The sequence below is a fragment of the Aurantiacibacter hainanensis genome (genome assembly GCF_036321025.1).
GTDB classification, from domain to species: Bacteria; Pseudomonadota; Alphaproteobacteria; order Sphingomonadales; family Sphingomonadaceae; genus Alteraurantiacibacter; species Alteraurantiacibacter hainanensis.
The window spans coordinates 56088-166571 of record NZ_JAZAPB010000002.1 but is presented as its reverse complement, the minus strand read 5'-3'; the positions used below and the strand labels follow the sequence as shown (position 1 = coordinate 166571).

Below are 110484 nucleotides of genomic sequence, written 5' to 3'. Positions count from 1 at the left end.
CGCGCCGACGGTCTCGCAGAAGCCTAGAAACTCGCCCGCACGCTCAGCTTGAAGTTGCGACCGGGCAGCGGCACGAATTCCTTGGTGAAGCTGGCGTGGCGGCGGCCTTCTGCGTCGAACAGGTTATCCACCTGCGCCAGCACGGTGAGGTTGTCCGCGCCTTCGAAGGGGTGCCAGGCCAGCGACAGGTTCACGTGGGTGAAGCTCTCGGTCGGCGTTTCGAAGGGGGCGACGCGGTTCTGGTCGTCGTGCCATTCCACCTCGGCTCGTGCATCGAAGTGACCGGTCTGCGCTTCCAGCGCAGCGGCAAGGCTCAGCGGCGAGATGCGCGGCACCGGCTGGCCATCTTCCAGCGTCGCCTCGGTATAGTCGCCGCGCAGGTCGCCCAGCAGGGTGAATTGCCCGTCGTGCAGCAGCGGGAAGGTGACCTGCCCCTCGACGCCCCACTGGTCGGCATCGGATTGCAGGAAGCGGAATACGTCGAGACCGTCTTCCACCTGCCCTGTGCCGGAAAGATAGATGAAGTCGTCGAACCAGTTGCGATAGAGGCTGGCGTTCACCTGCACCGCGCCCACGGCACCGCGCAGGTAGCCTTCGACACCCCATGCGCCTTCCACGCCCAGAGAATCGTTGCCGATCTCGAACTGCTGCGTGGCAAGGTGCGGGCCGTCGGCGAACAGTTCCTGCGCGCTGGGCGCACGTTCGGCGCGGCTGAGGTTCAGCCCCGCGCGGAAGTCGTCGAACAGCGTATAGGATGCCCCGATCGCGCCGGAGAACGTATCGAAATCGCGCTGCCGGCCGAACAGCGTTTCTTCCACCGACGTGTTCTCGTAGCGACCGCCAAGCTCCAGCTCGACGGGATCGAAAGCGAGTTCCTGCAGGGTGAAGACCGCGAAGGTCTCGGTCAGGTTGGGCGGAATGTAGGCTTCCGGCCCGATGGCCTCGAAGTCGACATAGGAATACTGCGCGCCCATCGAACCGCGCCAGTTGTCGCGCCGCGACTGGACGAATTCGACGCGGCCCTCCACGCCCTGCACGTCGAACACGGTGCCGATCTCGTCGCCTTCGAACTCGGTGTGGGTGTAGTCGGAAAAGCCCCAGCGGGTCTGCACGCTGTCGAAGAACCCGTCGCCCAGGTCGAGCTGACCGCGCATGTCGACGCGGTAACGCTTCAGGCCGATGGAGACATCTTCCCCGCCGTGTTCTTCCTCCTCGCCGTGCTCTTCGTCGCCGTGGTCGTCCTCCTCGTGCTCTTCCTCTTCCTCGCCGTGGACATGGCCCACGCCGGGGAGGCCGGGGATGCCGTAGCTGGTGTCGTAGTAGTCGAAGGAGACGCCGAAGTTGTTCTCGCCCGAGAACCAGGCGAGGCCGGTGCCGACGGACGTTGCCTCGGTCCAGCTGTTGGGGATGTGCCCGCGCGCGTCGGCGCCTTCACGCAGTTCCTCGGCCTCTTCGAGGTGGCCCTCTTCTTCCTCTTCGGCAGCGTCGGCCAGCAGTTCGGCGCGCAGCTCCGGCGTGGCGACGAAGCCGGGAATCTCGACATCGTCTGTATTGCGGTAGGACCCGTCGACGTGGAAGGCGAAGCCGCTGCCCAGCGGCACATCCACCGATACGCCGCCTTCACGCAGGTTCGATACCGTGTCGCCTGCGGCCAGTACATCCACGTGAATCGGTTCTTCGGGAAGGCGTGGGGGAATGCGCTTGGTAATCACGTTCACCGCGCCGCCGATGGCAGAGCTGCCGTAGAGCAGCACGGCGGGGCCGCGCAGCACCTCGATGCGGTCGGCAATGAGCGGGTCCGCGGCGACGGCATGGTCGGCCGACGCGCCAGAGGCATCGAGAGAGCCGATGCCGTCGGTCAGCACGCGCACGCGCTCCCCGCCGAAACCGCGCAGCACGGGGCGCGAGGCTCCCGGCGCGAAGCCCGTCGCGGAGACGCCAGGCTGGCTGGCCAGCACGTCGCCGATTTGTCCCGCGCTCTCGCGCTGCAGGTCGATGCCGGAAATGACGGACGTTCCTGCCACGGTATCGAGGCGGTCGATCCCCGCGGCTGACACCACGATCACGTTATGCAGATCGTCGGCGGTCGAGCGCGGCAGTTCCTCGTCCACCTCGCCGTTGACCGGAATATCGCCATCCTCGCTATCCTGGGCATAGGCGGGGATCGGCCATGCGGCGGCGCACAGCAAGCAGGCAATCAGGGGTTTGCGCATAGGAAATAGGGGTCCGTGCAATTTTGTCACAATATATCATGCCCCCACTAGAGGCTCTGGCATGAACGTCAAGTGAGCAGTTGCACAATTTCTCAGCTGGCGGCGGCGTGAAGGCGGGCGCGGGCTTCGGCTTCCCCGATCAGCGGCAGCAGTTCGCCCATGTCGGGCCCGTGATCCATGCCGGTGAGCGCCTGGCGCAGCGGCAGGAACAGCCCCTTGCCCTTGCGGCCGGTGGTGTCCTTCAGCTTCGCGACAAGGTCGGCCCAGGGGGTGTCGGTCCAGCGCAGCGCCTCGGCGGCCTGCGACAGGAACGCGCGCGTCTCCTCGTCGAAGTCGCGTTGGTCGACAGGCCCCGTCACGATGCGCCACCAGGCCGATGCGTCGTCCACGGTCTCGAGATTAGGCCTGATGGCGTGCCACGCGGCCTCGTCCATGCCCTCTGGCAAGCGATCGGAAACGTCGTCGAACTCCAGCTGGTGCACGATCGCTGTATTCACGCGTTCCAGTTCGGCATCGTCGAACTTCGCGGGCGCGCGGCCGAAGGTCGACAAATCGAACGTGTTTACAAGCGTTTCCCGCGCAGCAATCGGTTCCACCGGAAGCGCCGTGCCGAGCCGTGCGAGGAGAGCGATCACCGCTTCGGGCTCTATGCCGCGCTCCATGAAGGCATCGCAGCCCAGCGACCCCAGCCGCTTGGAGAGCTTGCCTTCCCGGCCCACCAGCAACGCCTCGTGAGCGAAGCGCGGCGGCGTGGCGCCGAGTGCGGTAAACATCTGGATCTGCACGGCGGTGTTGGAGACGTGGTCCTCTCCTCGCAGCACGTCCGTCACGCCCATGGCGATGTCGTCGACGCAACTGGGCAGCATGTAGAGCCACGATCCATCGGCCCGCCGGATCACAGGGTCGGACAATTGCGCCGGATCGAATTTCTGCGGCCCGCGCACGCCGTCATCCCAGGCAATCGCCTCATCGTGATCGAGACGAAAACGCCAGTGCGGAGCCACACCTTGCGCCTCCTTCGCTTCGCGCTCGGCATCGGTCAGCTGCAAGGCTCCGCGGTCGTAGATCGGAGGGAGGCCGCGACCCAGCTGGATCTTGCGCTTCAGCTCCAGTTCCTGCTGCGTCTCGTAGGCGGGATAGATCCGGCCTGCCGCGCGCAGTTCCTGGAATGCCTTCTCGTAATGATCGAGACGCTGCGACTGGCGTTCCTCGCTGTCCGGCGAGAGGTCCAGCCACGCCAGGTCCTCGCGGATTGCTTCCACGAACCGTTCCTCGCTGCGCTCCGCGTCGGTATCGTCGATCCGCAGGATGAAGCGCCCGCCAGCCTTGCGGGCCAGCATCCAGTTATGCAGCGCCGTGCGAATGTTGCCGACGTGAAGCCGGCCCGTCGGCGAGGGGGCGAAACGCGTTACCGTTGTCATGCCTTGGGCCGTTAGCCCGCCACGGGAATGGCGACAAGCGCCCCGCGTCGTGCCTACCTGCGAAGGCCGCGAGGAGTGGCGGCGAGTATCGCGACCGCGTGCTGCGTTTCGGTGAACAGGCGGTCATGCCGCTCGCGCCGGATCAGCCCGTCCAGCAGGCCCGAGAAGGCCTCGCTGTCGGCAGCCCTTGCCGCTTCCGCCATCCCGGCGAAAACGCTCTCGTCGGGCGTGAGGCCGTGGCAGCAGGGCCGACCGACCATGGCTTTTTCGGGCCACGCCAGCGAGCAGGCCTTCGCGAAGTCGAGCGCAGCCTTGGCCCCGGTGAGCGATTCCAGGCGGCAGGACAGTTCCACCAGAGGATCGCGCTGACACGCGGCGCAGCGGGCAATCAGACGTATCGCCATCACCAGGGTCATCGCCGTTGCAGAGTAGTCGCTGGCGACCGGTTGCCTTCGCAGGGTGTCGAGCACGGATGCACGGGCCGTCTGCGGCATGAAGTCTTCTGGGCGGAAGGGGCGTGGAATCGACATGGGCTCGCTCGCATTGTGAGTGACGGACGAATCCTAACGGGCCCTCCGCATATTGCAAACGATTATCATTCGCATTTCCTGCCGACTTCTCCTAATCGCTCTACTGGGAATAGAGCGTCAGCGAGTGCCCCCCGCCTTCCAGCAGTACTCCGTTGGAAGGCGTGCGCCCCACCCTCTCTGCGCTGTCGAGTGCGCGGCTCACATCGGACAGCCGCGGTGGCGGATTGACGGTGCAGACAGGTGGCGGAGGCGCGCCTGGCGCAACCGGTGCGTCGGGCTCTGCCGTGCCGGTTTGCAGGGTCAGGCCGTCGATACGGTAGGTCCAGGCCGCGTTCGCGCAGCGCGGCTCCCACCAGATTTCGTCCTCGCTCGCGCTCAGGGCCAGGCCGTAGGGTTCGTCGAAGGGTTCGCCGTCGATCCCGGCGACGCGCCATTCCCCCGCCAGGGTTTCCACGGGGGAGAGAGCCTCGGGCGGCGGCTCGGCCGCCGTTGTCTCGGCGCTATCGTCGGCCGGAAGCGTCGTTGGCTGTTCGTCCGGTTCTGACTCCTGCGTGCAGGCGGTCAGCGCGAGGATGGCAATGGCGATCGATCTCATTTTCCTTCAACTCTCCAGTCACGAAAAAGGCCCCGGCGGATTGCTCCACCGGGGCCTCTCGAATTGCGGGATAAAGATGCGTGCGATCAGTCTTCGCTATCGTCGCCTGCGTCTTCTTCCTTGGCGATGGCTTCGGGCTCGGTGCCTTCGTCATCGCGCTTGTATTCGCCGGCATCGGCATCCGTGCCTTCACCGCTGTCCACCATGGTAGCCATGGTGGCATCGCCGGTGGCAGCATCGACCGGATCCTGTGCCAGTTCAGCCTCGTGCTGTTCCTCGGCATCCTTTGCCGCGACCAGCGCTTCCTGCATCTTCTTGTACTGCGCGCGCAGGGCGGCATCACGGGAAGAGGCGGTCACGCGCATGCGGTTCATGCCCGCACCCGTACCCGCCGGGATGAGGCGGCCCACGATCACGTTTTCCTTCAGACCGATCAGCGTGTCCTTCTTCCCTTCGACCGCCGCCTGCGTCAGCACGCGGGTGGTTTCCTGGAAGGATGCGGCGGAGATGAACGAACGCGTCTGCAGGCTGGCCTTGGTGATGCCCAGCAGGATCGGCGTGCCCTGAGCCGGGGTCTTGCCCTTGCCCAGCTTGGCGTTGATCTCGTTCATTTCCTCGAGGTCCACCTGCTCGCCCGGCAGCAGCACGGTATCGCCGCTGTCGGTGATCTCGACCTTCTGCAGCATCTGGCGAACGATCACCTCGATGTGCTTGTCGTTGATCTTCACGCCCTGCAGTCGGTAGACTTCCTGGATCTCGTTCACGAGGTACTCGGCCAGCGCCTCGATACCCAGGACTTCGAGGATGTCGTGCGGGTTCGGGCTGCCCGAGATCAGCGTATCGCCCTTCTTGACGAAGTCGCCTTCCTGCACGTCGATCACCTTGGTCTTGGGGATCAGGTATTCGACCGGTTCGCCCTCTTCCGGAACGATCGCGATCTTGCGCTTGGCCTTGTAGTCGCGGATGAATTCCATCCGGCCACTGATCTTGGCGATCACGGCAGCGTCCTTGGGCACGCGGGCTTCGAACAGCTCGGCAACACGCGGCAGACCGCCGGTGATGTCGCGCGTCTTGGCGGCTTCACGCGAAGCACGGGCAAGGATGTCACCCGCCTGCACTTCCTGGCCGTCCTCGACCGAGAGCGTGGTGCCCGGGGCCAGCATGTAACGCTGGGCCTCGGTTTCCTCGCCCTTCTTGCTCTTGCCCTTGGCATCGTCCTCGCCAAGGAAGGTCAGGCGCGGACGCAGGTCTTCCTTCTTGGAACGGCCAGCGGCACGATACTCGGTCACCACGCGCTGGGCGATGCCGGTGGCTTCGTCCACGCGTTCTTCCAGCGTCTTGCCTTCGACAAGATCCTGGTAACGCACGACGCCCGCCTGCTCGGTGATGATCGGCAGGGTGAACGGATCCCACTCGGCCAGGCGATCGCCTTCCTTCACCTTGGCGCCGTCCTCGAACATGAGCACGGTACCATAAGGCACGCGGTGGATCGCACGCTCGCGACCCTCGGCGTCGACAACCACCATTTCGCCGTTCCGGGCCAGCGACAGACGACGGCCCTTCTTGTCCATGATGGTGGGCATGTCGCGGTAAACGACTTTGCCGTCCGAGATGCTCTCGAGGTGCGAGGTTTCGTTCACCTGCGCCGCACCGCCGATGTGGAAGGTACGCATGGTCAGCTGCGTGCCGGGCTCGCCGATCGACTGTGCGGCGATGACGCCCACGGCCTCGCCGATGTTCACCGGCGTACCACGCGCCAGGTCGCGGCCGTAGCAGGTCGCGCAAACGCCCTGCTCCGCCTCGCAGACCAGCGGGCTGCGGATCTTCGCCTGCTGCACTTCGGCTTCCTCGATGGCGGCGGCCATCGGTTCGTCCACCATGGTGCCGGCCTTCACGATCACCTCGTCCGTGGCGACGTTCACGATGTCCTCGGCCACGGTGCGGCCCAGGATACGCTCGCCAAGCGACGCGATCACGCTGCCGCCCTGCACGATGGCGCGCATTTCCAGCGCGTTGTCGGTCTTGCAGTCGTCCACCACGATGGTGCAGTCCTGCGACACGTCGACGAGGCGACGGGTGAGGTAGCCCGAGTTCGCCGTCTTCAACGCCGTATCCGCCAGGCCCTTGCGGGCGCCGTGGGTGGAGTTGAAGTATTCAAGAACGGTCAGACCTTCCTTGAAGTTCGAGATGATCGGCGTCTCGATGATCTCGCCCGAAGGCTTGGCCATCAGGCCGCGCATACCGGCCAGCTGCTTCATCTGGGCGGGCGAACCACGCGCACCGGAGTGGCTCATCATGTAGATCGAGTTGATCGCCGCCTCGCGCCCGTTCTCGTCCTTGGGCGTGGCCTTGATCTCTTCCATCATGGCGGCCGCCACCTGGTCGCCGCAACGGCTCCAGGCGTCGATCACCTTGTTATACTTTTCCTGGCCGGTGATGTAGCCGTCCTGGTACTGCTGCTCGTAATCGGCCACCAGCGTCTTGGTTTCCTCGATCATCTCCTCCTTGGTGTCGGGGATGATCATGTCGTCCTTGCCGAAGCTGATGCCGGCCTTGAACGCGTGGCGGAAGCCCAGCGACATGATGGCGTCGGCGAACAGCACCGTGTCCTTCTGACCGGTGTGGCGATAGACCTGGTCGATCACGTCGCCGATTTCCTTCTTGGTGAGAAGGCGGTTGACCACGTCGAAGGGCACCTTGTGGCTCTTGGGCAGGCACTCGGCGATCAGCATGCGGCCCGGCGTGGTTTCCACGCGCGCCATGTACTGGTTGCCTTCCTCGTCCGTCTGCGGAACGCGGGTGGTGATCTTCGAGTGATAGGTCACCGCACCCACGTGCAGCGCCTGGTGCACCTCGTCGATGTCGCCCAGCACCTTGCCCTCGCCCGGCTCGCCTTCGCGGTCCATGGAGAGGTAGTAGAGGCCCAGCACCATGTCCTGCGAAGGAACGATGATCGGCTTGCCGTTGGCGGGCGAGAGGATGTTGTTGGTGGACATCATCAGCACGCGCGCTTCGAGCTGGGCTTCCAGCGAAAGCGGCACGTGGACGGCCATCTGGTCACCGTCGAAGTCGGCGTTGAAGGCCGAGCAGACGAGCGGGTGCAGCTGGATCGCCTTGCCCTCGATCAGCACGGGCTCGAACGCCTGGATGCCGAGACGGTGCAGCGTCGGCGCGCGGTTCAGCAGTACCGGGTGCTCGCGGATCACCTCGTCGAGGATGTCCCAGACTTCCTTGCGCTCCTTCTCCACCCACTTCTTCGCCTGCTTCAGGGTCATGGAAAGACCCTTGGCGTCGAGGCGGGCGTAGATGAACGGCTTGAACAGCTCGAGCGCCATCTTCTTGGGCAGGCCGCACTGGTGCAGCTTGAGCTCCGGACCGGTCACGATGACCGAACGGCCCGAATAGTCGACGCGCTTGCCGAGCAGGTTCTGGCGGAAGCGTCCCTGCTTGCCCTTGAGCATGTCGGACAGCGACTTCAGCGGACGCTTGTTGGCGCCCGTGATCACGCGGCCACGGCGACCGTTGTCGAACAGCGCATCGACCGATTCCTGCAGCATGCGCTTTTCGTTGCGCACGATGATGTCGGGCGCGCGCAGCTCCATGAGGCGCTTCAGGCGGTTGTTGCGGTTGATGACGCGGCGATAGAGATCGTTGAGGTCGGAGGTCGCGAAGCGGCCGCCGTCCAGCGGCACCAGCGGGCGCAGCTCGGGCGGAATGACCGGCACGACTTCCATGATCATCCACTCGGGGCGGTTGCCCGATTCGATGAAGCTTTCGACGACCTTCAGACGCTTGATGATCTTGGCGGGCTTGAGCTTGGACTTGGTGGTCTCAAGCTCTTCCAGCAGATCGGCCTTTTCCTGTTCCAGGTCGAGGTCCATCAGCATGATCTTCACCGCTTCGGCACCGATGCCGGCGGTGAAGGCGTCTTCGCCGTATTCGTCCTGCGCCTCGAGCAGTTCGTCCTCGGTCAGCAGCTGGAACTTCTCCAGCGGCGTGAGGCCCGGCTCGGTGACGATGTAGCTCTCGAAGTAGAGCACGCGCTCGAGCTGCTTGAGCTGCATGTCGAGCAGCAGGCCGATGCGCGAGGGCAGCGACTTCAGGAACCAGATGTGCGCGACGGGCGCGGCCAGTTCGATGTGGCCCATGCGCTCACGACGCACCTTGGTGACGGTGACTTCGACGCCGCACTTCTCGCAGACGACGCCCTTGTACTTCATGCGCTTGTACTTGCCGCACAGGCACTCGTAGTCCTTCACCGGACCAAAGATGCGGGCGCAGAACAGGCCGTCACGCTCGGGCTTGAACGTGCGGTAGTTGATGGTTTCCGGCTTCTTGATCTCGCCGAACGACCACGAACGGATGCGCTCGGGGGAAGCGATGCCGATCTGGATCTGGTCGAAGGTTTCCGGCTTGGCCAGCTGGTTGGTGAATTTGGTCAGTTCGTTCATATCTCGAATTCCCTAGAGGGGATTAACAGGGGTTGGCGGGGAGGCGGCCCGCTGTGGGGCCGCCGACCCCTGTCATTCAGCAGCGATCTGCCCGTAGTCGTCCTCGTCCTCATCGCCATCGGTGAGCGAGGAGAGTTCGACATTGAGGCCAAGCGAGCGCATTTCCTTGACGAGCACGTTGAAGCTCTCGGGAATGCCGGCCTCGAAGGTGTCGTCGCCCTTGACGATCGCTTCGTAGACCTTGGTGCGGCCGACCACGTCGTCGGACTTCACCGTCAGCATTTCCTGCAGGGTATAGGCCGCGCCGTATGCCTGCAGCGCCCAGACTTCCATCTCGCCGAAACGCTGTCCGCCGAACTGCGCCTTGCCGCCCAGCGGCTGCTGGGTGACGAGCGAGTACGGACCGATCGAGCGGGCGTGGATCTTGTCGTCGACCAGGTGGTGCAGCTTGAGCATGTAGATGATGCCCACGGTCACCTTGCGGTCGAACGCCTCGCCCGTGCGGCCGTCATACAGCGTGGACTGGCCCGAGCTGTCGTAGCCTGCCTTCAGCAGCATGTCGGTCACGTCGCTTTCACGTGCGCCGTCGAACACCGGGGTGCCCATCGGGACGCCCGTGACGAGATTGCCCGCCAGTTCGGCCAGCTCCTCGTTCGTGCGGCTTTCGATGTCGTCGTAGTAGTTCTCGCCGTAGATGTCCTTCAGCTTGTCGACCAGGGCGGCCGGCGGCTTGCCCGCGGTCACGTCCGGATTGGCGGCGCGCCATTCCTCGAGCTGCTCCTTGATCTGCAGGCCCAGGCCGCGCGCTGCGAAGCCCAGGTGCGTCTCGAAGATCTGCCCGACGTTCATGCGCGAAGGCACGCCCAGCGGGTTCAGCACGATGTCTACGGGAGTGCCGTCTTCCAGGAAGGGCATGTCTTCCTCGGGCAGGATGCGCGAGATGACGCCCTTGTTGCCGTGACGGCCGGCCATCTTGTCGCCCGGCTGCAGCTTGCGCTTCACCGCCACGAACACCTTGACCATCTTCAGCACGCCCGGAGCCAGTTCGTCGCCGCGTTCGAGCTTCTCCTTGCGGTCCTCGAACTTGTCCTTGATGGCCTTCACGGCCTCGTCGTACTGACCCTTCACCGCTTCCAGCTGGCTCTGCATGTTGTCGTCGGCGACGGCAAACTTGAACCAGTCGTGCTTGTCGACGCTGTCGAGAACCTCGTCGTCGATCGCGGTGCCCTTCTTCACGCCCTTCGGAGCAGCCGAAGCGGTCTGGCCGTTCAGCATGTCGCGCAGGCGGTTGTAGGTTGCACGGTTCAGGATCGCGCGCTCGTCCTCGCTGTCCTTCTTGAGGCGTTCGATTTCCTCGTTCTGGATGGCGCGGGTACGGTCGTCGATCTCGATGCCGTGACGGTTGAAGACGCGGACCTCGACAACGGTGCCGGCCACGCCCGGCGGCAGGCGGAGCGAGGTGTCGCGCACGTCGCTGGCCTTTTCGCCGAAGATGGCGCGCAGAAGCTTTTCTTCCGGCGTCATCGGGCTTTCGCCCTTGGGCGTGATCTTGCCCGCCAGGATATCGCCCGGGTGCACTTCGGCGCCGATGTAGACGATACCAGCCTCGTCGAGGTTGCGCAGGGCTTCCTCGCCGACGTTGGGAATGTCGCGGGTGATGTCTTCCGGGCCCAGCTTCGTGTCGCGGGCCATCACTTCGAATTCCTCGATGTGGATCGAGGTGAAGACGTCGTCCTTAACGATGCGTTCGGAGATGAGGATGGAGTCCTCGTAGTTGTAGCCGTTCCAGGGCATGAAGGCGACGAGCGCGTTCTTGCCCAGCGCCAGCTCACCCAGGTCGGTGGAGGGACCGTCGGCGATGATGTCGCCTTCGTTCACGGTCTCGCCCACCTTCACCAGCGGACGCTGGTTGACGCAGGTGTTCTGGTTGGAGCGCTGGAACTTCTGCAGCGTGTAGATGTCCACGCCCGGGTTCGTCGTGTCGACTTCGCCCGAGGCACGGATCACGATACGGCCCGCGTCCACCTGGTCCACGATGCCGCTGCGCTTGGCAGCGATGGCCGCACCCGAATCGCGGGCCACGGTCTCTTCCATGCCGGTGCCGACGAAAGGCGCTTCGGCCTTCACCAGCGGCACGGCCTGGCGCTGCATGTTGGAACCCATCAGCGCGCGGTTGGCGTCGTCGTTTTCCAGGAACGGGATCAGCGACGCGGCGACCGAGACGAGCTGCTTGGGCGAAACGTCCATCAGCGTCACGTTCTCGTTCGGGCTCATCGTGAACTCGCCGTTCTGGCGGGTCGAGACGAGCTCTTCCACGAACTTGCCGTCCTCATCGACCTCGGCCGAGGCCTGGGCGACGGTGTGCTTCTGCTCTTCCATCGCGGAGAGGTAGTTCACCTCGCTCGACACCTTGCCGTCCTTCACCGAGCGGTAGGGCGTCTCGATGAAGCCGTACTTGTTGACGCGGGCGAAGGTGGACAGCGAGTTGATCAGGCCGATGTTCGGGCCTTCCGGCGTCTCGATCGGACAGATGCGGCCGTAGTGCGTCGGGTGCACGTCGCGGACTTCGAAGCCCGCGCGCTCACGCGTCAGGCCGCCCGGGCCGAGCGCGGAGACGCGGCGCTTGTGGGTGACTTCCGACAGCGGGTTGGTCTGGTCCATGAACTGCGAAAGCTGGCTGGAGCCGAAGAACTCGCGCACGGCGGCCACGGCGGGCTTCGCGTTGATGAGGTCGTTCGGCATGACGGTCGACACGTCGACGCTGCTCATGCGCTCCTTCACCGCGCGTTCCATGCGCAGCAGGCCGACGCGGTACTGGTTTTCCAGCAGCTCGCCCACCGAACGCACGCGGCGGTTGCCGAGGTTGTCGATGTCGTCGACTTCGCCCTTGCCGTCCTTCAGGTCGACAAGCTCCTTCACCACGGCAAGGATGTCTTCCTTGCGCAGCGTGGTGACGGTGTCCTCGGCATCGAGGCCGAGGCGCATGTTCAGCTTCACGCGGCCGACGGCGGAAAGGTCGTAGCGCTCGCTGTCGAAGAACAGGCCTTCAAACAGCGCTTCGGCGGTTTCCTTGGTCGGCGGTTCGCCCGGACGCATGACCTTGTAGATCGCTTCCAGACCTTCCTCGCGGTTTTCGGCCTTGTCGGCCTCCAGCGTGTTGCGGATCCAGGCACCGGTGTTGACGTGGTCGATGTCCAGCAGCTCCAGCTGGTCGATGCCGGCACCGTCCAGCTTCTCGAGGTTCTCGGGCGACACCTCGTCACCCGCCTCGATGTAGATGCGGCCGGTCTTGTCGTCGACCAGGTCCTTGCTGGCATAGCGGCCGAAGATTTCCTCGGTCGGGATCAGAAGGGTCTTGAGCCCGTCCTTCTCGGCCTTGTTAGCCGCGCGCGGGCTGACCTTCTGGCCGGCGGGGAATACTTCCTCGCCGGTCTGGGCGTCGACCAGTGCGAAGCCCGGCTTGGCGCCGCGCCAGTTCTCGGCGACGAACGGGATTTCCCAGCCTTCGCCCTTCTTGCCGGTCGAACGCTTCCAGGTCACCTTGTTGTAGAAATAGTCGAGGATGTCCTCGCTATCGAGGCCGAGTGCGTAAAGCAGCGCGGTGACCGGCAGCTTGCGCTTGCGGTCGATACGCACGTTCACGATGTCCTTGGCGTCGAATTCGAAATCCAGCCACGAACCGCGATAGGGAATGACGCGGGCGGCGAACAGGAACTTGCCGCTGGAGTGGGTCTTGCCGCGGTCGTGGTCGAACAGCACGCCGGGCGAACGGTGCATCTGCGACACGATCACGCGCTCGGTGCCGTTGATGAGGAAGGTGCCGTTCGAGGTCATGAGCGGCATGTCGCCCATGTAGACGTCCTGCTCCTTGATATCGAGCACGGAGCGGGTCTCGGTCTCCTGGTCTACCTCGAACACGATCAGGCGCAGGGTCACCTTCATCGGGGCGGCATAGGTGATGCCGCGCTGGCGACATTCGGTGGTGTCGAACTTGGGCTCTTCCAGCTCGTAATGCACGAAGTCCAGCTCGGCCGTGCCGGCGAAGTCGCGGATCGGGAAGACGCTGCGCAGCGTCTTTTCGAGGCCGGAGACGTAGTCGATCGAAGGATCGGAGCGCAGGAACTGCTCGTAGCTCTCGCGCTGCACCTCGATCAGGTTCGGCATCTGCACCACTTCGTGGATGTCGCCGAAGATCTTGCGGATGCGCTTCTTCTTGGTGCCGGTTTGTGCCGGAATAGCCTTCTTCGCCATATCTTAGAGCCCTTGGCCTTCTTTTCGCGTGTGCGCGCCGCCTTCGCGGAAAGGGGCGCCTGAAAAATGTTCACAAGCGGGAATTCGCGTGAGCGGTCAGGACGCAAAAACGGCCGCAAGAGGGCACGCCCTTCCGGGCACTGCCTTCGCAGCCAATGGTCCAGTCATCTCACGCAGATGCCGGAAACTTCCGTCCTGGGTTGCACCCCCGCGTAAGGCGCACCTTGCTCGAAGCTCTTCCGGCTATGGAGGCCATATAGGAACGCGGGCGAGTCGGGTCAATGGGTGCGACCCGGTCCGAAGGGGGCGCTGGACAGCAATTGCCATCTCGCGCACAAACCGGTGGCAATCAGGGAGATACCATGCGCCTTTTCCTCAGCCTCCTGTTGGCCCTTGGCCTTGCCGCGACTGCCGCCGCCCCGGCACATGCGCAGGCCGATTACGAAGACCTCGTCCAGCTGCACGAGGAGCTTCGCGAGTACATGGTGCCCGCCTTTACCTCTGCCGTCGTGCTCGATTCGGGCGCACGGGTGGGGGGGGCCTATGCCGAGCCGCTGATGCGGCAGAAGCTGGCCGGGCTGGAGGACTTCGAGGCGCGGCTGGACGCGATGGAGGTCGAGAACTGGACCCGCGGCGAGCAGGTCGAATTCCTCGCGGTGCGCTCCATGCTCAACGGCTATCGCTTCAATCTCGAAGTGCTGCGTCCGTGGAAGCGCGATCCCGGCTTCTACCTCGATCCGCTGATGCGCGTGGCCTTCGCCGACGTGCCCGCGAGCGGCGATGACCTTGCCGCCCTGCGCAGCCAGCTCGCCGCCGTCCCGCCGATGCTGGAAGGGGCGCGCGCGAACCTGACCGAAGTGGCGGGTGACTATGCCGACCTCGCGCTGCACAATCTCGAGAACAGCGACGGGGTGAACCATTACCACCCTTATCGCGAGGTCCCCCCGTCCGGCATCATCGGCTGGTACGACGACCTCCTGGCCCGTGCCCGCGAGAGCCAGGGCGAGTTGGTGCCCGAGATCGAGGCGGCGCGCAGCGCGCTGATCGGGTTCCGCGACTGGCTGGAAGCGGAGCGGCCTTCGATGGATAGTCCTGCCGGAGTGGGCGCGGATCGCTACGACTGGTTCATCCGCCACGTCCGCATGATCCCCATGACCGCCGCCGAGATGCTGGTACTGGCCGAGCGCGAGCACGAGCGCATGACCGCCGCACTGGCCCTTTATCGCCACCGCAACCGCGACGAGCCGCAGATCGCCCTTTCCACCAGTGCGGAGGAGCAGCGCGGCAAGATCGCCGAGACCGACCGCATCGTGCGCGAATGGCTGACGAGCGAAGAGATCATCACCATCCCCGACTACGTCGGCGAGCTTGGCGCGAACACGCCTTACATAGAGCGTCCGACCGGACCCAATTTCTGGGAGCAGATCCAGTTTCGCGATCCCATTCCCGACCATGTCCATGCGGTGATTCCGGGCCACCGGTTCGATGCCGTGCTCGCCGCGCGCGACGAGCGGCCGATCCGGGGGCGCTACTCCGAAGGCTCCCGCGCCGAGGGCTGGGCCACCTATCTCGAGGAAATGACCGTGCTGGCAGGCGGCACCGAGCATACGCCGCGCGGCGACGAATACATGATGCTGTTCGGAATCTTCCGCGCCGCGCGCGTGCCCGCCGACATCTACATGCAGCACAACGCGTGGGACGTGCGCGAGGCGGTGGACTTCATGCGCGCGCAGACGCCCTGGCTGGACGAGGACGTGGCCCGCGTCGATGCCGAGATCTACCTGCGCCGCCCGCCCGGTTACGGCGTCGCCTACACCATCGGCAAGCTGCAGATGGACGCCCTTCTGGCGGACCGGGCGATGCAGCTGGGCGACGATTTCGTGCTGCGCGATTTCCACGACGAGTTCATGGCCGCGGGGCGCCTGCCGATTGCGCTGATCCGCTACGAGATGACGGGCGAGGCCGACGAGGTCGCGCTGTTCTGGGATACCCCGCCGATACCCGCGCCCTGAGCGAGTCGCGCGACTTCCCGACTTCCGCACCCCGCCGCCACGCCGGACGGCATGTCGACCTGCCCTATCCGCCCGCCGCGCGGTGCGGCCTTTCCCGCGCCATGTCTCAGGTTCGTCAGCCTCGCACGGGAGAGAGCCGCGAGAATCGATAAGCCGTATATTGTTTTTCGATATTATCGATTGACAATAAGAAGCGAGAGGTCCATATCGTTTTTCGGTAAGACACACCAAGGAGATCGATAAATGACCCGCATGTTCACCAACTCGCTCGCCGCCGCGGCCGCCGTCGTGATGGCTCTCACTTCCCTTACCGCCATCACCACGATCCCGGCGCAGGCCCCCGTTGCCGTGGTCGCGCCGGTGCTGGCCTGATCCGGGCAGGACAATCCGATCATAGCCAGGCAAGGAAGGGGACGAGACCGATGACAACCATGCAAGACAACCAACCCAACGACCTGCTGCTGCTGGGCGGCAAGATCATCGCCGTGTTCATGCAGATCGCCATGGCGGTCGGCGCTTTCGCCCTGATCGTCGCCCTGCCCGCGATATTGATCTTCCGCGACGACGTGGCCGAGGCCTTCGGGGCGGAGGCCGCGTACCTCGCCTCTCCCCTGCTGCTACTGGCCGGAGTGATGCTGATCGGCCTCGCCATCGTGACGATGCTGTTCGTGTTCTTCGGCGCGCTGAGGAAGATCATTTCCACCGTCGGCAAGGGCGATCCCTTCGCGCCGGCCAATGCGGACAGGCTTTCGCTGATGGGCTGGCTGATGCTGGGCGTCCAGCTGGCGCTGATCCCGGCCACCGCGCTGGGAATCCAGCTGGCGCAATACTCTGACGAGATGGAGGAGGACGTATCCTTCACCATCGATGGCGGAATGGACCTGACCGGAATACTCCTGACCATCATCCTGTTCATCCTGGCCCGCGTGTTCCGTCACGGCGCCGCGATGCGCGAAGACCTGGAAGGAACCGTGTGATGCCGATCAACGTGAAGCTCGACGACCTTCTACACGAGAGGCGCATGACGCTGACCGAACTGGCCGAGCGCGTTGGCCTGACCCTGGCCAACCTCTCGATCCTGAAGACCGGCAAGGCCAAGGCCATCCGCTTCTCCACGCTGGAGGCCATCTGCCGCGAACTGGACTGCCAGCCGGGCGACCTGCTGGGATACGACGAGTAAGGTGTTGGAATTATGGCGAGAGTGTGGCAATAGCTGCCCGCCCGTATTCTCGGGATACCAAGGACAGGGAATTACCATGAAGAAGATTATGCTCGTCGCCGCTCCCCTGGCGTTCGCTCTAACCGCCTGTGACGGCCCGGCCGAGGAAGCTGGCGAAGAGGTCGATGACATCGCCGAGATGGAAGCCGAAGTGATGGACGCCGAAGCAGGCGTAGCCGAAGCCGAAGCCGAACTGGCCGACGAAATGGGCGCCGACGCCGCAGAGGAAGCTCTCGAGGAAGAAGCCGAAGTGCTCGAGGAAACCGCCGACGAGATCTGATCGGCAATTTCCGGCCGAACGCCCGCACATGGCGCGGCTTTCGGCTTGACTTTCGGGGCGCGGCAGCTAATTGCCCGCCCCGACTGTCGGTTCGAAAGAACGGAAGTCATCCGTCCGAGACAGTTGGTGACCGGAATCTGCCGGTCTTAATTTCCAGCCTAGACGGGGAAATGAGTTTTATCGCCCCGCTGTTGCGGTGCGCCAATCGCGTGATGCTTCACGCACCTCCTTCCCCATCAACGGACTCGTCCATGTCGCATGAGCGGCATGGCAACTTGAGCCGGTCGTCCGCACGAATTCGCGGGTGGCCATAGTGAAGGAGTACGGCATGGATCGTTCGCAGAAAACCGAAGCGGTCGCCCAGCTCAACGCTGTGTTCAACGAGGTCGGCGTGGTGGTTGTCACCCGCAACCTCGGCCTGACGGTGGATCAGTCCACCGACCTCAGGAACAAGATGCGTGAAGCCGGTGCGTCCTACAAGGTTGCGAAGAACCGTCTGGCCAAGCTCGCCCTGAAAGACACCGATTACGTTGGGATCGAGGAATACCTCACCGGTCCCACCGCGCTGGCCTGGTCGGAAGACCCGGTTGCGGCTGCCAAGGCCGCTGTCGATTTCGCCAAGTCGAACGACAAGCTGGAAATCGTCGGTGGCTCGATGGGCACGCAGGTTCTCGACGAAGCTGGTGTGAGGGCGCTCGCCTCCATGCCCAGCCTCGACGAACTGCGCGGCAAGATCGTGGGTCTCGTCAACGCGCCGGCAACCAAGGTTGCCCAGCTCGTCAACGCGCCCGCCGCCAAGCTTGCCCGTGTCTTCGGTGCCTACGGCGCCAAGGACGCGGCGTAACAGACGCTTTTTCGCACACGAGACGAAACATCATGGGGCCCATCGTACGCCCCGCCCAATTTGGAGTGAACCATCATGGCTGACATTGCCAAGCTTGTTGAAGAACTGTCGTCGCTGACCGTCATGGAAGCGGCCGAACTCGCCAAGGCCCTCGAAGAAGAGTGGGGCGTTAGCGCCGCTGCTGCCGTTGCTGTTGCCGGTCCCGCCGGCGGTGGCGATGCCGCTGCACCCGCCGAAGAGAAGGACGAATTCGACGTCATCCTGACCGGCGACGGTGGCAAGAAGATCCAGGTGATCAAGGAAGTCCGTGGCATCACGGGCCTGGGCCTGACCGAAGCCAAGGCTCTCGTCGAAGGCGCGCCGAAGGCCGTCAAGGAAGGCGTGAACAAGGCGGAAGCCGAAGAAATCAAGGCGAAGATCGAAGCTGCCGGCGGTACGGTCGAGCTGAAGTAATCGGTCGAGGCGGATCGACCTTCGGTCCGCTTCAAGGATTGATCAGAGAAGGGGTGGTTTCCTACAAGGAAGCCGCCCCTTTTTCTTTGCCCCTGCCTGGGAGACATCGTGACAACCCGACATCTCATCCCGATGGTTGCCGGTCTTGCCTCGCTTTCCGCATGTGCGACCGCGCCAACGGCGAACCTGGAAGCGCAGCCGCAGGCTATCGTTCAGGACGGAGTGCCCGCACCCGCGGCGTGTGGCAATCCGATGCCAACGGCTGGATCCTCGAGATAGACGATGCCGGCATAGCCCGCTGGCAGGACACGCCCGATGCCTGTTATCGTGCGGACCAGGGCGGCACCGCCGCGGCGACAATGGGTCAGATCGAGTATCGCCTCATCACGCTGCTGGACGGGAACGAGGCGATCTTCCGGTATCTCGATGGCGACACGCCGACGCGCTTCCGGCGGATCGAGAGTCTACCGCCGCGCTGCACCCCGACGCCGCCCGCCAGCGAAACCGCCATCTTCGATACCTTCGCGGCAATCATGGACCGGCACTACGGCTTCTTCGACGAGCGCGGCGTCGTCTGGGACGACCTGGTGGCCCGCAACCGTTCGCGCGTCCGCGACGGCATGGGCGATGCCGCCCTGTTCACGGTGATGGAAGACATGGTGGAGGCGCTTGGCGATTCCCACACCAAGCTGATCGCGGAGATCGACGGTGAACAGCGCCGCGCGCAGGGCGGGCTGGGTACGACCCTGCCGATGATCAGGTCCGGCATGGGAGAAGGCGCCTGGCTGCGCGGCATCGTCGGGCAATTGCTGGACGAGGTGCTCGACCCCGGTGCATCGATGGTTGCGAACGATCGCATCGTTCAGGGCACGATGGCGGGTGGCAGGATCGGCTACATCCAGGTCTTCACCATGGGCGGTTTCGACGAGAGCCAGGTCGTGGGAACGCAGGCCTGGGCCGATGCCGAACTCGCCGCCTTCGATGCGGCCTTCGACACGATCCTGGCGGGCTTTGCCGAGCGCGGCGTCGAGGCCGTCATCCTCGACCTGTCGAACAATCGCGGCGGATACGACCTCGTCGCGCGTCGCCTCGCCGGTCGGTTCACCGAGACTGCCTACCTTGGCTATACGGTGACCAATACCGGCGGCGGCGAACCCGTGCCCTATGTCATCGACGTGCCGCCGGAGCCGCGCTTTGCCGGTCCCGTCTACCTGCTGACAAGCGATGTCACCGTCTCTGGCGGCGAGCTTGCTACCCTGGCGCTGCGCCAGAACTCCAGGGTCACCCAGGTGGGTGGAACGACGCGGGGTTCCTTTTCCACCCCACTCCCGAAACCGCTTCCCAACGGCTGGTACCTGGAACTTTCCAACGAGGCGTTCACCGCTCCCGATGGCGGTCTGTTCGAAGGCACGGGGATCGCCCCCCACTGGCCCGCCCCGGTCTTCCCGCAGGATGCCCCGGTAGAGGGCCATGGCGGCGTGCTTGAATGGCTGGCGGGCGAAATCCTCGCCCGCCGCCCGAACAGCGAGGACTAGAGCGTCTTCAGGTAATTGATGATCGCCTGCGCCTGCTGCGCGTTCACGCCGGGGTTAGGCATGGAGCCACCCGGAACGACGGCGTTGGGGTCGAGGATGTAGCGCCGCAGGTTGGCCTCGGTCCAGGTGATGTTCGCCTCCTGCATCGCCGGGCTGTAGTTGGCACCCGACACGCTGCCCGCGCGGCGACCGACCACGCCCGCCAGCGTCGGGCCGATCATGTTCTGGCCGGGTTCCACGGAGTGGCAAACGCCGCAGGTGGTGAAGGCCTGCGGCGGACCGGCGGCGGCGACGCGTGTCGGCGTGGGAGTAGGCGTAGGCGAGGCGGTTGCCGATGCAGTCGGTGCGGGTTCTTCGCCGTCTTCCTCGCCTTCGTCCTGCGCTGCCGTCTCGCCCTCGTCGGCTTCCACCATGTCGGCATCCGCCGCGTCGTCATCGGCCGCTTCGTCGACCGGTTCGGCCGTCACGACCTCGTCGACGGCCGACGTCTCTTCGGCATCGTCGGGAGAGCCGCCGCAGGCTGCGAGAGCCAGTGCAAGGGCAGTCGTGGTGGCGAGGGCAAGCTGGTTACGCATAACATCCTTCCGCTGAAACATTGACAATGTCCTTTAGGCGCGGAGCGCCACGATCGGCAAGGCTTGTTACCCCGCGGCCTCACCATTCCAACAATCATGACGCGCGCCGGCTTTTCGGCTTTTCCCCCTGTGGTCGCGCGCCTATCCGGTCCGGCTGCCCTCGGGCGGCGAGCCAGTCATGCGACCCGTTGCGCACCCTCCCACGCCCGGCTGGAAAGCCGAAGGCATCGAGACTCTCCGCCTCGCGGGGCCGCTGGCGCTCGCCAATCTTCTGCAGATGTTCATCTACTCTATCGACGTGATCTTCATCGCGCGGCTGGGAGCGGACGAGCTGGCGGCATCCTCTCTGGCGGTATCGGTCTTCGGCCTGCTGATCTGGTCGCTGCACGGGCTGACCGGCGCGGTGGCGCCGATCATGGCGGCGGAACTGGGCGCGCGAGGGCCGGCCCTGCGGCCGGTGAGACGTTCCGTGCGAATGGCGCTGTGGCTGTCGGTCGGGTGCGGAGCGGTGGCGATGATCCTGTGTGCCTTCGCCGAGGAGGTGATGATCCTGGCCGGGCAGCAGCCGCACATCGCCGCGCTGGCAGGCGAATATACCGACCTGCTGCTGTGGTCGACGATACCCATGATCGCGTCAGGCGTGCTGCGCAATTTCGTCTCGACACTGGGCCGGCCGATCTTCGCCACTCTGATCACCGGCATGGGCATCGGCGTGAATGCCCTGGCGAACTGGATCTTCATCTTCGGCAACCTCGGCGCCCCGGCAATGGGTCTGGAGGGCGCGGCCATCGCCACGATCATCACCACCCTGGCGATCCTGGCCGCATATGCCATCGCCATCCGGCTCGATCCACGGCTGCATCGCTATCACGTTTTCGGTTTTGCCTGGCGGCCCGACTGGGCGCGGCTGAACGAAATCGTGCGGGTCGGCACGCCGATTTCCCTCACCATTCTGGCAGAGGCGGGGATCTTCGCCGCCGCGCCGTTCCTGCTCGGCCTGCTGGGTGCGGACCAGCTGGCGGCCCATGCCATCGCGCTGCAGATCGTGGCGATCATGTTCCAGGTGCCCTTCGGCGTAAGCCAGGCCGCCACGATACGCGTGGGCTATTTCTTCGGCGCGCGCGACCACGAAGGCATCCGGCGGGCAGGTGCTGTCGCGATTGGCATGGGCGGAAGCTTCATGGCCCTGACCGCGCTGCTGCTGCTGCTGGCTCCCATGTACTTGCTGGCCATCTACATCGATCCGTGGAACCCCGACGATCCCGGCGTCGTGACCTGGGCCCTGTCGTTCCTGGCCGTGGGCGCGGCATTCCAGCTGTTCGACGGCTTGCAGGTGGTCGCTGCGGGCGCGCTGCGCGGCCTCAAGGACACCCGCGTGCCGATGTGGATCGCGGTGTTCTCCTACTGGGTGCCGGGGGCGGGAATGGCCGTCCTGCTGGGCTTCTACACCCCGCTTGAGGGCCTGGGGGTCTGGATGGGTCTTGCCACGGGTCTTGTCTGCGCCGCGGCACTGCTTACGTGGCGCTGGCACAGGCGCGAAGCGCTGGGCCTGACGGCGCCCGGCGTGAAGTAGCGCAAGCCGCGCTCGCCCCGCCGCAGCGGCCGAAAAATCTGGCCGTGCCCCATTGACTCCATATGAACGCGCACCCAAATGCACGCCGCTGGCACTCTCGGTCGGAGAGTGCCAATCGTCACAACACTCATATGGAAGAGGTCATAGACAATGGCATTCCGTCCGCTGCACGACCGCGTACTGGTCCGCCGCCTCGAGGCCGAAGAAAAGACGGCCGGTGGCATCATCATCCCCGATAGCGCCAAGGAAAAGCCGAGCGAAGGCGAAGTCGTCGCCGTCGGCAACGGTTCCAAGGCCGAAGACGGCACCGTCACCGCTCTCGACGTGAAGGCCGGCGACCGCGTGCTGTTCGGCAAGTGGTCCGGCACCGAGGTGAAGATCGACGGTGAAGACCTGATCATCATGAAGGAAAGCGACATCATGGGCGTGCTGGGCTGATCGCCCCACTCTCGTAACGCTTCCTCACAAAACAGAGATTTCCAGGAGAAACGAAAATGGCTGCCAAGGACGTACAGTTCGGCCGCGATGCGCGTGAACGCATCCTCAAGGGCGTCGATACGCTCGCCAATGCCGTGAAGGTCACGCTGGGCCCCAAGGGCCGCAACGTGGTGATGGACAAGAGCTTCGGCGCTCCGCGCATCACCAAGGACGGCGTTACCGTCGCCAAGGACATTGAGCTTAAGGACAAGTTCGAGAACATGGGCGCACAGATGCTGCGCGAAGTCGCCAGCAAGGCGAACGATGCCGCCGGTGACGGCACCACCACCGCAACGGTGCTGGCGCAGTCGATCGTGCGCGAAGGCATGAAGTCGGTTTCCGCCGGCATGAACCCGATGGACCTGAAGCGCGGCATCGACCTCGCCGTGACCAAGGTCGTTGCGGACCTGCAGGCGCGTTCGAAGGACGTGTCGGGCTCCGAAGAAATCGCCCAGGTCGGCATCATCTCCGCCAACGGCGACCGTGAAGTCGGCGAGAAGATCGCCGAGGCCATGGAAAAGGTCGGCAAGGAAGGCGTGATCACCGTCGACGAATCGAAGGGCCTCGAATTCGAGCTCGAGACCGTCGAAGGCATGCAGTTCGACCGCGGCTACCTCTCGCCCTACTTCGTCACCAACCCGGAGAAGATGACGGTCGAGCTGGAAAACCCCTACATCCTGATCCACGAAAAGAAGCTCTCCAATCTGCAGGCCATGCTGCCTGTGCTGGAAGCCGTGGTGCAGGCGGGTCGTCCGCTGCTGATCATCGCCGAGGACATCGAAGGCGAAGCGCTGGCTACCCTGGTGGTCAACAAGCTGCGCGGCGGCCTGAAGGTCGCTGCCGTGAAGGCACCGGGCTTCGGCGATCGTCGCAAGGCCATGCTGCAGGACATCGCGATCCTCACCAACGGCGAGATGATTTCCGAGGACCTCGGCATCAAGCTGGAGAACGTCGGCCTCAGCATGCTGGGTGAAGCCAAGACCGTCACCATCGACAAGGACAACACCACCATCGTCGACGGTGCGGGCGAAGGCGACGCCATCAAGGCGCGCGTCGAGCAGATCCGCTCGCAGATCGAGCAGACCTCGTCGGACTACGACAAGGAAAAGCTGCAGGAACGCCTGGCCAAGCTCGCCGGCGGTGTTGCCGTGATCAAGGTCGGCGGTGCCACCGAAGTCGAGGTGAAGGAGCGCAAGGACCGTGTGGACGACGCTCTGCACGCCACCCGCGCTGCCGTGGAAGAGGGCATCGTCCCGGGCGGCGGTACCGCGCTGCTCTATGCCACCAAGGCCCTCGCGGGCGTGGCCGGCGAGAACGAAGACCAGACCCGCGGTATCGACATCGTGCGTCGTGCGCTGCAGGCTCCGATCCGTCAGATCGCCGAGAACGCCGGCCATGACGGTGCGGTTGTCGCCGGCAAGCTGATCGACGGCAACGACGAGACCATGGGCTTCAACGCCGCGACCGACACCTACGAGAACCTGGTGCAGGCCGGCGTTATCGACCCCACCAAGGTCGTGCGCACCGCCCTGCAGGACGCGGCCTCGGTCGCCGGCCTGCTGATCACCACCGAAGCGGCCATCGCCGAGGTTCCGGAAGACAAGTCTTCCGGTGGCGGCATGCCCGACATGGGCGGCATGGGCGGCGGCATGGGCGGCATGGGCTTCTAAGCCGCGCCACCCATCCAAGGCTAACGGCAGGGGCCGGGAGGAGCATATCCTCCCGGCCCTTTCCTTTTATCTTCCGCAGATCCGCATACAGGAAGCGGGACGGGGAGAAGTTCAGGGCAAGCGAGCGGGCTCGTCGGCCTCTCGGACGATCAGTCGCGCATCACCTGGAAGACGTGCGAGGCCGAACAGCTGATAAGAAGGAACCCCGTCATGGCTTCGACGCCTGCGAGGAATTTCATCTCGGCTGTCGGCACCAGGTCGCCCAGTCCCAGGGTGGTGAGGTTCACCATGGAGAAGGTGAAGACCTGCAGGAATTCGGGCTGCGAAACTTCCTGGAACTCGCCCAGCCCGAGCCGCATCGAAAGCACGAAGGCGAACCCGAATATCAGCGCCGCCAGGCTCTGACCGACCGTCGCCGTCAGTAGAAGGATCTGGAAGCGCTGCCACTTGGGACGAGAAGACGCCAGCACGCGGTCTGCAACCGAGCCCAGCATGGCCAGGTGCTGCGCCCCCGCCAGGGAAACCGCCAACAGGGCGATTGCCACCTGAATAACGAATTCCATCGTTCCCGCTCCCGAAAGCGTCCTAGTCGCACAGTGGCAGCGTGCCACGCTCTCCCCCGCCCCGTGTCGGGAACGGGCTCTGCGTTTCACGTGCTAGTGCCCAAACAAGGCCTCGCTGCGGGGGAAAGTTCCTTCGTGCGCCTAGCCAGCGAGAGTCGTCTCCAGCCCCGCGGGCGCTCTCATCGCTTGGCCTTGGCGAACAGGTCCACCAGCTCTCCGAACTTGGCGCGCTGCTCATCTTCGTCACCCGAGGCGATCGCTTCGGCCACGCAGTGGGAGGCGTGATTCTTCAGAATTTCGTCCTCGGCCTTGGCCAGCGCGGCCTTCACCGCCTGTATCTGGTGAAGGATATCGATGCAGTAGCGATCTTCCTCGACCATACGCATGATGCCGCGCACCTGGCCTTCGATGCGGCCAAGGCGGTTCTTCAGCGAGGCGGTTTGCTCAACCATGGGCTTTTGTCCTCTTGAAATACCCCCCTAGGGTATGTAGTTGAGCGCCATGACACAAGCCCTCAGTTTGTCCCGGCGCGGTTTCATTGGAAGCAGCGCCCTTGCCGCAGCAGGTCTTGCCGTTCCTTCGTGGGCGCGCGGGCAATCCCTTACTCACGCACGCCAGGGTTTTGGCGAGCTCTCGGGAGACACCATCGACCTGACGATCGGCAACCACCATTTCAGCACCGGCGGCCGGTCAGGCCACGCGATTGCGGTGAACGGCACCGTTCCTGGCCCGCTGGTGCGCCTGCGCGAAGGGCAGGACATAACGCTGAACGTCACCAACAACCTGGCGGAGGACAGCTCGATCCACTGGCACGGGCTGCTGCTGCCTTTCCAGTTCGACGGCGTGCCCGGCGTCAGCTTCCCCGGCATCCGTCCGGGCGAGACGTTCACCTACCGCTTCCCGGTTCGGCAGACGGGCACCTACTGGTGGCACTCGCACTCCGGCCTGCAGGAACAGGCCGGCCACTACGGCCCGATCGTGATCGAGAGCGGCGAACCCGATCCGCGTTACGACCGCGACTACGTGGTGCTGCTGAGCGAATTCACCCCGCGCCACCCGCACGAGATCGCGCGGATGCTGGCGGTGGGCGAGCACTACTTCAACCGCCAGATGTTGACGGTCGGTAGCGGCGAGATGAGCCTGGAGGACCGGCTGATGTGGGGCGCGATGCGGATGAACCCGCGCGATATCTCCGACGTCACCGGCGCGACCTATACCTTCCTTGCCAACGGCCACGGCCCGGCGGACGGACTGGAATTCCTGTTCAATCCCGGCGAGCGTGTGCGACTGCGCGTGATCAACGGCTCTGCCATGACCTTCTTCAACGTTCGCATCCCCGGCGTGCCGATGCAGGTGATCGCGGCGGACGGGCAGGAAGTCGATCCCGTCGAGGTCGACGAGTTCCAGATCGGCGTTGCCGAGACATATGACGTCATCGTCCAGCCCGGCGCGGGCGCACATGCCTTCGTTGCCGAGGCAATGGACCGTTCCGGCATGGCCGTTGCCAACCTCACCTCGCAGGCAGGACGCCGCGCCACGCCCCCGCCCCTGCGCGAACCCGTCACGCTGACGATGGTCGACATGGGCATGGGCGCGATGGACCACGGCGCGCACGGGGGCATGGATCACGGTTCGGGCGGCATGGACCACTCCATGCGCGATACATCGCTGCTGCCGCCCGACGTGAAGGTCGGCCCCGGCATCGACATGGTGGCCCCGATGCCGATGGACCGGATGGATTTCCCCGGCCTCGGCCTCGATAAGGTCGACCACCGCGTGCTGCGCTACACCGATCTCAGGGCGAAGAACGCCAACCCGCACCGCATGCCCACGCGCAGCCTGGAGATACACCTGACCGGCAACATGGAACGCTACATGTGGTCGTTCGACGGCAAGCAGTTCAGCGCCGTGACCGACGATCCCATCCGCTTCGGCTATGACGAGCGGGTGCGGGTGAAGCTGGTGAACGACACCATGATGGCGCACCCGATCCACCTGCACGGGCACTTCTTCGAACTGGTCAACGGGGCGGGCATGACGAACCAGCCACTGAAGCACACGCTCGTGGTGCAGCCCGGCTCCACGGCGACGTTCGACCTGACGGCGAACGAGCCGGGCGACTGGGCCTTCCACTGCCACCTTCTCTACCACATGCACGCAGGCATGATGCAGACCGTCACCGTACGGCCGTTCCCCGGAGGAGAAGGCTGATGCGCGCGTTATTGCTGGCAGGCGCAGCCCTGTTCGCCGTTCCCGCTGCGGCGCAGGATCACTCGGGCCATGACGGTCACGACGAACCGGTGCAGGAGGAACAGGACCACGCGGCGCATCAGGGCATGGATCATTCCGCCCACGGCCAGATGGACCATTCGCAGCACGCGATGGAACAGCAGGAAGAGCCTGCCCTGGACCATTCGCAGATGGACCATTCGCAGATGGACCACGGCACGATGGATCATGGCGAGATGGACCACTCCCAGATGGACCACGGCACCATGGACCATGGCGGGATGGATCACTCCCAGATGGACCACGGCACCATGGACCATGGCGGGATGGATCACTCCCAGATGGACCACGGCTCGATGGATATCCCCACCGGTCCGCCGCCTCCGCGCGCGTTCGAGGGGCCAGCCCACGCCGCCGACCTTTTCTTCGACGAACAGCGCATGGCCGCCGCGCGCGCCTACAACCATGTCTCCCACGGAAACATGACCACCGGCATGGTCTTCGTGGAACGGCTGGAAGCACGCCTTTCCGAGGGGCACGATGCCTACTTGTGGGATGCCAGCGTATGGTACGGCACATCGCTCAACAAGGCCGTGTTCAAGACCGAGGGTGAAGGCGAATTCGGCAACGGCGGCGAGATCGAGGACGCCGAGATGCAGCTGCTGTGGGGACGCGCCATCGGCCCCTTCATCGACCTGCAGGCGGGCGTCCGCCTCGATGTCGAGCCCGACACCACCGCTCATCTGGCGCTGGGCGCGGCAGGCCTTGCGCCCTACATGATCCACTTCGATGCCGCGGCCTTCCTCTCCGACGAAGGCGACCTGACCGCGCGGATCGAGGCCGAGCACGACATGAAGCTGACCCAGCGCCTGATCCTGCAACCGCGCGTCGAGGCCGAGCTTTCGGCGCAGGACATTCCCGAGCGCGGCGTCGGAGCGGGGCTCTCGAAGATCGAGGTGGGCGCACGTCTGCGCTACGAATTCGTGCCCGAGTTCGCGCCCTATATCGGCGTCGAATACGAGGCCGCGACCGGGCGGACGGCGGACTTCATCCGCGACGCCGGCGACGACCCCGACGGGGTTGCCGTGGTCGCCGGCCTGCGCTTCTGGTTCTGATCTAGCTAGCCGCCCAGCCGGCTTTCCTCGACCGCTTCCAGCACCTCGTCGCTCCAGGTGACGGGGTACTGGGTCTGCGGATTGAACACGTCCCCGCGATAGCTGGCGGCTTCGGCGGCGGCGATTTCGGCTGCCGTGAGGTGCTCGCTCGGCTCCAGCGCGAAGACGTCGATGCCGCGGGCGATCTCGGTCGCGTAGATGCGGCCGTTGTACCAGTAGGCGGACCAGTATCCGCCGGTGATCAGCTGGTCGGCATCCACCGGGCCACGATCGAAATAGGCGATCTCGAAGGGGTTCGCGGGATCGGTGAAGTCGATCACGGAAAGCCCGCCCTGATACCAGGCCTGCACGAAGATGTCGCGGCCGGGCACCGGAATGATCGACCCGTTGTGCGCCACGCAGTTCTCGGTTTCGCCCTGAGGTGCGGGCAGCTTGTAGGTGCCGCGATATTCCAGCTCTCCATCGACGATCGCATAGAAGGCGTTGGCACCCCAGTTGCGCGGATCGCTGGCCTGGCAGCGCGGACGTCCGCCGCCGCCCCATTCGTCGGTGAACAGCACGACATCGCCGGTGTTGTTGAACGTGGCGGAGTGCCAGTAGGCGAAACCTTCATCCACCACCTCGTCCATGCGCACCGGGTTCAGCGGATCGGAAATGTCGAAGATGATGCCGTTGCCCGAACAGGCTCCGGCGGCAAGGTCCAGTTCCGGGAATACCGTGATGTCGTGGCACTGGTCCGTGCGGCGGGTGTCCTGCGTGTCATCGCCATGATCGCCGCCCAGCCATAGGCCAGCAAGCCGCCCTGTTTCGGGATCGGCGAAGACGCGCGGGCTGGATACGATGCGCGCCAGCGAGGGATCGGCGAGCGGGATCTCGATCACGTCGATGCTGAACAGCGCGGTGCGATCGTCGCCCGGCACGTCGCCCACGCAGAATTCCAGTTCCTCCTCGTCGCGCACGCTGCCGGTGCCGGAGTTGTAGACGATCAGACTGATGTCCGTGCGCTCGACGATGGAATGGGTGTGGCTGCCGCGACAGGTCTGCACCTGGCCCACCTGGCGCGGACGGGTGACATCGGAAATGTCGAAGATGCGCAGGCCGCGGAAGCGTTCCTCGCTCGCGCGGTCGTCCACGCCTTGAAGCCCGCAATCGACGCGGCCGCGCGTTTCCTCCACGCTCATCACCAGGATGTCGCCGGCGATGGACACGTCGCCCTGCCCGCCCGGACAGACGACCGAACTGACCAGCTGCGGCACGCCGTCTTCGCCCAGGCGATAGGCGTTGAAGCCATGGTAGTTGCCCGCCACCATCAGATCGCCGGAAAAGGCGAGATCGGTGTTGGAGAAGCTCAGCATGCCGCCGCGTTCGGCAAAACGCGGCTCATCGTCCTCTTCGGCATCGCGCGGGTCGGCGGCGGCCATCGCGGCATGGCCGGCATGGCCGGCATGCTCATCGGCGGCATCGGCCCCGGCGCCATCCTCTTGGGCGCTTTCGCCCTCGTCATCCTCAATGCGCGGACGCAGACCGGCGGGGTTTTCCGGATCGTAGAAGCCGGCCGGCTTGCGGAGGAAAGCGACATGGCGAAGGTTGCTGATCGCCTCCTCGGCATCGAAGACGCCCGCGCGCAGGGTGACGCGGGGATCGTCGGAAAGGCTGGCGAGAACGGCGTTCATGCGTTCGATCTCTGCGTTCTGGTCGTTCACCACCTCGCTGGTGAATTCGTACATCACCGGATCGGCGGCCGTGCCCTGGCGATCGTGCAGTTCTTCCACCATGGTGACGGCGCCCTTGTGGTGGCGCGTCATCAGTTCGAGGAACAGACGGTCGAAATTGGTGCCGCGCGCGGCGGCCAGCGCCTCCATCTCCTCCGGCGTGGCCATGCCTTCCATGCCGGCGTGATTGACGTGGCCCATGCCGGCCATTTCCAGCGCCTCTCCCCGGTCGGAAAGCCAGGTGCGCATGAAGTCCATCTCGTCTTCCTGCGACGCGTCGATCCGGCCCGCGACCGCGAGGATTTCCGGCGTGTTCGTCCGCTCCTCCACAAGAGCGGCCATGTCCACAGCCTGCTGGTGGTGCACGATCATGCCCTGCATGAACGCCACGTCTGCGGGCGAATAGGCGTTGCGGGCCAGGCGCGTGGCCTCGTCCTCGCTCAGCGTGCGCGGTTCCTGTCCCACGGGGCCGGGCTGGACGATCGTCACCTCCTGCGCGGTGGCGGCGCTGGTTCCGGCGAGCAGGAGAGCGGCGAGCGAAGCGCCTGCAAAAAGGTGGCGAGAGTTTTTCATGGTGTGCGATCCGGAAAGTGATTTCATTCGAAATCTATAGGCACCGGAACGGCTGCCCTCGTCAAGCGGCTTGATGCCGGGTTGTAGCACCGGGACCTGAACGGTAGTCTCCATCCCAGTGGGAACGAGGGGAGAGTTCACGATGCATCATGCCATGATCGCCAGCGCGCTGCTGCTGTGCCTGTCCGCCTGCGGCGGCGAGTCCGAGACGGTGGAGACGGAAACGGCGGAATATTCGCCGCGGCAATACATGCAGGCGGTGAACGACGTCGCCCGCATGGACGACCGGCAGTACGACGAGACGCGCCAACCGGCAGAACTGCTGGCCTTCGCCCAGATCGACCGCGGCGAGGTGGTAGGCGACTACATCATGGGGGGCGGCTATCTCACCCGGCTGCTAGCCATGGCGGTGGGGGCGAACGGCAAGGTCTACGCCTTCCAGCCGACCGAGTTCATCGATTTCCGCCCCGCCTATGCCGAGGAACAGGATGCCGCCGTCGCGCCCTATGCGGACCAGGAGGGCAACCCCGTTCGCGTATTTCCCCTGCGCGGGCCGGTGGCGGAGCCGGGCTGGCCGGAGCCGCTCGACACCATCATCACGGCGATGAATTTCCACGATCTTTATATCTCGCAGATGCCCGAGGGCACGGCGGATGCGGCGGTGCAGATGCTGTACGATTCGCTGAAACCCGGCGGCACTCTGGTGGTGGTCGATCACCTAGCGGCGGAAGGCGGCGGCGCGGAAGCGGCAGACCAGCTGCACAGGATGGACCGGCAGATGGCGCTCGACGCGCTGACCGGCGTCGGCTTCGTGCTGGAAGAGGAATCGGACCTCTACTCGCGCCCCGACGATCCCCGAGATGCCAACGTGTTCGACGACAGCATTCGTGGCAACACCGATCAATTCGCCTGGCGCCTGCGAAAGCCCGAATAGCGCGGTTTTCCCGGCACGTTTGCTGCCTCGGCTCGTTGGTGGGGAGAGACAACCAACAGCAGGAGAGAACATCCATGAAAGTTCCGCACAAGGCCCATGTCGCCCTCGTCGACGGAGAGCGTTTCGTACTGCTGCGCAACGACGGGCAGATCTTCGAACCCAAGCTGACCAAGGTGGCGGAGCCTTCGCTCGACGCGACGAATTTCAGCGCCGGGGTGAAGCACCAGGATTCCGCTAGCCAGATGAGCGGCAACACGGACCTTAACGAACTGGCCCACGGCGCGGCAGCCGCCGAATGGCTCAATGCCAAGGCGATCGCGGGCGAGTTCGAAGACTTGGTTATCGTTGCCGATCCCAAGACGCTGGGCGAAATGCGCCGCCACTACCACGTGGAACTGGAAAAGCGGCTGGCTGGAGAGGTCGACAAGGCCCTGACGCACGAGCCGCTGGACAAGATCGAGAAGGTACTGGCCAACGCCTGACCACCGACTTTCCGGGCCTTGAAACGCCTCCGGGACCACCTTTTCCCTCGAAGTATCGACAATCTGGGGCGTTTCGTCGCGCTGGGTTCGCCGGCTGCGTGCTATTAAGCAATTACTAAGCACGTTTCTGGCAACGAAATGGAATGGGTAACTCGGTGATCGCACGCATAATTGCGCTTCTCGCGCTGGTTCTGACTCCCCTCGCCGCCGCGCAGGCGCAGGCTCAGGACTTCGAAAGTCGCTTTGACAACGCGTTCGGGACAGACGTTCGCGAGCCGCCGGAGATCAACGATCGACCCACCACGGCGCTGGAAAGGCGCATCGCGCAGGTGGCCGATGGAAGCGATGGGCGCATCGGCGTTGCCGCGCTGGACCTTGCCAGCGGCGAGAGCATCTCGATCCTGGGCGACCAGCTCTTCCCCATGGCCTCCACCAGCAAGATCGCCATCGCGGCGACCTTCCTGGAAGGGGTGGACCAGGGCCGCTGGAGCCTGACGAGCGAGTTTCCCCTGCTCTGGGCCGTGCGCTCGCAGCGTTTCTCCACGCGGGTCGCTCCCGTTCGCGAGGGTGAGTATCTGCCTGCCGAACAGCTGATCGACCTGATGATCACCCGCAGTTCCAACCCGGCAACCGATGCCCTGCTGGCAGCGGTCGGCGGGCCTTCGGCCGTTAACGACTGGGCGCGCCGGGCCGGTCTGGAAGGTTTCAACCTGAGCCGCGACATCGCGACGCTGGTTCGCGACGACGGCGAGTTCGACCCCACCTACCATATCGATCCGCGCGACAGCGCCACGCCCGAGACGATGGTGAAGCTGCTGGCCGGGATCTACCAGGGCGAATGGCTGAGCGCCGAGAGCCGCCAGGTCATCCTCGATGCGATGGAACGCTGCCGCACCGGCCGCAACCGTATCCGTGCAGGAATGCCAGACGGGGTCAGCGTGGCGCACAAGACCGGCACACTTAACCGCATGGCGGGCGATATCGGTATCGTGGAAATGCCCGACGGGCGCGCCATCGCGCTTGCTGTTTTCGTGACGGGGCAGAGCGCTTCGCAGGCGGACGAGAACCGCAACAAGAGCCGCGCCCGCAGCCTGCGCGACCAGCGCATCGCCTCGATCGCGCGGGCCGTCTACGATGGCTACGCCGAACAGGCGGCATCGCGCCGCTTCGCCAACGCCAGCCACTCCGGCACCGGAAACACCGCGGCCACGCGCTGATCTTTCCGGATCGGTTTCAAGCGGACAAAGAAAAAGGGCGCGGCCATCGCTGGCCACGCCCTTTGTTCTGTAAGCCTGAAGGCCTCGAACCGATTACTCGGCTTCGGCGGCTTCTTCTTCCATCTCGGCGCCGGCTTCCTGCATTTCTTCGCCAGCGGCGGCCATGCCTTCTTCCATTTCCATTTCGGCTTCGGCAGTGGCGTCTTCCACGCCTTCGCCCATGGCTTCCATGTTGGCTTCGGTGTCGGCGGCGGCGCTTTCAGCGGTGGCTTCGGCGGCGTCTTCGGTGCCTTCAGAGCAAGCGGCCAGAGTCAGGGCGCCAGCAGCGGCGGCAGCGACGAGAACGATCTTACGCATAGGTATAAACCCCTTGAATTACACATTTTTGGGAGAGGCTGCTGCCCGTCCCGAAGCCAACCCTTCCGCTGGCTCTGGTGCCCAAATAATGCCACATTCTACCTTTCGCAAGCGGAATGTGGCGCAAATGCGGCGAACGGAGGGCGAGAATAAGGCAGGCCGATTGGTGCTTACAGGGGGCGGGACTGCGTGCTAGCAGGCACCCATGGCCGACAAGCAGCATCTCTACCTGGTCGATGGTTCGGCCTATATCTTCCGCGCCTATCACCGCCTTCCGCCGCTGACCAATCCGCAAGGGACGCCGGTGGGCGCGGTCTATGGCTACACCACCATGCTGTGGAAGCTGGCGGAGGACCTGGACAAGGCTGAGGGCCCGACGCACCTTGCCGTCATTCTCGACAAGTCGAGCCAGTCGTTCCGCAACGAGATCTACAGCGAGTACAAGGCCAACCGCCCGCCTCCGCCCGAGGATCTGGTGCCGCAGTTCCCGCTGATCCGCGATGCGACGCGCGCTTTCTCCCTGCCCTGCATCGAGGAACCGGACGTGGAGGCGGACGACATGATCGCCAGCTATGCGCGTGCGGCCACCCGCAGGGGTTGGGACGTCACCATCGTGTCTTCCGACAAGGACCTGATGCAGCTGATCGGCCAATGCGCCCAGGATGAGCTGGAAGAGGGCGTTGCCGAAGGCGGCTGCATCGACATGCTCGACACCATGAAGAACGCCCGCATCGGGCGCGACGAGGTGATCGAGAAGTTCGGGGTGCCCCCCGAGCTGGTGGGCGACGTGCTGGCGCTGATGGGCGATTCGGTCGACAACATTCCCGGCATCTTCGGCGTCGGCCCGAAAACCGCCAGCAAGCTGATCGCCGAGCACGGCAGCCTCACCGCCGCGCTGGACGCTGCCGAGGGCATGAAGACAAGCAAGCTCAAGGAACGGCTGATCGAGCATCGCGGCGATGCCGAGCTTTCGCGCGTGCTCGTGACCCTGAAGGAAGACTGCCCGCTTCCGCAGGATCTCGCCGAGTTCAAGCTAGACGGGGTGCCCAGCGAACCGCTGGCGCAATTCCTCGAGACCCACGGCTTCATGAGCCTGCTGCGCCGACTGGGCGCGGGCAACGGCAGCCCCAACCGCGCGACAGACCTCAATCCGGCGAAGCAGGATACCAAGGGCGAGGCGGCGGCTCCGGGCGGTAACACACAGCCCCTGCCCGACTGGCCCGCTGTCGACCGCAGCACCTATGAATGCGTGCAGACGCTGGAACGGCTGAAACACTGGGTGGGGCGCGCCTTTGCCGCGCGGCTGGTGGCAGTGGATACGGAAACGAGCGATCTCGATGCCATGGCCTGCGACCTCGTCGGCTTCAGCCTTGCGCTTGGGCCGAACGATGCCTGCTACGTGCCGCTGGCGCACGGCGGCAGCGACATGTTCGACGAGAAGCCCGAGCAGGTCGAACGCTCCGCCGCTCTCGCCGCCATCAAGCCGCTCCTGGAAAGCGAAGCGGTGCTGAAGGTGGGGCAGAACGTCAAATACGATATCAACGTGCTGAAACGCTGCGCCGGGATCGACCTTGCACCGGTGCACGACACGATGATCGTGAGCTTCGCCATGGATGCGGGCCGCGAGGAATCGGGCATCGGCGGCGGACACGGCATGGACGAACTGGCGGAACGCCATCTCGGCCACACCTGCCTGAAGTTCAAGGATATCTGCGGCACGGGCAAGAAGGCCATTCCCTTCAGCGAAGTGCCACTCGACAAGGCCACCGAATACGCCGCGGAGGACGCCGACGTGACCTGGCGGCTTTACCAGCACCTCCATCGCCGCCTCCCGCTGGAAGGGGCGACGCGCATCTACGAGCGGGTCGACCGCCCACTGATTCCGGTGGTGGCCGCGATGGAACGCGAAGGCATCAAGGTGGACCGCGCCGAGCTTTCGCGCCTTTCGGAGCAGTTCGCCGAAACCACCGCGCGCATCGAGGGCGAAATCCACGCCGAGGCGGGCGAGGAATTCACCATCGGCAGCCCCAAGCAGCTGGGCGACATCCTGTTCGACAAGATGGGCTACAAGGGCGGCCGCAAGGGCAAGAGCGGGCAGTACTCCACCGACCAGGCGGTGCTGGAAAGGCTTAGCGCGCAGGGCGCGACCATCGCCGACAAGGTGCTGGAATACCGCCAGCTGTCGAAGCTGAAGAGCACCTATACCGACGCCCTGCAGGAAGCGATCAATTCCGAGACCAGCCGGGTGCACACCAGCTATTCGCTGGTCGGCGCGCAGACGGGGCGCCTTTCGTCCACCGATCCAAACCTCCAGAACATTCCCATCCGTACCGAGATCGGGCGGCAGATCCGCAAGGCCTTCGTGCCGGACGAGGGCAACGTGCTGCTGGCGGCGGACTATTCGCAGATCGAGCTGCGCCTGGCCGCGCACATGGCCGATGTTCCCGAACTGAAGGAAGCCTTCGGCCAGGGTGAGGACATCCACGCCCGCACCGCGAAGGAGATGTACGGAGAAGTCGACCGCGACACCCGCGCCAAGGCCAAGACGATCAACTTCGCCATTCTCTACGGCATTTCGCGCTGGGGCCTCGCAGGCCGGCTTGGCGTGGAGCCGGATGAGGCGCAGGAGGTGATCGACACCTATTTCAAGCGCTTTCCCGGCATCCAGAACTACATTCACGAGACCCTGGAGACGGTGCGGGCAAAGGGCTATTCGGAGACGCTGTTCGGTCGCAAGACGTGGTTCCCGCGCATCAATTCGAAGAACCAGGCGGAGCGGCAGGGGTCCGAACGCGCGGCGATCAACGCGCCGATCCAGGGGACCAGCGCCGATATCATCAAGCGCGCCATGGCCCGCATGCTGCCCGCCTTGTCCGATGCCGGCCTCGGCCCGGACAACGGCAAGGGGGTGCGCATGCTGCTGCAGGTGCACGACGAACTGGTGTTCGAACTGCCGGAAGGCGACGTCGAGGCGGCGTCTCCGGTGATCGAGCGTGTCATGGCCGAGGCAGCGCTGCCTGCGGTGGAACTGAGCGTGCCGCTGGGCATCGAGATCGGCACCGGTGCCAGCTGGGATGCCGCCCACTGACCTTGCGGGCCCGCGCCGCGGGCTTTACTGCACTGCACCATGGACGAGATGCTGACCTCCCTGCGCGAAGCCATCCCCGATCCGGCGGAAGCCTGGCTCGTGGCCGCACTGGCCGCCGCCATCGGCGTGATCGTGGCGCTGATCGCCTATCGCATCCTGTTCGGCATCCTGCGCAAGGTCGCCCATGCCAGCGACAGCGAGACGGACAATGTCGTGGTCAAGCACCTGGCGCGACCGACGAAGTGGGCGATGGTGGCTCTGGGCATCGTACTGGCGGCGCGCGAAGTCCCGCGGCTGGACGCGGCGTGGGAGAAGATCGCCGGCTTCGTGATGCCCGCACTGATCGGCTGGATTGCCCTGGCCATCATGCGCGCCCTCGTCGCCGCGATGACGATGCGCGCCGATATCGACGTCGTGGACAACCTGCAGGCGCGGCGGCGGCGCACCCGGCTCGCCATCTTCAGCCGCATCGGCACCTTCGTGATCATCTTCATCACCGTGGGCCTGATGCTGCTCTCCATCCCCGGCGTTCGCGACATCGGGGTCACTCTGATGGCGTCTGCCGGCCTTGCCGCGCTGGCGGTAGGCGCGGCGGCCCAGCCCGCTTTGAAGGCGCTTATCGGCGGCCTGCAGATGGCCCTGACAGAGCCGATCCGCATCGACGACGTGGTGATCGTCGAGGGCGAGTGGGGCAAGATCGAAGATATCCGCACCACCTATGTCGTGGTGCGCATCTGGGACGAGCGGCGGCTGGTGGTGCCGGTGAACAAGTTCCTGGAGGAACCCTTCGAGAACTGGACGCGGCAGGGCGCAGAACTGCTTGGCACCGTGTTCCTGCACCTCGACCCGCTGGCCGACGTACCCCGTTTGCGTGCCGAGTTCGAGCGGCAGATCGAGGCCAATGCCAACTGGGACAAGCGGGTGAAAGCGGTGCAGGTCACGGACACCACGCTCGATTCGATGGAACTGCGCCTGCTGATGAGCGCCGAGAACGCCGCAACCGCCTTCGACCTGCGCTGCCAGATCCGCGAAGGCATGCTCGCCTTCATCCGCGAAAACATGCCCGAAGCCATCGCCGTGCGCCGCGTGGCCTCTGCCGCAGAAGCGCTGTGGGAAGGCGGGGAAGCGGGTATGACCTCGGGCAAGGATTAGGAGTTACTCCCTTACCCGCAAGGCTGCCGGGCTGGCGGGACGCTAGCCTTCCGGTATCCGGCGCAGCAGATCGTCGACTTGCGCCTTCGCGACTTCGAGCTCGTCTTCTATCCCGCCGGGAAGCTGCAGGTTGGCAACGACCAGCCGCAGCCCGTTCTCGATCCTGGTATCATCGAGCAGCGCCTGCGCATCGCGCCGCAAGGCGGGTGTATCTTGCCATGGCCCGGCAATCTGGACGGGAATGGAGGAAAACGTCGGGTCGTAGAGATACTGGTCGAAGTCCCGCGAGAGATGCTCTTCGCTGGCTTCGATGTTCCTGTAGGTTGCCTGCAGGTCGAGCAGGCCAAGCCGGACATCGTCGTCTTCAATGAGATGCAGCGCGCCTGCATTCAGCACCTCGTCCATCGTGTTCCGGTTCGGCTGCGTCTGCCGGGAATAGAGGGCGGAGTAGAATGCTTCGAAGAAAAGCGCCGGTTCCAACTCGCGCCCATCATAGAATTCAAGCACGGCTAGAGCGTCCTGACTTTGCGCGCGGCGTCCTTCGATTTCCTCCGTCAGCATCCGGCTGTCGGCCAGCAAGTCCGCCCGGAATCCATCGAGGTAGGCCTCGCCCAGTCGTTGTTCGGCGCGCGCCTCGTTCCAGTTCGATGCCTGTATGCCCAGGAACACCCCGAGGACGACGATCAGGAATTCGACGATGACGGCGAACCAGTTCTGCTCCTTGAGATACCCCAGCATGCGGCGATGAAACATGGCCAAGCCCTCCACGCTGAAGCGCTACCATGTTCCATCATCATTGTCCGCCCGGAGTTAGGCCCCGCCTACGGCCCGTGCTTCTTCTCGCGGGTCGATTCCACCATGCCTTCGGTGATGAAGCCGATGGGATTGACCTCCAGCGCGCGCTTCTTCAGCTCGCCCTTCATCTTTTTGTATTCCTCTTCCATCTTCGGCGTCACCGTGGGGCGCGAGTCCTTGAGGGCCGCAGTGAAATCGACCTTCGTCACCTGCTCCGGCGCGCCATTGGTGCGGCGGATGGCGTTGAGGCCGGCGCGGCGCACCACATCCTCAAGGTCGGCCCCGGTGAAGCGCTCGGCTTCCTTCGCGATGGCCGCCAGGTCCACGTCGTCCGCCATCGGCATGGCCGACGTGTGGATGCGCAGGATGTGCTCGCGTCCGGCCTGGTCGGGCGCACCGACATAGACCAGTTCGTCGAAGCGGCCCGGACGCAGCAGCGCGGGGTCCACCAGGGTGGGCCGGTTGGTCGCACCGATCACCACGATGGAGGACATTTCCTCCATCCCGTCCATTTCGGCCAGGATCGTGTTGACCACGCGCGCCGTCACCTGCGGTTCGTTGGCGGAGGACCCGCGCGCGGGCACGAGGCTGTCGATCTCGTCGATGAAGATGACGCACGGCGCGACGGAGCGGGCGCGGGCGAACATCTTGGCTATCTGCTGCTCGCTTTCGCCGTACCACTTGCTGAGCAAATCGCTGCTCTTGATGGAGATGAAGTTGGCCTCGGCCTCTTTCGCGACGGCCTTGGCCAGCAGGGTCTTGCCGGTTCCGGGCGGGCCGTAGAGCAGGAACCCCTTGGCGGGGCGAATCCCCAGCCGCTCGAAAGCGCGGGGGTTCTTCAGCGGCAGTTCCACGCCTTCCTTCAGCGAGGTTATGGCGCTGTCGAGACCGCCCAGGTCTTCCCAGCCCACGGTGGGAGCCTGGACCATCACCTCGCGCATGGCACTGGGCTGCACACGCTTCAGGGCCTCGCGGAAGTCGTTCTTCTCGACGCAGAGCTCCTCCAGCACCTCGGCGGGGATCTCGCGTGCATCGAGGTCGAGCTTGGGCATGATGCGGCGCACGGCCTCGATCGCCGCCTCGCGCGCCAGGGCAGCGAGGTCGGCGCCGACGAAGCCGTGGGTGGAGCGCGAAAGCTCCTTCAGGTCCACTCCCTCACCCAGCGGCATGCCGCGCGTGTGGATGGCCAGGATCTCGCGCCGCCCATTCTCGTCGGGCACGCCGATCACGATCTCGCGATCGAAACGGCCCGGCCGGCGCAGGGCTTCGTCGATGGCGTCGGGCCTGTTGGTGGCGGCGATCACCACCAGGTTGGCGCGCGCCTGCAATCCGTCCATCAGCGTCAGCAGCTGGGCGACGAGGCGCTTTTCCGCCTCGCCCTGCACCCGCTCGCGCTTGGGAGCGATGGAGTCGATCTCGTCGATGAAGACGATGGCCGGCTGGCTGCGTTCGGCCTCCTCGAAAACCTCGCGCAGGCGCTTTTCCGATTCGCCATAGGCCGAGCCCATGATTTCGGGGCCGTTGATGGTGAAGAACTCGGCATCCGATTCGTTCGCTACCGCCTGCGCCAGCCGGGTCTTGCCGGTTCCGGGCGGGCCGTGCAGCAGGACGCCCTTGGGCGGATCGACGCCCAGGCGGGTGAACAGTTCGGGGTAGCGCAGCGGCAGTTCCACCATCTCGCGCAGCGCCTTGATGGTCTCTTCCATCCCGCCGACGTCGTCGTAGTTGATCATGCCGCGCGCATCGCGCGGTTCCTCGAACTCGGTGCGCAGCTCCACCTCGGTATTCTCGTCGATGTGGACGAAGCCCTTGGGACTGGTCGAGACCACCTGAAGGCGGATCTGCGTGAGGGCATAGGCAGGTGCGTTGAACATGCGGCGCACTTCGGGCGGCACGTTCTGCACCGGCTGCTGACCGTGCGTGGCGACAAGGTCACCGGCGGTCAGCGGCTGCTTGAAGAACACCCTCTTCAACGCCTCGCTGGGGCCGTGCAGGCGCATTTCGCGGCGCGAGGGTGCGAAGACCACGCGGGTGGCGGGCTTGGTCTGGGCGCGGCGAACGAGCACGTGTTCGCCAGATGCGGTTTCGGCGTTGCCGCGCTGCAGGCCATCAAGCCTGATGACGTCGAGCGCCTCGTCCTCGCTGTAGGACGGCGCGGCGACGGCCACGGTAACGCGCTTGCCCTCGATCTCCACCGGATCGCCTTCGGTGATGCCTAGCTTCTGGAAGGCGCTGCGCGGCATGCGCACGACGCCGCGTCCCGATTCTTCCTGGCGGGCGGCGGCGACCTGCAGCCTTACCGTACCCTCTTCCACTTTCGCTGCATCCGCCTCGGCCATTGTCTCGTCCTTGCTCCGATCCTGTCTCGATTGCGGACCTAGGAACGGGCCGCATGAAATTCAAACCTGCCGGGAGCGGGATAGTGCCGAGATTTCCCGCGCAGGCGGGCGGCTGAGGCGAGCAAGAAAAAAGGCCCGGTCGTTGCCGACCGGGCCTGGAAGTTTTGGGAGAGGATGCCTGAAAGGCACGAGCAGATATGCGCGGATGACCGCGATCTCGCAAGTGCGAAAAGAACACGGGTTGTTGCAGAAAACGCAATTGCAATCTGTTCTTATTAGATTTCAGACCTCTAAATCCATGCGTATCGACTGCTGACGCTTCACTTCGCAGGCGCAGCATGCTTTTCGGCGGTTGAATTGTGCATTGCGCAACGAATCGCCCTCCATGGGCGGAGCGCGCGTCCTTGGCTGGTGACAGCCGCCACACTTGGTTCTAATGCGCTGCAAACACTCCTTTCGAACACTGCCAAGGATGCCGCGATGCAGAAACTCTTCCCGTCCGCCGAAGCCGCTCTCGAAGGCCTGCTGAAAGATGGCATGCTGATTGCCAGCGGCGGTTTTGGATTGTGCGGCATTCCGGAACGGCTGCTGAAGGCCATCCAGGACAGCGGCGTGAAGAACCTCACCTTCGCCAGCAACAATGCCGGGATCGACAACGAAGGCATCGGCATGCTCCTGCGCAGCAAGCAGGTGGCGAAGATGATCTCGTCCTACGTTGGCGAGAACAAGGAATTCGAGCGACAGTACCTTGCCGGAGAGCTGGAAGTGGAGTTCTGCCCGCAGGGAACGCTGGCAGAACGCATGCGGGCCGGCGGCGCGGGCATTCCCGGTTTCTACACCAAGACCGGCGTCGGCACGCAGGTGGCCGAGGGCAAGGAAGTGAAGCAGTTCGATACCGGCGACGGGCCGGAAGACTACATCCTTGAAAAGGGGATCTTCGCCGACCTTTCCATCATCAAGGCATGGAAGGCCGACGAGACCGGCAACCTGGTGTTCCGCAAGACGGCCCGCAACTTCAACCAGCCTGCAGCCACGTGCGGCAAGATCTGCGTCGCCGAAGTGGAGGAAGTGGTGCCGGCCGGATCGCTGGACCCCGATTGCATCCACCTGCCAGGCGTCTTCATCAATCGCATGGTCGTGGGCGCGCCCTACGACAAGAAGATCGAGTTCGTCACCACGCGCGAGCGCGAAAATGCCTGAGCTGCGGCCTCTTGATAGAGCCACGCGCGCGCCGGTGCCGTGTGGCAAACTCCTTTTCGTGGGAGTGGCCACGCTGACGCTGCAGGGATGCATCGCGGCGGCCGCCCTGCCGATCGTCGCCGGGGGTGGTGCCCTGGTTCGCAACAGCGTGTCGGACGATGCCCGTTCGGACGGACAGGTGGATATCCGGAACGCGGCCGCTCCGGTGGCGCGGCCAACTCCGGCTCCGACGCCCACCCCTGCCCTCGCCGCAGCCGAACCGCCGGTGCCGGCTGCCGCGCCCTCGGCTCCGGAACCGGCTGCAGCCGAGCCGGAGCAGGCTCCGCCTGCGGCCATCGAAGATCCCGCCCAGCCAGCGGAAGAACTGGCGACCAGCCAGCCCCTCACAGAACCTCCCGCTTCGGCCAATCCCGCAGCTGACCGTCTCGCCGGTCGCTCCGCCGCGCAGGCCGCGCTGAACATGCCGGCGGGCGAAGGCTATGGCGCGCTGCACGGCTATGCCATGCGCACGCTGGGCGAAGGCCTGCCGATGACCTCCGCCATGCTGGCCGATCCCACCAGCCTGCAGCCGGTTCGGCGCGATTGCGCGGGCAATTCGCCCACCGTCGTGATCGATCTCGATCCCGAGGACGGCCTCGTGCCCATTGCCGGTCCGCTCGCCATGAACACCGAACTGTCACGCGTTCTGGCAGACCTGCGCATGCGCGACGTGAGCATCGCCTGGATGACCGATCGCGGCCCTGTGGACGCGCGCGCCGTGCGCGATCGCCTGGTGGCAGCCGGTCTCGACCCCGAAGGCAGCGATTCGCTCTATGTCGAGCGCTATCCGGGAGAGACCAAGCAGGCGCGCCGCACCGCGCTGTCGGAAACGCAGTGCGTGATTGCGGTTGCTGGCGATACCCGCTCCGATTTCGACGACCTCTACAATTACATCATCGACCAGAACGACGCGCGCCCGCTGGAAATCCTGCTGGGCAATGGCTGGTTCCTGATCGACAACCCCGTCGGCGGCTGATCCGCCGCTTCGCCCCTGATCCCGCCCCCCAAGGAGAATACCCGACATGCCCTGGACCCGTGACGAAATGGCTGCCCGCGCCGCAAGCGAACTGGAGGACGGCTTTTACGTCAATCTCGGCATCGGCATCCCCACGCTCGTGGCGAACCACATCCCCGAAGGCATGCAGGTCACGCTGCAGAGCGAGAACGGCATGCTTGGCATCGGCCCCTTCCCTTACGAGGGCGAGGAGGACGCCGACCTTATCAACGCGGGCAAGCAGACCATCAGCGAGCTCCCGCACAGCGCCTATTTCGACAGCGCCACCAGCTTTTCCATGATCCGCGGCGGGCATATCGACCTGACCGTGCTGGGCGCGATGGAAGTTGCCGAGAACGGCGACATCGCCAACTGGATGATCCCCGGGAAGATGGTGAAGGGCATGGGCGGCGCGATGGACCTGGTCGCGGGCGTGAAGAAGATCATCGTGGTGATGGAGCACACCAGCAAGCACGGCGATCCCAAGTTCATCCCCGAATGCACCCTGCCACTGACCGGCACCAACGTGGTCGACATGATCATCACCGATCTCGCCGTGTTCCAGCGGCCCGACCACGAGAGCCCGTTCAAGCTGATCGAGCTGGCTCCCGGCGTGACCGCCGAAGAGGTGGCCGACAAGACGACGGCGCACTACGAAGCCTGAGGCCCGCTTGACGCTGGCTGGCGCCCGAAGGCCGGGCTATGCCTGCGGCAAGGGAGGACTGCTGCCGTGTCCTATCAGCTGATTACCGCCAACCGGAACTATTCGAGCTGGAGCCTGCGCCCCTGGGTGCTGATGAAGGCGCTGGACATCCCGTTCGACGACCGCATCGAGCCTTTCACGGCCCCGGTGAACTACGAGGCCTTCCGCGCCTTCTCGCCCACCGGGCAAGTGCCCGTGCTGATCGACGGAGAGCGCACGGTCTGGGATTCGCTCGGCATCGCGCTCTACCTGGCGGAGAGGCACGACGGCGTGTGGCCGAAGGACGAGGCTGCGCGCGCCTTTGCCATGTGCGGTGTCGCGGAAATGCATGGCGGCTTCTCCGCCCTCCGAAACCAATGCCCGATGAACGTCGGCGTGAGAGTGAAGATGGCTGCGGCCGATCCTGCACTGGCGAAGGACGTGGCGCGTGTGCGCGAACTTTTCGAGGAGGGTCTCGATCGCTTCGGCGGACCGTGGCTGGCCGGGCCGGACTTCACCGCGCTCGATGCGTTCTTCGCCCCGGTCGCGTTCCGCGTGCGCACCCACGGGCTGGACGTGGGACGGGGACAGGCATGGGTGGAGCGGATACTGGCGCACCCCGCCATGCAGCAGTGGGAGCGAGAGGCTTTGGCCGAAAGCTGGCGCGAGGAAAGTCACGAGGCGGAAGTCGGTGCTTCGGGAACGGTCATCGAAGACCTTCGGCAGGGCTAGGGTCAACTCGCAAGGACAATGTCGGGAAGCACCGGATAGACACGCCCGTTGACTTGGCACGCCTGTTCGTGCATTTCTGAAATTACAGAAATGCAGAAAGGCGCAGCGAGTCGTGAAGATCACCGATATTCCCGAAGCCGAAGCCTTCATCCTCCACTGGGGGGAGATGGGTTCGCACTGGGGGGTGAACCGCTCGGTCAGCCAGGTGCACGCGCTGCTCTACCTCAGCGACCGTCCGCTCCATGCGGAGGAGATCTGCGACACGCTCGGCCTCGCCCGCTCCAACGTCTCCACCGCGCTCAAGGAATTGCAGGGCTATTCCATCGTCCGCCGCCAGCACGTGATCGGCGACCGCCGCGATCACTTCGTGGCCGAGACCGACCTGTGGGAAATGCTGATGCGCATCAGCGTGGAGCGCAAGAAGCGCGAGATCGACCCCACGCTGCAGGTGCTGTCAGACCTCTCCGCCCAACTCGAAGGCCGTGACGACGTGCCCGCGCATATCCGCGAACGGATAGAGCGGATGCACACCTTCATGGGCACATTGACCGGCTGGTTCGACGATGTGCGCAAGCTGCCCAAGGGCACGCTCGTCTCGCTGATGAAGCTTGGCGGCAAGGTCGCCCGCTTCATTCCGACGCGCAACCAGAGCGGTAGCTAACTCCCACGAACGAAAGGATCACTCGCCATGACTGCCGATCCACGCGATAGAGTTTCTGATTTTACAGAAATTACCGACGAAGAACTTGCATTGCTGATCGGCACATTCTTTCGCGCCATCGGCTGGGGGGCGGTCGCAGGCGGCGGGGTCTTCCTGGTGGGCACGGTGCCTCTCGGACTGGCGATGCTCGTCGGCGATGGTGAGCCCCGTGGCCTGCTGGTGGCCCTGCTGCCGCTGGGGATTGCTTTTGCCGGAGCACTGGCGGGCATGACCTTGATCGGCCTGCCCCTTACCGCTTTTCTGCGCCATTTCCGGCGCGAGCAGACGGCGATCTACGCCACCATCGGCATCATCGGCGGCGTGCTCCTGCCAGTGCTGTTCGCTGGCTGGTTCGAAGGCGAATTCAACGGCGGCTCGATAGGGGCCGGGCTGTTCCTCGGCTTGTTCGGCGCCATGGCAGGCGGCGTGACCGGCAATATCTGGGGCAACTACCGCGAAAGTTTGGCGCGCCCTGACTCCCAGCCCGTCGACGAAACCGAAGACACCACCAATCCCTACCACGACATGATTTACTAGAAGGAGAAGTCCAATGACCGAACTAAGCTACTTCGCCTATCTCTTCATCGCCATCGCTCTCACGGGCTGGGTCGCGCGCACCTTGAGTGTCAACGGCGAGGTCTTCCTGGTGGATTGCTTCGGGCATGACGAGGTGCTGGCGCGCAGCACAAACCACCTGCTGGTGGTGGGGTTCTACCTCGTCAACGTGGGCTTCATCCTGCTCACCATCAGCCTGGGCAGCGAACCCGCCACGATGGCCGAGGCGATCCGCTTCGTTGCCACGAAGGTTGGCCTCGCCGTAATGGTGCTGGGCTGCTGGCACTTCTTCAACATGCAGATGATCGCCCGCTACGGCCGCAAGGTTGGCCGCTGGGTGCGCGAGAACCACGGCGCGAAGCCCGTCTAGGCCCCCTCTCGCCGAACATGGTCACGACGGCGGCTCCATTGCGGGGCCGCCGTTTTCGTTTATGCCTTTCATCCGGGAGGGTTCATGATCCAACGCAGCAAATCGCCGTGGCTGGCGCTGGTGGTGATCGCCTCGATCGCCACGGTCGGCTTCATCGACCGCATCGTGGTGAACGTGCTCGTGGAGCCGGTGAAGGCCGAGTTCGGCCTATCGGACGCGCAGGTTTCCCTGATGGCCTGGGCCTTCGCCCTTCTGAACATCGGCGCGGGGCTGGTGGTGGCGCGCATTGCGGAGCGGGTGCGCCGTCTCACGCTGATCTCCTTCGGCACGATATTCTGGTCCGTCGCCACGGCCGCCTGCGGCTGGGCCGGCAGCTGGGTGCAGCTGCTGGTGGCCCGCATGGGGGTGGGACTGGGGGAAGCCATTGGCCTGCCCGGCAACCAGTCGGTGGTTGCGGACTATTTCCCCGCCAACAAGCGCGGCCTCGCGATTTCCTGCCTGCTGCTCTCCCCGCCGCTGGGAGCCTTCATCGGCTTTGTCGGCGGCGGCTGGATCGCGCAGGAATTCGGCTGGCGGATGACCTTCCTGATTGCCGCCATACCGGGGCTGGTGATGGGTTTCGTAGCCTGGTTCTTCATCGAGGAGCCGCGCCGCGGCCAGCACGACCCCGGCGCGAGCGAGGACGTGCCGCCCTTCACCGCCGTGCTGGGGCGGCTGTTCCGCCTGAAGAGCGCGCGCAACCTCGTGATCGGTTCCGCGCTCGCCGCCATGCTGGGCTTCGGGCTCAACTTCTTCTTCGCCAGCCTGATGGTGCGCCAGTTCGAGGTCGGGCTGGCCGAGGCCGGCCTCTATGCAGGGCTGATCGCCAGCCTGCCCGCCGCGCTCTCGGTGGTGGGCAGCGGCTGGGCGGGCGACCGGTTCGGCGAGGGCAACCCGAAGGCCTATGCCCTGATCCCGGCGGTCTGCCTGCTGATAGGCGGGCCGCTCTACGCCTTCGCTATCCTGCAGGACCACCTGCCGCTGCTGCTGGGGCTGGTCTCCATCGCGACGTTCCTCAACTTCGGCTATCTCGGCATCACCTACGCCACGCTGCAGAACCTGATGCACCCGCGCATGCGGGCAACGGCCGCGGCGGTGCTCAACGGCGTGTACGGCGTGGCGGGCGGGCTCGGTCCCTCGCTGCTGGGCTGGTTCAGCGACAGCCTTTCAGTCGATTACGGCGCGGCGCGCGGGCTGGCCATCGCGATGGCGCTGGGTGGCCTGTTCTACCTGTGGGCCGCAGCGCACTACTTCCTCGCCGCGCGCCACTTGTCGGCCGACATGCAGACGGTCAGGACTCCACCCCCCGCTCCCGCCGCAGCTGCAGGCGTCTGAAACCGGCCAGGCTGCGCCACAGCCACTCCGCCGGACCCTGGCGGAAGCGCGCCAGCCACGGGCGCGACCAGGCCAGCATGGCGATGACGGGCACGAGGGAAAGGAGCAGCGCCTGCCCGCGCGAAACCTCGCCGAACAGACCCAGCCCCCAGGCAGCGAACAGGGCGGCGAAGATCACGCTGGTGCCGAGGTAGTTGGTGAGTGCAAGGCGACCGGCCGCGGCCAGCAGCCGGGTAGCCGCGTGGTCCTTCATCACGCCCCCGAACAGCGCCATCGCCAGCGCGGCATAGCCGGTGCCAAGGGCGATATCGAACGGCGCGGACAGGACGATGGCATTGGCGGCGGTGACGATCGGGTCGAAACCGGAGAGAATGGACCATGCGGCAAGGGAGATGAGGACCGGAATGGATATCACCGCGCAGCTGCGCGCCAGCCGCAATGCACGGATCGCGTCCCACTCACCGGCCAGCAGCCCGCTGCGCCACAGCGCCGTGCCCAGCAGCATGGAAGCCAGTGCGGAGGGGATGGAGGCGATGATGAAGCGGACTTGCAGCATCGGATCGGACACCCGCCGGACCAGCCGCTCGGTCAGGCTCTCCTCCCCACGCGCCAGCGAAGCTGCGGTGGTATCGGGATGGCCGCCGTAGGTTCGCTCGGCAATCTCCTGTGGCGCGGGATCCACCGGTATGCCGCCGACGCGCTGATACCAGTAGTCCAGCCAGCCCCACGCGTAGTAGCCCGAGACCGCCAGCTGCGCCGCGATCAGCAGGCCCGCCGCCCACAGCAGGCGGCGCACGCTCCAGTGCATGGCAATCGGCAGCAGCAGGCCGCACACGGCATAGATGCGCAGCACGTCGTTGTTCGCGAGCACCACGGCATGGGCCAGGCCGATGCCCAGCAGCACCGCCATTCGGGCATAGTGCGCGCCAACGGGGCGCCCCTCGCCGCGACCCAGCAGGATCGCCACGCCCGCCCCGAACATCATGGCGAATAGAGCGCGGAACTTGTCCTCGACGAGCACGAAGCTCACCGCCCACAGCGCTGTCTCCAGCGCGTCCGTCCCGCCCCAGACCCGCGGATTGAGGTAGGCGTTTGCCGGCATGGAAAAGGCGATCACGTTCATCGGCACGATGCCGATCACGGCCACGCCGCGCAGCGCGTCCAGCGCAGTTACGCGATGCCGGGAAGAAGGCGCGGCGGTGAGGGCAGTGCCCGGCATGCCGCGCGCTTCGTCGGATCAGGCCAGCGCGGCCTTCAGGTCATCGGCAAGGTCGGTGCGCTCCCACGGGAAGTAGTCGCCTTCCGCCTTGCGACCGAAATGCCCGTAGGCTGCGGTCTTGACGTAGATCGGCTTGTTGAGGCCGAGGTAGGTGCGGATGCCGCGCGGGGTCAGTCCGCCCAGCTTCTCGTTGGCGCGAATCGCTTCCTCGATCTTCTCCTCGTCCACCGTGCCGGTGCCGTGGGTGTCGACGTAGAGCGAGAGCGGTTCCGACACGCCGATGGCATAGGCGATCTGGATGGTGCAGCGCGTCGCGAGGCCGGCGGCCACGACGTTCTTGGCCAGGTGGCGGGTGATGTAGGCGGCGGAACGATCGACCTTGGTCGGGTCCTTGCCGCTGAATGCGCCGCCGCCGTGCGGAGCCGCGCCGCCATAGGTATCGACGATGATCTTGCGGCCGGTCAGGCCGGCGTCGCCATCGGGTCCGCCGATCACGAACTTGCCCGTCGGGTTGATGTGCCACTTCGTCTCGTCGGAAAGGAAACCGTCGGGCAGGATATCGGCCACGACGCCCTTCACGTAGTCGTGCAGCTCGGCTTCCTTGTCCCCTTCGTCATAACCCGGCGCGTGCTGGGTGGATACGACGACGGCGGTGCAGGCCACCGGCTTGCCGTTCTCGTAGCGCAGGGTCACCTGGCTCTTGCTGTCGGGCTCCAGGTAGGGAGCCTTGCCGCTCTTGCGGTCGGCGGCCATGCGCTCGAGGATCTTGTGGCTGTAGTCGATCGTCGCCGGCATCAGGTCGGGCGTCTCGTCGCAGGCAAAGCCGAACATGATGCCCTGGTCGCCCGCGCCTTCATCCTTGTTGGAACCTTCGCTGCCGGCATCCACGCCCTGCGCGATGTCGGCGCTCTGCGGGTGCAGGTGGTTCACGAAGGTGAGGTCGCCCCAGTGGAAGCCCGACTGTTCGTAACCGATGTCCTTCACCGTCTGGCGCACGACCTTCTCGATCTCGGCCTTGGCACCGATTTCCCAGTTGCCGTCGGTATCGATCATTCCCTTGCCGCGCACCTCGCCTGCCAGCACCACGTTGTTAGTGGTGGTCAGCGTTTCGCAGGCGACACGGGCCTCCGGATCCTTGGACAGGAAGAGGTCGACCACGGCATCGGAAATCTGATCCGACACCTTGTCGGGGTGGCCTTCGGAAACGCTTTCGGAGGTGAACAGGTAGGATTTGCGCATTGCGTCGATTTCCTTCGCGATGATTCTGGGTATTTGGCCGTCGGCTTAGCCACGGCCCCTGCGCATTGCAACGAAAGCGGCCGCCAATAAGGTCCCTGCCCAGAGCAGCGAAAGTATATTGCCGAGCCGCGCAAAAAGAGTCGGTTCGGCGGCCGGGGGAACACGCGTGTCGATACGATCGTGCACGTTCTGGCCGAGGTGCTGGCGCACCACGCCGCGGGCGTCGATCACGGCGCTGATTCCCGTGGTGGTGGCGCGCAGAACCGGCAGCCCTTCCTCGATCGCGCGCATCCGGGCCTGCGCCAGGTGCTGCGGCGGACCGAAGGCGCCGAACCAGCCATCGTTCGACGGGTTGAAGATATAGTCCGGCCTGTTGCCGGGCTCCGTCACTTCTCCGGGAAAGACGATCTCGTAGCAGATCTGGACCCCGGCCTTGCCATGGACGCCAAGGTCCAGCGTGCGCGGTCCCGGCCCCGGCCAGAAATCGATGCTGCCGGCCACCAGTCGGGACAGGCCGAGCGGCTCTAGCACGTCGCGGAACGGGAGGTATTCGCCGTAGGGCACGAGGTGCGCCTTAGCATAACCGCCGAGTATCTCGCCCTCGGATGAAACGGCGGTAACCGCGTTGCGCGCACCCACGGCGCGCAGCCAGCCGCTCTCGTCGGCCTCGATCTCCAGGTCCACCGCGCCGGTCAGCAGCACGCTGCCCTCGCCCACCGTCGCGCCCAGGCGGCGGCGAGCATAGGCGGGGCTGCCCAGCGCCGTGGTGCGATCGTAGTAGCGCTGCGGATAGCCTTCGCGAAGGTAGTCCACCATGCCGCTCTCGGGCCAGAGCACGATGCGCGGCGCGGCCTCGCCTTCGGGGCGGGGCGAGAGCTGGGCGAGACGCGCGAAGTTCGGTTCGTAGAACTGCGGATCGGAAAGGGTGGGCTGGCGAATGTCGGGCTGGGCGATCGTGACCAGCAACTCGCCGTCCTCGCCCTCGCCCGCCGGCCAGTACATGCCCGCGGCGAGCAGAACGGCCACCGCGCCGCCCGCCAACCAGTTGCGCTCCCTGGCCAGCAGCACCAGGGCGCAGCCCAGCAGGACAGCCAGACCGGAAAGGGCATAGGTGCCCATCAGCGGCGATACCGCGGCGAGGCCCGGCCGGTCGAACGGGCCGAGCAGCAGCATGCCGAGTGGGTTCCAGGCGTAGCCGGTGAAGACCCAGCCGCGCATCCATTCGGTGACGATCCAGCCGCCCGAAAAGGCGAGCGCAAAGGCCCAGCCGAAGCGACCGCGTGTCACGAGCCAGGCCAGCAAGGCAGCCAACCCCGGATAGACAGCAAGATAGATTGCCAGCAAAGGCACGGCGACCCAGCCCAGCAGGGCAGGCATCTCCGCCTGGTAGGTGAAGGCCGTGGCGATCCAATTGTTGCCGAACGTGAAATGGGCCACGCCGAACAGCCAGCCCAGGCCGAAGGCGCGCAGCCAACTGCTCGCGCGGGCGGCAAGCGGCGCAAACAGGCCCACCGCCAGCAAGGCGACGGGCCAGAGGCCCAGGGGCTGAAAACCGGTTGCGGAAAGCAGGCCAAGCGCCAAGGAGGCAAGCCGCGGGTGGGCGGCGATCCGATCGACAATCGCAGACGCGCTGTTCATGGCGGTCCGTTAGCGCCGATCCACAATGCTGTCAGCCTGTCAGATCAGTTGACCGCTTCCAGGGCTTCCCCGCCGTCGTCCTCATCGGACCGCGTACGGCGCGAACGGCTCAGCTTGCGGCGCGGCTTCTCATCCTCATCGTCGTCCGATCCCCGGGCGATGGCCGGGGGCAGCATGTCGGGATCGAGACTGCCGTCGTCGTTCACCTGCTCTTCGGCATCCTTGCGCTTGCGCGCAGCGGGCTTGCGCTGCTTCTTGGGCTTCTCGGTCTTGGTGAACGGATTTTCGTCGTCTTCCTGGTCGCCCGAGGTGCCTTCGTAGCCTTCCTCCGGCTCCGCCATGTTGTCGCGGCGACCGCGCGTGTTGCCGCGGCGGCCCTTGGGCTTGTTCTGACGATCGTCGTTGTCGTCGTCATCGTCGTCGTCGGAATTGTCCGGCCCGCGGTCTGCATTGCGCTTGGCCTGGGCTTCTTCCTTCTGCGCCTTGTTGTCGGCGATGACGCGGAAATAGTGATCCGCGAACTGCAGGTAGTACTCGGTCTGCACACGGTCGTCGTTCAGCGAGGCCTCGTGCGCCAGCTTCTTGTACTTTTCCAGCATCTGCGGGGCATTGCCCCGGGCGCGGGAATCGATGCGGTTGTTGGACTGGTTTCCACCACCGCCCCCGCCGCGATTATTATTACTGCCGCGGCCGCGCCGACGATTGTTGTTTCGATTGCTATTCAAGGGAAATTCGCTTCCTCAATCTGGCTGCGGACAATGCCGCATTCGCCATCTGACCCCTCGTGAAGACACCCCCTCACGAGGTGTTTTCCGTCCGTCATCTGCATAGTCGTGACGCGGCCTTGCAGCCGCAGTACAGGCAAATGTCGGATTTCGGTCCAGCGCCCCGCGCTGTCGACCTATGCATAGAGTTAGCTACTCGATTCGCCTTTGCCAAGCCTTAATCGCAATTCGAGCGCCCTGTCGCGTCCGGCAAGGTCTTTATGTGCAACGGCAGCAAACCCGTGTTCGTGCGCGATTTCGCAGACAGCACTTGCCTGGTTGGCCCCGATTTCGAGCACGGCGATGCCGATTTCTGTCAACAACTGCGGCAGTTGGGGGATGATCGCGCGGTAGTCGTCCAGTCCCTCGGGGCCGGCAAACAACGCGCTGGCGGGCTCGTAGTCGCGCACGTCGGCGTCGAGTTCGGCGTTGTCCTCGACATAGGGGGGATTGGCCAGGATCAGGTCGAACCGGCCAAGCTCATCGGCCCAGCCCTCTCTCGTCCAGTCTGCAAGGCGCATGGCGGCGCGGCCCGCCAGTCCCAGCGAGACGGCGTTGGACCGGGCGACTTGCACGGCGGCGGGTGAGGCATCGACGCCGATACCCTCGGCCCCGGACAATTCGCTCAGCACGGCGAGAAGGAGCGCGCCCGATCCGGTGCCGAGGTCGAGCACGCGCGCGGCATCGGGGGCGGCGGCCAGCGCCGTCCGCACCACCGCTTCGCTGTCGCCGCGCGGAATCAGCACGGCGGGCGTGACGGCGAATTCGAGCCCGTAGAATTCCTGCCGCCCGACGATGTAGGCGACGGGCTCGCACGTCGCGCGCCGCTCGACCAGAGCGGCAAAGAGTTCCGGCGCGGCGTCGCGGGTATGGCGAAGCAGCAGGTCTGACCGCGACACGCCCAGCGCATGGGCCATCAGCAATTCCGCATCGAGGCGCGCGGTGTCGCTGTTGGCTGCTAGACGCGCGGCGGCCTCGCGCAGCGCCTCTCCGACGGTCACGCGTCCATCGCCGCCAGGCGCTTGGCCTCGTCCTCGGCGATCAGCGCGTCGACCAGCTCGCTCAACCCCGTGCCTTCCAGCACCTCGGGCAGCTTGTGCAGGGTGAGGCCGATGCGGTGATCGGTCACGCGGCCCTGCGGGAAGTTGTAGGTGCGAATGCGCTCGGAGCGGTCGCCGCTGCCCACCATGGCCTTGCGCGCTTCGGCCTCGGCCCCGTGGGCTTCCTCGCGGCGCTTTTCGTAGAGGCGCGAGCGAAGCACCTTCATCGCCTTGTCGCGGTTCTTGTGCTGGCTGCGCTCGTCCTGCATCGCCACCACGATACCGGTGGGCACGTGGGTGATGCGCACCGCGGAATCGGTCGTGTTCACGTGCTGCCCGCCTGCTCCGCTGGAGCGGTAGATGTCGATGCGCAGGTCGTTCTCGTCGATGGACACGTCGACTTCCGTCGGCTCCGGCAGCACCGCCACTGTCGCCGCGCTGGTGTGGATGCGTCCGCCGCTTTCCGTCACGGGCACGCGCTGCACGCGGTGGACGCCGCTCTCGAACTTCAGCTTGGCGAACACGCCCGTTCCGGTGACGTTGGCGACGATTTCCTTGAATCCGCCAACCTCGGCGGCGGCCACGCTGACCGGCTCCACCTTCCAGCCCTGCTCGGCGGCGTATTTCTCGTACATGCGATAGAGGTCGCCCGCGAAAAGCGCCGCCTCGTCACCGCCCGTGCCGGCGCGGATTTCCAGCATGGCCGGACGCTGGTCCGCCGCATCGCGCGGCAGCATGGCGAGCGCCAGCTTGCGCTCGGCTTCGGGCAACTGCTTTTTCAGGCTCGCCAGTTCTTCTTCCGCCATGGCGCGCATTTCGGGGTCGGAGAGCATGTCGTTCAGCCCCGCGATCTCCTCGCGCATGGCGGAAACCTCGGCGGCGATCTTCGCCACCGGCTCCAGCTCGGCATAGTCGCGGCTGGCCTGGACGAATTCCTCGCCCTCGAGCTGGCCCGACGCCATGCGCGCCTCGAGCTCGGCGAAGCGATTGGCGATCTGGCGGAGGCGTTCGGCGGGGATGGTCAATTGAGAAGCGCCTCGATCTGCGCGGTCAGATGGTCATCGGCCCTGATCCGGACGTTCTCTTCGCCATCGCGCAGCGAGAGACCGACGATGGCGAGCGCGCCGGCCTTCACCGCCTTGTCGAAACGCTTGCGGGGGCTGCCGCTGGCGATCATTTCCGCCGCCATCCCGGCTGCGCGCAGTGCGCCCAGCGTGCTGACCCCGCGCGACATCAGGGCATCGTCCTCGACCACCACGATGGCGTCTGCCGGAGCTTCCCCACTGTCACCCACGAGCATCGCCAGCCGCTCGATCCCCGCGGCCCAGCCGACCGCGGGCGTGTGCGGGCCGCCAAGGCTTTCCATCAGGCCATCGTAGCGCCCGCCGCCAAGAATGGTGCTCTGGCTGCCCAGCGCATCGGCGGCTGCAGTGCCCTCGTCCGGGATGAACTCGAAGGCGGTGTGGCGATAGTAGTCGAGCCCGCGCACGAGGCTTTCGGCGCGGGTCCACTTCACGCCCGCCGCATCGAGGCCGCTGGTGACGGCGTCGAAGAATGCGCGCGCATCGTCCGACAGGAAGGCGTCGATCTTGGGCGCATCGGCCACGAACATGCGGTCGCGCGGGTCCTTGGAATCGAGGATGCGCAGCGGGTTCTTGCCCAGCCGCTCCTGCGAATCCTCCGAAAGCTCGCCCTTCACCGCGCCGAAATAATCGACCAGCGCCGCCCGCCACGCCTCGCGCGTATCGGCATCGCCCAGCGTGTTGAGGTGCAGTGTAATGCCCTCGATGCCCAGCTCGCGGATTACCTGGTCGGCCATCGCGAGAAGTTCGACATCGGCCTGCGGTTCGGCCGCGCCGATGATCTCCGCGTCGATCTGGTGGAACTGGCGGTAGCGGCCCTTCTGCGGACGTTCGTAGCGGAAAACCGGGCCGTGGGTCGCGGCCTTCAGCGGGGCGTGCTGCTGCCAGCCGTTGGTGAGGAAGGCGCGGCAGATCCCGGCGGTGAATTCGGGGCGCAGCGTCAGGCTCTCGTCGCCGCGGTCGGTGAAGGTGTACATCTCCTTCGAGACGATATCGGTCGTCTCGCCGATCGAGCGGGCGAACACCTCGGTCTTCTCGAACACCGGCATTTCCACCCGGCGGAAGCGATAGAGCCTGCGCACGCGCTCGAAAGTCTCGACGACGAACGCGAAGGCCTCCGCCTCGGGTCCGAAAATGTCCTGCGTGCCCCTGATGGCCTGCGGTGTTTTTCCCTTGCTCATGGGCCGCAGCCTCTAGGCCGCGCCCGGCGCTCGCGCAACTACTCCGCAGCCTCCAGGAAGCGCTCGTCGATGCTGGTCTCGGCTTCCCAGCTTTTCAGCTCGGGCAGCACCTCCTTCGCGAACAGCCTTATGGACCGTTCCGCATCCTCCTGCGGCATGCCGCCGAAGTGGACGTGCGGGAAAAAGCCCTGCGGCTTGTAGATTTCCTTCAGCTCCCACATCCGGTCGAGGATCATCTGCGGCGTGCCGGTGACGGCGGATTTGCCGAACTTGGTGACATATTCCTCGATCGCCTCGGGGCTATCCAGCATCATCTTCTCGTAATGCTCGTAACCGGTCACGTCGGCATAGGTGCCGGGCGTGTCGAGGTGGTAGTTCTTCACGGCCGAGCGCATCGTGTGGGCGAGATACTTGTGCCCCTGCTCGGCTGCGTAGTCGGCATCCTCGTGGATGTAGAAGTTGCCGCTCAGCATCGGCGGCGGCGGCTCGCTGCCGTCCCCGTGCACTTCCTGCCATACCTCGCGGTACTGGTTGGGCGGGGCCTCCTGCCCGCGCTGCGGCAGCATGAGCACCATGTTGCCGAAACCGTGCTTTGCCGCGGAATACATCGAGGATCCGGAAAGCGAACCGCAGAACTTGCGCCCCTCGAAGCTCTTGATCGGACCGGGGCGCAATTCGCTGCGGGCAATCTTGCCGAAAGTCCCCTCGCCCTCGATCACGCCGGTCTCCAGCGCCGGTATCAGCACGTCGAGCACTTCGTTGTAGAGCGCGCGGCTGTTGTTCTGGTCCACTCCCAGGCCGGCGAATTCGTGCGCCGAAAGCCCGCCGCCGAAACCCAGGATCGCGCGGCCTCCGGACAGGATATCGAGATTGATGATCTTCTCGGCCAGCCGCACCGGGTTGTGCCACGGCACGATGATGCACTGCGTGCCCAGCTTCACGTGCTTCGTGCGCGCGGCGATATAGGTGAGCAGCTGCAACGGATCGTTCGACATCGAGTAATCGGAGAAGTGGTGCTCGGTGATCCACACCGAATCGAAGCCCAGTTCCTCCGCCAGCAGCAGGTTGCCGATCTCGTTGCGAACGAAGTCCGCATCGCTTCCGTGTTCGCCGCCCTGATGGGCAAATCCCGTGGCCAGACCCACATGCATCGCGTTTCTCCTGTCCCCAAAACGACTCTTGTTGCCTTTGTCCGGAATGTGCGCCCAATCCCCGCGCTTGGCAATCGGCGACGCTTGGGCTAGGCGCGCCAGCGGATTTGGGAGGGGTGCCAGACACACCGTAAAGGGACGAGCATCCATGCGTATCGAACACATTGCCACGGGCGACAATCCGCCCGAGAGCCTGAACGTGGTCATTGAAGTGCCGACAGGCGGCGAGCCGGTGAAGTACGAATTCGACAAGAAGTCGGGGGCGCTGTTCGTCGACCGCATCCTGCACACGCCGATGCGCTATCCGGCGAACTACGGCTTCGTGCCGCACACGCTGTCGCCCGATGGCGACCCGCTGGATGCGCTGGTGATCGCGCGCAGCCCCTTCATGGCCGGCTGCGTGGTGCGTGCGCGCCCGATCGGCGTTCTGCACCTGGAAGACGAGCACGGCGGCGACGAGAAGCTGGTCTGCGTGCCTGTCGACACGACCTTCCCGTACTATTCGGACGTCGGTGAGACGAAGGATCTACCCAGCATCATCTTCCAGCAGATCGAGCACTTCTTCACCCACTACAAGGACCTGGAGAAGGAAAAGTGGGTGCGCGTGGGCGCCTGGGGCGATGCCGCCGAAGCCAAGCGCATCGTGCTGGACGCGATCGAGCGGGCCAAGAAGTAGGTTTCACCGCCCGCCCGGCCTGGCGGTGACCATGAGCGGGCGCGCGCGCCTTACAGCGCCGCGCCCAACAGCCGTTCCCTGATCGCTGCCGGCTTCCGGGCGATATCCGCCAGGGTGAACTGGTCGAGATGCCGGAGGAAGGCCTCCAGCGCTCCGCCCAGTGCCGGCTTCAGGCCGCATACTCCATCGATAACGCATCCCGCTTCGCCGCCCATGCAGGCGACGAAGCCCTCGAAGCGTTCGAATTCGCGCACCACGGAGCCGACATTTATGTCCTTCGGCGGGCGGGCCAGTTGCATGCCGCCGCCCCTCCCGCGGGTTGTCTTCACCAGACCCGCGGCGTTCAGGTGCTGCGCGACCTTGGACAGGTGATTTCGCGATATGTCGTAGTGCTTGGCCATCCAGTCCACCGAGAGAACCTCGTCGGTAGAAGCCAGCGCCATCAGCATGCGAAGGGCGTAGTCGGTCTTCAGGCTTAGCTGCATTAAATATGCATATAGGATGTTGATTTTATCGACAAGCCAGTTAAATGGGTATCCAAGATACTAATTTAAGGGTCGTAGCCATGACCGAAACAGCCGAGAAGACACGCCTGCGCGATCACGCCCGGCAGGCCCGCGCGGCAAAGCGCGCCGAGGCGGAGGCCATCGGGATCGATGAAGACTTCATCTCGGAAATGGCCGAGGGTTTCTATGCCTCGATCCGCCAGGACGATCTGCTTGGCCCCATCTTTGCCGCGCGGATTGCCGAGTGGCCGCCCCACCTCGCCCGCATGAAGCAGTTCTGGCGTTCGGTGCTGCATAACAGCGGCGAATTTTCAGGCAATCCGATGGTGAAGCACATCGCCATTCCCGGTCTGACCGAGCAGCATTTCAGCCGGTGGCTGGAGCTTTTCTACGCCAACCTTCGCCAGATGAACCCCGGCCCCCAGGCCGTGGAACTGGTGGGGCAACGCGCGCGGATGATCGCGGAAAGCCTGCTGACCGGCATCGCCATCGATCGTGATGGCATCGGCGGAGCAATCGAAAGAAGGAGCCTACCCCATGTTTGAATACAAGGATCATCGCCGCGAATTCGAGATTGCGGACCGGCTGGAAGACATTCTGCCCGAGATCGAGGTCGCTCCCCGTGAACTGCCGGTTGCCCAGCCCGAATCCCGTGGCTTCGAGCTCCCGGCCCGGATCTGGCTGACGATGATCGCCTGTTACGGTCTCTTTCTTGCCGCCATGATCGCCGCTTTGGGAACGAGCGGAAAGGCGATGCTCTCCATCGCCGTCTCGATCGTCTACGTGGCGGTGTTCTTCGCGGTCAGCCGCGTCATGGTTCTGCAGAACCCCGGTCGCGGCGCTTCGCCGCTCGATCGCGATGGCTTCCTGATGACCCACTTCGGACCGATGGAGAGCAAGGCCGTATACGGGCAGATTCTCGTGGTCCCCGCAGCAATCGCTTTCTTCGGAGTGGCAGTCGCGGCGATCATAGCCTTCTCTGGCGGCGCGGCATGAGCGCGGCGGAACCAGGCCGCAGGTTCACGGCGCCCGATTCGGTCGAGGCCTATCGGACGATCGGGCCGTTCGACACCGCCGGCTTGCCCGCCGGGCTGCTGAAGGAACACAGGCTCAAGGAAGGAACCTGGGCGCGGCTCACCGTTCTCTCCGGCGAGATCGGCTTCGCGTGGGATGACACCGCCAACGAGGGAGAAGCGGTCGTCCTGCGCGAAGGAGAGAGCATCGACGTGCCGCCGACGGTGCCTCATCACCTCGAGGTGCAGGACGGTGACTTCAGCATCGAGCTCACGTTTCTCGCCGAACCGGATAGCCAAAGGTGACTGTGCGCCACGTCGGATCTAATCCGACTTCCGGATGAGATCGCCCAAACAGAAAGGGCCGGGATCGCTCCCGGCCCTTTTCGTTGTTCGGTCCGTGTGAACTTACATGCCCGAACCCGGACCGTAAGTGATTTCCACGCGGCGGTTCTGCAGTTCGCGAACACCATCGGCGGTCGGCACGCGGGGCATGCTCTCGCCAAAGGCTTCGGTCGAGATACGACCGGCGGGGATGCCACGGCCGGTGAGGTATTCCTGCACCGAGTCGTTGCGACGCTCTGCCAGGCCCATGTTGTATTCCACGCTGCCCGAACGGTCGGTGTGACCGGCCAGCATGATCGAGGCCGAGCCGCAATCGCCGTAGGCTGTGATGGCGGAGTTGAGCACCGTGGCCGCTTCCGGCGTGATGGTCGACTCGTCCCAATCGAAGAACACGATGTAGGGGCCCTGCTCGCAGACCGGCGCCGGCGGAGGCGGCGGGGGCGGCGGGGGAGGCGGCGGAGGCGGAGGCGGCGGGGGCGGAGGCGGCGGCGGCGGGGGAGGCGGCGGAGCCGGTTCCTCGCCACCGAAGTAGAACATCACCGTCGCCAGGATCGAATGGGTCGCGACATCGGCATCGAACTGGCGCCCGGAGCCATCGACGAAACTCGGGTCGCTCACGTTGTGATACTTGTACTTCAGCGACAGATCGACGTCGTCGGCGATCGGAGCGCGCGCCTGCAACAGGAACTGCCAGGCGAACTGGACATCGTTGTCGTCCACGATGTCGATGTCCGAGGGGACAGCCGCGATGTCGAAGAAGCGAGCGTTGGAAAATCCGACGCCGCCACCCAGCGAGACGCCGAAACCGTCATTTCCGCCGGCATCGAAGAGAACGTTGGCCATGCCGCTGAATATCTCGGCATCGCCGTCGATCGGCTCGACCCGGCCGAAATCGTAAACGGGATCGTTGTTGCCATCCAGTTCGACGGGCACGCCCACCGAACCGCCCTCGAAGGCGTCGATCCCGAAGGTCTTGTAGCTGCCTTCGACTTCAAATCGCACCGGCCCGGCGTCGTAGCCGAAAAGGGCCTCGCCTTCCCAGCCGGCAGCGTTCTCGCCGATCAGAAGGTCGCCGGTAACCGGGTCTTCGAGATCGAGATTTTCTGGCAGCACCACGCCGCCACCCACGCCGACATAGAATTGTCCATCGTCCGCCACGGCCGGCGTGGCGATGAATGCAGTTGCTGACAGCAGGCCAGCCAAGGTTTTCCTCATGAGTCGTCTCCCAATGCTTGCGCAGCGTGCAAATCGGACATCCGTCGAGATTGCGCCTAGTGCATCTTTGCGACACTTATGTTGCGGCACACCTCTCCCGATTTGCACCACGGCCAAGTAGAATGGCGAAATCGGCCTTTGTCGAGGCAATTCGCTCACCCGCCGCTGTTACATCCTCACTCTACCGGCCTGCCGGAATCGAGCAGGTCCTTTTCCTGCCCCGGATCGCTGGCGCGTTCCTCGTCCACCATGCGCGCGATCTCGTCCTCGGGCGCGACGTCGTTCGCGGTGACGACCGTCGGTGCGTGGCGGGGCGCAGGCGGCGGGGCGGACGGTGCGGCCCGCCTCTCGCCGATATTCTCGAACGGCAGGGTGGCCGTGCGCTGGTCGAAGCGCAGGCGGTAGATCGGTTCGGGCAGCGCGAAGCCGGCATCTTCCAGCGCCACCTTGCACGCGGAGATGGAACGGCTCTTGGCCTTTAGGTAATCGGCCTTGCGCTGGTCCACCCACCCGAAGAACGTCAGCACCACGTTGGAATCGCCCACCCGCGCGATGTGAACCTCGGGCGGGGGATCGTTCAGCACGAAGTCCAGCCCCGAGAGCGTTTCGCGCCCCAACAGGCGCGCGGCCTCGGCATCGTCGTCGGCATCCACGCCCAGCTCGAAATCGAAGCGGCGCTGCGGGTTGCGGGTGTAGTTCAGGATCACCGCCTTGAAGACGGCGGAATTGGGAATGCGCAGGTGGTTGCCGTCCAGCGTCATCAGCACGGTCGCGCGGCTCGTCAGGCGAATGACACGGCCTTCCTGGGTGTCGATCACGACGTGATCATTGGCGCGGAACGGCTGGCGCAGGCTCAGCATCAGGCTGGCGACGTAGTTCTCGACCGTGTCCCGCATGGCAAAGCCCAGCGCGATACCGATCACGCCCGCACCGCCGAGCACCGCCCCCATCAGCGCCCCCGCGCCGATCATGTCGAGCCCGACCACTATCCCCGCGATCACGAAAACGAAGCGCAGTGCGCTGGCGATCAGCTCGGCCAGGAAGCCGTTGGGCGCCACCCGCCGCCAAAGCCTGGTGAAGGAGGCGAGGAGGTAGCCGAACGCGGCAATTGCCAGCGCAACCAGCACCGCCAGGCCCACCAGCGGCAGCATGCGGCTGAACTGCTCCACTCGCTCGCCCAGACCGCCGATCCCCTCGCCGATGTCCACCGACAGGTCGCGCTCGATGGTGTTTTCGACCGTGGCGACTCCCTCCACGCCGCCGGCGATCGCTTCCGCGCGCGCCAGTGCCGCATCGTCGGGCGCGGTGCCGGAAAGGGTGACGACGCCCTGCTGCACCGAAACCCTCACCTGCGACAGGCTGGGAACGTTGGCAAATATATCCGTCAGGCGCGCTTCTATGCGTTCGTCCTGCCCTGCCGTCGGCTCCACCTGGATGGAACCCGCGGTGGGCGCAGGCGTGGCCGGCGCCTCGGCAGGCGCGGCTTCGGGAAGCAGCGTGGTGGCATGAGCCTGCGGCGCCAGACTGACCAGCAGCAGCGCCGCAAGGAGGCGGAGGACTCCGGTCAGAAGAGGGAGGCGGCGGCCTTGAAGCCGAAGGTGAGCGCCACGGGCAAACCGATGGCCGCAATCCACAGCATGATCACTTCGCGGCGGAAGGCCGGTGCCAGCGCGGGGTCGGATGCTTCCGCGTCGGAAAGCCCGTCCCACCGCATCTCGAACCAGCGACAGCCCGGAATGATGGCCGCAACCAGAACGACCAGCGCGAAGTAGGGAAGTACCGATCCGCTTTCGCCCTTCAGTTGCGTCATGGTGAGGAATATATGTAGGCCGGTATACACCAGCAGGCCGAAAGCGACGTGATCGCTGATCTTGCGGCGCCAGTCGAGCTTTTGCGTGCTGCGTTCCTGCGCCTGTTCGAGTGCCCTTGGCATATGGCTCTCCTCTCTCCAGTCCCGAGTCCCTTTTTATTCCACTTCGCGCGTCGGCTTGCAAGCGCGTCAATGAAACGTTCAGGTTCGGGACTGGTTTCCTGAGCATCGCCATGCAGGAATCTTGCCAAATACCCTTCAAAGCGCGGCCCAACGTGCTAGATGGCAGCGCATGACCGCGCGCGACGACGACGACTTCCTCGACGAAGAGGCCCTGGCCGAAGCGATGGCGGAAGCACCGTCGAACGCTGCGCCCGACCTGCCGGAAAGTGGCGGACTGGAAGTGGTCTCCATCGCCAAGAGCTACGACAAGCGCTCCGTGCTCAGCGACATATCGCTGACCGTAGCCAAGGGCGAGGTGCTGGGCCTGCTGGGCCCCAACGGCGCGGGCAAGACCACCTGCTTCTATTCCATCATGGGCCTGGTGAAGCCCGACAGCGGCCGCATCCTGATGGACGGCGTGGATGTCACCAAGCTGCCGATGTACCGGCGCGCGATCCTGGGCCTGGGCTACCTGCCGCAGGAAACCAGCATCTTTCGCGGGATGACGGTGGAACAGAACATCCGCTGCGTGCTGGAAATGGTGGAGCCGGACAAGGGCGTGCGCGAGCAGGAGCTTGAGCGGCTGCTTGAGGAATTCCACATCACCCGCCTGCGCGACAGCCCGGCCATGGCGCTGTCGGGCGGTGAACGCCGCCGCTGCGAGATCGCCCGCGCGCTGGCGGCCAAGCCCTCCATCATGCTGCTGGACGAACCCTTCGCCGGGATCGACCCCTTGTCCATCAGCGATATCCGCGACCTCGTGAAGGACCTCAAGCGGCGCGGCATCGGCGTGCTGATCACCGATCACAACGTGCGCGAGACGCTGGATATCGTGGACCGGGCCTGCATCATCTACGGCGGACAGGTGCTGTTCGCCGGCTCCCCGCAGGAACTGGTGGCGGACGAGAACGTGCGTCGCCTGTATCTTGGCGAGGGGTTCGAGCTGTGATGCGCTCCCGACAATGATCGTGGCGGGGGGATGATATGGCTCTGGGGCCAAGACTAGACCTCAGGCAATCGCAATCGCTGGTGATGACGCCGCAGTTGCAGCAGGCGATCAAGCTGCTGGCGCTGTCGAACCTGGAGATCGAGACCTTCGTGGGCGAGGCGCTGGAGGCCAATCCCCTGCTGGAAGCCGGCGAATTGCGCGCCGAGGACCGCGAGGCCCCACCCGAAAGCGACGAGCCCTCACTGCACGATTCCTCCCCCGGAGACGGCGAGGAGGCGTTGGACATCGACGCCAGCGCGCTCGACACCGATCGCGACACCGGCGACTGGTCGGCCGATGCGGCGGTGGGCAGCGGCGAAGCGCCGGACCTGGAAAACCGCGGCGACGATGCCCCCACCCTCGCCGACCACCTCGACCGCCAGGTCGGCGCAGTCGCTCCCGATGCGCAGACCGCTTTCATCGCCCGCCACATCATCGGCCTGCTGGACGAGGCTGGGTACCTCACCGCGTCCTTGCGCGACATCGCCGTCGCCCTCGACGTGCCGCTGGCGCGGGTGGAGGAGGCGCTGGAGGTGGTGCAGTCGCTCGACCCCACGGGCGTCGGCGCGCGCACCCTGTCGGAATGCCTGGCACTGCAGGCGAAGGAAGCCGACCGCTACGACCCGTGCATGGAAGTGCTGATCGACAACCTCGAACTCGTCGCCAAGGGCGCGGTTGCGCACTTGAAGCGCATCTGCCGCGTCGACGACGAGGATTTCGCCGAGATGCTCTCCGAACTGCGCAGCTACGATCCCAAGCCGGGCCTGCGGTTCGGCGGAAGCCCAAGCGCGTCGGTCGTGCCCGACGTATTGCTGTCGGCGAAGGACGAGGGTTGGGACATCCGGCTGAACGAGGACACGCTGCCCCGCCTGGTGGTGAACCGCAGCTACTACGTCGAGCTGCGCGATGGCTGCGCCGGCAAGGACGCGAAGGGCTGGCTGAGCGAGAAGCTGGCCGATGCCAACTGGCTGATCAAGGCGCTGGACCAGCGGCAGAAGACCATCCTGAAGGTCGCCGCCGAGATCGTGAAGCAGCAGGACGGCTTCTTCCGTCGCGGCGTCTCCGAACTGAAGCCGTTGACCCTGGCCCGGGTGGCCGAGGCGATCGAGATGCACGAGAGCACCGTATCGCGGGTGACGAGCAACAAGTTCCTCCACTGTGAACGCGGCACGTTCGAACTCAAGTACTTCTTCTCCAGCGGGGTAGGCGGCGGAGCCGACGGCGAAGGCGCCAGCGCCGAGGCGGTGAAGGCGCGCATCAAGGCTCTGACCGATGCCGAGGACCCGAAGAAGATCCTCTCGGACGACGCGCTGGTCGACCTGCTGAAAGCCGAGGGCTTCGACCTCGCCCGCCGCACCGTGGCGAAATACCGCGAGGCTATCGGGATCGGTTCATCGGTACAGCGGCGGCGAGCGAAGAAGTTGCAGGCCATGAGGTGAGGCGCTCGCGCCGGAGGGCGGACTCTAGCGGTCCTCTCCGGGGATCGGCGTGGGGGTGTCGAGCGCGTCCTGCACGTAGAGCTTCTTGATCAGGATGTAGAAGACCACCGTCAGGGGTGCGGCAAGCAGCACGCCGACCACGCCGAACAGGAAGGCGAAGATCAGCAGCGAAAAGAGCAGGATCGCGGGCGGAAGCTCGACCGCGTGCTGCTGGATGATCGGCGTGATCAGGTTTCCCTCGGCCTGCTGGATCACCAGGTAGAGGCCGGTGGCGAGCAGGGCGTGGGTCGGACTCACCAGCAGGGCCAGCAGGATGCCCGGGACTGCGGCCATGATGGGGCCGAAGAACGGAACGATCTCCAGTATCCCTGCAAGCACGCCCAGCGCCAGGAAGGACGGGACGCCGATCAGCCATAGGCCCAGTCCCGTGAGCAGCCCCACGCCAATCATCGCCACCAGCCGACCCTTGAACCACATCCGCAGGGCCCGCTCCATGTCGTCGAGCGTATCGGCGGCCTTGTCCCGCCTCGCGGAGGGAACGAGCTTGAGCAGCCCGGTTCGGTAGAGGCCGGGCCGCGCCGCGAGAAACACGCTGCCGACCACGACGACGATGAAATCGGTGAGGCCGTTGCCGATGGTCATCAGCATGCCGCCAACGCTTCCTCCGGCGAATGCACCGCTCAGACGCTCGATCTGCTGATTGACCCAGCCGCCCACGCCGAAATCGCGGGCCGTGGCAAGTACCTGGTCGAAGGCATCGGGCAAGGCCGCGGCGATCGATTCGGCCTGGCTGGCGATCTCGGAACCGAACAGGAAGAGCATGCCGCCTGTGAAGGCCAGCACTGCGACCACCGTGATGGCAAGGCCCGCCCCCTTCGACACGGGCGTAACCGAATTTAGCCACTTGGCTGCGGCATTCCACAGAACAGCAAGGAGGACCGCGCCGAACGCGAGCACCACGATGAAGCGAAGTTCCCAGGCCAGCAACGCCACGGCAATGACCAGGGTCGCCAGAACCAGGCGTCGCACGAACCGGGCATCGCTCATTCGGCCTCGCTCTTCGATGGGGTTTCTCCTTCGCCTTCCTGTCGATCCAACGCAGTAGGGGGCGATAGGTTCAGATCGCGATCACCTCGTCCGTGGGGTAAGTGTAAATGATCCGATTGCGGACCGTTCTACATCCGTGCGATGCTCGACCGAGTGGGACGGTGAACGGGGATCAGGGCTTGTGAACGATGGGGTAAGGGTAAGCCGTCTCGGTCCCGAGCATGCCTCAGCCTACAGGGAGCTTCGCCTTTCCGCTCTTCAGTCCCACCCCGAATTCTACGGCGCTTCGGTGGGGCGAGGAGGCAGTTCTTTCAGATAGCGACATGGCCCGGCGCCTTTCGGACGGCGCGGTATTCGGCGCGTGGTTCGAGGAGTATGGCCGGGAACCCGGTGCCATCAGGACCGGCGATGATTACTACGGCGAAATCCTGATGCGGCTGCCCCTCGCCCATCGCTGATTGCCGCGGGGTCGATAGCGAAACGAGACTTTACCGGGACCCTGCGCTGACGACCCGAGTGCGGCCGTCGCGGGGATGCCTAAACGCGCTCGCGCAGACTGCTGCCGCTCGGTGTCGCCGGTTTGCAATGCTGGCGGTAGAACTCGAGAATGGCGCGTTGTGCAGGCCGCTCCAGGATGCGGTAGAGCGTGTTGGCTATGGCGAGAATGGCAATCCAGCACGCCAGCAAAGCCAGCATCGAGAGGCCCGGTGATCCGGCGTTCGCGTCTCCGATCAGGTTCTTGGCGACAAGATAGACAGGCACATGCACCAGATAGATCGCATAGCTGCGGTCGCCGAGCCAGGTGAACAGGCGTCCGCCGAGTGCGGGTGTGCGCAGGGCGAGCAGGATGGCGCAGGGCCATGCCACCGCCACGGTCGCGATCAATGCCCGACCCTCCGGCGGAAATACGAATGGCAGCAAGACGCCCAGGAGAAGTGCCGGGGTGGGCACCCTTGCGAGCACGGGGAGCGAACGGCACAGCAGCACACCGATGAAGAACCCGGCCAGTCCCCGGCCGATCAGCGCTTCCCAGACTCCGAAGACCCAGATGGAGATCACGCCCGCAAGGATCGCCGCGATGGTGATGCCCTGCAGCCATCGCCCGCCTGCAAAAGCGGCAAGGGCGAAGACTGCATAGCAGATCGCCTCGACAGACAACGACCAGGCGGGGCCATTGAGGACGTCGGTGGAATTCTCGAGAAAGACATGAGCGAACATCGCCGACAGCGCGATGTTCTCGACGGTCGTCTCAGGCCATCCCCGCGATACGAACGCGACATAGGCGAGAGTGGCAAGGTGGAGCGGCCACAGGCGGGCGATGCGCGCGACGAGGAAATCGCCCGCCGTCACCGTGGAGCGCATGCGCGCCCCTTCCAGATAGCAGTGCGCGAATATGAAGCCCGAAAGCGTGAAAAACAGATCGACCAGCGACCAGCCGTAGACCTGGAACCAGCCGATGGGCAGCACCCTGGCGAAGGGGTCGGAACCGGGATCGTAGATCATGCGCGCATGGAAGATCAGGCCCACGACAACCGCCGCGATCCCGCGCAGTCCATCCAGCGAGGCAAGGCGGCCGGTCGTGTGCCGCGAGCTCTGCGGCGTCTCGTATCTGACTGACATCCTGCTTCCCCGCCGATCGGCACGCGGGGAGAACCTTACTGCGAATGCCTGTCGCAAAGGTAAATGGCGGGCGTGACGCTGGTCATCGCCTCGCTACGGTCCAGATGAGACCCGTCAAGGCGAAGGAGGCACTGCCCCCTTCGCCTTGCACAGAATGGGCTCATTTACCCTTACAAAACATCCCGGCATTGAAATACCGGCCGGCATCGATTCCGAGGAAGCGCAGGAATGCCGCGAAAGTCTGGGTAAAGCCCTGACCGTCATCATCGTCGTTCAGCCCGGAGTAGCTGCAATCGGAGGCTCCTCTGTCGCCTCCAGGCACATATTGGCCGTTTCCTCCGTATTCGCCCGCGCTTGCGGGCACGCTCGCCAGCAAGACAGCAGCAGCCAGGATCTTGAATGTCGCTTTCATCTGATATCTCCTTTGTCAGATTTGAACGCGACCCGTCGTCTTTGGTGATGGCTTCTTGAACAGGCCCTCATCCAAATTTCCAATCCTCGTGCACAATCTCTCGGGCAATCCGTCCGTCCCGCATGTGGAAGACGTGCACCAGGCGCAAAACCACCCTGTTTCCCGCTGGTATCGGACATTTTTCCATGCCTTCGCCGACAAGGTCGAAGCGAACGATCATGTCGTCTACGACCCGGTTCTCGGTGGCGAACCTGTCGAGCGGTTCGAGACTGAGGTTTGCTATCGCCCCGAACATCTTGCGATAGTTCGCCTCGATCGCCTCTTGGGTATCGAAGCGAAGTCCCCGGGCGGGAAACTCCTGGATGGCATCGTCGGTATAGAGCGGAAGGACAGTCGCAGGATCGCGCGCCTCATCCTCAATGTGCTTGGCCACAACAGCCAGGTTCGTCTCGATCATCGCGCCTGCCTTGCTCCAATTCGTCAGTTTACCTGTCTAGTATAGACAGAAGGTTTGTCTATTGGCAAGAGGCAGAAATGGTCGACGAAGAAAGACGATTGGGAAGGATGTTCGGCGATGCCTACGAGCTATGGCAGCGCGAGACCTATGGCGGACTGGAGGCCGCGGGCTTCCCGGATATTCGTCCGGCGCATTCTCCTGTATTCCGTCATATTCAGCCCCACGGGTCGCGTGTGGTGGGGCTCGCTGCGGCTGCCGACATGACGAAGCAATCAATGGCCTATCTGGTCGGATCGCTGGAAGAATCCGGCTATGTGGAGATCAATGCCGATCCGAACGATGGGCGGGCTCGCCTCGTTTGCCTGACGTCGAAAGGTCAACAGCTGAAACGCTATCTCGAGTCTCGGAGCCGTGCCTTCGAGCGCCGTCTTGCTGACACGATGGGGGCTCAGAAAGTGGCCGATCTGAAAGTTCTGGTGTCAGAGGTGCTGGAGGCGAAAGAAGCAGCATCCGGCGAGTGATTCACGCTTCCGCGCAAGCGAGCATGGGATAGCTGACCGAACGCTCTCTATATCGACTTGGTCCAAAACCGGACCGGCTGCTCACGATCCGATTGCCAATTCGAGGCCTGTCAGGGCTGCTGCACTCCAAACCACGGTCAGGATTTATCTATTTCGCAAGCCAAATGCGAAATTCGCGCCTATGGGGGCGGCAAGCACGCAAAACCGATTCCCTCGGCACTCAATGGGCGAACTCCGATTTCGCCGTTGGCAGCGACATCGCGTGTCCCCTTTACTACAGACCGGTATCATGAATTTCCCTCCCCTACCTTCCAGCCTTGAAGCTGCCCTCGCGGAGCGTGGCTACGCCACCGCCACTCCGGTGCAGGCCGAAGTCATGCAGCCCGGCGCTGCCGGCCGAGACCTGATCGTTTCCGCCCAGACCGGCTCGGGAAAGACCATCGCCTTCGGCCTCGCCATGGCGCAGGAACTTCTGGGCGACGGCGAAACCTTTCCGTTTTCGGAGAGGCCGCTTGCCCTCATCATCGCCCCCACACGCGAACTTGCCTTGCAGGTCAGCCGCGAACTGGGCTGGCTCTACGGCAAGGCCGGTGGCCGCATTGCAACCTGCGTCGGCGGCATGAACCCGCAGCAGGAGCGCAAGGCCCTGCGCTCCGGCGCAACCATAGTGGTCGGCACACCGGGCAGGCTTCGCGACCATCTCGAACGCGGCGCGCTCGACCTGTCCGGGCTGAAAGCCGTGGTGCTCGATGAAGCGGACGAGATGCTCGACATGGGCTTTCGCGAGGAACTCGAGGAGATCCTCGATGCGACGCCGGAGACGCGCAGGACACTGCTGTTTTCCGCCACGATGCCCCGCCCGATCGAGGCCCTCGCCCGCCGTTACCAGCGCGATGCCCTGCGGATTGCCACCATCGGCGAAGAACGCGGACATAGCGACATTTCCTACCAGGCCGTCACCGTCTCTCCGCCCGAGATCGAGAATGCCGTAGTCAATCTGCTCCGCTATCACGAGCCGGAAACCGCCATCCTGTTCTGCGCGACCCGCGAGAAGGTGCGTCACCTGCATGCCACGCTGCAGGAGCGCGGATTTGCGGTCGTCGCCCTGTCCGGCGAACATTCGCAGTCGGAACGCAACCAGGCGCTCCAGGCGTTGCGTGATCGGCGCGTGCGGGTGTGTGTCGCCACCGATGTGGCCGCGCGCGGGCTGGACCTGCCGACGCTGAGCCTGGTCATTCACGTGGAGATCCCGCGCGATGCAGAAGCGCTGCAACACCGCTCCGGGCGCACGGGCCGCGCGGGAAAAAAGGGCACCGCAGTGCTGGTCGTACCGTTCTCGCGGCGCAAGCGCGTGGAATCGATGCTGCGCCACGCCAAGATATCGGCAGAGTGGATCGATGCGCCCGATCGCGAGGCCATCAAGAGCAGGGATCGCGACCGGTTGCTCGAAAAGCTGCTACAGCCAGTCGAGGTCGACGAGGGCGACCGCGAGCTGGCCGAACGTCTTCTGGCCGTCCGCACTCCGGAGCAGATCGCTGCCATGCTGGTGCAGGCGCACCGCGCCAGCATGCCGGAGCCCGAGGATCTGATTGCCAATACGCCGGATGCCCGGCGAGATGCGCAGAAGGAGCGCCACCGCCCCGGCTTCGAGGACACCGTCTGGTTCCGCATGGCGCTGGGCCGCCGGCAGAATGCCGATCCGCGCTGGATCCTGCCGCTGCTGTGCCGACGCGGGCACATCACCCGTAACGAAATCGGGGCCATTCGCATCCGAAGAGACGAGACCTTCTTCCAGATCCCGCGCCAGATTGCCGAGAAGTTTGCCGATGCGGCCGCGCGATCAGCCCAGGCCGACAGCGACGAGGAGTCCGTTGCCATCGAACGGTCGGACAACGGGCCGAGCGATGCCGCCAGCGGCAATCGCAAGCGCTCTGCGCGCAGCAATGCGGATGCCCCAAGGATAAAGGCCCGCAGAAAGTTCGACAGGAGCGAGGGGAAGAAGGGCGGAAAGCCCGGCAAGCCGTTCAAGGGCAAGGCGAAAGGCAAGCACCCCGCAGTAAAGGGAAAACGCGACTAACCGGTCGCATTGGCAAGGGAATGGCGCAGATCATGCGCAAGGTAGCCCCATTCCAGGGCTCCCCGGCATATCGCAGGTTACCTGAAATCCGCGTCGTACAGCTAGACCGAAATCTCGCCACAGGGGCCCGGTGATCAGTGGCTTAGGGCTGAAATGGCATTCCATCTACCGGGAAGGAGATGGTGCTTCGACAGTCCGAAAATGCAGCGCGCGTTCGATCATGCCGGCCATGTGGTTTCCCGCCTTAATTGTCAGCGGATGCTGCGTGGAGCCGGATCGCGGAGCGATATATTCAGCCATCTCGCGCGCGACTGCTATCTGTTTGTCCGAACCCTCGGCCAACACGGCGATGAGCAGGTTTTCGAGGGCGATGACCCTGACGCGCAGATGGACCATCTCGGTGTTGGAGATTTCGGGAATCTCGTCAGCCGCTGCGGCTGGAACCGAGAATATGGCTCCGCCCTCGTCGTCCCATCGCGATAGCGCGCTTCGCCGAATATCGGTCTCACCTCGGGTAGAATTGGGATCGGACATAATCAGGCTCCTTTGCGGTCGGTGCCGGCCATTGCACGTGTCAGGCAGATCACGACATCACCCAGAATAGCAGGGCCAGAAGGGCGAATGTTCCGAGGACTGTGAAGTAATGGGGCCGTTCCGAGGCTGGAATCACTTCGAAAGCCCCGGAGCGTGGCAGTCCGTTCCCTTCGCTCCTATGCTCGAGATTGTCGCGTAGCTGCGGCCTTCAACGAAATATGGGTCGCGCATGAAGCGCAGGAGACCCTCGTCCATGGCGTAGTCGGGTATCCCCGTGGAAGCTGCTGGACCGGTCCGGGTCGATACTGAAAGGATAGTGGTCGTTTCCGACAAAGGCTGTCTCCCATGAGCAAGCGGGAGCGCCATGTCTCTCAGCCGGCGGCGCTTGGAAATCGATGCCGCCGATCCTCACGATATGGTGTTTTGCCGGTGAACTTCAACCGCAGCCAAGCCATGAAACCCGACTGACGGTGCCAGCTTCGTCATCGTCGCGGGTTCGCATTCGCCTCCGCGAGGTCATGCTCGATGCTTTTCGATCCGGTTGGCCCTGGCCGTCCTCGACTCCGCCACACGACACCAGCGGCGCGTCTCCGGTGCTCCCTCGCATTCGCGCTTAAGACTTCGCAGGCCACAGGTTAACGGCTCGCCCCATTCGAGTGCCGGCAAGGCGAGCGCAAGGGCGAAGGCAAGCCCGCATCTGCCGCGCAAGGAGGCGCAACTGGCGGGAAAGGCCGGCGCCAAGGACGTTTCGGCGCAGGCCGAAGGGCGAGACATTCAGTGTCACCCAAAGGACTCAGTATGAAAGTCTTAACGCTGAAAACCGTTTGTTAACCTTTTTCGGTGAGAAATTGCGTGGTTAATAACGGGCAACACCTCCAGCCGGGGGCGTGTTCGTGGGGACATGAAGGGGTTTTGAGCAATGCGCGTTTTGCTGATCGAAGACGAGCCGACAACCGCCAAGGCGATCGAGCTCATGCTGACGACCGAGGGGTTCAACGTCTACAGCACCGACCTGGGCGAGGAAGGCCTCGATCTGGGCAAGCTGTACGATTACGACATCATCCTGCTCGACCTGAACCTGCCCGACATGCACGGCTACGACGTGCTCAAGAAGCTGCGCGTCGCCAAGGTGCAGACGCCGGTTCTGATCCTCTCCGGCATTGCCGAGATGGACTCCAAGATCCGCTCGTTCGGCTTCGGTGCCGACGACTACGTGACCAAGCCTTTCCACCGCGACGAGCTGGTCGCCCGCATCCACGCCGTGGTGCGTCGTTCGAAGGGCCACAGCCAATCGATCATCCGCACCGGCAAGCTGGCGGTAAACCTCGATGCCAAGACCGTTGAAGTCGATGGCGCGCGCGTCCACTTGACCGGCAAGGAATACGCGATGCTCGAGCTGCTCTCGCTGCGCAAGGGCACCACGCTGACCAAGGAAATGTTCCTCAACCACCTCTACGGCGGCATGGACGAGCCCGAGCTCAAGATCATCGACGTGTTCATCTGCAAGCTGCGCAAGAAGCTTTCGAGCGCCTGCGGCGGCGACAACTACATCGAGACGGTATGGGGCCGCGGCTACGTGCTGCGCGATCCCGATGCCGCGGAAGAGACCGAAGCCGCCTGATCATCTCCCGGATCGCTGCGATCCGGATCAAGGAAGTACCCGGACGGGGGTATGTGCGCCCCGGCAGGATGGATCACCTGCCGGGGCGTCCTCGTCTCTGGTCGTGGGGTCAGCCCGCCTTCAGGCCGGCAAGGTCCAGCCCGCTCGGCTGCTGGAACAGGCGCAGGCCGAATTCGGGCAGTATCGCGATCAGGTGGTCGAACACGTCCGACTGGATGCGCTCGTATTCGGCCCACTGCACGGTGTCGGCAAAGCAGTAGATCTGAAGCGGCAGACCCTGCGGCGTGGGTTCCAGCTGGCGCACCAGCAGGGTGAAGCCCTCACCCTTCAGTTCGGGATGGGCCTTCAGGTAGGCCGCCACATAGGCGCGGAACGTGCCGATGTTGGTGATGCGCCGGGCGTTAACGGGGTTGGCCCCGCCGGAAAGCTCGCGCGCGTTCCACTCCGCCAGTTCCTTGTCCTTGCCTACAAGGTAATCGTCCAGCAGGCGGAAACGGCGCAGGTCGGCCACCTCCTCGTCCGACAGGAAACGCACCGAGTTCTGGTCCAGCGGCAGCGAGCGCTTGATCCGCCGCCCGCCGGCATCGCGCATGCCGCGCCAGTTGCGGAAGCTTTCGGCAATCAGCTTGTAGGTGGGAATGGTGGTGATCGTCTTGTCGAAGTTCTGCACCTTCACCGTGTGCAGGGCGATATCGATCACGTCGCCGTCGGCATGCATGCTCGGCATCTCGATCCAGTCGCCCACGCGCAGCATGTCGTTGCTGGAGAGCTGGACCGAAGCGACCAGCGAAAGGATGGTATCCTTGAACACCAGCAGCAGCACCGCCGCCATGGCGCCCAGACCGGAAAGGAGCAGCAAGGGCGACTGTTCGATCAGCGCGGCGATCGCCAGGATGGCCGCGGCACAGTAGACCACGATCTTGAGGACCTGAATGTACCCCTTGATCGGCTTGTTCTTTGCCTGTGGCTGCCGTTCGTAGACCTCGTTGACGTAGTCGAGACCCTTGCTGATCGCCATGGCGATGCTCAGCACCACGCTGGCCATGGCGATGTTGCTCACCAGCGTACGCACCGCCGGGTAGAGGTGCGGCACCAGCTCGATGCCGTCCGCCACGATCAGCAGCGGGGCGACAGTGGCGAGCCGCGCGGCGGCGCGATCCGCCGTCAGGGTGCGGGTATCGAGGAACGGCGCGGCGAGGCGCAGGATCACCTTCTTCAGCAGGAAGTTGACCACCAGCGCCACGAGCGCGAGGGCGATCAGCCCGATGGCCGCCTGCGCCCATACCGGCTGCCCTTCGAAGAATGCGGTTGCCTGTTCCATCGCGCGATGCGCCTAACCGACATGGCTCCGGCGAACAAGGCGGCGCTGGACAACATGCCCCCTCGCATTCTAGCGAGCCGCCCATGACGGCACACAAGGAAGGCGATCCCACCACGCTCAACCGGCTCTACGGGCGCTCGGTCGGCAAGCCGCTGCGGGCGCAGCAGCAGGAGCTGGTCGACACCCTGCTGCCGAAGATTGCCGTGCCGAAGGAAGGCCCGGTCACGGCGGAGCGACTGTTCGGCGAGGATCGTCCGCTGCATTTCGAGATCGGCTTCGGCGGAGGGGAGCACCTCGCGTACCGCGCCGACCTTTTGCCCGACCACGGTTTCATCGGAGCGGAACCCTTCATCAACGGCGTCGCTCAGGCCCTGACCCACGTGCGCGACCAGCGACTGGCCAACGTACGGCTGCACGCCGGCGATGCGCTGGAGGTGCTGGCGCGCGTGTCCGATGGCGCGCTGACGATGGCCTACCTGCTCCACCCGGACCCGTGGCCCAAGGCACGCCATGCGAAACGCCGGATGATGAACGACGGGCCGGTGCAGATGATCGCCGACAAGCTGAAGCCAGGCGGCGAATTCCGCTTCGGCACCGATCACCCCGTCTACGTGCGCCATGCGCTGATGGTGATGCGGCGGTTCACCCACCTGTTCGAATGGGTGATCGACGGGCCGGACGGGTTCCGCAACCGGCCCTCCGGCTGGTGCGAGACACGCTACGAGAACAAGGCCCGCACGCAGATGGGGCACGAGGTCTGGTACTTCCGCTATCGCCGCAAATAGCGGCGGAACAGGCAGGCGCCGCGATCCGTTCGGCAGGAAAGTCACGAAAGGACTGGAGCGACATGAGCGACAAGACAGCCATCATCATCGGCGCATCACGCGGAATCGGGCTCGGTCTGGCGAAGGAACTTGCCAGCCGGGGCTACAAGGTGATCGCCAGCGAACGCAGCGAGAGCGCGGACCTGCACGAGGCGGCAGAGGCGCACAAGCCTTCCATCGAGATCGTGAAGTGCGACGTGACCGACAAGGACTCCGTCGCTGGCCTGAAGGGCAAGTGCGCCGAAGGTTCGGTGGACCTGCTGGTGATGAACGCAGGCGTCTACGGTGACAGCGGGCAAGCCCTCGAAGACCTGACGCGCGACAACGTTGCCGACATCGTGATGACCAATGCGGTCGGCCCGGCGCAGGCGGCGCTGGAACTGCTGCCGCTGGTCAGGAAAGGCGGCACTATCGCGATGATGTCGAGCAAGATGGGCTCGATCGACGATTCCTCGGGCGGCGTGAACCTTTATCGACTGTCCAAGGTTTCGCAGAACATGCTGGCGCGGTCGCTGTTTGCCAGCCACGCGCAGGAGCGCGGGGTGGGCGTGCTCTCGCTGCATCCGGGTTGGGTGCAGACCGACATGGGCGGCCCCAACGCGCTGATCGACGTGGAGACGAGCGTCAACGGCATGCTCGACGTGCTGGAGGCGGAAACCGAACCGCGACACGCCTTTATCGCCTACGACGGCAGCACCGTCCCCTGGTAGGACAGCGGCTTCGGTCGACGAACGACCGGATAGACAGCACTGGCGGGATCGGCGATTAGTCGCGGCTCGTGCCGTCATTCCGATTGGCTCGATTCGATGCGCCTGGAGACAGTGGGATCATGTTCGCGCGCGGTTTTCGCTAGATGGCAGGCCAATACTCGGCCGAGATCGGTCTCGGCCTCTTGCTCCTTACCCTGCTGGCTTTCGTCACGGAGCGGCGACCCCCGGTCGTAATCGCGATGGTGGGCGCGGCGGCCATGGTCGCCTTCGGTTTCCTGCCGCGCCAGGACCTGATGGACGTATTCGCCAACAGCGCGCCGATCACCATTGCCGCCATGTTCATCCTCTCTGGCGCACTGCTGCGTACCGGGGCGCTGGAGGAAGTGTCCGGCTGGGTTATCCGCCGCACGCTGCGCAAGCCGCGGCTTGCGCTGGCGGAGATCGGCGCGGGAACGCTGGTGGCATCGGCCTTCATGAACAACACCCCGGTGGTGATCGTGATGATCCCCATCGTGAAGCGCCTCGCACGTGTGCTGAACATTGCGGCCACGCGGCTGCTGATCCCGGTGAGTTACATATCCATCCTGGGCGGCACGCTGACGCTGATCGGCACGTCCACCAATCTGCTGGTGGACGGCGTGGCACGCGACGCGGGAATGGAACCGTTCGGCATTTTCGAGATCACCGCCGTCGGCCTGGCCGGCGCGGCGGCAGGCATGATGGTGCTGGCGGTGCTCGGCCCACTGCTGCTGCCGCGACGCGGCCCGCGCAGCGGAGACGAGGAACGCGAGAGCGACGTCTTCCTAACGCACCTCACGCTCGTCCCCGAAAGCAAGTTCGTGGGCCAGCGACTGTCCGCCGCCAGTTTCGCCCAGCGCCCGGGCCTCGACGTGCTGGGTCTACAGCGAGGACGCGACCTTGACCGGAATACGCTGGACACCCACGTCCTTTCCGCAGGGGACCAGCTGGTGGTCGCGGCTAGCCCGGAGGAGATCGCATCGCTGGCCGAGGCGAACGATTTCCGTACCGGGCTTGTCGGCCTCGGTGGCGGGATAGCCACCGCGCGCGCCAAGCGGCCCGCGGACCTGCGCATCGTCGAGGCCGTCGTCTCGTCGACCCACCCCATCGTGGGTCGCAGGCTGGCGGAAATCCCCATGCTGTCGCAGCACAAGCTGCGCGTGCTGGGCCTGTCGCGACCGCGCCATGTCGCCGGGCCCACGCTACCCGAAGTGCGAGTGCGAGCGGGCGACCGGCTGCTGGTGGCGGCCGGGTCCGAGGCGACGCAGGCATTGCAGGCCAACATGCAGCTGGCCGAGGTAAGCGAGAGTGCCGTTCGGTCCTTCCGCAGGCACAAGGCCCCTATCGCTCTGCTGACCCTGGCTTCCGTGGTGGCCGGAGCGGCGCTGCTGAGCCTGCCGATCGACGTCCTCGCACTGGTGGGTGTGGCCGTGGTTCTGGCAACGCGCTGCCTGGAACCGGACGAGGCCTGGGCCAGCCTCGATGGCAGCACGCTGGTGCTGATCTTCGCCATGCTCGCATTCGGCAAGGGTCTGGACAATGCCGGCACGGTGCAACTGGTGGTCAGCTGGCTGCAACCGGTGATGATCGGCAATTCGCCGCTCGTGCTCGTGCTGCTGACCTACGCGATCTGCTCTGCCCTCACCGAGACGGTGACGAACAACGCCGTTGCCGTGATCATGACGCCCATCGCCATCGGCCTGGGAGAGGCCGCCGGCGTCGATGTGCGCCAGCTCGTCATCGCCGTGATGATGGGAGCCAGCGCCAGCTTCGCAACGCCCATAGGGTACCAGACCAACACACTGGTCTACGGCGCGGCGAACTATCGGTTCACCGACTTCGTCAAGGTCGGCCTGCCGATGAACATCTTCGTCGGGCTGGCGGTGAGCTTCGCGATCGTCAGTTTTACCTGAGCGCGCTTCTGCCTCAGCCCACGATGCCCGCGCTGGCGAGCACGGCCAGCGTCAGTACGTCGGGTGCCAGCGAGGTCATGGGCGCGATCTGCACGGGTTTCTCCGAACCGATCAGCATCGGCCCGATCACCGCATCGCCGGAGAGTTCGCGCAGCAGCTTGGCCGAAAGGTTCGCGCTTTGCAGACCCGGCATGATCAGCACATTGGCAGGACCGGACAGGCGGCTGAAGGGATAGAGTTCCATCACCTTGTGATTGAGCGCCGCGTCGGGTGCCATCTCGCCCTCGTATTCGAAGCCCGGATCCCTCTCGTCCAGCAGGTGTACCGCTTCACGAATGTTGCCCAGCCACTTGCCCGACGGATTGCCGAAGGTGGAATAGGAGAGGAAGGCGACGCGCGGCTCGTGCCCCATGCGCCGGGCGACCGCTGCGGTCTCCGTGGCGATGTAGGCCAGCTCCTCAGCCGTGGGCCGTTCGTTGATGGTCGTATCGGCCAAGAAGGTGGTGTGGTTCTTGCCCAGCACCATGTGGATACCGAACGGCGTCGCGCCCTCCTTCGGGTCCAGCACCTTGGCCACCTCGCGCGCCGACTGGGCGAAGGTGCGGGTGAGGCCGGTGATCATGCCGTCGCCCTTGTCCAGCGCCACCAGCAGGGCGGCGAAGATGTTGCGCTCCTGGTTCACCATCCGGCGCACGTCGCGCTCGGTATAGCCGCGCCGCTGCAGGCGCTTGTAGAGATAGTCCACCATCGGCTCTATCTCGTCGTAGTTGTAGGAGTTGGCGATCTCGTAGCTTTCCGGATCGTCCACCTGCAGTTCGCGCAGCTTTTCCATCACCCGCTCGGTGCGCCCGACCAGGATCGGGGTGCCATAGCCGAAATCGCGGAACTGGATGGCCGCGCGCAGGGCGACGTCCTCTTCGGCCTCGGCAAACACCATGCGCTTGGGATTGGCCTTGGCATCTTCGTAGACGCGCGTGAGAGCCGATGTGGTGGGGTTGAGACGGCTGCGCAGTTTCAGGGTGTATTCGTCGAAGTCCTCGATGTGGTCCTGGGCCACGCCCGAATCCATCGCCGCACGTGCAACGGCGCAGGATACCCGCTCCATCAGTCGCGGATCGAATGGTGCGGGAATGATGTATTCGCGGCCGAACTGCTGGTTTATGCCGTAGGCGGCTGCCACTTCCTCAGGCACGCGCTCGCGCGCGAGCTCGGCGATGGCCCGGGCCGCCGCTACCTTCATCTCCTCGTTGATGGCTGTCGCGCGCACGTCCAGCGCGCCGCGGAAGATGAAGGGGAAGCCCAGCACGTTGTTCACCTGGTTGGGAAAGTCGCTGCGGCCCGTGGCGATGATCGCATCGGGTCGCACGGCCTTCGCCTCGTCCGGCATGATCTCCGGCGTGGGGTTGGCCATGGCGAAGATGATCGGCTGGTCGGCCATCTTCTTCACCCATTCCGGCTTCAGCGCGCCGGCGGCCGAAAGGCCGAGGAAGATGTCCGCACCGACCAGCGCCTCTTCCAGGCTGCGCGCGTCGGTTTCCACCGCATGCGCGCTCTTCCACTGGTCCACGCCGTCGCGACCGGGATAGATCGGGCCGGAACGGTCGCACACGATGACGTTCTCGTGCGGAACGCCGACAGACTTGATCAGCGCTGTGCAGGCGAGAGCCGATGCGCCCGCGCCATTGACCACCACCTTGCAGTCCTTCAGGTCGCGGCCCGTCAGGTGCGCGGCGTTGATCAGCCCGGCAGCGGCGATGATGGCGGTGCCGTGCTGGTCGTCATGCATGATCGGGATTTTCATCCGTTCACGCAGCGCCTGTTCGATGATGAAGCATTCGGGCGCCTTGATGTCTTCCAGATTGATGCCGCCGAACGTCGGCTCCATCAGCGCGACGGCTTCGATGAAGGCGTCGGGGTCCTCCGTATCCAGCTCGATATCGATGGCGTCCACGTCGGCGAAACGCTTGAACAGCACGGCCTTGCCTTCCATCACCGGCTTCGATGCCAGCGCGCCGAGGTTGCCCAGGCCGAGGATGGCCGTGCCGTTGGAAATCACGGCGACGAGATTGGAGCGCGCGGTATATCGCGCGGCGTTTGCGGGATCGTCGGCAATGGCCTGAACGGGAACCGCGACGCCCGGCGAATAGGCAAGGCTGAGATCGCGCTGGGTGTTCATCGGCTTGGAGGCGATGATCTCGATCTTACCGGGCCGGATTGTCTCGTGGTAAAACAGTGCTTCGCGTTCGGTGAAACTGGTATTCTTGTTGTCGGCCAAGCTCATTCTCCAATGCTGCCCCGAGCCATAGAGCGGGATGCGCCGCTGCGATAGGGGAAAGCGGGACTGCCGCCCTTTCCGAATCGGCGCGCGGACCTGTAATCCCGCTAGTCCATGGCCGGCACCGCAACCCCTATGATGCAGCAGTACTTCGACCTCAAGGCAGAGGCCGGGGATTGCCTGCTGTTTTATCGCATGGGCGATTTCTTCGAACTGTTCTTCGATGACGCGAAGACCGCTGCCGGCGTGCTGGACATCGCTCTCACCACGCGCGGAGAGCATGGCGGCGATCCCGTGCCCATGTGCGGCGTGCCGGTGCATTCGGCCGAAGGTTATCTCGCCCGCCTGATCCGTGCCGGCTGCCGCGTGGCGATTGCCGAGCAGGTGGAAACCCCCGACGAGGCCAGGGAGCGCGCGAAGCAGGAAGGCGCGCCGGTATCGAAGGCTCTCGTGAAGCGCGATATCGTGCGCTTCGTCACGGCAGGCACTCTGACCGAGGAAGCCCTGCTGGAACCGCGCCGCGCCAACATGCTGGCCGCCGTGTGCGATCTGCGCGGCACCTGCGGCGTTGCGGCATGCGATATCTCCACCGGCGCGATGCAGCTGGAAGAATGTGCGCCCGAGCGCCTGCCCGCCGTGCTGGCACGCATCGGCGCGAGCGAGGTGGTGGTGCCCGAAGGATGGGACGAAGCGCCCTCCGACGCAGTGCTGCGGCCGCGCGGGGATTTCGGCAGCGACGATGGCGAGGCGCGCCTGAAGAGCGTACACGGCGTCGCCACGCTGGACGGTTTCGGCCAGTTCAGCCGGGCCATGCTGGCGGCGGCGGGCGGGCTGGTCGCCTATCTCGACCATGCCGGGCGCGGATCGCTGCCCCTCCTGCTGCCACCCACGGTGCGCGCCAGCGGCGAACACATGGCGATGGACGAGGCGACCCGGGCAAGCCTTGAAATTCTCTCCAGCCAGCAGGGCACGCGCAGCGGCAGCCTGATTGCGGCCATCGATCGCTGCGTGACTGGCGCAGGCGCGCGCCAACTGGCGGAGGACCTGTCCGCCCCCCTCGCCGACCGGGCCGCGATCGAGGCGCGGCTGGCGCTGGTCGACTACATCCTGCGCGATCCTCTGCTGCGCGGCGACCTGCGCGCCATGCTGCGGGGTCTGCCCGACATCGGCCGCGCGCTGGGCCGGCTCGTCGCGGGGCGGGGCTCACCGCGCGATCTCGGCCAGGTGCGCGACGGGCTTGGCGAGGCGCGGCGCATTTGCGAGACGCTGAAAGCGAAGGGGGACCGGCCCCCACTGCTGGACAGCTTGCTGCCCGACCTTTCCGGCCACGGCGAATTGACCGACCTGCTTTCGCGCGCCCTCGTGCCATCGCCGCCGACGGAGAGGCAATCCGGCGGATACATTGCCGAGGGATACGACGCCTCGCTGGACGAACTGCGCGAGGTTTCGGGCAACGCCCGGCGCGCCATCGCCGCAATGGAGGCGCGCTACCGCAAGGAAACCGATACGCCCTCGCTCAAGATCCGGCACAACGGCGTGCTGGGCTATTTCATCGAGGTGCCGAGCAGGCATGCCGACAAGCTGATGGCGCCGGACAGCGGCTTTTCCCATCGGCAGACCATGGCCAATGCCGTGCGCTTCAACTCGCTGACCCTGCACGAGGAAGCCAGCCGCATCGCCGAGGCGGGCGGGCGCGCGCTGGCGGCGGAGGAGGCTCACTTCGAGGAATTGACAGCCCACGTTTTCGCCCGGCGCGAGGCCATCGCGGCTACCGCGGCGGCGCTGGCGCGGCTGGATGTCGCGGCAGGGCAGGCGGAACGGGCGAGCGATGGCGAGTGGTGCCGCCCGGTTATCGAGGAAGCGGCTGTCCTCGAAATCGAGGCCGGACGCCATCCCGTTGTCGAGGCCGCCCTTGCCGCCAGCCGGGAGCGGTTCGTGGCCAACGATTGCGCCCTGTCTTCACAGGACCGACTGTGGCTGGTTGGCGGTCCGAACATGGGCGGCAAGTCGACTTTCCTGCGGCAGAATGCGCTGATCGTGCTGATGGCTCAGGCAGGCGGGTTCGTGCCTGCCCGCAGCGCGAGGGTGGGACTGGTGGACCAGTTGTTCAGCCGGGTGGGGGCATCCGACAACCTGGCGCGTGGACGATCCACGTTCATGGTGGAGATGGTCGAGACGGCCGCAATCCTGTCGCAGGCGACCGAACGAAGCTTCGTGATCCTGGACGAGGTCGGCCGCGGAACCAGCACCTACGACGGTCTGGCGCTGGCCTGGGCCGTGGCCGAGGCGATCCACGAGACCAATCGCAGCCGCTGCCTGTTCGCGACCCACTACCATGAAATGGCCCGCCTCGCCGAAAGCTGCGAAGCGCTGAGCCTGCACCATGTTCGTGCCAAGGAGTGGAAAGGCGATCTCGTGCTGCTGCACGAGCTTGCGGAAGGTGCGGCGGACCGGTCCTACGGCCTGGCTGTCGCCAAACTGGCAGGCGTCCCCGCGCCGGTGGTCAAACGTGCGCGAAGCGTGCTCGACAAGCTGGAGAAGGGCCGCGCCGAAACCGGCGGACTGGCCGCGGGCCTGGGCGAACTGCCCCTGTTCGCTGCCGCGCTGCAGGCGGACGAGGAGGAATGCGACACCTTGCGCGAAAAGCTTGAGGGCGTCGATGTCGACGCCCTCTCTCCGCGCGAGGCGCTGGATCTGCTCTACGAACTGAAGCGGGAAATCTGAGCGATCAGGTTCCGTCGCCGCGAAGGCCGTCGGGCTTGGCGGCCTTGCCCAGCTTGTCGACGTTGTCGTCGTGATTGGGTTCGCCGGCAAAGGCGCGCATGTCGATGCGGCCGGAACTTTCCATGTCACGCATGCGATCGACCGTGTCCTGGGTCGAGTCGTTCATCAGATCCGTCTTGTTCGGACCCTTCTCGCTCTCGGTGGGCATTCGCGTGGTCACGGTGGTGCGGCGCGCTTCTTCGGAAATCTCCTGCGCCTGCATGCGGTGATCGTCCTGCTCGTCGTTGTGCATTTCCGGCGCGAGGTCGGCCATGCGCTGTTCCTTCGATTCGGGCTTGTCGTCGGTCATGCGATATCTCCTTTTGCTTCCATAACGGGTGGCAAAGGGAGCGGGTTCCGGATCAGCGACTGCCGCCGGGCACCCAGTTCACATCGTCCCGGCCGCCATCGTTGGCCACGCGCGCGGCGACGAACAGCCAGTCCGACAGGCGATTGATGAAGGCCAGCGCGGCCGGATTGACGGGCTCCGCCTCCGCCAGGGCGGTCATCTGCCGTTCCGCGCGGCGCGTGACGGTGCGGGCGCGGTGCAGGCGGGCGGAGAGTTCGCTGCCACCGGGCAGCACGAAGCTGGTGAGCGGCTCCAGCCCCTCGTTCAGCGCATCTATGCGGGTTTCGACATGCGCGACCTGCGATGGCACCACGCGCAACACCATCTCGGAAGGCTCGAAGTCCTCTCCGGGCGTCGCGAGATCGGCACCAAGGTCGAACAGGTCGTTCTGGAAGCGGGTAAGATCGTCCTTCAGCGCGCCCTCGGCCAGCACGGCGGCGGACCCGAGCGCGGCGTTAGCCTCGTCCACGTCGCCCACCGCCTGCATGCGCTGCGCGTGCTTTGGCAGGCGCGAACCGTCGACCAGCCCGGTGGTGCCGTCGTCACCGGTGCGCGTGTAAATCCTGTTGAGCTTTACCATTCCGGTCCTGCGCTCAGCTGTTGATCATCAACAGCACGGCCACCACGACGATGGCCAGCGCCTGGTACTTGATACGGGCAAACATCGCCCTGTTCTGCGCTTCCTGCAAACGCTTGGAATTCTCGCCGCCTGTCTCGAGGTCGACCTTCGTGGTCTGCAGGAAGGCGACGATGCCGCGCACGAGCGACACCACCACCATGATGGCGAGGAAAGCGATAACGATGACGAGGAATGTGTTCATGGACCATCATGTGGGAAGCGGGATAGCTCAATGCCACACGGCATTTGGCCTATACGCAGGTTTTCGGCAAGCGCGCGGCCATCTTTCCCGGCCTCGCGCATCGCGGCAAGGCCAAGGTTGCTCTCGCCCGAGCGGCGACTCTTTGCCAGCTTGTCGCCTTTCTCGTCCAGCAGCAGGGCATGATGGTGCCAGCGGGGTACGGGCAGGCCCAGCAGTTCCTGCAGCACGCGGTGGATGTGGCTGGCAAAGAACAGGTCCGCCCCGCGCGTGACCAGGGTGACGCCGTCGGCGGCATCATCCAAGGTGGCGGCCAGGTGATAGCTGGCGGGAGCATCCTTGCGCACCAGCACAATGTCGCCCAGTTCGCGCGGATCGGCGGCGATGCACCCCGCCGTCTCGTCCTCCCATACCAGGTCGCCCGCGCGCGCCAGGGCGGCCTCCATGTCCAGCCGCAGCGCCGACGGTCGCCCCGGGTCGTGGGGGCGCCCCTTGCAGGTTCCGGGATAGACCAGGCCTTCCGGCCCCATGCGTGGCTCCAGCGCCTGTATCTCTGCGCGGGTGCAGGTGCAGCGATACAGCAGCCCTTCGTCCAACAGATACCGTGCGGCCGCTTCGTAGCTGTCCAGCCGGGTGGATTGGGCGGGCACCTCGTCCCACTCCAGCCCCAGCCATTCCAGGTCGCGGCGGAATTCATCGGCCAGTTCCGGGCGCGAGCGCCCGCCGTCGATATCCTCGATACGTAGCAGGAAACGCCCATCCGCAGCCATCGCGAGATCGTGCGCAACGATGGCCGAATAGGCGTGGCCCAGATGAAGGGGGCCATTGGGGCTTGGGGCGAAACGGGTGACGATCATGCGTGCCGGGAAGTATCGATTTGTGGAATTGTTGTGAATATCACTGTGGATAGCCTGTCTGTAACAGGCTTGACGCTTTCGCGTGCAAGTGCATTTTCAGATCGTATCAGGGAGGACACAAGGCGTGTTCAAAGCCGAACTGATCGAACGGGCCGCGAAATTCCGGAGCGCGGCGGATGATCCGACCCGGACGCTGGAAAGCTGCCCGGCACTCGTGCTCAATGCGGACTACACGCCGCTGTCCTACTACCCTCTCAGCCTCTGGCCCTGGCAGACCGCGATCAAGGCGGTGTTCCTGGAACGGGTGGATATCGTCGCCAGCTACGACAGGGCGGTGCATTCGCAATCGCTCGACATGAAGGTGCCCAGCGTCATCGCCCTGCGGCAATACGTCAAGACGAGCGAGTTTCCGGCATTCACCCGGTTCAACCTGTTCCTGCGCGACAGGTTCTGCTGCCAGTATTGCGGCAGCCAGCAACACCTCACCTACGATCACGTGATCCCGCGCCGGCAAGGCGGCAAGACGACGTGGGAAAACATCGCCACCGCGTGCGCCCCGTGCAACATGAAAAAGGGCGGGCGGACGCCGAAAGAGGCCGGGATGCAATTGGCGCTCAAGCCGATCAGGCCCACAAGCTGGCAGCTGCAGCAACACGGTAAAGCCTTTCCGCCCAATTACTTGCACGAAACCTGGCGAGACTGGTTATACTGGGATATCGAACTGGAAGAATAGCCGTTCTACCGATCTTCATTCGATCATTACTGCTGGCCAGTACATTGTTCTCGCGACAACAGCGCCCCCAGGAGCATTTGGTTTACTAATTTTTGTTATCGCTGTTCTTGATGAAGAGCGAGACGACTTTGACCAGGTTCCGGCTGGAGGAACGACGGGAGATCAATCTCCCGACCACTGCACGCATTCCGCATGCCGATGCGCAGATCACCGTGCTCAACCTGTCTGCCACCGGCTGCAAGCTGCGCACCGCCACCGAAGCGGCACGCCTCGGTTGCACCGTCCTCGTCAGGCTGTCCGCTGAAGACGAGGTTTCAGGACAGATCGTGTGGCGCCAGGGCGAGATTTGCGGCGTCCATTTCCACCGGCAAATCCCGGCGGAAATGATTTGCCGGCTGACCGGCACCTTTTATTGAGCGCAGATCAGGTTACCGCAGCGCGCCGGGAATAATCCGGTTTGCGCCATTCATCGCTATCCAGAATCTCTCGCAATTCGCTGACCGCGCGCCAGCAATCGGCGAAGCGGACATAGGCCGGCGCGAAGCCCAGCCGCAGGACGTCGGGGGCGCGGAAATCGCCGATCACCTTGCGCGCGATCAGCGCCTGGCACAGCTGGTAGGCATTGCCGTGCACGAAAGAGAGCTGGCTTCCGCGCCGCGCGGGATCGGCAGGTGAGATGCAGGGCAGTTCGGGAACGAGGTCGGCCATCGCGGCCCGAGTGAATTCGGATAGCTTGCGTGATTTCGCAACCAGCGCCTCGATCCCGATGCCTGCCATCAGGTCCACGCCCACTTCCAGAGCGCGCATCGAAATGATCGGCGGCGTGCCGCACAGCAGTCGGTCCACGCCGGGTGCCGGTTCGTAATCGTCGGAAAAGCTGAAGGGAGCGGCATGGCCCATCCATCCGCTTAGTGGCTGGCGAAGGCTGTCGTGATGTCGTTCAGCCACCCATGCGAAGGCGGGCGCGCCGGGCCCGCCGTTCAGGTACTTGTAGCCGCAGCCGACGGCGAAATCGGCGTTCGCGGCGTTGAGGTCCACCGGCACCGCTCCGACGCTGTGCGACAGGTCCCAGAGCACGAGCGCGCCTGCATCGTGCGCGGCTTTGGTGAGCCGCGACATGTCGAACATCTCACCGGACTTGTAGTGGACGTGGGTGAGCAGGAGGAGCGCCACGTCCTGCGAGATATGCTCCTCGATGGCGTCTCGCTCCACGAGCCGCCGCTCGGCGAGGCCCTGCGCCTCCAGCCCCTCGATCATGTACACGTCGGTGGGGAAGTTGCCGGTTTCGGACAGGATGACCTTGCGCCCGGGCCTTTCGGCCAGGGCAGCGCTCATCAGTTTGAAAAGGTTGACCGAAACGCTGTCCGAAACCACCACCTCATGCGGCTTCGCGCCTACCAACGGAGCGATCTTCCCGCCGATCGTGCGGGGCAGGTCGATCCATCCCGCAGAGTTCCAGCTGTCGATCAGATCCTTGCCCCACTCGCGCCGGACCACGTCGTCGATCCGGCCCGGAGTAGCCCGCGGCAGGGCGCCCAGCGAATTGCCGTCGAGGTAGGCGATATCGTCGTCGATGAGGAATTGCTCGCGGCAACCCGCCAGCGGATCTGCGGCATCAAGGCGGACGGCTTCGGCTTGCCAGTCCATTACAGTTCGGTCCTGACGGCGAGCAGCTCGGGAAAGAAGCCCAGCTTCAGCACGCTTTCCAGGTAAGGCACGCCCGCCGTTCCCCCCGTGCCGCGCTTGAAGCCGATCACCCGCTCCACGGTCTTGAGATGGCCAAAGCGCCAGCGCTGGAAATGGTATTCGAGATCGACCAGTTTCTCCGCCAGCTCGTAGAGATCCCAGTGCTGCTGCGGATCGCGATAGACCTGCGCCCACGCCTCGGTAACGGCGTCCAGCGGCTCGTGCGGGGCCTTCAGGTCGCGGGCGAAGAGTTCGTCCGGAATGGTGAAGCCGCGGCGCTGCAGCAGGTGCAGGACTTCGCCGTAGAGGCTGGGCCGCGCGAGTTCGGCCTTGAGCTTGTCGGCCACCTCCGGCGTGGCTTCGTGCATGGTCACCATGTCGGGATTGCGGCCGCCGAGGATGAATTCCATCAGGCGATACTGCGCCGACTGGAAACCGCTGGAATTTCCCAGATGCGGGCGCACCAGCGAATAGTCGTGCGGAGTCATGGTGGAAAGCACGTCCCAGCTGGAAATCAGCTGCCTTTGCGCCTGCGCGACGCGCGCCAGCATCTTGAAGGCCGGGCCGAGATTGTCGGCGATGATCCGCTCCCGCGCCGCCTCCAGTTCGTGCAGGCACAGCTTGAGCCAGAGTTCGCTGGCCTGATGGACGATGATGAACAGGAATTCGTCGTGCGCATCCGACGCTGGGTGCTGCGCCGAGAGGATGCGCTCGAGATCGAGGTAGGAGGAATATGTGACGTCGCGCTTGGCCATGGCCACGGCCTAGCGACAAGCGGTCGCGAAGGAAACTACCCGTCGATTGTCTTGGTGCCGGGGTGGTGCTTGTCGAGGTGCTTTTTCACGATGCGCAGGTTGCGGGTGTTGGACCGGAACATGAAGTCGAACAGGTCGCCCGCCACCGGCACCGCGCCCACCGCGCTGTCGAATGCCACGTTGCCCGCCATGCGCAGCAGCTTCCACTTCGGCATGCCGAGGTTGCGCGCTTCCCACACGATGTAGGCGCCCAGCCCCATGGCGATGACGTCGCCGACGACCGGGACAAGGCCGATGATGGCGTCCAGCCCCACCGGGCGATTGATGCCGGGAATCACGAAGCTGCGTTCGAGCACCATTTCCATCGCCTCGATCCGCCGGCGGATCGAGACCGGATCCTTGCCAAGCGGCAGATCCTGCGAAAACGCCATTTTTTGCGGGCGCTCGGCTCTTCCCGCGCCCTCGCCTTCGATGATCGTCAGTTTCGATTCCGGCGTCTCGGCCATCAATATCAGTCTCCTTCGCCCTTATCTGGGTATCTCCGCAATGTCGGGCAAGGGATGGAAGGCATAGGGGTTTGGCAGGAAGCCTTCGATGCTGCCGCGCACAAGTGACCAGCGCAGCGGCGCACCGAAGGGGATGTAGATGTTGGACTGGCTGAGATCGGTTTCCGCCTGCGCCAGAATTCGGGCGCGGGTGGCGGGGTCGCCCTCTTCGAGCGCCTGCCTGACAAGCAGGTCCACGTCCTCTTCGCACAGGCCCCGCACGATGCGGCAGTTGAACTGGTTGAGAAACCAGCGCGAGGCGGGATAGCGGGCCACGCGGTCCACCAGCACCAGGTCTGCCTGGCGGGCATCATCCACCCGGCGCAGCCTGAGCCCGATGGTGGCGAGCTGCTGCGCCAGGTCGCTGTAGAGCAGGTCCCATCCGGGCGCATCGCCCAGGGCGATGTCCACCGTGGCGGGTTTCGAAAGATCGCCCTCGTCGAATTGCCCGCGCCACGCAGAAATGCGGGCGGCAGCTTCGGCGCGCCGCTCTTCTATCGGCATGTCGATCCAGCGTTCGCGCACGAGGCCGCTATCGCCTGGCAGCCCCGGCGATACCGGCCTGGTGGTCGGCACCCAGCCGCTGATGTTGTAGCGCGCCATCAGTGCGGGCCGGTCGATCGCCATGGACAGCCCTTCGCGCACGCCGGTGTTGGACAGCAGCCCCTCTTCCGCGTGGACCTGGAGGCCGAACAGGCCGAACGTGGTATCGAGCCGCAGGGTGCCCGAGGACAGCGGACCGGTCTCGACCAGCGGAAAGTCGCCCAGCGTCCCGCCGATCACCGCTTCGGCTTCACCGCTTTCGAACATGGCGATCGCTTCCCGGGCCGAACCGACGTGCAGCCGGATCTCGCGAACGTCCTGCTCCCAGCCCTCGTAATCGGGCAGCCCGCGCTCCAGCGGTGGCTTGAAGGACAGGGACATGCCTTCCTCGGTGCGCTCCAGCGTCATTGGCCCCGTGTCCCCGCCCGGCTGGCGCAAGGCCAGTTCGGGCTGAGCCAGGATCTGCAGCAGGTAAGGCTCGGGCGTGGAGAGCCGCAATTCGATGACCCGCCCGGCCATCGCGCGCACTTCCTCCACCGGGGCCAGGTCCCGCTCAAGGGATGTGCCTTCCAGGCCGTCCATGGCATCGACAAGGGCATCGCGCGCGCTGGCAGCGGTCATCTCGCTGCCATCGGGCCAGGTTCCTTCGCGAAGGCGGAAGATGAAGCTGCGGCCATCGTCGGTCACGATCCAGCGTTCCGCGAGGGCCGGAACCGTCTCCCCCTGGGCATTCAGGGCAACCAGCCCCCACTGCGTGGCAGAGCGGACGTGCTGGGCAGGTGAAGACAGCCGCAAGCTGCTGGTGAGCACGGAGTCTTCCGTGCCGATAAGCGCCACGTCGAGGGCGCCATCGTCACTCGACCCGCAAGCCGCGAGTGCGCAACTAAGGGCTATCGGGAGAGCAAGGCGACGCGCGATCATGCCCGGAGCAAATAGGCCGGGCCGAGGATCGCTTCAACTGCGGTGTCGCGTCGCTACAGCTTGCGCAGTCGCTGACGCGCGTCCTCGTCGGCCGGCGCGCCATCGGCACCGCGGTTCAGAGTGGAGCCGTTCACCTGGGCACGGGCTCGCTTGGGATCGATTTCGTCGACAAAGGCGATGCCGAAACGATTGTCTTGCTTCCAGGCGACCGTCCCTTCGACCCAGCCGAGGCTTCGCAGTTCCACCTCAAGCAGGATGCCGCGGGAAACCTTTACCTCGCCCTCGGCCATCATGCCGCCGGCGGAGAGATTGCGCACCTTCACGCGGTAAATCCTGTCGTCGCCGCTCAAGCGCAGTTGAGCGAGGAGGAAAAGGCTGTCGCGATCGACCTGGCGGGTGTCGACATTGTGCATACGATCGGGCTCTTCGATAAATTGCGATCCAGAGATGCGCACCGGGTTGGGGCCCAATTGCCTAACCATCGGTTAATATCGTTCGCCCGGTATCGCGCCTGTCCCCATCCGGGACACGCGCGCCCGGATCAGTCGTCGCGGGAAACCTTCTCGCGGCGTTCGTGCGCCTGCTGCGCTTCCACCGTCATCGTGGCGATCGGCCGGGCAATCAGTCGGTTGATGCCGATCGGCTCGCCGGTCTTGTCGCACCAGCCGTATTCGCCCTCGTCGATGCGCCGGAGGGCGGCATCGATCTTGGAGATCAGCTTGCGCTGGCGATCGCGCGTGCGCAGCTCGATACCCCAGTCGGTCTCGCTGGATGCGCGGTCGTTAAGGTCAGGCTCGCGGATCGGGCCGTCCTGCAAACTCTGCAGCGTCCCCTCCGATGCCTCGACAATGCTCTTCTTCCATTCCAGCAGCAGAACCCGAAAGTAGTTCAGTTGCTTGGTCGACATGTACTCTTCATCTTCGCTTGGCGCGTAGTCGGCGGGCAGGGCACGCTTCGCCTTTGCGAGGATGTCGATATCGTCATGTGTGGCAGTAGCCATTCAGTCACTCCGAAAACCGATGCGGAGGCTTCCCCTGCTGCACCCGGTGACCGTCCCCTTATCAAACGGGATCTATCCCCCCGGCTACCGAAGCCGTGATGGGGCGCGCCTATACGGTGCGTGAAAGGGTGGCACAAGCGGCAATCTGGAAAGTCGGGTGTGTCAGGCGCAGTTTGCGGCGCGATGCGACAAATCCGCAGCGGTGTTAACCATTTCTTGACCACGTTGGTTCGAACATCGCCTTACTCGGACGTTGGGGACCGGGGGGGAAAACAGGGGACTTTACGATCATGGAACTCGCCAAGATCGAGACTTTCGTCAAAGTGCATCCGGCCGATGTATCGGGTGCCGACATGCTGATCGCGCGCTGCCTTGCAGCCGCGGCCGAAGGCGACACAAATGCCTATTACGACCTCGGCGTTGCCTATTCCACTGGCAGCCACGGCGTCGATTGCGACCTCGTGGAAGCACACAAGTGGTTCAACCTCGCAGCCGCGCAGGGGCACGAAGCGGCGAGCTGGTGCCGCGCCGACGTTTCGGACGAGATGACCGCGCGAGAAATCGCCGAAGCCCAGCGCCGTGCACGCGAATGGCTGCGCCAGGGCATGGAAGACGCGGCCTGACGGCCCGCCGGGTCTGCGCTCAGCGCTGCTTGAAAGGCGTCCGTTCGGTCAGGTGGAGCCTGTCGATATCGACGCCCATGCGCTCGCGCTCGAGGAAATCCTCGACTGCGGCCCGAAATCCGGGATCTGCCAGGTGGTGCATCGAGACGGTCGCCACAGGCTCGTAACCGCGGGCCAGCTTGTGGCCTCCCTGTGCCCCGGCCTCTACCCGGTCGAGGCCAAGTTCGATCGCCGCGTCGATGGCGCGGTAATAGCACAGTTCGAAATGCAGGAAGGGCCGCTGTTCCAGGCAGCCCCAGTAGCGACCGTATAGCGCCTGCCCGCCGATGAAGTTCAGCGCGCCTGCAATCGGCGCGCCATCCTCGAATGCCAGCAGCAGGAGCAGCCTGTCGGCCATGCGCTCGCCCATGAGATCGAAGGCCTCGCGCGTCAGGTAGGGCGTGCCCCATTTGCGTGCCCCGGTATCCTGGTAGAACAGCCAGAACGCATCCCAGTGCTCGGGCCTGATGTCGCCTCCGCTCAGCGCGCGAATATCCAGCCCCTCGTTGGCCGCCCGGCGTTCCTTGCGCAGGTCCTTGCGCTTGCGCGAAGTCAGGTCGGCCAGGAAGCCTTCGAAATCGGCATAGTCGCGGTTGTACCAGTGGAACTGGATATCCTCTCGCCGCAGCCAGCCCGCGTCTTCGAAGAGGGCCTGCTGGCCCGGTTCGACGAAGGTGGCATGCGCGCTCGACCAGCCGTTCTGCGCCACCAGTTGTTCCGCCGCGCGCAGCAGGAAAACGGCGTGACGATCCTCTTCGACCAGGACCCGAGGGCCCGTCGCAGGCGTGAAGGGCACCGAGATCTGCAGCTTGGGGTAATAGTCGCCGCCCGCGCGATGCCAGGCATCCGCCCAGGCGTAGTCGAACACGTATTCGCCCTGACTGTGGCCCTTCAGATAGCTTGGCAGGGCTCCGACCAGGCGGCCGCCGTCTTCCAGCAGGAGGGGCGCAGGCGTCCACCCGGTGCCGGGGCCCACGCTGCCGGACTCTTCCAGCAGGGTGAGAAAGGCATGACTGGTGAAGGGATTGTCCGTTCCGGCCAGTCGATCCCACTCGGCGGCCGGAACTTCGCCGATGGCAGGGGCCAGTCGTGCAGTGAGGGCATTGTCGGCCATTGCCGCCAATCTAGGAGCCCGCTTCCCAGGCCGCCACCCCCGCCCCTTCCAGGATCGGCACCGCTCCGCTTCGAAGCGCGGTTTCCAGCTGGTCCCCGCTGCGCACGGTCCAGCTGAACAGCGCACGGCCTCTCGCCGCCTGTCTGCGCGCGAGGCGGCTGGGCAAGTCGCGCACGTCGAGCGCGAGAAAGTCAGGGTTCGCGGAAAACACCGCGAGCCGCCGCTTCAGCGCAGCAGCCAGGGTTCGCGAATCCTGCTCCGTGACGACGAGGCCACGCGGCACGTTGGGTTCCCTGTGCGCAAACCAGCGCGGAATGCGCGGATCGAAGCTCATGATGGCCACCGGACCCCGGTACCCGTCGAGATCGCGCCGCACAGCCCGGCACAGGGCGTCGACGGGCCTCCTGTCGTCGCTTTTCAGCTCCAGCAGCAACGGGACGCTTCCCGAGACGAGGTCCAGCGTGTCGCGCAGGGTCGGGATCGTCTCTTCGCTGCCCCTGAGGGTGATGGAGGTCAGCTCTCCGACGGACCGCGTGTCCATTGCACCGATGCGATCCGTCAGCCGCTCCAGTCCGGCGTCGTGAAAGACCACTGCGCGTCCGTCGCTGCTCTTGCGGATGTCGCATTCGATCCCGAAACCGGCGTCCATCGCTGCGCGGAAGGCGGCGATGGAGTTCTCCGGCACCGTACCGTCGTGAAGGCCCCGGTGGGCGTAGGCGCAGGCGGACAGCGCCTCCAGCGCGTCAGCGCGCGGCAATGGCGATCACCGCGTCCACCTCGACCGCGGCCCCGACCGGCAGGCTGGGCACGCCGACGGCGGCACGGGCATGGCGGCCCTTGTCTCCGAACACGTCGAACATCAGGTCCGAGGCACCGTTCACGACCTTGTGCTGGTCGGTGAAGTCGGGAGTGGAGGCGACGAAGCCGCCCAGCTTGACGATGCGCTCCACCTTGTCGAGCGAGCCGATAGCGGTGCGAAGCTGTGCCAGGATCATCAGTCCACAGGCGCGCGCCGCAGCCACGGCCCGGTCCAGATCGACGTCTTTCCCAAGCGTGCCGGTCACGACCTCTCCGTCGATGAAGGGCAGTTGTCCCGACACGAAGGCGAGATCGCCGTGAACCATGACCGGCACGTAGCTGGCCAGTGGCGGCGAAGTTTCGGGCAGCGTGATGCCAAGCTCTTCAAGCCGCGCTTCGATGCTCATCGTGTCTCTCCGTGCAGGGTGTCCATGATCCATGGCAGGGCGTCGGCCCAGTTGTCTATCCGCGCGTGGGCGTAGCCCGCTTCCAGCGCGCAGGGCACGTGCGGGGCGATGGCGGGCTCGCCGCAAAAGTGCAGCCGATGGACATGCGGTACCGTTTCCGCCGCGGATTCGTGATGCTTGGCGATATCGTCGATGAACACGATGCGTTCGGCCGCATGTTCGCGGGCGATGCGGCCAAGCGCGCCGCCTTTGGGGCCCTGATTGGTGTAGACCGGAGCCCTGATGCCCAGCGCCTCGAGCTGGCGACGGCGGGCCTCGTTCCGTTCGTCGACCAGGTTGGTGAGAACCACCACGTCGGCTTCGCGCTGCAGTTCGGCAATCGCCGCTACCGAGCCTTCTATCGGCAGTTGCTTCTCCATCTCCGTATCGAAGAAGCCGCCCAGCAGCGCCCAGACATCCTCCTCGGCGATGTCTTCGTTGCTGCCGCGGCGGCGCATGGACTGGACGAAGGGATTACCTTCCAGCGTGAACTCGATGTCGTGCTCGCTATCCAGCCAGTCGCGGAAATGGCGGACCATGTGCAGCAGCACCTCGTCGCAGTCGGTGACAACCAGAGGGCGGCTCATCGGCGAAGTTCCCTTCGTGCGGCCACGAATTGCTCGGGTGCGATCTCCAGCGCATCGGCTGCTCCGACGAGGTCGGGTTCGTGCGCGGCGAGGAAATCCAGGATGGCCCGGTGGGTTTCGACCTCGCCAATCGATTCGCGCAAACCGTCCGGGGTCAGCCCGGTAAGGTCGAGCAGGCGCTGCGCACGGTTGTCGTCCGCCAGCACCCAGCCCAGCGCGGCAAGCGCCAAAGCGGAGGCGTCCTTAACCGAATCTTCATCGGGATTAATAATTGTCAGCAATCCATTCACAGGTTATGCACAGGTGTCTTCAAGGGTCGGAGACGTTCGGGGGCTCAATGAACAAGCGTATCCTCGTTGTCGAGGACAACGATCTTAATCGGAAGCTTTTCTGCGACGTGCTGCAAGCGGGTGGCTTCTCGGTCGAACCCGTTTCCGACGGAAACCTTGCGATCGAGGCTGCACGCGCCTTCACACCCAACCTGGTCGTCATGGATATCCAGCTTCAGGACGTTTCGGGCCTGGACCTCATTTCCATCCTCAAGCGCGATGCCGATCTGGCCGAAGTGCCGGTCCTTGCCGTCACGGCCTACGCGGGCAAGGGGGACGAGCAGCGGATCCGCGAATCGGGAGCCGAAGGCTACCTGTCGAAGCCTGTCAGCATCGGCCCGTTCATGGCCGCGGTGAAGGATCTGATGGAAGATCGCGCGGTCGAGCCTGTCCGCAGCGGCGTGGCCTGAGGCACCTCGGCAAACCGCAACCAGACAATACGACACGCCGGTAAGGCGGCCATGCCGCACCCGGCGCTGCGCTTGACAAGCGGCGGCGCGAAAGCTTTGCCGCATCCTTCGCGCTGCCCTATAGGGGGCAGCCCGCTTTCTAGCCGAGGAATTTTTCGCCGATGGACCGCGCCGAAGTCGACAACCGCATCCGCACGATAATCGAGTCCTTCAACAAGAAGGGCATCACAATCACCGACGACACGACCTTTGCAGGCGACCTGGAATTCGACAGCCTGACGGTGATGGATTTCGTTGCCGCGATCGAGGACGAATTCGACATCATCATCTCGATGAACCAGCAGGCCGAGATCGAGAAATACGGACAACTCGTCGATGCCGTGCACGACCAGGTGAGCAGCTGAGGCGGATATGAGCGAAGGAGTCATGCAGTCGGACAAGCCGGAAGTGCTCGAAGGCGACACGAAGGACCTGTTCAGCAAGTTCGATGATACGATTGCCCTGCGGGAAAACCTGCTGGCGAGCGGTGTGGAAGATCCATTCTCGCTGGTCATGGAAAAGGTGCTCTCGCCCACCCGTGCAATCTGCAACGGCCGCGACACGATCCTGCTGGGCACCTACAATTACATGGGCATGACTTTCGACCCGGACGTAATCGCGGCCGGCCAGAAGGCGCTCGCCGACTTCGGCAGCGGTACGACCGGCAGCCGGGTCCTCAACGGCACCTACCAGGGCCACCGCGAGTGCGAGGACGCCCTGCGCGAATTCTACGCCATGGATCACGCCATGGTGTTCTCCACCGGCTACCAGGCCAATCTCGGCATCATTTCCACCATCGCGGGCAAGGGCGACTACGTCGTCCTCGACATCGACAGTCATGCCAGCATCTGGGACGGCTGCGCGATGGGCAATGCCGAGATCGTGCCCTTCAAGCACAACGACATCGAGGCGATGGAAAAGCGCCTGAAGCGCATCCCCGAAGGTGCAGGCAAGCTGGTAGTGCTGGAAGGTGTCTACTCGATGCTGGGCGACATCGCCCCGCTCGCCGAAATGGTGAAGGTCGCCAAGGCCAACGGTGCGATGGTGCTGGTGGACGAGGCGCATTCGATGGGCTTCATCGGCGAGAATGGCCGCGGCGTGGTGGAACAGGCCGGCGTGATCGACGATGTCGATTTCATCATCGGCACCTTCTCGAAAAGCGTCGGCACCGTGGGCGGCTTCTGCGTTTCGAACCATCCCAAGTTCGAGATCATGCGCCTTGTGTGCCGCCCCTACGTGTTCACCGCCAGCCTGCCGCCGAGCGTGGTCGCCACCGCCGCCACCTCGATCCGCAAGCTGATGACCGCGAAGGACAAGCGCGAGCACCTCTGGAAAAACTCACAGCGCCTCCATTCCGGCCTGACCGAACTCGGCTTCAAGCTGGGCACGGACGAACCGCAGAGCGCCATCGTCGCCGTCATCATGCCCGACCTGGAAAAGGGCGCGGCCATGTGGAGCGCGCTGCTGACCGAAGGGCTCTACGTGAACCTTGCCCGCCCACCGGCGACGCCTGCCAACATGACCCTGCTGCGCTGCTCCTTGTGCGCAGAGCATTCCGACGAGGAAGTCGAGACGATCCTGGGCATGTTCGAGCGCGCCGGGAAGGCCGTGGGGATCATCTAGAAACCGGAACAACGCCTGCCTGCCACGCGTCTTTGGAGGAAAGGAGAATTCCCCATGAAGACGAAGAACACAGGCAGCGCGACCTATCAGGGACTTGGCAAAGGTGGAAAGGGGCATGTCTCGACAGGATCGGGCGCCCTTTCCGCGCAGCCCTACGGTTTTCAGACCCGCTTCGAGGATGCCCCCGGCACCAATCCAGAAGAACTGATCGCCGCGGCCCATGCCAGCTGTTTCACCATGGCCCTCAGCTTCAAGCTGGCAGAGGCCGGGCATGAGGACGGCTCCGTCACGACCCATGCCGAGGTTACGCTGGAAAAGGACGATTCCGGGTTCAAGGTGACGAAGTCGGCGCTCAGCACCAAGGGCAAGGTCCCTGGTCTGGACCAGGCGAAGTTCGAGGAGCTGGCGAAGGAAGCGAAGGAAGGGTGCCCGATCTCCCGCCTGCTCGATACCGAGATCACGCTGGAGACGAAGTTCGAGGGCTAGCCCCGCTTTCGAACATCCACCTCGCCAGCAGCACTGCCAGCACCGCACCTGCCAACTGTGCGGCGACGAAGGCGGGAACATCGGCGGGGGCTATGCCGGCAAATGTATTGGAGAGGCTTCGCACCACCGTGATCGCGGGGTTGGCGAAGCTGGTTGAGCTCGTGAACCAGTAGGCGGCGGTGATGTAGAGCGCCACGGCCAGGGGTATCGCCGCCGCTCTCGTGCGCACCAGAGCCAGGATCGTGAAGACGAGACCGAACGTGGCGATCCCCTCCCCCGCCCACTGGCCGATACCCTCGCGCGCCTTGGTGGAGAACTGCATGATCGGCAGGTCGAACATCAGGTGCACGGCCCAGGCGCCCAGCGCGCCTGCGTTCAGCTGTGCCAGCACATAGGCCGCGCCTTCTCCCCACCCGGTTTCCCGGCGCAGGGTGAAGGCTAGGGTCACCGCCGGGTTGAAATGGGCACCGGAAACGGGGCCGAGCATGGCGATGATGACATAGAGGATAGCTCCGGTCGCCACCGTGTTGGCGAGCAGCGCCAGGGCGACGTTTCCGCCCGCGAGGTTCTCCGCCATTACCCCGGATCCGAGCACGCCGGCGAAGAGGAAGAAGCTGCCGATCGCCTCCGCCATCAGGCGGCGCGGCAGGTCGTATTCATACATGGACGGTCGATCCTTCCGCCTCGCGGCCGATCGCAATGAGAGCATCGCGCCATTCGCGCTCGGTCATCGCCTCTTCCTCCAGCGTCAGCATGGCACCCACCCTTTCGGCCAGGCGGCGATAGGCGGTCTCGAAGCCGGAGAGATCGCCGTCGACGTGCGAGCCGTCTGCCGCCACACCGGCGGGATCGGGAATGCCCCAGTGGGCCTGCACCGGATGGCCGGGCCAGATCGGGCAGCTTTCGCCCTTGGCATTGTCGCACACCGTGATCACGGCGTGCATCGTCGGCGCGCCCTGGCCCGCGAACTCGTTCCAGTTCTTGGAGCGCAGATCGCGCGTTTCATGGCCCTTTGCCGCAAGCAACTGCAGCGCCAGCGGATTGGGCACGCCGCGCGGACTGCTGCCCGCGGAGAAGGCGGCGAAGCGGCCGGGCGCTGCATCGCGCAGGATGGCTTCGGCCAGGATCGAGCGAGCCGAATTGGCCGTGCACAGGAACAGCACGTTGCGCATTGTGCCTCAGGCGCAGCAGGCGGCCGAGGGAACCGGCGCGGGTTGCGCGGCTTCCACTGGGCCGCCGTAGAAGGTCGCTTCCCCGGAAGTGTAGAACGCTTCCCAGTTCACGCCGTCGGGATCGGCGATCCAGCTCTTCTCGCTCCGGGCATAGCAGCACGTCGTGCATCCCTCTTCGAGCACGGGCCGCTTGGCGGATTCGAGCCGCGCGTAGACTTCGCGCAGTTCCTCGGTCGATTCGGCCTCGATCCCGAGATGCTCGATACCCAGAGCCGTGTGTTCATGCGAAATTGCGAAGTTGAGGCGCGGATCGTCGAGCATCCACTTGGCATAGTCATCCTTGCGCACGGTCGGCTCCGCACCGAACAGGGCGCTGTAGAAAGCGATGGACGATTCCAGATCGCGAACGCCCATGTGGACATGCATACGTTTCATTCGCACTGCTCCTTCTTGTTCTGCAGATCGGGTTCGCACCCTGCGCCCGCACAGCAGTTTTCGGTCAGGAAGCCGAGGAGGGCATCCATCGCGGCATAGTCTGCCGAATAGATCAGCGATCGCCCCTCGCGTCGCTGCGACACGATTCCGGCCTGCTGCAATTGCGTCAGGTGGAACGAGAGCGACGAGTTGGGCACGCCCAGCCTGGTGGCAATGGCGCCGGCAGCCAGCCCTTCCTTGCCCTGCTGCACCAGCAGGCGGAACACCGCGAGGCGGTGATCGTGGGCGAGCGCAGCCAGCGCGGCGATGACGTCTTCCTGTTTCATTTCGACTATTATCGAAATGTTTTGCCGGAAAGCAAGCGTTATTTCGTGGATAGTCGAAATAACGTTGGAGCGAGTGCCCTAGAGCTGATCGAGGGAGGTCACCTGCGCGCAGGGATCGTCGGATGCGGGGCCGTCGCCCTCGCTGCCGCCCAGCTGGGTGATCGCGATGAAACCGGCTACCACCAGCAGCACGAACACTGTCGTCACCGTTCCCAGGTACTTGTCGATGATCGCCTTGATCGGCGCGCCAAACAGCTGGAACAGCACGCCCACCACCATGAAGATCAGCGCGCGCCCGGCGATCGCGGCGATCACGAAAGTGACGAGGTTCATCTCGATGAAGCCCGCCGTGATCGTCATCAGCTTGAACGGGATCGGTGTGCCGGCGGCCAGAAAAACGGCCGCCGCGCCCTGTTCGCGGATGTAGCAGGCCGCCTTGGGGAAACTGTCGGTCAGGCCCAGCACGCCGATCAGCCATTCGCCCACCGCCTCGTAGAGGAAGTAGCCGATCAGGTAACCGAACAAGCCGCCCAGCACCGATGCCACGGTGCAGATCGCGGCAAAGCGGATCGCGCGCTTCGGCTCTGCCAGGCACATCAGGCCCAGCAAGGGATGCGGAGGGATGGGGAAGAAGCTGGATTCGATGAAGGAGAAGAAGGCCAGCCACCACTGCGCCTGGGGATGCGCGGCCTTGGCCATCGTCCAGTTGTAAAGTCCGCGTAGCATTGCCGGTCCCGAAAGGTTTTCCGGCGCTTAGGGCAGGACCGCCCTCCCCGCAAGCCATAGCGACCGCGCCCGGCCATTCCAACAAACTAACCTCTTTGGCACTTTTATATTGACATCGTGACACTGTTTGGTTAGAGAAACGGAACATCGCGATAAACCGAGTCGGCGCAGCGGCGCCAGAAGGGCGGTCCCTCCATGGGGGCCGCCTTTTTCGTGCCAGCCGGTCGGGCTTACCGACGCATGAAGCAAGGGTGGGATCACATGTCGAAGCGAGTCAAACCGCGCAAGGAACAGCAGGGGCAGAAGCTCAAGCAGAACTGGAAGCACGTTTTCTTGGAAGAACTGGCCGAAACATCCAACGTCACCAAGGCAGCCGAGAAAGCCGGGGCGATGACGTCGTACGTTTACAAGTGGCGGCGCGAGAACCCGGAATTCCGCGCGCTGTGGAGCGCCGCCCTGCTGGAGGGTTACGAACACCTCGAGATGGAAACGCTGCAGCGCCTTCGCTTCGGCACGCCGCCGGGGGATACAAAGTTCGATATTGCCAATGCCCTGCGCCTGCTGACCGCACACCGGGAAGCGGTGGCGAAGGAAAAGGCCCGCCGGGGCAAGCGCGACAAGGCCACAGTGCTCGCCAGCCTGAACGCCAAGCTGGACCGGATGCGCGAACGCCGCGCCGCCGCGGAGCGACTGCTGAAGGAAGATGGCGTGATCGAGGTCAAACCCGATGTCCGACATTGAGCGCCAGCACGCGCTCGTCACGGCGGAACACCCCGAACGCCAGCACTTCCTCGATGAACTGAATGAAGGCGAGCGCGATCTGCTCGAGAGCTACTGGCCGCTATGGGCCCGGCGGGAACAGATGCCGCCCGCCCAGGACTGGCAGCTGTGGCTGATCTGCGTCGGACGCGGTTTCGGCAAGACCCGCGCCGGGGCCGAATGGGTGCGGCACGTGGCGGAAGAGGACCCCAATGCCCGCATCGCGCTCGTTACCCGCTCCATTGCCGAGGCGCGGGCGGTCATGGTGGAAGGCGAAAGCGGCATCCTTGCCTGTCACCTCTATCCCGACGGGCCGGAATTCGAACCTTCGCTGCGGCGGCTGACCTGGCCCAACGGGGCGCAGGCCACGCTCTACTCCGCCAGCGAACCGGAGAGCTTGCGCGGTCCGCAACATGGTTATGCGTGTCGCCCAGGCGCAAAAGGAACTCACCATCAACGAATCCCTCGCCCTGCTGGATGCGCTGCTGCACCCGGTTGTCGAGGGCCATGCCGATGAACCACCAGCCGCCGCTCCGGAAGGGCAGTGCTGGATCGTGGGGGCACAGCCGAATGGCGAGTGGTCTGGCCAGGCCGGGCAGATAGCTTGCCGGCAGGCCGGGAACTGGCTGTTCGTCCAGCCGGTCGACGGCTTCTGCGCCTTCGACAGGTCCACTGGCGGGCACGTCCGCTTTTTCGGCGGCTGGACCGGGGCGGTCCCACTGGCCGCGCCCGATGGCGGGACAACCGTCGATGCCGAGGCTCGCGATGCGATCGAACAAATCATCGCCGCCCTGACAGCCTCGGGTATGGTCCTCCGGGCATGAAGGACCTATCGCGCCGGTAATGCGTAGTCATGAAGGAACACCGAAAAGGAGTCTTTCATGCGACGCTATACGCCGTTCATCGCCCTTTCCCTGCTGGCAACCGCCGGTTGCTCCACGGTAATCGACGAAGCCCCGACTGAAGTAGGCTCCGCCGTGATCTCGGATCGCAGCGGCAACAATGTCGGAACCGCAAGGCTGTTTGCCGAGGACGGCGAAGTGACGATTTCGGTTTCGCTCGACGGACTGTCGGCGGGAACGCACGCCGTCCATCTGCACACCACCGGCGATTGCAGTGCCGGCGATTTCACGTCAGCTGGCGGACACCTGAACCCGATGGGTAACCAGCATGGCTTCGAAAACCTGCAGGGCGCGCACCTGGGAGACTTGCCCAATGCCGAAGTTTCCCGCGCGGGCGTGGGAACGGTCAGCACGACATTGCGGGGCTCGAGCGACACGGTGATCTCGCAGATCTTCGACGCCGACGGTACGGCGCTTGTCGTGCACGAAGGAGCCGACGACTATCGCACCGATCCCGCAGGAGCCGCCGGAAGCCGCGTGGCCTGCGGCGTCTTCGCGCGAAGCTAGGCCGAAACGTCAGGGAAGCTGGCGTAGCGCGTCGTATCGGTTACGCCAGCCTCCGCAAAGCCTTTGAGCCGCAGGCGGCAACTGTCGCAAAGCCCACACGCCAGTCCGTCATCCGCTGGATCATAGCAGGACCAGCTCCACGCCGGGTCCAGTCCCAGCCGCTTGCATTCGCGGGCGATGTCGGCCTTTGTCATGTGCTGCAAAGGGGCGTGAATAGTGAAGGGTTCTCCCTCCACTCCCTGTTTCGTCCCGAGCCGCGCGGTTTCTGCGAAGCTGGCGATAAATTCCGGCCTGCAATCGGGATATCCCGAATAGTCGAGCGCATTCACGCCGATAAAAATGTCGCTCGATCCCGAGCTTTCGGCGAAGGCTGTGGTCAGCGCCAGGAAGAGCAGATTTCGCGCAGGAACATAGGTTACCGGGATGTCGCTACCGACGCCCTCCTTCGGCACGTCGATATCGGCGGTCAGGGCCGACGCACCGAACTGTCGCAGGTCGAGAGGTAGGCGAACGTGGCGTTCGACGCCCAGCTTTCGGGCGATGACCTGAGCCGACTGAAGCTCACGCGAATGTCGCTGGCCATAGTCGATGGTGAGCGCGTGAAGCCGGAACCCCTGCTCGCTCGCCAGCGCCCCGGTCACCATGGAGTCCAGCCCGCCGGAGAGCAGGACGACTGCAATCTTGCCGTGTGAGTTCATGGGCGTTCGCTAGGCGCTGGCGCGACACCGGGCAAGGCGAAGCGGCTCAGCAAGGGCCGACGTGGCGCGCCTCACCTTCCAGAGAGAAGGGCGATCCTCCATGAATGCCCTGGCTGCGGATCTGCACCATATCCGGCCCTTCCCGGCGGATCGTAGTCCGTCCGTAGCCGTTTCCGCGGCACGTGTACTGGACGGTCACCTCGTTGCTCTCGTCCTGCACCACAAAGCGGTCACAGGCCGGCTGGCGATGCCGCAACTGGATGAACTCGCGGCCGGTACGAACGCAAACCCGGCGGGTCGTTCCGTCGGAACGGAGCCGAAGCTCCCACGCCCCTCGCTCCAGCCTGTCGAGCATGGCAAGCTCGGGAGCCTGTGCGGACGCGGGCGCAAGCGCAAAGACAGCCGCAGCTGCTCCGCTTGCTAGACCGAATCTGACTTTGGCACCGAACATACCCCACGTTCTCCTTCGACCACTCTTTAGCACGCTTGCCACTAACGACCAACTGCCCCTTGCGTGCGACGAACGGTTAGTCCTGAATTGGGAAGACTTTTGAACAGAACGCACAATCGACGAGAATAATCCCTTCGTCATTCGCCATGTCGCGCCTGTCTTCCTTGGGGAACCGCGCAAGAACATCTTCGAAATGCTCTACCGTGCAACGGCATCCCTTCGACAGGCGTGCTCCTGGCGTGACGAGGACCTTCTCTTCTTCGTGGTAGAGTCGCCAGACGATTTCTTCCAACGTCAGATTACGTTCGACGAGTTCATCGTGGCGAATGCTTTCTGCGAGGATCGAAACGTGCTCCCATTCCGGATGATCGAGCTGAACGTGCAGCCGCTCGCGCCCTTCCTCGCCTTCGGGAAGGTGCTGGATCAACAGGCCCGCCGCGATCGTGTGTCCCGATCCGGAGGTGATGCCCGTGCGGATCATCGTGGGGATCTGCTCGCTCTGCGCAAAATAGTTCTCGACTGCGGCAGATAGCGAATTGCCCTCCAGCGGCACGATCCCCTGATAGCGTTTGCCCGTCTTCGCGATGTCGAATGTGATCGCGAGGTACGCCTTGCCGAACAGCGCCTCCAACGAAGGATTGGCACCTTCGGCGGCCATCTGTTCCTCGTCATGCTCGATATAGCCGCGGATCTGGCCGTCGCGGAAATCGCATACCAGCAGGCTGACGATGCCACCCTCGCCCTGCGCCTGCATCGTCAGTTGATCGCCCTCGTCCTTTAACAGGCCTCCCATCAGGGTGGCTAGAACCAGAGCTTCGGCCAGGCAGTGCTTCAATGCCGGGTCGTAATCGTGCGCGGAAAGAATGTCCTCCAGCACCGGCCCAAGACGCACCGCGCGTCCGCGCGTATCGCGCGAGGGAATGGTGAAGCCAAGAAGTTCGTCGCAGAAGGTTTCGGACGTTGAATCGTTCATCCGACCCATATGGGAAGCGGTCGCCGGTTGTGAAGCGCGCCTAGCCCAGCTTGCCGAAACACCACAACAGAATCGATTTCTGCGCGTGTATGCGGTTTTCCGCCTCGTCGAAAACGACCGATTGCGGCCCCTCGAACACGTCTCCACTGACCTCGTCCCCAACGTGGGCCGGCAGACAATGCAGGAATATGGCGTCGGACCGGGCGTTCTTCATCAGCGCATCGTCCACCCTGTAGGGCGCCATCGCCGTCAGCTTTTCCTCCGCATGGGCCTGGCCCATGGAAACCCACGTATCGGTAATCACGACATCAGCACCTGACGCCGCCTGCACCGCATTCTGCGTCAGAACGACGTTTGACCCCGCCTTTCGCGCCATGTGAACGAACTCCGCATCAGGTTCGTATCCGGCGGGCGTCGCCACGCGCACGTTGAACTTCATCAGGCTCGCGGCTTCGAGGATGGAATGGAGCACGTTGTTGCCGTCCCCCAGCCAGGCCACTTCCAGGCCCGGCAGCGCCTTGCGGTGCTCCACCATCGTAAGCAGGTCGGCCACGATCTGGCAGGGGTGGGACCGATCGGTGAGCCCGTTGATCACCGGCACATGCGCGAAATGGGCCACCTCCTCGATCTTCGCGTGATCATCGGTCCGCACCACGATAGCATCGGCCATTCGGCTGAGAACGCGCGCCGTGTCTGCGATAGACTCGCCCCGGCCCAGCTGCGAAGTGCTGGTATCGAGGATCACGGCAGAGCCGCCCAGCTGCCGCATCGCGATATCGAAGCTGACCCGGGTCCGGGTCGAACTCTTCTCGAACACCATTGCCAGCACGTGTCCGGCAAGCGGTTGGTCGGTATCGCTGCGCCCCTTGGGCCAGCCGCGGCGCGCCATCTTGCGATCCTGCGCATTGTTGATCATCGCCGCGATGGCGTCCCCGCCCGCATCGGACAGGTCGAGGAAGTTGCGCACGATCGGCGCAACCTCGAGGGCGCCCTGCTGCGTCATGCCGGTTCGGGAACCTTGAAGTCGGCCGCACCGGCCGAGAGCTTCTCGATGAACTCATCCATCTCGGCATCCTCGATCACCAGCGGCGGCAAAAGGCGCAAGGTGGAATCGCCGGCCGCAACCGTCAGCAACTGGTGGTTGTCGCGCAGGTGCTGCATGAACGGTCTCGGCTCCACCTTCATCTTGATGCCGAGCATCAGGCCAAGGCCCCGCACGCCTTCGAACAGTTCCGGGTAGTTGCCAATGAACTGCTCCAGCCGCGCACGCAGGCGTTCGCCCTTGGCGCGAACCTGGCCAAGGAATTCGTCGTTGGCGACAGTATCCATCACGGCCATGCCCGCTGCCATTGCCAGCGGGTTGCCGCCGTAGGTGGAGCCATGCGTTCCGAAGGTCATTCCGCGTGCGGCCTTCTCCGTGGCCAGGCATGCCCCCAGTGGAAAGCCGCCGCCGATGCCCTTGGCCGTGGCCATGATGTCGGGTTCGATCCCGTACTGTTCGTAGGCATAGAGCGTACCCGTGCGCGCGACGCCTGACTGCACCTCGTCCAGCACCAGCATCAGGTCATGCTCGTCGGCAAGGTCCCGCAGGCCCTGCATGAATTCCTGCGTGGCGACGCGGATACCGCCCTCGCCCTGCACCGGCTCGACGAGGAAGCCCGCAGTGTGCGGACCGATGGCTGCCTTCACGCCTTCCAGGTCGTTGAACTCGACGTACTTGAAGCCAGGAAGCAACGGGTTAAAACCCTTGTGCATCTTTTCCTGGTTGGACGCACTGATCGTCGCCATCGTGCGGCCGTGGAAGGCGTTCTTGAACGTGATCAGTTCGAACTTCTGATCGTCGCCGGCATGCTGGTGATAGGCGCGCGCAACCTTGATGGCGGTTTCCACAGCTTCCGCGCCGGAATTGGTGAAGAAGGCAGTGTCGGCGAACGTCTTGTCGACCAGCCGCTGCGCCAGGGCTTCGCCCTGCGGGCTTCCGTAGAGGTTCGAGACGTGCATCAACCTCGCGGCCTGGTCCTGAATGGCGCCGATCAGGCCGGGGTGCGAATGGCCGAGCAGATTGACCGCGATTCCCGCGGCGAAGTCGAGATAGCGCGTGCCATCCTCGTCGATCAGGTGGCAGTGGTCGCCTTCCACGGGGCGTACGTCGCACCGGGGGTAGACGGGCATCAGCGGTGTGATGGACATCGAAAGATCTTCCTTGAGAAAGCGTGCAATCAAAAAAGCGGCCTCGCCGGACCGCCAATATGCTCTCATCTAGGAGGGTGGTGGCGGCCGGTCAATTTTCCTCGGCCGCCACTACCTTGGCTGATTGCCCGCGCAGTCAGCCCTGCACCGGCACCAGGTTTACGGCCGAGTACTTGCCTCGTCGATCGACCTCAAGGTCGAATTCGAATCGGTCGCCTTCGGCAATGCCGGGAAGGCCCGAACGCTCCACTGCGCTGATGTGTACGAAGGCATCATCCTTGCCGTCATCGCGGGTGATGAAGCCGAAGCCCTTCATGGTGTTGAAGAACTTGACCGTGCCGACGGCCTTTTCGCCGGTGAGTTCGCGCTGCGGTGCCTTGGGCTGCGGTGCAATCACATCGCCCACGACCTGAAGGTCGGCGGCCGAAACCTTGCCGCCACGATCGACGAGATTGAATTGCAGTTCCTGCCCCTCGGCAAGGCCTTCCAGCCCGGCACGTTCGACTTGGCTGATGTGAACGAAAACGTCCTCTCCGCCCTCGTCGCGCTGAATGAAGCCGAAGCCCTTCTGCGCGTTGAAAAACTTTACCTTGCCCTGGCCCGTTCCGACGACCTGGGCAGGCATTCCGCCGCCACGGGGAGCCCCACGGCCGCCACCGCCACCGCCGCCGAAACCACCGCCACGGTCATTGCCGCCGAAGCCGCCGCCGCGATCGTCGTTGAAGCGGCCACCGCCGCCGCCGCCGCCAAAACGGTCATTGCCGCCATCGCGCCAGCCACCGCCGTCCATGGGCGGAGGTCCGTCCATGAAGGGATCGAACCCTTCTTCACCGATATTGTCCCGCTTGTCGCGTCCCCGACCGCGACGTCCTCGATCATAACCCATGTATACGTAAAACCTTCAATCCCGCCCTGAAACACCAGCCAGCGACGCGAGCGAAGTTCTCGCCGACCGGAAATGACGAACCTGCCCCGTCACCTCGACTAGGGTTTATAACGGAGAAACCGGCGAGACGCGAATGATTTAAGATTACGGGTCTGTTACTACCCCGAGAGGGGGCGCGGACTTGTCGTGAGAGGCAGCTTGCAGCAATGCATGGCGGATACCCCGACAATGGCAAATCGCTGCCCGAGAAAGGATTCCAATGTCAGATTTCCGTCAGTTGAGCGACAGCATGTGGGCCAGTCCGCAGATCGGCACGGGAGACGTGTCGAAGGCGGCGGACGAAGGTTTCTCGCTGGTAATCAACAACCGTCCCGATGGGGAGGAGGAAGGTCAACCGGCTGGCTCCGTGATCGAATCGGCCGCGAAGGAAAGTGGCCTCGCCTACATGGCCATCCCTGTGGGGCACTCGGGCTTCAGAGAGACGCAGGTGGAGGCCATGGCAGGGGCTCTGGCTGAAGCGGATGGCAAGGTGCTTGCCTATTGCCGATCGGGAACGCGTTCCACCTTCCTGTGGGCGCTGGCGCGTGCCAGCCAGGGCGCGGATCCGGCTGAACTGGCGCGCGCCGCTCAGGGAGCGGGCTACGACATCTCGCCGATCATTCCCATGCTGGACATACTGGCGGCCAAAGCCGGCCATTAGGTTATGGGAAGCGAGTTTGCGCAGTTCGCAGGTTCGCTGGCGGCGGTCGCGACGCTTGTGGCGCTCACCTATTTCCTCGGCTTCCGAAAAGACGGACAGATCAAGACGATCGAGGAAGCGCGTCATCTGTTCCGCCTCGCGCCCGGCGGGTTCGAGCCGGTCGAGATCGCGCTGGATGCCGAGGGACGCGGCGCCATAGCGCGCGATGACGAGGGACGCCTTGCTCTGCTGGTGCCACATGGAAGCCAGTTCATCGTGCGGCCGATCCCAGCAGGTACGACGGTCGTGGCGCGCGATGGTCGGCTGGTCATAGAGGGGCTAGCCAGTCCGACGCTTTTTCTGGGCGAGGACGCCGGGGGCTGGGCCACTACTGACAGCGATGCTAATAGCGGCTGATGTCCTTCGACCCGGTCACCTACGCGATACCCGTCTTCGTGGCACTGATCATCGGCGAATTGCTGTGGTCGCGCCGGGCGGGCGCGCACCATGCCTATGAATGGCGCGATACCGGGACGTCACTCGCCATTGGCCTGGGCAGCACGGTGGCCGGCGCGCTGACGGGCGGCTTCACGGCGGCGCTGCTGGTGTGGGCGCACGACCTTTCTCCATTGTCCATCGGCTGGGCGTGGTGGGCGTGGCCGCTGTGTTTCGTGCTCGACGATCTGGCCTACTACGTCTTTCACCGCAGCGCCCACCGCGTTCGCTGGTTCTGGGCTGCGCACGTGAACCATCATTCCAGCCAGCACTACAATCTCTCCACCGCGCTGCGTCAGAGCTGGACGGGCTTCATAGCCCTGTCCTTCATTTTCCGCCTGCCGCTGGCCGTGGTGGGGTTCGAGCCCGGCATGATCCTCGTCTGCGCGGGATTGAACCTGATCTACCAGTTCTGGATCCATACCGAGGCGGTGAAGCGCCTGCCGGACTGGTTCGAGGCGGTGATGAACACGCCTTCTCACCACCGCGTGCATCATGCCGTAAACGCGCGCTATCTCGACCGAAACTACGCCGGCACCTTCATCGTGTGGGACAGGATGTTCGGCACCTTTGCGCCCGAGGATGACAGGGATCGCATCCGCTACGGTATCGTCAGCCAGCTGGGCAGCTTCAACCTGCTGTACGCGGTGTTCCACGAATGGATCGGTATCACGCGAGACGTGTGGCGCGCGCCCTGGCGCCACAAGCTTTCCTACATGTGGCGCGAACCGGGCTGGAGCCATGACGGCAGCCGCGAGACGTCCGACATGATCCGAAGCCGTTGGGAGCGCTCAGAAAAAGGCGATTAGCCGAGGCCAAACAAAAAGGGCCGGGATCGCTCCCGGCCCTTCTCGTTGTTCGGTCCGTGTGAACTTACATGCCCGAACCCGGACCGTAAGTGATTTCCACGCGGCGGTTCTGCAGTTCGCGAACACCATCGGCGGTCGGCACGCGGGGCATGCTCTCGCCAAAGGCTTCGGTCGAGATACGACCGGCGGGGATGCCACGGCCGGTGAGGTATTCCTGCACCGATTCATTGCGACGCTCTGCCAGGCCCATGTTGTACTGGACCGTGCCCGAACGGTCGGTGTGACCGGCCAGCATGATCGCCGCAGTACCGCAATCGCCGTAGGCGGTGATGGCGGAGTTGAGCACCGTGGCCGCTTCCGGCGTGATGTTCGCCTCGTCCCAGTCGAAGAACACGACATAGGGGCCCTGCTCGCAAACCGGCGCAGGCGGAGGCGGCGGGGGAGGCGGCGGAGGCGGAGGCGGCGGGGGAGGCGGCGGCGGGGGAGGCGGAGGAGGCGGCGGGGGAGCTTCTTCCGATCCGCCGAAGTTGAACAGCAGGCTCAGCAGCGCAGAGTGCGACTGGATATCGTACTCCACATCGCGACCAAGCGTGTCGGTGATCTGGAAATCGCCGGTGTCGAGATAGCGGTACTTCAGGCCCAGTTCGGCCACGTCCGTAAGCGGCAGGCGAACCTGTGCGATAGCCTGCCAGGACCACGCATGATCTTCGTCGTCGAACAGCTGGCCGCCCGGCTGGACGGGGTTGAAGGTGTCGACGCCCATCCAGGTGTGGCCGAAGCCGCCACCGGCGGAGAAGGCGACCTTGCCATCGTTACCACCGAAATCGAAGAGCCCGTTGGCCATGACCGATGTCAGACGCTGTTCGCCCGGATAGCCGATCGAGTCCGGCGGG

The 110484-nt window shown here is 64.7% G+C and carries 113 protein-coding genes (1 of these 113 cut by a window edge); 54 read left to right on the top strand and 59 right to left on the bottom strand.

Features of this window, described 5'->3' with window-relative positions; genetic code table 11:
• Positions 1 to 23: 23 nt before the first annotated feature.
• The 6 genes from AAA989_RS08315 to rpoB all read right to left on the bottom strand — a co-directional run bounded on the left by AAA989_RS08315 (position 24) and on the right by rpoB (position 13461).
• Entirely contained in the window at positions 24 to 2213 is a 2190-nt protein-coding gene (locus tag AAA989_RS08315; RefSeq protein ID WP_338242491.1) for a TonB-dependent receptor, read from the bottom strand.
• A 92-nt stretch (positions 2214 to 2305) separates the two neighbouring features.
• Positions 2306 to 3634, bottom strand: a complete 1329-nt coding sequence (gene gltX, locus AAA989_RS08310; RefSeq protein WP_338242488.1) for a glutamate--tRNA ligase — start codon at positions 3632 to 3634, stop codon at positions 2306 to 2308.
• Between the two features lie 53 nt (positions 3635 to 3687).
• Positions 3688 to 4128 (bottom strand): hypothetical protein, encoded by a 441-nt coding sequence (locus AAA989_RS08305; protein ID WP_338242486.1) that lies wholly within the window; start codon positions 4126 to 4128, stop codon positions 3688 to 3690.
• 136 nt (positions 4129 to 4264) lie between these two features.
• Positions 4265 to 4759 (bottom strand): hypothetical protein, encoded by a 495-nt coding sequence (locus AAA989_RS08300; RefSeq protein ID WP_338242484.1) that lies wholly within the window; start codon positions 4757 to 4759, stop codon positions 4265 to 4267.
• An 86-nt stretch (positions 4760 to 4845) separates the two neighbouring features.
• On the bottom strand, positions 4846 to 9210 hold the full coding sequence (rpoC, locus tag AAA989_RS08295) for a DNA-directed RNA polymerase subunit beta' (RefSeq protein ID WP_338242482.1): 4365 nt from the start codon (positions 9208 to 9210) through the stop codon (positions 4846 to 4848).
• A 72-nt stretch (positions 9211 to 9282) separates the two neighbouring features.
• Positions 9283 to 13461: a DNA-directed RNA polymerase subunit beta gene (rpoB, locus tag AAA989_RS08290; protein ID WP_338242480.1), complete on the bottom strand. Its 4179-nt coding sequence runs from the start codon at positions 13459 to 13461 to the stop codon at positions 9283 to 9285.
• Positions 13462 to 13823: 362 nt separating this feature from the next.
• On the opposite strand from rpoB, the gene AAA989_RS08285 reads away from it, so the two are divergent.
• From AAA989_RS08285 to AAA989_RS08250, 8 genes are all read left to right on the top strand, one after another.
• Complete coding sequence (locus tag AAA989_RS08285) at positions 13824 to 15473, top strand: DUF885 family protein (RefSeq protein ID WP_338242478.1); 1650 nt, start codon at positions 13824 to 13826, stop codon at positions 15471 to 15473.
• Positions 15474 to 15716: 243 nt separating this feature from the next.
• Positions 15717 to 15845: a hypothetical protein gene (locus AAA989_RS08280; RefSeq protein ID WP_338242476.1), complete on the top strand. Its 129-nt coding sequence runs from the start codon at positions 15717 to 15719 to the stop codon at positions 15843 to 15845.
• 50 nt (positions 15846 to 15895) lie between these two features.
• The gene (locus AAA989_RS08275; protein WP_338242474.1) at positions 15896 to 16450 is read left to right on the top strand and encodes a DUF2975 domain-containing protein; all 555 of its coding nucleotides are present in this window, start codon (positions 15896 to 15898) and stop codon (positions 16448 to 16450) included.
• A complete protein-coding gene (locus AAA989_RS08270; protein ID WP_338242472.1) occupies positions 16450 to 16653 on the top strand; it encodes a helix-turn-helix domain-containing protein in 204 nt (67 codons plus the stop codon). The genes AAA989_RS08275 and AAA989_RS08270 overlap by 1 nt, the downstream gene beginning before the upstream one ends.
• A 76-nt stretch (positions 16654 to 16729) precedes the next feature.
• Positions 16730 to 16972 carry a hypothetical protein gene (locus AAA989_RS08265; protein ID WP_338242470.1) on the top strand — a complete coding sequence of 81 codons (243 nt, stop codon included), beginning with the start codon at positions 16730 to 16732 and terminating at the stop codon, positions 16970 to 16972.
• Positions 16973 to 17300: 328 nt separating this feature from the next.
• A complete protein-coding gene (rplJ, locus tag AAA989_RS08260; RefSeq protein WP_338242468.1) occupies positions 17301 to 17816 on the top strand; it encodes a 50S ribosomal protein L10 in 516 nt (171 codons plus the stop codon).
• A 75-nt stretch (positions 17817 to 17891) separates the two neighbouring features.
• Entirely contained in the window at positions 17892 to 18269 is a 378-nt protein-coding gene (gene rplL, locus AAA989_RS08255) for a 50S ribosomal protein L7/L12 (RefSeq protein WP_338242467.1), read from the top strand.
• A gap of 161 nt (positions 18270 to 18430) precedes the next feature.
• Complete coding sequence (locus AAA989_RS08250) at positions 18431 to 19804, top strand: S41 family peptidase (protein ID WP_338242465.1); 1374 nt, start codon at positions 18431 to 18433, stop codon at positions 19802 to 19804.
• On the opposite strand, the gene AAA989_RS08245 is transcribed toward AAA989_RS08250, so the two are convergent.
• On the bottom strand, positions 19801 to 20379 hold the full coding sequence (locus AAA989_RS08245) for a c-type cytochrome (RefSeq protein ID WP_338242463.1): 579 nt from the start codon (positions 20377 to 20379) through the stop codon (positions 19801 to 19803). The genes AAA989_RS08250 and AAA989_RS08245 overlap by 4 nt on opposite strands.
• A 178-nt stretch (positions 20380 to 20557) precedes the next feature.
• Between AAA989_RS08245 and AAA989_RS08240 the strand changes: the two genes are divergently transcribed.
• From AAA989_RS08240 to groL, 3 genes are all read left to right on the top strand, one after another.
• Entirely contained in the window at positions 20558 to 21952 is a 1395-nt protein-coding gene (locus AAA989_RS08240; RefSeq protein WP_338242461.1) for an MATE family efflux transporter, read from the top strand.
• A gap of 150 nt (positions 21953 to 22102) precedes the next feature.
• A complete protein-coding gene (gene groES / locus AAA989_RS08235) occupies positions 22103 to 22390 on the top strand; it encodes a co-chaperone GroES (RefSeq protein ID WP_119586592.1) in 288 nt (95 codons plus the stop codon).
• Positions 22391 to 22446: 56 nt separating this feature from the next.
• Complete coding sequence (gene groL, locus AAA989_RS08230; protein WP_338242456.1) at positions 22447 to 24099, top strand: chaperonin GroEL; 1653 nt, start codon at positions 22447 to 22449, stop codon at positions 24097 to 24099.
• A 149-nt stretch (positions 24100 to 24248) separates the two neighbouring features.
• On the opposite strand, the gene AAA989_RS08225 is transcribed toward groL, so the two are convergent.
• Positions 24249 to 24662, bottom strand: a complete 414-nt coding sequence (locus AAA989_RS08225) for an ion channel (RefSeq protein WP_338242454.1) — start codon at positions 24660 to 24662, stop codon at positions 24249 to 24251.
• Positions 24663 to 24841: 179 nt separating this feature from the next.
• Positions 24842 to 25114, bottom strand: coding sequence for a metal-sensitive transcriptional regulator (locus tag AAA989_RS08220; RefSeq protein WP_338242452.1), 273 nt, complete (start codon positions 25112 to 25114; stop codon positions 24842 to 24844).
• Between the two features lie 49 nt (positions 25115 to 25163).
• Between AAA989_RS08220 and AAA989_RS08215 the strand changes: the two genes are divergently transcribed.
• Together AAA989_RS08215 and AAA989_RS08210 are read left to right on the top strand one after the other, a co-directional pair.
• The gene (locus AAA989_RS08215) at positions 25164 to 26873 is read left to right on the top strand and encodes a copper resistance system multicopper oxidase (RefSeq protein ID WP_338242450.1); all 1710 of its coding nucleotides are present in this window, start codon (positions 25164 to 25166) and stop codon (positions 26871 to 26873) included.
• The gene (locus AAA989_RS08210; protein ID WP_338242447.1) at positions 26873 to 28006 is read left to right on the top strand and encodes a copper resistance protein B; all 1134 of its coding nucleotides are present in this window, start codon (positions 26873 to 26875) and stop codon (positions 28004 to 28006) included. Before AAA989_RS08215 ends, AAA989_RS08210 begins: the two co-directional genes overlap by 1 nt.
• Positions 28007 to 28011: 5 nt before the next feature.
• Here AAA989_RS08210 and AAA989_RS08205 read toward each other — a convergent pair whose 3' ends face one another.
• Positions 28012 to 30318, bottom strand: coding sequence for a DUF305 domain-containing protein (locus tag AAA989_RS08205; RefSeq protein ID WP_338242445.1), 2307 nt, complete (start codon positions 30316 to 30318; stop codon positions 28012 to 28014).
• A gap of 115 nt (positions 30319 to 30433) precedes the next feature.
• Here AAA989_RS08205 and AAA989_RS08200 point away from each other — a divergent pair, with 115 nt between their 5' ends.
• The 3 genes from AAA989_RS08200 (at position 30434) to AAA989_RS08190 (ending at position 32924) form a co-directional block, all read left to right on the top strand.
• Complete coding sequence (locus tag AAA989_RS08200) at positions 30434 to 31225, top strand: class I SAM-dependent methyltransferase (RefSeq protein WP_338242443.1); 792 nt, start codon at positions 30434 to 30436, stop codon at positions 31223 to 31225.
• 74 nt (positions 31226 to 31299) lie between these two features.
• Positions 31300 to 31707 (top strand): baeRF12 domain-containing protein, encoded by a 408-nt coding sequence (locus AAA989_RS08195; RefSeq protein WP_338242441.1) that lies wholly within the window; start codon positions 31300 to 31302, stop codon positions 31705 to 31707.
• A 155-nt stretch (positions 31708 to 31862) separates the two neighbouring features.
• Positions 31863 to 32924, top strand: coding sequence for a serine hydrolase (locus tag AAA989_RS08190; protein ID WP_338242438.1), 1062 nt, complete (start codon positions 31863 to 31865; stop codon positions 32922 to 32924).
• A 93-nt stretch (positions 32925 to 33017) separates the two neighbouring features.
• Here AAA989_RS08190 and AAA989_RS08185 read toward each other — a convergent pair whose 3' ends face one another.
• The gene (locus tag AAA989_RS08185; RefSeq protein ID WP_338242436.1) at positions 33018 to 33281 is read right to left on the bottom strand and encodes a hypothetical protein; all 264 of its coding nucleotides are present in this window, start codon (positions 33279 to 33281) and stop codon (positions 33018 to 33020) included.
• 205 nt (positions 33282 to 33486) lie between these two features.
• Here AAA989_RS08185 and polA point away from each other — a divergent pair, with 205 nt between their 5' ends.
• Both polA and AAA989_RS08175 read left to right on the top strand, forming a co-directional pair.
• Positions 33487 to 36369 (top strand): DNA polymerase I, encoded by a 2883-nt coding sequence (polA, locus tag AAA989_RS08180; RefSeq protein ID WP_338242434.1) that lies wholly within the window; start codon positions 33487 to 33489, stop codon positions 36367 to 36369.
• Between the two features lie 39 nt (positions 36370 to 36408).
• Positions 36409 to 37521 carry a mechanosensitive ion channel family protein gene (locus tag AAA989_RS08175; protein WP_338242432.1) on the top strand — a complete coding sequence of 371 codons (1113 nt, stop codon included), beginning with the start codon at positions 36409 to 36411 and terminating at the stop codon, positions 37519 to 37521.
• A gap of 42 nt (positions 37522 to 37563) precedes the next feature.
• Here the strand turns inward: AAA989_RS08175 and AAA989_RS08170 are convergent, their stop codons facing one another.
• Positions 37564 to 38274: a hypothetical protein gene (locus AAA989_RS08170; protein WP_338242429.1), complete on the bottom strand. Its 711-nt coding sequence runs from the start codon at positions 38272 to 38274 to the stop codon at positions 37564 to 37566.
• Positions 38275 to 38342: 68 nt separating this feature from the next.
• Complete coding sequence (locus AAA989_RS08165) at positions 38343 to 40655, bottom strand: CDC48 family AAA ATPase (RefSeq protein WP_338242427.1); 2313 nt, start codon at positions 40653 to 40655, stop codon at positions 38343 to 38345.
• Positions 40656 to 41135: 480 nt separating this feature from the next.
• Here AAA989_RS08165 and AAA989_RS08160 point away from each other — a divergent pair, with 480 nt between their 5' ends.
• The 8 genes from AAA989_RS08160 (at position 41136) to AAA989_RS08125 (ending at position 47301) form a co-directional block, all read left to right on the top strand.
• Entirely contained in the window at positions 41136 to 41855 is a 720-nt protein-coding gene (locus AAA989_RS08160; RefSeq protein WP_338242425.1) for a CoA transferase subunit A, read from the top strand.
• 64 nt (positions 41856 to 41919) lie between these two features.
• On the top strand, positions 41920 to 42870 hold the full coding sequence (locus tag AAA989_RS08155; RefSeq protein ID WP_338242423.1) for a hypothetical protein: 951 nt from the start codon (positions 41920 to 41922) through the stop codon (positions 42868 to 42870).
• 46 nt (positions 42871 to 42916) lie between these two features.
• Positions 42917 to 43552 carry a CoA transferase subunit B gene (locus AAA989_RS08150; RefSeq protein ID WP_338242421.1) on the top strand — a complete coding sequence of 212 codons (636 nt, stop codon included), beginning with the start codon at positions 42917 to 42919 and terminating at the stop codon, positions 43550 to 43552.
• Between the two features lie 66 nt (positions 43553 to 43618).
• Positions 43619 to 44302, top strand: coding sequence for a glutathione S-transferase family protein (locus tag AAA989_RS08145; protein WP_338242419.1), 684 nt, complete (start codon positions 43619 to 43621; stop codon positions 44300 to 44302).
• 112 nt (positions 44303 to 44414) lie between these two features.
• A complete protein-coding gene (locus tag AAA989_RS08140; protein ID WP_338242417.1) occupies positions 44415 to 44963 on the top strand; it encodes a GbsR/MarR family transcriptional regulator in 549 nt (182 codons plus the stop codon).
• A 27-nt stretch (positions 44964 to 44990) separates the two neighbouring features.
• Positions 44991 to 45539: a hypothetical protein gene (locus AAA989_RS08135; RefSeq protein ID WP_338242414.1), complete on the top strand. Its 549-nt coding sequence runs from the start codon at positions 44991 to 44993 to the stop codon at positions 45537 to 45539.
• 13 nt (positions 45540 to 45552) lie between these two features.
• Positions 45553 to 45927: a hypothetical protein gene (locus tag AAA989_RS08130; RefSeq protein ID WP_338242412.1), complete on the top strand. Its 375-nt coding sequence runs from the start codon at positions 45553 to 45555 to the stop codon at positions 45925 to 45927.
• 84 nt (positions 45928 to 46011) lie between these two features.
• Positions 46012 to 47301 (top strand): spinster family MFS transporter, encoded by a 1290-nt coding sequence (locus tag AAA989_RS08125; RefSeq protein WP_338242409.1) that lies wholly within the window; start codon positions 46012 to 46014, stop codon positions 47299 to 47301.
• Here AAA989_RS08125 and AAA989_RS08120 read toward each other — a convergent pair.
• From AAA989_RS08120 to AAA989_RS08085, 8 genes are all read right to left on the bottom strand, one after another.
• Positions 47258 to 48520, bottom strand: a complete 1263-nt coding sequence (locus AAA989_RS08120) for a DUF418 domain-containing protein (protein WP_338242406.1) — start codon at positions 48518 to 48520, stop codon at positions 47258 to 47260. The genes AAA989_RS08125 and AAA989_RS08120 overlap by 44 nt on opposite strands.
• 18 nt (positions 48521 to 48538) lie before the next feature.
• Complete coding sequence (metK, locus tag AAA989_RS08115; protein WP_338242405.1) at positions 48539 to 49759, bottom strand: methionine adenosyltransferase; 1221 nt, start codon at positions 49757 to 49759, stop codon at positions 48539 to 48541.
• Positions 49760 to 49804: 45 nt separating this feature from the next.
• Positions 49805 to 51397, bottom strand: coding sequence for an apolipoprotein N-acyltransferase (lnt, locus tag AAA989_RS08110; RefSeq protein WP_338242403.1), 1593 nt, complete (start codon positions 51395 to 51397; stop codon positions 49805 to 49807).
• 44 nt (positions 51398 to 51441) lie between these two features.
• On the bottom strand, positions 51442 to 52122 hold the full coding sequence (locus AAA989_RS08105) for a DUF4167 domain-containing protein (RefSeq protein WP_338242401.1): 681 nt from the start codon (positions 52120 to 52122) through the stop codon (positions 51442 to 51444).
• Positions 52123 to 52310: 188 nt separating this feature from the next.
• Positions 52311 to 53162, bottom strand: coding sequence for a peptide chain release factor N(5)-glutamine methyltransferase (gene prmC / locus AAA989_RS08100; RefSeq protein ID WP_338242398.1), 852 nt, complete (start codon positions 53160 to 53162; stop codon positions 52311 to 52313).
• On the bottom strand, positions 53159 to 54226 hold the full coding sequence (gene prfA / locus AAA989_RS08095) for a peptide chain release factor 1 (RefSeq protein WP_338242396.1): 1068 nt from the start codon (positions 54224 to 54226) through the stop codon (positions 53159 to 53161). Before prfA ends, prmC begins: the two co-directional genes overlap by 4 nt.
• Complete coding sequence (hisS, locus tag AAA989_RS08090) at positions 54223 to 55464, bottom strand: histidine--tRNA ligase (RefSeq protein ID WP_338242394.1); 1242 nt, start codon at positions 55462 to 55464, stop codon at positions 54223 to 54225. Before hisS ends, prfA begins: the two co-directional genes overlap by 4 nt.
• A gap of 38 nt (positions 55465 to 55502) precedes the next feature.
• Positions 55503 to 56615, bottom strand: coding sequence for an LLM class flavin-dependent oxidoreductase (locus tag AAA989_RS08085; RefSeq protein WP_338242392.1), 1113 nt, complete (start codon positions 56613 to 56615; stop codon positions 55503 to 55505).
• A 148-nt stretch (positions 56616 to 56763) separates the two neighbouring features.
• On the opposite strand from AAA989_RS08085, the gene ppa reads away from it, so the two are divergent.
• The gene (gene ppa / locus AAA989_RS08080) at positions 56764 to 57291 is read left to right on the top strand and encodes an inorganic diphosphatase (protein WP_338242390.1); all 528 of its coding nucleotides are present in this window, start codon (positions 56764 to 56766) and stop codon (positions 57289 to 57291) included.
• Positions 57292 to 57341: 50 nt separating this feature from the next.
• Here ppa and AAA989_RS08075 read toward each other — a convergent pair whose 3' ends face one another.
• The gene (locus AAA989_RS08075) at positions 57342 to 57776 is read right to left on the bottom strand and encodes an RrF2 family transcriptional regulator (protein ID WP_338242388.1); all 435 of its coding nucleotides are present in this window, start codon (positions 57774 to 57776) and stop codon (positions 57342 to 57344) included.
• An 80-nt stretch (positions 57777 to 57856) separates the two neighbouring features.
• Here AAA989_RS08075 and AAA989_RS08070 point away from each other — a divergent pair, with 80 nt between their 5' ends.
• Genes AAA989_RS08070 through AAA989_RS08060 form a run of 3 tightly spaced genes read left to right on the top strand, consistent with a single transcriptional unit; the run spans position 57857 to position 59116 of the window.
• A complete protein-coding gene (locus AAA989_RS08070; RefSeq protein WP_338242385.1) occupies positions 57857 to 58342 on the top strand; it encodes a group III truncated hemoglobin in 486 nt (161 codons plus the stop codon).
• Positions 58335 to 58793, top strand: a complete 459-nt coding sequence (locus AAA989_RS08065) for a hypothetical protein (RefSeq protein ID WP_338242381.1) — start codon at positions 58335 to 58337, stop codon at positions 58791 to 58793. Before AAA989_RS08070 ends, AAA989_RS08065 begins: the two co-directional genes overlap by 8 nt.
• Positions 58790 to 59116, top strand: a complete 327-nt coding sequence (locus AAA989_RS08060) for a TehB-like domain-containing protein (RefSeq protein WP_338242378.1) — start codon at positions 58790 to 58792, stop codon at positions 59114 to 59116. The genes AAA989_RS08065 and AAA989_RS08060 overlap by 4 nt, the downstream gene beginning before the upstream one ends.
• A 102-nt stretch (positions 59117 to 59218) precedes the next feature.
• Here the strand turns inward: AAA989_RS08060 and AAA989_RS08055 are convergent, their stop codons facing one another.
• The 3 genes from AAA989_RS08055 to AAA989_RS08045 form a co-directional block, all read right to left on the bottom strand.
• Positions 59219 to 60370, bottom strand: coding sequence for an OmpA family protein (locus tag AAA989_RS08055; protein WP_338242375.1), 1152 nt, complete (start codon positions 60368 to 60370; stop codon positions 59219 to 59221).
• A 176-nt stretch (positions 60371 to 60546) separates the two neighbouring features.
• Positions 60547 to 62004 (bottom strand): mechanosensitive ion channel family protein, encoded by a 1458-nt coding sequence (locus AAA989_RS08050; RefSeq protein ID WP_338242373.1) that lies wholly within the window; start codon positions 62002 to 62004, stop codon positions 60547 to 60549.
• Positions 61935 to 62303, bottom strand: coding sequence for a hypothetical protein (locus AAA989_RS08045; RefSeq protein WP_338242371.1), 369 nt, complete (start codon positions 62301 to 62303; stop codon positions 61935 to 61937). The genes AAA989_RS08050 and AAA989_RS08045 overlap by 70 nt, the downstream gene beginning before the upstream one ends.
• 223 nt (positions 62304 to 62526) lie before the next feature.
• Here AAA989_RS08045 and lptB point away from each other — a divergent pair, with 223 nt between their 5' ends.
• Positions 62527 to 63291 carry an LPS export ABC transporter ATP-binding protein gene (lptB, locus tag AAA989_RS08040; RefSeq protein WP_338245476.1) on the top strand — a complete coding sequence of 255 codons (765 nt, stop codon included), beginning with the start codon at positions 62527 to 62529 and terminating at the stop codon, positions 63289 to 63291.
• A 35-nt stretch (positions 63292 to 63326) separates the two neighbouring features.
• A complete protein-coding gene (rpoN, locus tag AAA989_RS08035) occupies positions 63327 to 64769 on the top strand; it encodes an RNA polymerase factor sigma-54 (RefSeq protein WP_338242369.1) in 1443 nt (480 codons plus the stop codon).
• Between the two features lie 24 nt (positions 64770 to 64793).
• Here rpoN and AAA989_RS08030 read toward each other — a convergent pair whose 3' ends face one another.
• Entirely contained in the window at positions 64794 to 65816 is a 1023-nt protein-coding gene (locus AAA989_RS08030) for an AI-2E family transporter (protein ID WP_338242367.1), read from the bottom strand.
• A gap of 323 nt (positions 65817 to 66139) precedes the next feature.
• Between AAA989_RS08030 and AAA989_RS08025 the strand changes: the two genes are divergently transcribed.
• Positions 66140 to 66274, top strand: coding sequence for a hypothetical protein (locus tag AAA989_RS08025; protein ID WP_338242365.1), 135 nt, complete (start codon positions 66140 to 66142; stop codon positions 66272 to 66274).
• A gap of 79 nt (positions 66275 to 66353) precedes the next feature.
• Here AAA989_RS08025 and AAA989_RS08020 read toward each other — a convergent pair whose 3' ends face one another.
• From AAA989_RS08020 to AAA989_RS08010, 3 genes are all read right to left on the bottom strand, one after another.
• A complete protein-coding gene (locus AAA989_RS08020; RefSeq protein WP_338242364.1) occupies positions 66354 to 67436 on the bottom strand; it encodes an acyltransferase family protein in 1083 nt (360 codons plus the stop codon).
• A 160-nt stretch (positions 67437 to 67596) separates the two neighbouring features.
• Positions 67597 to 67848 (bottom strand): hypothetical protein, encoded by a 252-nt coding sequence (locus AAA989_RS08015; RefSeq protein ID WP_338242362.1) that lies wholly within the window; start codon positions 67846 to 67848, stop codon positions 67597 to 67599.
• 67 nt (positions 67849 to 67915) lie between these two features.
• Positions 67916 to 68305: a nuclear transport factor 2 family protein gene (locus AAA989_RS08010; protein WP_338242361.1), complete on the bottom strand. Its 390-nt coding sequence runs from the start codon at positions 68303 to 68305 to the stop codon at positions 67916 to 67918.
• Positions 68306 to 68382: 77 nt separating this feature from the next.
• Here AAA989_RS08010 and AAA989_RS08005 point away from each other — a divergent pair, with 77 nt between their 5' ends.
• Positions 68383 to 68826 carry a MarR family winged helix-turn-helix transcriptional regulator gene (locus AAA989_RS08005; RefSeq protein WP_338242358.1) on the top strand — a complete coding sequence of 148 codons (444 nt, stop codon included), beginning with the start codon at positions 68383 to 68385 and terminating at the stop codon, positions 68824 to 68826.
• A gap of 289 nt (positions 68827 to 69115) precedes the next feature.
• Positions 69116 to 70903 carry a DEAD/DEAH box helicase gene (locus AAA989_RS08000; RefSeq protein WP_338242356.1) on the top strand — a complete coding sequence of 596 codons (1788 nt, stop codon included), beginning with the start codon at positions 69116 to 69118 and terminating at the stop codon, positions 70901 to 70903.
• A 165-nt stretch (positions 70904 to 71068) separates the two neighbouring features.
• Here the strand turns inward: AAA989_RS08000 and AAA989_RS07995 are convergent, their stop codons facing one another.
• Complete coding sequence (locus AAA989_RS07995) at positions 71069 to 71437, bottom strand: hypothetical protein (protein WP_338242354.1); 369 nt, start codon at positions 71435 to 71437, stop codon at positions 71069 to 71071.
• 919 nt (positions 71438 to 72356) lie between these two features.
• Here AAA989_RS07995 and ctrA point away from each other — a divergent pair.
• Positions 72357 to 73058 (top strand): response regulator transcription factor CtrA, encoded by a 702-nt coding sequence (gene ctrA, locus AAA989_RS07990; protein WP_338242352.1) that lies wholly within the window; start codon positions 72357 to 72359, stop codon positions 73056 to 73058.
• Positions 73059 to 73167: 109 nt separating this feature from the next.
• Here the strand turns inward: ctrA and AAA989_RS07985 are convergent, their stop codons facing one another.
• Positions 73168 to 74379 (bottom strand): mechanosensitive ion channel family protein, encoded by a 1212-nt coding sequence (locus AAA989_RS07985; RefSeq protein WP_338242349.1) that lies wholly within the window; start codon positions 74377 to 74379, stop codon positions 73168 to 73170.
• Positions 74380 to 74462: 83 nt separating this feature from the next.
• Between AAA989_RS07985 and trmB the strand changes: the two genes are divergently transcribed.
• The 3 genes from trmB to AAA989_RS07970 all read left to right on the top strand — a co-directional run bounded on the left by trmB (position 74463) and on the right by AAA989_RS07970 (position 77844).
• A complete protein-coding gene (gene trmB, locus AAA989_RS07980) occupies positions 74463 to 75164 on the top strand; it encodes a tRNA (guanine(46)-N(7))-methyltransferase TrmB (protein WP_338242347.1) in 702 nt (233 codons plus the stop codon).
• Positions 75165 to 75226: 62 nt separating this feature from the next.
• Complete coding sequence (locus AAA989_RS07975; RefSeq protein WP_338242345.1) at positions 75227 to 75913, top strand: SDR family NAD(P)-dependent oxidoreductase; 687 nt, start codon at positions 75227 to 75229, stop codon at positions 75911 to 75913.
• 143 nt (positions 75914 to 76056) lie between these two features.
• A complete protein-coding gene (locus tag AAA989_RS07970; RefSeq protein WP_338242344.1) occupies positions 76057 to 77844 on the top strand; it encodes an SLC13 family permease in 1788 nt (595 codons plus the stop codon).
• Positions 77845 to 77857: 13 nt separating this feature from the next.
• On the opposite strand, the gene AAA989_RS07965 is transcribed toward AAA989_RS07970, so the two are convergent.
• Positions 77858 to 80125 carry an NADP-dependent malic enzyme gene (locus AAA989_RS07965; protein WP_338242342.1) on the bottom strand — a complete coding sequence of 756 codons (2268 nt, stop codon included), beginning with the start codon at positions 80123 to 80125 and terminating at the stop codon, positions 77858 to 77860.
• Between the two features lie 108 nt (positions 80126 to 80233).
• Here AAA989_RS07965 and mutS point away from each other — a divergent pair, with 108 nt between their 5' ends.
• Positions 80234 to 82843: a DNA mismatch repair protein MutS gene (mutS, locus tag AAA989_RS07960; protein WP_338242341.1), complete on the top strand. Its 2610-nt coding sequence runs from the start codon at positions 80234 to 80236 to the stop codon at positions 82841 to 82843.
• Between the two features lie 4 nt (positions 82844 to 82847).
• Here mutS and AAA989_RS07955 read toward each other — a convergent pair whose 3' ends face one another.
• From AAA989_RS07955 to gluQRS, 4 genes are read right to left on the bottom strand one after another with little or no spacing between them, the layout of a single operon-like run.
• A complete protein-coding gene (locus AAA989_RS07955; RefSeq protein ID WP_338242340.1) occupies positions 82848 to 83192 on the bottom strand; it encodes a hypothetical protein in 345 nt (114 codons plus the stop codon).
• Between the two features lie 52 nt (positions 83193 to 83244).
• On the bottom strand, positions 83245 to 83811 hold the full coding sequence (locus AAA989_RS07950) for a cob(I)yrinic acid a,c-diamide adenosyltransferase (protein WP_338242338.1): 567 nt from the start codon (positions 83809 to 83811) through the stop codon (positions 83245 to 83247).
• Between the two features lie 13 nt (positions 83812 to 83824).
• Positions 83825 to 84052, bottom strand: coding sequence for a hypothetical protein (locus tag AAA989_RS07945; protein ID WP_338242336.1), 228 nt, complete (start codon positions 84050 to 84052; stop codon positions 83825 to 83827).
• Entirely contained in the window at positions 84049 to 84906 is an 858-nt protein-coding gene (gene gluQRS / locus AAA989_RS07940) for a tRNA glutamyl-Q(34) synthetase GluQRS (protein WP_338242334.1), read from the bottom strand. Before gluQRS ends, AAA989_RS07945 begins: the two co-directional genes overlap by 4 nt.
• A gap of 124 nt (positions 84907 to 85030) precedes the next feature.
• On the opposite strand from gluQRS, the gene AAA989_RS07935 reads away from it, so the two are divergent.
• A complete protein-coding gene (locus AAA989_RS07935) occupies positions 85031 to 85639 on the top strand; it encodes an HNH endonuclease (RefSeq protein ID WP_338242333.1) in 609 nt (202 codons plus the stop codon).
• A 110-nt stretch (positions 85640 to 85749) separates the two neighbouring features.
• Positions 85750 to 86055, top strand: coding sequence for a PilZ domain-containing protein (locus tag AAA989_RS07930; protein WP_338242331.1), 306 nt, complete (start codon positions 85750 to 85752; stop codon positions 86053 to 86055).
• A gap of 7 nt (positions 86056 to 86062) precedes the next feature.
• On the opposite strand, the gene kynU is transcribed toward AAA989_RS07930, so the two are convergent.
• From kynU to dksA, 6 genes are all read right to left on the bottom strand, one after another.
• Positions 86063 to 87286: a kynureninase gene (gene kynU / locus AAA989_RS07925; protein ID WP_338242330.1), complete on the bottom strand. Its 1224-nt coding sequence runs from the start codon at positions 87284 to 87286 to the stop codon at positions 86063 to 86065.
• Complete coding sequence (locus AAA989_RS07920) at positions 87286 to 88080, bottom strand: tryptophan 2,3-dioxygenase (RefSeq protein WP_338242329.1); 795 nt, start codon at positions 88078 to 88080, stop codon at positions 87286 to 87288. The genes kynU and AAA989_RS07920 overlap by 1 nt, the downstream gene beginning before the upstream one ends.
• 35 nt (positions 88081 to 88115) lie before the next feature.
• Entirely contained in the window at positions 88116 to 88511 is a 396-nt protein-coding gene (locus AAA989_RS07915) for a DUF4112 domain-containing protein (protein ID WP_338245474.1), read from the bottom strand.
• A gap of 96 nt (positions 88512 to 88607) precedes the next feature.
• Positions 88608 to 90005 (bottom strand): ABC transporter substrate-binding protein, encoded by a 1398-nt coding sequence (locus AAA989_RS07910; RefSeq protein ID WP_338242327.1) that lies wholly within the window; start codon positions 90003 to 90005, stop codon positions 88608 to 88610.
• Between the two features lie 137 nt (positions 90006 to 90142).
• The gene (locus AAA989_RS07905; RefSeq protein WP_338242325.1) at positions 90143 to 90502 is read right to left on the bottom strand and encodes a PilZ domain-containing protein; all 360 of its coding nucleotides are present in this window, start codon (positions 90500 to 90502) and stop codon (positions 90143 to 90145) included.
• A 128-nt stretch (positions 90503 to 90630) separates the two neighbouring features.
• Positions 90631 to 91089, bottom strand: coding sequence for an RNA polymerase-binding protein DksA (gene dksA, locus AAA989_RS07900; protein WP_338242321.1), 459 nt, complete (start codon positions 91087 to 91089; stop codon positions 90631 to 90633).
• Positions 91090 to 91379: 290 nt separating this feature from the next.
• On the opposite strand from dksA, the gene AAA989_RS07895 reads away from it, so the two are divergent.
• Entirely contained in the window at positions 91380 to 91712 is a 333-nt protein-coding gene (locus tag AAA989_RS07895; RefSeq protein WP_338242320.1) for an SEL1-like repeat protein, read from the top strand.
• A gap of 19 nt (positions 91713 to 91731) precedes the next feature.
• On the opposite strand, the gene AAA989_RS07890 is transcribed toward AAA989_RS07895, so the two are convergent.
• From AAA989_RS07890 to AAA989_RS07870, 5 genes are read right to left on the bottom strand one after another with little or no spacing between them, the layout of a single operon-like run.
• Positions 91732 to 92865 carry a GNAT family N-acetyltransferase gene (locus AAA989_RS07890; protein WP_338242318.1) on the bottom strand — a complete coding sequence of 378 codons (1134 nt, stop codon included), beginning with the start codon at positions 92863 to 92865 and terminating at the stop codon, positions 91732 to 91734.
• A gap of 10 nt (positions 92866 to 92875) precedes the next feature.
• On the bottom strand, positions 92876 to 93622 hold the full coding sequence (locus AAA989_RS07885) for a glycerophosphodiester phosphodiesterase family protein (protein ID WP_338242317.1): 747 nt from the start codon (positions 93620 to 93622) through the stop codon (positions 92876 to 92878).
• The gene (locus AAA989_RS07880) at positions 93609 to 94070 is read right to left on the bottom strand and encodes a RidA family protein (RefSeq protein WP_338242315.1); all 462 of its coding nucleotides are present in this window, start codon (positions 94068 to 94070) and stop codon (positions 93609 to 93611) included. The genes AAA989_RS07885 and AAA989_RS07880 overlap by 14 nt, the downstream gene beginning before the upstream one ends.
• A complete protein-coding gene (locus tag AAA989_RS07875) occupies positions 94067 to 94696 on the bottom strand; it encodes an HAD family hydrolase (protein ID WP_338242313.1) in 630 nt (209 codons plus the stop codon). The genes AAA989_RS07880 and AAA989_RS07875 overlap by 4 nt, the downstream gene beginning before the upstream one ends.
• Positions 94693 to 94926: a DUF3572 family protein gene (locus tag AAA989_RS07870; RefSeq protein WP_434781440.1), complete on the bottom strand. Its 234-nt coding sequence runs from the start codon at positions 94924 to 94926 to the stop codon at positions 94693 to 94695. Before AAA989_RS07870 ends, AAA989_RS07875 begins: the two co-directional genes overlap by 4 nt.
• A gap of 107 nt (positions 94927 to 95033) precedes the next feature.
• On the opposite strand from AAA989_RS07870, the gene AAA989_RS07865 reads away from it, so the two are divergent.
• The 4 genes from AAA989_RS07865 to AAA989_RS07850 all read left to right on the top strand — a co-directional run bounded on the left by AAA989_RS07865 (position 95034) and on the right by AAA989_RS07850 (position 97583).
• The gene (locus AAA989_RS07865; RefSeq protein ID WP_338242312.1) at positions 95034 to 95435 is read left to right on the top strand and encodes a response regulator; all 402 of its coding nucleotides are present in this window, start codon (positions 95034 to 95036) and stop codon (positions 95433 to 95435) included.
• 161 nt (positions 95436 to 95596) lie between these two features.
• Positions 95597 to 95839, top strand: a complete 243-nt coding sequence (locus tag AAA989_RS07860; protein ID WP_338242309.1) for an acyl carrier protein — start codon at positions 95597 to 95599, stop codon at positions 95837 to 95839.
• A 7-nt stretch (positions 95840 to 95846) separates the two neighbouring features.
• Complete coding sequence (spt, locus tag AAA989_RS07855) at positions 95847 to 97097, top strand: serine palmitoyltransferase (RefSeq protein WP_338242308.1); 1251 nt, start codon at positions 95847 to 95849, stop codon at positions 97095 to 97097.
• Between the two features lie 54 nt (positions 97098 to 97151).
• On the top strand, positions 97152 to 97583 hold the full coding sequence (locus AAA989_RS07850) for an OsmC family protein (RefSeq protein ID WP_338242307.1): 432 nt from the start codon (positions 97152 to 97154) through the stop codon (positions 97581 to 97583).
• Here AAA989_RS07850 and AAA989_RS07845 read toward each other — a convergent pair.
• The 5 genes from AAA989_RS07845 to AAA989_RS07825 all read right to left on the bottom strand — a co-directional run bounded on the left by AAA989_RS07845 (position 97555) and on the right by AAA989_RS07825 (position 100242).
• Positions 97555 to 98247 (bottom strand): aquaporin, encoded by a 693-nt coding sequence (locus tag AAA989_RS07845; RefSeq protein ID WP_338242305.1) that lies wholly within the window; start codon positions 98245 to 98247, stop codon positions 97555 to 97557. The two genes, AAA989_RS07850 and AAA989_RS07845, sit on opposite strands and share 29 nt — an antisense overlap.
• Positions 98240 to 98755, bottom strand: a complete 516-nt coding sequence (locus AAA989_RS07840; protein ID WP_338242304.1) for an arsenate reductase ArsC — start codon at positions 98753 to 98755, stop codon at positions 98240 to 98242. Before AAA989_RS07840 ends, AAA989_RS07845 begins: the two co-directional genes overlap by 8 nt.
• Before the next feature lie 6 nt (positions 98756 to 98761).
• On the bottom strand, positions 98762 to 99190 hold the full coding sequence (locus tag AAA989_RS07835) for an ArsI/CadI family heavy metal resistance metalloenzyme (RefSeq protein ID WP_338242303.1): 429 nt from the start codon (positions 99188 to 99190) through the stop codon (positions 98762 to 98764).
• Complete coding sequence (locus tag AAA989_RS07830; protein ID WP_338242302.1) at positions 99187 to 99516, bottom strand: ArsR/SmtB family transcription factor; 330 nt, start codon at positions 99514 to 99516, stop codon at positions 99187 to 99189. Before AAA989_RS07830 ends, AAA989_RS07835 begins: the two co-directional genes overlap by 4 nt.
• 78 nt (positions 99517 to 99594) lie before the next feature.
• The gene (locus AAA989_RS07825; RefSeq protein ID WP_338242301.1) at positions 99595 to 100242 is read right to left on the bottom strand and encodes a YqaA family protein; all 648 of its coding nucleotides are present in this window, start codon (positions 100240 to 100242) and stop codon (positions 99595 to 99597) included.
• A 261-nt stretch (positions 100243 to 100503) separates the two neighbouring features.
• On the opposite strand from AAA989_RS07825, the gene AAA989_RS07820 reads away from it, so the two are divergent.
• From AAA989_RS07820 to AAA989_RS07805, 4 genes are read left to right on the top strand one after another with little or no spacing between them, the layout of a single operon-like run.
• Positions 100504 to 100983 (top strand): hypothetical protein, encoded by a 480-nt coding sequence (locus AAA989_RS07820; RefSeq protein ID WP_338242300.1) that lies wholly within the window; start codon positions 100504 to 100506, stop codon positions 100981 to 100983.
• Positions 100970 to 101518, top strand: coding sequence for a terminase large subunit domain-containing protein (locus AAA989_RS07815; protein WP_434781439.1), 549 nt, complete (start codon positions 100970 to 100972; stop codon positions 101516 to 101518). The genes AAA989_RS07820 and AAA989_RS07815 overlap by 14 nt, the downstream gene beginning before the upstream one ends.
• Positions 101415 to 101825, top strand: a complete 411-nt coding sequence (locus AAA989_RS07810; RefSeq protein WP_338242298.1) for a DUF2793 domain-containing protein — start codon at positions 101415 to 101417, stop codon at positions 101823 to 101825. The genes AAA989_RS07815 and AAA989_RS07810 overlap by 104 nt, the downstream gene beginning before the upstream one ends.
• 57 nt (positions 101826 to 101882) lie before the next feature.
• Positions 101883 to 102410: a superoxide dismutase family protein gene (locus AAA989_RS07805; RefSeq protein ID WP_338242297.1), complete on the top strand. Its 528-nt coding sequence runs from the start codon at positions 101883 to 101885 to the stop codon at positions 102408 to 102410.
• Here AAA989_RS07805 and queC read toward each other — a convergent pair.
• The 6 genes from queC to AAA989_RS07775 form a co-directional block, all read right to left on the bottom strand.
• On the bottom strand, positions 102407 to 103108 hold the full coding sequence (gene queC, locus AAA989_RS07800) for a 7-cyano-7-deazaguanine synthase QueC (RefSeq protein ID WP_338242295.1): 702 nt from the start codon (positions 103106 to 103108) through the stop codon (positions 102407 to 102409). The genes AAA989_RS07805 and queC overlap by 4 nt on opposite strands.
• Positions 103109 to 103154: 46 nt before the next feature.
• On the bottom strand, positions 103155 to 103463 hold the full coding sequence (locus AAA989_RS07795; RefSeq protein ID WP_338242294.1) for a hypothetical protein: 309 nt from the start codon (positions 103461 to 103463) through the stop codon (positions 103155 to 103157).
• Positions 103464 to 103635: 172 nt separating this feature from the next.
• Positions 103636 to 104532: an Hsp33 family molecular chaperone HslO gene (hslO, locus tag AAA989_RS07790; protein WP_338242293.1), complete on the bottom strand. Its 897-nt coding sequence runs from the start codon at positions 104530 to 104532 to the stop codon at positions 103636 to 103638.
• A gap of 40 nt (positions 104533 to 104572) precedes the next feature.
• Entirely contained in the window at positions 104573 to 105535 is a 963-nt protein-coding gene (gene argF / locus AAA989_RS07785; RefSeq protein WP_338242292.1) for an ornithine carbamoyltransferase, read from the bottom strand.
• Positions 105532 to 106722 carry an aspartate aminotransferase family protein gene (locus AAA989_RS07780; RefSeq protein ID WP_338242291.1) on the bottom strand — a complete coding sequence of 397 codons (1191 nt, stop codon included), beginning with the start codon at positions 106720 to 106722 and terminating at the stop codon, positions 105532 to 105534. Before AAA989_RS07780 ends, argF begins: the two co-directional genes overlap by 4 nt.
• Positions 106723 to 106858: 136 nt before the next feature.
• Positions 106859 to 107608, bottom strand: a complete 750-nt coding sequence (locus tag AAA989_RS07775) for a cold-shock protein (protein ID WP_338242289.1) — start codon at positions 107606 to 107608, stop codon at positions 106859 to 106861.
• A gap of 259 nt (positions 107609 to 107867) precedes the next feature.
• Between AAA989_RS07775 and AAA989_RS07770 the strand changes: the two genes are divergently transcribed.
• The 3 genes from AAA989_RS07770 to AAA989_RS07760 are packed head-to-tail and all read left to right on the top strand — an operon-like array spanning position 107868 to position 109591.
• Entirely contained in the window at positions 107868 to 108308 is a 441-nt protein-coding gene (locus AAA989_RS07770) for a protein tyrosine phosphatase family protein (protein ID WP_338242288.1), read from the top strand.
• A gap of 3 nt (positions 108309 to 108311) precedes the next feature.
• Positions 108312 to 108704, top strand: coding sequence for a hypothetical protein (locus tag AAA989_RS07765; protein ID WP_338242287.1), 393 nt, complete (start codon positions 108312 to 108314; stop codon positions 108702 to 108704).
• Entirely contained in the window at positions 108701 to 109591 is an 891-nt protein-coding gene (locus tag AAA989_RS07760) for a sterol desaturase family protein (protein ID WP_434781451.1), read from the top strand. The genes AAA989_RS07765 and AAA989_RS07760 overlap by 4 nt, the downstream gene beginning before the upstream one ends.
• Before the next feature lie 64 nt (positions 109592 to 109655).
• Here the strand turns inward: AAA989_RS07760 and AAA989_RS07755 are convergent, their stop codons facing one another.
• Positions 109656 to 110484 carry the 3' portion of an OmpA family protein gene (locus AAA989_RS07755; RefSeq protein WP_338242275.1) on the bottom strand. Its footprint extends 290 nt past the window's final position, so the window shows 829 of its 1119 coding nt (coding positions 291–1119); its start codon lies off the right edge, out of view; it ends in the stop codon at positions 109656 to 109658.

What these genes read in the sequence shown, in the direction of transcription:
- AAA989_RS08315 (WP_338242491.1), bottom strand. Translation starts at nt 2,213, where the DNA reads ATGCGCAAACCCCTGATTGCCTGCTTGCTGTGCGCCGCCGCATGGCCG.
- gltX (WP_338242488.1), bottom strand. Translation starts at nt 3,634, where the DNA reads ATGACAACGGTAACGCGTTTCGCCCCCTCGCCGACGGGCCGGCTTCAC.
- AAA989_RS08305 (WP_338242486.1), bottom strand. Translation starts at nt 4,128, where the DNA reads ATGCCGCAGACGGCCCGTGCATCCGTGCTCGACACCCTGCGAAGGCAA.
- AAA989_RS08300 (WP_338242484.1), bottom strand. Translation starts at nt 4,759, where the DNA reads ATGAGATCGATCGCCATTGCCATCCTCGCGCTGACCGCCTGCACGCAG.
- rpoC (WP_338242482.1), bottom strand. Translation starts at nt 9,210, where the DNA reads ATGAACGAACTGACCAAATTCACCAACCAGCTGGCCAAGCCGGAAACC.
- rpoB (WP_338242480.1), bottom strand. Translation starts at nt 13,461, where the DNA reads ATGGCGAAGAAGGCTATTCCGGCACAAACCGGCACCAAGAAGAAGCGC.
- AAA989_RS08285 (WP_338242478.1), top strand. Translation starts at nt 13,824, where the DNA reads ATGCGCCTTTTCCTCAGCCTCCTGTTGGCCCTTGGCCTTGCCGCGACT.
- AAA989_RS08280 (WP_338242476.1), top strand. Translation starts at nt 15,717, where the DNA reads ATGACCCGCATGTTCACCAACTCGCTCGCCGCCGCGGCCGCCGTCGTG.
- AAA989_RS08275 (WP_338242474.1), top strand. Translation starts at nt 15,896, where the DNA reads ATGACAACCATGCAAGACAACCAACCCAACGACCTGCTGCTGCTGGGC.
- AAA989_RS08270 (WP_338242472.1), top strand. Translation starts at nt 16,450, where the DNA reads ATGCCGATCAACGTGAAGCTCGACGACCTTCTACACGAGAGGCGCATG.
- AAA989_RS08265 (WP_338242470.1), top strand. Translation starts at nt 16,730, where the DNA reads ATGAAGAAGATTATGCTCGTCGCCGCTCCCCTGGCGTTCGCTCTAACC.
- rplJ (WP_338242468.1), top strand. Translation starts at nt 17,301, where the DNA reads ATGGATCGTTCGCAGAAAACCGAAGCGGTCGCCCAGCTCAACGCTGTG.
- rplL (WP_338242467.1), top strand. Translation starts at nt 17,892, where the DNA reads ATGGCTGACATTGCCAAGCTTGTTGAAGAACTGTCGTCGCTGACCGTC.
- AAA989_RS08250 (WP_338242465.1), top strand. Translation starts at nt 18,431, where the DNA reads ATGTGCGACCGCGCCAACGGCGAACCTGGAAGCGCAGCCGCAGGCTAT.
- AAA989_RS08245 (WP_338242463.1), bottom strand. Translation starts at nt 20,379, where the DNA reads ATGCGTAACCAGCTTGCCCTCGCCACCACGACTGCCCTTGCACTGGCT.
- AAA989_RS08240 (WP_338242461.1), top strand. Translation starts at nt 20,558, where the DNA reads ATGCGACCCGTTGCGCACCCTCCCACGCCCGGCTGGAAAGCCGAAGGC.
- groES (WP_119586592.1), top strand. Translation starts at nt 22,103, where the DNA reads ATGGCATTCCGTCCGCTGCACGACCGCGTACTGGTCCGCCGCCTCGAG.
- groL (WP_338242456.1), top strand. Translation starts at nt 22,447, where the DNA reads ATGGCTGCCAAGGACGTACAGTTCGGCCGCGATGCGCGTGAACGCATC.
- AAA989_RS08225 (WP_338242454.1), bottom strand. Translation starts at nt 24,662, where the DNA reads ATGGAATTCGTTATTCAGGTGGCAATCGCCCTGTTGGCGGTTTCCCTG.
- AAA989_RS08220 (WP_338242452.1), bottom strand. Translation starts at nt 25,114, where the DNA reads ATGGTTGAGCAAACCGCCTCGCTGAAGAACCGCCTTGGCCGCATCGAA.
- AAA989_RS08215 (WP_338242450.1), top strand. Translation starts at nt 25,164, where the DNA reads ATGACACAAGCCCTCAGTTTGTCCCGGCGCGGTTTCATTGGAAGCAGC.
- AAA989_RS08210 (WP_338242447.1), top strand. Translation starts at nt 26,873, where the DNA reads ATGCGCGCGTTATTGCTGGCAGGCGCAGCCCTGTTCGCCGTTCCCGCT.
- AAA989_RS08205 (WP_338242445.1), bottom strand. Translation starts at nt 30,318, where the DNA reads ATGAAATCACTTTCCGGATCGCACACCATGAAAAACTCTCGCCACCTT.
- AAA989_RS08200 (WP_338242443.1), top strand. Translation starts at nt 30,434, where the DNA reads ATGCATCATGCCATGATCGCCAGCGCGCTGCTGCTGTGCCTGTCCGCC.
- AAA989_RS08195 (WP_338242441.1), top strand. Translation starts at nt 31,300, where the DNA reads ATGAAAGTTCCGCACAAGGCCCATGTCGCCCTCGTCGACGGAGAGCGT.
- AAA989_RS08185 (WP_338242436.1), bottom strand. Translation starts at nt 33,281, where the DNA reads ATGCGTAAGATCGTTCTCGTCGCTGCCGCCGCTGCTGGCGCCCTGACT.
- polA (WP_338242434.1), top strand. Translation starts at nt 33,487, where the DNA reads ATGGCCGACAAGCAGCATCTCTACCTGGTCGATGGTTCGGCCTATATC.
- AAA989_RS08175 (WP_338242432.1), top strand. Translation starts at nt 36,409, where the DNA reads ATGGACGAGATGCTGACCTCCCTGCGCGAAGCCATCCCCGATCCGGCG.
- AAA989_RS08170 (WP_338242429.1), bottom strand. Translation starts at nt 38,274, where the DNA reads ATGTTTCATCGCCGCATGCTGGGGTATCTCAAGGAGCAGAACTGGTTC.
- AAA989_RS08165 (WP_338242427.1), bottom strand. Translation starts at nt 40,655, where the DNA reads ATGGCCGAGGCGGATGCAGCGAAAGTGGAAGAGGGTACGGTAAGGCTG.
- AAA989_RS08160 (WP_338242425.1), top strand. Translation starts at nt 41,136, where the DNA reads ATGCAGAAACTCTTCCCGTCCGCCGAAGCCGCTCTCGAAGGCCTGCTG.
- AAA989_RS08150 (WP_338242421.1), top strand. Translation starts at nt 42,917, where the DNA reads ATGCCCTGGACCCGTGACGAAATGGCTGCCCGCGCCGCAAGCGAACTG.
- AAA989_RS08135 (WP_338242414.1), top strand. Translation starts at nt 44,991, where the DNA reads ATGACTGCCGATCCACGCGATAGAGTTTCTGATTTTACAGAAATTACC.
- AAA989_RS08130 (WP_338242412.1), top strand. Translation starts at nt 45,553, where the DNA reads ATGACCGAACTAAGCTACTTCGCCTATCTCTTCATCGCCATCGCTCTC.
- AAA989_RS08125 (WP_338242409.1), top strand. Translation starts at nt 46,012, where the DNA reads ATGATCCAACGCAGCAAATCGCCGTGGCTGGCGCTGGTGGTGATCGCC.
- AAA989_RS08120 (WP_338242406.1), bottom strand. Translation starts at nt 48,520, where the DNA reads ATGCCGGGCACTGCCCTCACCGCCGCGCCTTCTTCCCGGCATCGCGTA.
- metK (WP_338242405.1), bottom strand. Translation starts at nt 49,759, where the DNA reads ATGCGCAAATCCTACCTGTTCACCTCCGAAAGCGTTTCCGAAGGCCAC.
- lnt (WP_338242403.1), bottom strand. Translation starts at nt 51,397, where the DNA reads ATGAACAGCGCGTCTGCGATTGTCGATCGGATCGCCGCCCACCCGCGG.
- hisS (WP_338242394.1), bottom strand. Translation starts at nt 55,464, where the DNA reads ATGAGCAAGGGAAAAACACCGCAGGCCATCAGGGGCACGCAGGACATT.
- AAA989_RS08085 (WP_338242392.1), bottom strand. Translation starts at nt 56,615, where the DNA reads ATGCATGTGGGTCTGGCCACGGGATTTGCCCATCAGGGCGGCGAACAC.
- ppa (WP_338242390.1), top strand. Translation starts at nt 56,764, where the DNA reads ATGCGTATCGAACACATTGCCACGGGCGACAATCCGCCCGAGAGCCTG.
- AAA989_RS08075 (WP_338242388.1), bottom strand. Translation starts at nt 57,776, where the DNA reads ATGCAGCTAAGCCTGAAGACCGACTACGCCCTTCGCATGCTGATGGCG.
- AAA989_RS08070 (WP_338242385.1), top strand. Translation starts at nt 57,857, where the DNA reads ATGACCGAAACAGCCGAGAAGACACGCCTGCGCGATCACGCCCGGCAG.
- AAA989_RS08065 (WP_338242381.1), top strand. Translation starts at nt 58,335, where the DNA reads ATGTTTGAATACAAGGATCATCGCCGCGAATTCGAGATTGCGGACCGG.
- AAA989_RS08060 (WP_338242378.1), top strand. Translation starts at nt 58,790, where the DNA reads ATGAGCGCGGCGGAACCAGGCCGCAGGTTCACGGCGCCCGATTCGGTC.
- AAA989_RS08055 (WP_338242375.1), bottom strand. Translation starts at nt 60,370, where the DNA reads ATGAGGAAAACCTTGGCTGGCCTGCTGTCAGCAACTGCATTCATCGCC.
- AAA989_RS08045 (WP_338242371.1), bottom strand. Translation starts at nt 62,303, where the DNA reads ATGCCAAGGGCACTCGAACAGGCGCAGGAACGCAGCACGCAAAAGCTC.
- lptB (WP_338245476.1), top strand. Translation starts at nt 62,527, where the DNA reads ATGGCGGAAGCACCGTCGAACGCTGCGCCCGACCTGCCGGAAAGTGGC.
- rpoN (WP_338242369.1), top strand. Translation starts at nt 63,327, where the DNA reads ATGGCTCTGGGGCCAAGACTAGACCTCAGGCAATCGCAATCGCTGGTG.
- AAA989_RS08030 (WP_338242367.1), bottom strand. Translation starts at nt 65,816, where the DNA reads ATGAGCGATGCCCGGTTCGTGCGACGCCTGGTTCTGGCGACCCTGGTC.
- AAA989_RS08025 (WP_338242365.1), top strand. Translation starts at nt 66,140, where the DNA reads ATGGCCCGGCGCCTTTCGGACGGCGCGGTATTCGGCGCGTGGTTCGAG.
- AAA989_RS08020 (WP_338242364.1), bottom strand. Translation starts at nt 67,436, where the DNA reads ATGTCAGTCAGATACGAGACGCCGCAGAGCTCGCGGCACACGACCGGC.
- AAA989_RS08015 (WP_338242362.1), bottom strand. Translation starts at nt 67,848, where the DNA reads ATGAAAGCGACATTCAAGATCCTGGCTGCTGCTGTCTTGCTGGCGAGC.
- AAA989_RS08010 (WP_338242361.1), bottom strand. Translation starts at nt 68,305, where the DNA reads ATGATCGAGACGAACCTGGCTGTTGTGGCCAAGCACATTGAGGATGAG.
- AAA989_RS08005 (WP_338242358.1), top strand. Translation starts at nt 68,383, where the DNA reads ATGGTCGACGAAGAAAGACGATTGGGAAGGATGTTCGGCGATGCCTAC.
- AAA989_RS08000 (WP_338242356.1), top strand. Translation starts at nt 69,116, where the DNA reads ATGAATTTCCCTCCCCTACCTTCCAGCCTTGAAGCTGCCCTCGCGGAG.
- AAA989_RS07995 (WP_338242354.1), bottom strand. Translation starts at nt 71,437, where the DNA reads ATGTCCGATCCCAATTCTACCCGAGGTGAGACCGATATTCGGCGAAGC.
- ctrA (WP_338242352.1), top strand. Translation starts at nt 72,357, where the DNA reads ATGCGCGTTTTGCTGATCGAAGACGAGCCGACAACCGCCAAGGCGATC.
- AAA989_RS07985 (WP_338242349.1), bottom strand. Translation starts at nt 74,379, where the DNA reads ATGGAACAGGCAACCGCATTCTTCGAAGGGCAGCCGGTATGGGCGCAG.
- trmB (WP_338242347.1), top strand. Translation starts at nt 74,463, where the DNA reads ATGACGGCACACAAGGAAGGCGATCCCACCACGCTCAACCGGCTCTAC.
- AAA989_RS07975 (WP_338242345.1), top strand. Translation starts at nt 75,227, where the DNA reads ATGAGCGACAAGACAGCCATCATCATCGGCGCATCACGCGGAATCGGG.
- AAA989_RS07970 (WP_338242344.1), top strand. Translation starts at nt 76,057, where the DNA reads ATGGCAGGCCAATACTCGGCCGAGATCGGTCTCGGCCTCTTGCTCCTT.
- AAA989_RS07965 (WP_338242342.1), bottom strand. Translation starts at nt 80,125, where the DNA reads ATGAGCTTGGCCGACAACAAGAATACCAGTTTCACCGAACGCGAAGCA.
- mutS (WP_338242341.1), top strand. Translation starts at nt 80,234, where the DNA reads ATGGCCGGCACCGCAACCCCTATGATGCAGCAGTACTTCGACCTCAAG.
- AAA989_RS07955 (WP_338242340.1), bottom strand. Translation starts at nt 83,192, where the DNA reads ATGACCGACGACAAGCCCGAATCGAAGGAACAGCGCATGGCCGACCTC.
- AAA989_RS07950 (WP_338242338.1), bottom strand. Translation starts at nt 83,811, where the DNA reads ATGGTAAAGCTCAACAGGATTTACACGCGCACCGGTGACGACGGCACC.
- AAA989_RS07945 (WP_338242336.1), bottom strand. Translation starts at nt 84,052, where the DNA reads ATGAACACATTCCTCGTCATCGTTATCGCTTTCCTCGCCATCATGGTG.
- gluQRS (WP_338242334.1), bottom strand. Translation starts at nt 84,906, where the DNA reads ATGATCGTCACCCGTTTCGCCCCAAGCCCCAATGGCCCCCTTCATCTG.
- AAA989_RS07930 (WP_338242331.1), top strand. Translation starts at nt 85,750, where the DNA reads ATGAAGAGCGAGACGACTTTGACCAGGTTCCGGCTGGAGGAACGACGG.
- kynU (WP_338242330.1), bottom strand. Translation starts at nt 87,286, where the DNA reads ATGGACTGGCAAGCCGAAGCCGTCCGCCTTGATGCCGCAGATCCGCTG.
- AAA989_RS07920 (WP_338242329.1), bottom strand. Translation starts at nt 88,080, where the DNA reads ATGGCCAAGCGCGACGTCACATATTCCTCCTACCTCGATCTCGAGCGC.
- AAA989_RS07915 (WP_338245474.1), bottom strand. Translation starts at nt 88,511, where the DNA reads ATGGCGTTTTCGCAGGATCTGCCGCTTGGCAAGGATCCGGTCTCGATC.
- AAA989_RS07905 (WP_338242325.1), bottom strand. Translation starts at nt 90,502, where the DNA reads ATGCACAATGTCGACACCCGCCAGGTCGATCGCGACAGCCTTTTCCTC.
- dksA (WP_338242321.1), bottom strand. Translation starts at nt 91,089, where the DNA reads ATGGCTACTGCCACACATGACGATATCGACATCCTCGCAAAGGCGAAG.
- AAA989_RS07895 (WP_338242320.1), top strand. Translation starts at nt 91,380, where the DNA reads ATGGAACTCGCCAAGATCGAGACTTTCGTCAAAGTGCATCCGGCCGAT.
- AAA989_RS07890 (WP_338242318.1), bottom strand. Translation starts at nt 92,865, where the DNA reads ATGGCCGACAATGCCCTCACTGCACGACTGGCCCCTGCCATCGGCGAA.
- AAA989_RS07880 (WP_338242315.1), bottom strand. Translation starts at nt 94,070, where the DNA reads ATGAGCATCGAAGCGCGGCTTGAAGAGCTTGGCATCACGCTGCCCGAA.
- AAA989_RS07875 (WP_338242313.1), bottom strand. Translation starts at nt 94,696, where the DNA reads ATGAGCCGCCCTCTGGTTGTCACCGACTGCGACGAGGTGCTGCTGCAC.
- AAA989_RS07865 (WP_338242312.1), top strand. Translation starts at nt 95,034, where the DNA reads ATGAACAAGCGTATCCTCGTTGTCGAGGACAACGATCTTAATCGGAAG.
- AAA989_RS07860 (WP_338242309.1), top strand. Translation starts at nt 95,597, where the DNA reads ATGGACCGCGCCGAAGTCGACAACCGCATCCGCACGATAATCGAGTCC.
- spt (WP_338242308.1), top strand. Translation starts at nt 95,847, where the DNA reads ATGAGCGAAGGAGTCATGCAGTCGGACAAGCCGGAAGTGCTCGAAGGC.
- AAA989_RS07850 (WP_338242307.1), top strand. Translation starts at nt 97,152, where the DNA reads ATGAAGACGAAGAACACAGGCAGCGCGACCTATCAGGGACTTGGCAAA.
- AAA989_RS07845 (WP_338242305.1), bottom strand. Translation starts at nt 98,247, where the DNA reads ATGTATGAATACGACCTGCCGCGCCGCCTGATGGCGGAGGCGATCGGC.
- AAA989_RS07840 (WP_338242304.1), bottom strand. Translation starts at nt 98,755, where the DNA reads ATGCGCAACGTGCTGTTCCTGTGCACGGCCAATTCGGCTCGCTCGATC.
- AAA989_RS07835 (WP_338242303.1), bottom strand. Translation starts at nt 99,190, where the DNA reads ATGAAACGTATGCATGTCCACATGGGCGTTCGCGATCTGGAATCGTCC.
- AAA989_RS07830 (WP_338242302.1), bottom strand. Translation starts at nt 99,516, where the DNA reads ATGAAACAGGAAGACGTCATCGCCGCGCTGGCTGCGCTCGCCCACGAT.
- AAA989_RS07825 (WP_338242301.1), bottom strand. Translation starts at nt 100,242, where the DNA reads ATGCTACGCGGACTTTACAACTGGACGATGGCCAAGGCCGCGCATCCC.
- AAA989_RS07820 (WP_338242300.1), top strand. Translation starts at nt 100,504, where the DNA reads ATGTCGAAGCGAGTCAAACCGCGCAAGGAACAGCAGGGGCAGAAGCTC.
- AAA989_RS07815 (WP_434781439.1), top strand. Translation starts at nt 100,970, where the DNA reads ATGTCCGACATTGAGCGCCAGCACGCGCTCGTCACGGCGGAACACCCC.
- AAA989_RS07810 (WP_338242298.1), top strand. Translation starts at nt 101,415, where the DNA reads ATGGTTATGCGTGTCGCCCAGGCGCAAAAGGAACTCACCATCAACGAA.
- AAA989_RS07805 (WP_338242297.1), top strand. Translation starts at nt 101,883, where the DNA reads ATGCGACGCTATACGCCGTTCATCGCCCTTTCCCTGCTGGCAACCGCC.
- queC (WP_338242295.1), bottom strand. Translation starts at nt 103,108, where the DNA reads ATGAACTCACACGGCAAGATTGCAGTCGTCCTGCTCTCCGGCGGGCTG.
- AAA989_RS07795 (WP_338242294.1), bottom strand. Translation starts at nt 103,463, where the DNA reads ATGCTCGACAGGCTGGAGCGAGGGGCGTGGGAGCTTCGGCTCCGTTCC.
- hslO (WP_338242293.1), bottom strand. Translation starts at nt 104,532, where the DNA reads ATGAACGATTCAACGTCCGAAACCTTCTGCGACGAACTTCTTGGCTTC.
- argF (WP_338242292.1), bottom strand. Translation starts at nt 105,535, where the DNA reads ATGACGCAGCAGGGCGCCCTCGAGGTTGCGCCGATCGTGCGCAACTTC.
- AAA989_RS07780 (WP_338242291.1), bottom strand. Translation starts at nt 106,722, where the DNA reads ATGTCCATCACACCGCTGATGCCCGTCTACCCCCGGTGCGACGTACGC.
- AAA989_RS07775 (WP_338242289.1), bottom strand. Translation starts at nt 107,608, where the DNA reads ATGGGTTATGATCGAGGACGTCGCGGTCGGGGACGCGACAAGCGGGAC.
- AAA989_RS07770 (WP_338242288.1), top strand. Translation starts at nt 107,868, where the DNA reads ATGTCAGATTTCCGTCAGTTGAGCGACAGCATGTGGGCCAGTCCGCAG.
- AAA989_RS07765 (WP_338242287.1), top strand. Translation starts at nt 108,312, where the DNA reads ATGGGAAGCGAGTTTGCGCAGTTCGCAGGTTCGCTGGCGGCGGTCGCG.